This is a genomic window from Pelagicoccus sp. SDUM812002 (genome assembly GCF_031127835.1).
Lineage (GTDB): Bacteria > Verrucomicrobiota > Verrucomicrobiia > Opitutales > Opitutaceae > Pelagicoccus.
In genome coordinates this window covers 458,748-574,090 of sequence record NZ_JARXHX010000001.1, presented here as the reverse complement: position 1 = coordinate 574,090, position 115,343 = coordinate 458,748, and the positions used below count along the sequence as shown (strand labels likewise).

At 53.6% G+C, this 115,343-nt stretch carries 82 protein-coding genes, 1 tRNA gene and 1 pseudogene (1 of these 84 only partly in view); 34 read left to right on the top strand and 50 right to left on the bottom strand.

The features are described from left to right. The first annotated feature begins 90 nt into the window (after positions 1 to 90). A pseudogene (locus QEH53_RS02305) lies at positions 91 to 987 on the top strand (dienelactone hydrolase family protein). 12 nt (positions 988 to 999) lie between these two features. On the opposite strand, the gene QEH53_RS02300 reads toward QEH53_RS02305, so the two are convergent. Then, the gene (locus QEH53_RS02300) at positions 1,000 to 3,624 is read right to left on the bottom strand and encodes a PQQ-dependent sugar dehydrogenase (RefSeq protein ID WP_309021504.1); all 2,625 of its coding nucleotides are present in this window, start codon (positions 3,622 to 3,624) and stop codon (positions 1,000 to 1,002) included. A 125-nt stretch (positions 3,625 to 3,749) separates the two neighbouring features. Between QEH53_RS02300 and QEH53_RS02295 the strand changes: the two genes are divergently transcribed. The 4 genes from QEH53_RS02295 to QEH53_RS02280 all read left to right on the top strand — a co-directional run bounded on the left by QEH53_RS02295 (position 3,750) and on the right by QEH53_RS02280 (position 10,143). Beyond that, a complete protein-coding gene (locus tag QEH53_RS02295) occupies positions 3,750 to 4,613 on the top strand; it encodes a formate dehydrogenase accessory sulfurtransferase FdhD (RefSeq protein WP_309021503.1) in 864 nt (287 codons plus the stop codon). 13 nt (positions 4,614 to 4,626) lie between these two features. Beyond that, positions 4,627 to 6,915, top strand: a complete 2,289-nt coding sequence (locus tag QEH53_RS02290; RefSeq protein ID WP_309021502.1) for an FdhF/YdeP family oxidoreductase — start codon at positions 4,627 to 4,629, stop codon at positions 6,913 to 6,915. An 86-nt stretch (positions 6,916 to 7,001) separates the two neighbouring features. Beyond that, positions 7,002 to 7,751 (top strand): TMEM175 family protein, encoded by a 750-nt coding sequence (locus QEH53_RS02285; protein ID WP_309021501.1) that lies wholly within the window; start codon positions 7,002 to 7,004, stop codon positions 7,749 to 7,751. Continuing rightward, entirely contained in the window at positions 7,741 to 10,143 is a 2,403-nt protein-coding gene (locus QEH53_RS02280) for an alpha-L-rhamnosidase C-terminal domain-containing protein (RefSeq protein ID WP_309021500.1), read from the top strand. The genes QEH53_RS02285 and QEH53_RS02280 overlap by 11 nt, the downstream gene beginning before the upstream one ends. Here QEH53_RS02280 and QEH53_RS02275 read toward each other — a convergent pair. The 17 genes from QEH53_RS02275 to QEH53_RS02200 all read right to left on the bottom strand — a co-directional run bounded on the left by QEH53_RS02275 (position 10,124) and on the right by QEH53_RS02200 (position 25,184). After that, on the bottom strand, positions 10,124 to 10,822 hold the full coding sequence (locus QEH53_RS02275; RefSeq protein ID WP_309021499.1) for an N-formylglutamate amidohydrolase: 699 nt from the start codon (positions 10,820 to 10,822) through the stop codon (positions 10,124 to 10,126). The two genes, QEH53_RS02280 and QEH53_RS02275, sit on opposite strands and share 20 nt — an antisense overlap. Positions 10,823 to 10,832: 10 nt before the next feature. Then, positions 10,833 to 12,071: a glutamate-cysteine ligase family protein gene (locus QEH53_RS02270; RefSeq protein ID WP_309021498.1), complete on the bottom strand. Its 1,239-nt coding sequence runs from the start codon at positions 12,069 to 12,071 to the stop codon at positions 10,833 to 10,835. 27 nt (positions 12,072 to 12,098) lie between these two features. After that, entirely contained in the window at positions 12,099 to 13,571 is a 1,473-nt protein-coding gene (locus QEH53_RS02265) for a RimK family protein (protein ID WP_309021497.1), read from the bottom strand. Positions 13,572 to 13,573: 2 nt separating this feature from the next. Continuing rightward, the gene (locus QEH53_RS02260; RefSeq protein ID WP_309021496.1) at positions 13,574 to 14,281 is read right to left on the bottom strand and encodes a hypothetical protein; all 708 of its coding nucleotides are present in this window, start codon (positions 14,279 to 14,281) and stop codon (positions 13,574 to 13,576) included. After that, the gene (ppk2, locus tag QEH53_RS02255; protein ID WP_309021495.1) at positions 14,278 to 15,078 is read right to left on the bottom strand and encodes a polyphosphate kinase 2; all 801 of its coding nucleotides are present in this window, start codon (positions 15,076 to 15,078) and stop codon (positions 14,278 to 14,280) included. The genes QEH53_RS02260 and ppk2 overlap by 4 nt, the downstream gene beginning before the upstream one ends. Positions 15,079 to 15,100: 22 nt before the next feature. Continuing rightward, on the bottom strand, positions 15,101 to 16,171 hold the full coding sequence (locus QEH53_RS02250) for a succinylglutamate desuccinylase/aspartoacylase family protein (protein ID WP_309021494.1): 1,071 nt from the start codon (positions 16,169 to 16,171) through the stop codon (positions 15,101 to 15,103). Continuing rightward, positions 16,171 to 17,388 carry a 30S ribosomal protein S6--L-glutamate ligase gene (gene rimK, locus QEH53_RS02245; protein ID WP_309021493.1) on the bottom strand — a complete coding sequence of 406 codons (1,218 nt, stop codon included), beginning with the start codon at positions 17,386 to 17,388 and terminating at the stop codon, positions 16,171 to 16,173. Before rimK ends, QEH53_RS02250 begins: the two co-directional genes overlap by 1 nt. A 17-nt stretch (positions 17,389 to 17,405) precedes the next feature. Next, complete coding sequence (locus QEH53_RS02240) at positions 17,406 to 17,858, bottom strand: RimK/LysX family protein (protein WP_309021492.1); 453 nt, start codon at positions 17,856 to 17,858, stop codon at positions 17,406 to 17,408. A gap of 210 nt (positions 17,859 to 18,068) precedes the next feature. Beyond that, complete coding sequence (locus QEH53_RS02235; protein WP_309021491.1) at positions 18,069 to 18,794, bottom strand: hypothetical protein; 726 nt, start codon at positions 18,792 to 18,794, stop codon at positions 18,069 to 18,071. Next, the gene (locus tag QEH53_RS24375) at positions 18,785 to 18,937 is read right to left on the bottom strand and encodes a universal stress protein (protein WP_369426415.1); all 153 of its coding nucleotides are present in this window, start codon (positions 18,935 to 18,937) and stop codon (positions 18,785 to 18,787) included. The genes QEH53_RS02235 and QEH53_RS24375 overlap by 10 nt, the downstream gene beginning before the upstream one ends. An 81-nt stretch (positions 18,938 to 19,018) precedes the next feature. After that, positions 19,019 to 19,150: a hypothetical protein gene (locus tag QEH53_RS02230; RefSeq protein WP_309021490.1), complete on the bottom strand. Its 132-nt coding sequence runs from the start codon at positions 19,148 to 19,150 to the stop codon at positions 19,019 to 19,021. 232 nt (positions 19,151 to 19,382) lie between these two features. Then, positions 19,383 to 20,243 (bottom strand): transglutaminase family protein, encoded by an 861-nt coding sequence (locus tag QEH53_RS02225; RefSeq protein ID WP_309021489.1) that lies wholly within the window; start codon positions 20,241 to 20,243, stop codon positions 19,383 to 19,385. Between the two features lie 19 nt (positions 20,244 to 20,262). Beyond that, positions 20,263 to 21,525, bottom strand: a complete 1,263-nt coding sequence (locus QEH53_RS02220; protein ID WP_309021488.1) for a Glu/Leu/Phe/Val dehydrogenase — start codon at positions 21,523 to 21,525, stop codon at positions 20,263 to 20,265. Positions 21,526 to 21,549: 24 nt separating this feature from the next. After that, the gene (gene mgtE / locus QEH53_RS02215) at positions 21,550 to 22,881 is read right to left on the bottom strand and encodes a magnesium transporter (protein WP_309021487.1); all 1,332 of its coding nucleotides are present in this window, start codon (positions 22,879 to 22,881) and stop codon (positions 21,550 to 21,552) included. Next, positions 22,878 to 23,720: a hypothetical protein gene (locus QEH53_RS02210; protein ID WP_309021486.1), complete on the bottom strand. Its 843-nt coding sequence runs from the start codon at positions 23,718 to 23,720 to the stop codon at positions 22,878 to 22,880. The genes mgtE and QEH53_RS02210 overlap by 4 nt, the downstream gene beginning before the upstream one ends. Positions 23,721 to 23,732: 12 nt before the next feature. Next, a complete protein-coding gene (locus QEH53_RS02205) occupies positions 23,733 to 24,584 on the bottom strand; it encodes a hypothetical protein (RefSeq protein WP_309021485.1) in 852 nt (283 codons plus the stop codon). A gap of 192 nt (positions 24,585 to 24,776) precedes the next feature. Next, complete coding sequence (locus tag QEH53_RS02200; RefSeq protein WP_309021484.1) at positions 24,777 to 25,184, bottom strand: hypothetical protein; 408 nt, start codon at positions 25,182 to 25,184, stop codon at positions 24,777 to 24,779. A 143-nt stretch (positions 25,185 to 25,327) separates the two neighbouring features. On the opposite strand from QEH53_RS02200, the gene QEH53_RS02195 reads away from it, so the two are divergent. Next, positions 25,328 to 26,905, top strand: a complete 1,578-nt coding sequence (locus QEH53_RS02195; RefSeq protein WP_309021483.1) for a bifunctional GNAT family N-acetyltransferase/carbon-nitrogen hydrolase family protein — start codon at positions 25,328 to 25,330, stop codon at positions 26,903 to 26,905. Positions 26,906 to 26,913: 8 nt separating this feature from the next. Here QEH53_RS02195 and QEH53_RS02190 read toward each other — a convergent pair whose 3' ends face one another. The 4 genes from QEH53_RS02190 to QEH53_RS02175 are packed head-to-tail and all read right to left on the bottom strand — an operon-like array spanning position 26,914 to position 30,554. Beyond that, complete coding sequence (locus tag QEH53_RS02190) at positions 26,914 to 28,116, bottom strand: immunoglobulin domain-containing protein (RefSeq protein ID WP_309021481.1); 1,203 nt, start codon at positions 28,114 to 28,116, stop codon at positions 26,914 to 26,916. Continuing rightward, complete coding sequence (locus QEH53_RS02185; protein WP_309021480.1) at positions 28,117 to 29,277, bottom strand: hypothetical protein; 1,161 nt, start codon at positions 29,275 to 29,277, stop codon at positions 28,117 to 28,119. Continuing rightward, positions 29,259 to 29,489, bottom strand: a complete 231-nt coding sequence (locus QEH53_RS02180) for a hypothetical protein (RefSeq protein ID WP_309021479.1) — start codon at positions 29,487 to 29,489, stop codon at positions 29,259 to 29,261. The genes QEH53_RS02185 and QEH53_RS02180 overlap by 19 nt, the downstream gene beginning before the upstream one ends. Positions 29,490 to 29,534: 45 nt before the next feature. Further along, a complete protein-coding gene (locus QEH53_RS02175; protein WP_309021478.1) occupies positions 29,535 to 30,554 on the bottom strand; it encodes a lipase family protein in 1,020 nt (339 codons plus the stop codon). A 32-nt stretch (positions 30,555 to 30,586) separates the two neighbouring features. Here QEH53_RS02175 and QEH53_RS02170 point away from each other — a divergent pair, with 32 nt between their 5' ends. Continuing rightward, positions 30,587 to 32,236, top strand: a complete 1,650-nt coding sequence (locus QEH53_RS02170; RefSeq protein WP_309021477.1) for an AMP-binding protein — start codon at positions 30,587 to 30,589, stop codon at positions 32,234 to 32,236. Between the two features lie 17 nt (positions 32,237 to 32,253). On the opposite strand, the gene QEH53_RS02165 is transcribed toward QEH53_RS02170, so the two are convergent. The 5 genes from QEH53_RS02165 to QEH53_RS02145 all read right to left on the bottom strand — a co-directional run bounded on the left by QEH53_RS02165 (position 32,254) and on the right by QEH53_RS02145 (position 38,941). Further along, positions 32,254 to 33,018, bottom strand: a complete 765-nt coding sequence (locus QEH53_RS02165; protein WP_309021476.1) for a class I SAM-dependent methyltransferase — start codon at positions 33,016 to 33,018, stop codon at positions 32,254 to 32,256. A gap of 29 nt (positions 33,019 to 33,047) precedes the next feature. Beyond that, entirely contained in the window at positions 33,048 to 33,533 is a 486-nt protein-coding gene (locus tag QEH53_RS02160; protein ID WP_309021475.1) for a hypothetical protein, read from the bottom strand. A 75-nt stretch (positions 33,534 to 33,608) separates the two neighbouring features. Further along, a complete protein-coding gene (locus QEH53_RS02155) occupies positions 33,609 to 36,170 on the bottom strand; it encodes a DUF3516 domain-containing protein (RefSeq protein WP_309021474.1) in 2,562 nt (853 codons plus the stop codon). A gap of 207 nt (positions 36,171 to 36,377) precedes the next feature. Then, a complete protein-coding gene (locus tag QEH53_RS02150) occupies positions 36,378 to 37,556 on the bottom strand; it encodes a protein-L-isoaspartate O-methyltransferase (RefSeq protein WP_309021473.1) in 1,179 nt (392 codons plus the stop codon). A 92-nt stretch (positions 37,557 to 37,648) separates the two neighbouring features. Then, positions 37,649 to 38,941 carry an FAD-dependent monooxygenase gene (locus QEH53_RS02145; protein WP_309021472.1) on the bottom strand — a complete coding sequence of 431 codons (1,293 nt, stop codon included), beginning with the start codon at positions 38,939 to 38,941 and terminating at the stop codon, positions 37,649 to 37,651. A gap of 254 nt (positions 38,942 to 39,195) precedes the next feature. On the opposite strand from QEH53_RS02145, the gene QEH53_RS02140 reads away from it, so the two are divergent. Then, a complete protein-coding gene (locus tag QEH53_RS02140) occupies positions 39,196 to 40,026 on the top strand; it encodes an ion transporter (protein WP_309021471.1) in 831 nt (276 codons plus the stop codon). A 39-nt stretch (positions 40,027 to 40,065) separates the two neighbouring features. On the opposite strand, the gene QEH53_RS02135 is transcribed toward QEH53_RS02140, so the two are convergent. The 3 genes from QEH53_RS02135 to QEH53_RS02125 are packed head-to-tail and all read right to left on the bottom strand — an operon-like array spanning position 40,066 to position 42,834. Next, positions 40,066 to 41,010: a hypothetical protein gene (locus QEH53_RS02135; RefSeq protein WP_309021470.1), complete on the bottom strand. Its 945-nt coding sequence runs from the start codon at positions 41,008 to 41,010 to the stop codon at positions 40,066 to 40,068. Between the two features lie 51 nt (positions 41,011 to 41,061). Next, complete coding sequence (gene tmk / locus QEH53_RS02130; protein WP_309021469.1) at positions 41,062 to 41,706, bottom strand: dTMP kinase; 645 nt, start codon at positions 41,704 to 41,706, stop codon at positions 41,062 to 41,064. A gap of 12 nt (positions 41,707 to 41,718) precedes the next feature. Beyond that, positions 41,719 to 42,834, bottom strand: coding sequence for a PfkB family carbohydrate kinase (locus QEH53_RS02125; protein WP_309021468.1), 1,116 nt, complete (start codon positions 42,832 to 42,834; stop codon positions 41,719 to 41,721). Positions 42,835 to 43,049: 215 nt separating this feature from the next. On the opposite strand from QEH53_RS02125, the gene QEH53_RS02120 reads away from it, so the two are divergent. Genes QEH53_RS02120 through QEH53_RS02110 form a run of 3 tightly spaced genes read left to right on the top strand, consistent with a single transcriptional unit; the run spans position 43,050 to position 45,003 of the window. Continuing rightward, the gene (locus QEH53_RS02120) at positions 43,050 to 43,733 is read left to right on the top strand and encodes a MotA/TolQ/ExbB proton channel family protein (protein ID WP_309021467.1); all 684 of its coding nucleotides are present in this window, start codon (positions 43,050 to 43,052) and stop codon (positions 43,731 to 43,733) included. Between the two features lie 28 nt (positions 43,734 to 43,761). Beyond that, positions 43,762 to 44,178: a biopolymer transporter ExbD gene (locus QEH53_RS02115; protein ID WP_309021466.1), complete on the top strand. Its 417-nt coding sequence runs from the start codon at positions 43,762 to 43,764 to the stop codon at positions 44,176 to 44,178. Between the two features lie 12 nt (positions 44,179 to 44,190). Continuing rightward, positions 44,191 to 45,003 carry a TonB family protein gene (locus tag QEH53_RS02110; protein WP_309021465.1) on the top strand — a complete coding sequence of 271 codons (813 nt, stop codon included), beginning with the start codon at positions 44,191 to 44,193 and terminating at the stop codon, positions 45,001 to 45,003. An 18-nt stretch (positions 45,004 to 45,021) separates the two neighbouring features. On the opposite strand, the gene QEH53_RS02105 is transcribed toward QEH53_RS02110, so the two are convergent. Together QEH53_RS02105 and QEH53_RS02100 are read right to left on the bottom strand one after the other, a co-directional pair. Continuing rightward, positions 45,022 to 45,642, bottom strand: a complete 621-nt coding sequence (locus QEH53_RS02105; protein WP_309021464.1) for a class I SAM-dependent methyltransferase — start codon at positions 45,640 to 45,642, stop codon at positions 45,022 to 45,024. Between the two features lie 111 nt (positions 45,643 to 45,753). Continuing rightward, entirely contained in the window at positions 45,754 to 46,320 is a 567-nt protein-coding gene (locus QEH53_RS02100) for a peroxiredoxin (protein ID WP_309021463.1), read from the bottom strand. Positions 46,321 to 46,556: 236 nt separating this feature from the next. On the opposite strand from QEH53_RS02100, the gene pelA reads away from it, so the two are divergent. The 8 genes from pelA (at position 46,557) to QEH53_RS02065 (ending at position 60,269) form a co-directional block, all read left to right on the top strand. Further along, complete coding sequence (gene pelA, locus QEH53_RS02095; protein WP_309021462.1) at positions 46,557 to 49,202, top strand: pectate lyase; 2,646 nt, start codon at positions 46,557 to 46,559, stop codon at positions 49,200 to 49,202. Positions 49,203 to 49,366: 164 nt separating this feature from the next. Continuing rightward, positions 49,367 to 53,149: a two-component regulator propeller domain-containing protein gene (locus QEH53_RS02090; protein WP_309021460.1), complete on the top strand. Its 3,783-nt coding sequence runs from the start codon at positions 49,367 to 49,369 to the stop codon at positions 53,147 to 53,149. A gap of 56 nt (positions 53,150 to 53,205) precedes the next feature. Further along, positions 53,206 to 53,556, top strand: coding sequence for a YkgJ family cysteine cluster protein (locus QEH53_RS24140; RefSeq protein ID WP_345785693.1), 351 nt, complete (start codon positions 53,206 to 53,208; stop codon positions 53,554 to 53,556). A 97-nt stretch (positions 53,557 to 53,653) separates the two neighbouring features. Then, on the top strand, positions 53,654 to 54,727 hold the full coding sequence (locus QEH53_RS02085) for an alkene reductase (RefSeq protein WP_309021459.1): 1,074 nt from the start codon (positions 53,654 to 53,656) through the stop codon (positions 54,725 to 54,727). Positions 54,728 to 54,875: 148 nt separating this feature from the next. Beyond that, positions 54,876 to 55,124, top strand: a complete 249-nt coding sequence (locus tag QEH53_RS02080) for a glutaredoxin family protein (protein WP_309021458.1) — start codon at positions 54,876 to 54,878, stop codon at positions 55,122 to 55,124. A gap of 109 nt (positions 55,125 to 55,233) precedes the next feature. After that, a complete protein-coding gene (locus QEH53_RS02075; RefSeq protein WP_309021457.1) occupies positions 55,234 to 58,218 on the top strand; it encodes a glycosyl hydrolase family 28-related protein in 2,985 nt (994 codons plus the stop codon). A 156-nt stretch (positions 58,219 to 58,374) separates the two neighbouring features. Beyond that, on the top strand, positions 58,375 to 60,048 hold the full coding sequence (locus tag QEH53_RS02070) for a CocE/NonD family hydrolase (RefSeq protein WP_309021456.1): 1,674 nt from the start codon (positions 58,375 to 58,377) through the stop codon (positions 60,046 to 60,048). Between the two features lie 145 nt (positions 60,049 to 60,193). Next, positions 60,194 to 60,269 (top strand) — tRNA-Ala (locus tag QEH53_RS02065). Positions 60,270 to 60,502: 233 nt separating this feature from the next. Here the strand turns inward: QEH53_RS02065 and QEH53_RS02060 are convergent. The 4 genes from QEH53_RS02060 to QEH53_RS02045 form a co-directional block, all read right to left on the bottom strand. Then, on the bottom strand, positions 60,503 to 61,129 hold the full coding sequence (locus QEH53_RS02060) for a response regulator transcription factor (protein WP_309021455.1): 627 nt from the start codon (positions 61,127 to 61,129) through the stop codon (positions 60,503 to 60,505). Positions 61,130 to 61,140: 11 nt separating this feature from the next. Further along, on the bottom strand, positions 61,141 to 64,203 hold the full coding sequence (locus QEH53_RS02055; protein WP_309021454.1) for a sensor histidine kinase: 3,063 nt from the start codon (positions 64,201 to 64,203) through the stop codon (positions 61,141 to 61,143). A gap of 378 nt (positions 64,204 to 64,581) precedes the next feature. Then, positions 64,582 to 66,951 carry a hypothetical protein gene (locus QEH53_RS02050; protein ID WP_309021453.1) on the bottom strand — a complete coding sequence of 790 codons (2,370 nt, stop codon included), beginning with the start codon at positions 66,949 to 66,951 and terminating at the stop codon, positions 64,582 to 64,584. 27 nt (positions 66,952 to 66,978) lie between these two features. After that, positions 66,979 to 70,563 (bottom strand): FG-GAP-like repeat-containing protein, encoded by a 3,585-nt coding sequence (locus QEH53_RS02045; RefSeq protein ID WP_309021452.1) that lies wholly within the window; start codon positions 70,561 to 70,563, stop codon positions 66,979 to 66,981. 423 nt (positions 70,564 to 70,986) lie between these two features. Between QEH53_RS02045 and QEH53_RS02040 the strand changes: the two genes are divergently transcribed. After that, the gene (locus QEH53_RS02040) at positions 70,987 to 74,679 is read left to right on the top strand and encodes a TonB-dependent receptor plug domain-containing protein (RefSeq protein ID WP_309021451.1); all 3,693 of its coding nucleotides are present in this window, start codon (positions 70,987 to 70,989) and stop codon (positions 74,677 to 74,679) included. A gap of 533 nt (positions 74,680 to 75,212) precedes the next feature. On the opposite strand, the gene QEH53_RS02035 is transcribed toward QEH53_RS02040, so the two are convergent. From QEH53_RS02035 to QEH53_RS02020, 4 genes are read right to left on the bottom strand one after another with little or no spacing between them, the layout of a single operon-like run. Further along, on the bottom strand, positions 75,213 to 75,581 hold the full coding sequence (locus QEH53_RS02035; RefSeq protein ID WP_309021450.1) for a hypothetical protein: 369 nt from the start codon (positions 75,579 to 75,581) through the stop codon (positions 75,213 to 75,215). A 56-nt stretch (positions 75,582 to 75,637) separates the two neighbouring features. After that, the gene (locus tag QEH53_RS02030; RefSeq protein WP_309021449.1) at positions 75,638 to 77,302 is read right to left on the bottom strand and encodes a hypothetical protein; all 1,665 of its coding nucleotides are present in this window, start codon (positions 77,300 to 77,302) and stop codon (positions 75,638 to 75,640) included. A 32-nt stretch (positions 77,303 to 77,334) separates the two neighbouring features. Continuing rightward, complete coding sequence (locus QEH53_RS02025; RefSeq protein WP_309021448.1) at positions 77,335 to 78,123, bottom strand: hypothetical protein; 789 nt, start codon at positions 78,121 to 78,123, stop codon at positions 77,335 to 77,337. A 48-nt stretch (positions 78,124 to 78,171) separates the two neighbouring features. Then, positions 78,172 to 79,467 (bottom strand): substrate-binding domain-containing protein, encoded by a 1,296-nt coding sequence (locus tag QEH53_RS02020; RefSeq protein WP_309021447.1) that lies wholly within the window; start codon positions 79,465 to 79,467, stop codon positions 78,172 to 78,174. A gap of 420 nt (positions 79,468 to 79,887) precedes the next feature. Here QEH53_RS02020 and QEH53_RS02015 point away from each other — a divergent pair, with 420 nt between their 5' ends. The 4 genes from QEH53_RS02015 to QEH53_RS02000 all read left to right on the top strand — a co-directional run bounded on the left by QEH53_RS02015 (position 79,888) and on the right by QEH53_RS02000 (position 90,147). Next, positions 79,888 to 81,180, top strand: coding sequence for a VCBS repeat-containing protein (locus QEH53_RS02015; RefSeq protein ID WP_309021446.1), 1,293 nt, complete (start codon positions 79,888 to 79,890; stop codon positions 81,178 to 81,180). After that, positions 81,177 to 82,925, top strand: coding sequence for a tetratricopeptide repeat protein (locus QEH53_RS02010; protein ID WP_309021445.1), 1,749 nt, complete (start codon positions 81,177 to 81,179; stop codon positions 82,923 to 82,925). Before QEH53_RS02015 ends, QEH53_RS02010 begins: the two co-directional genes overlap by 4 nt. 299 nt (positions 82,926 to 83,224) lie before the next feature. Next, the gene (locus tag QEH53_RS02005; RefSeq protein WP_309021444.1) at positions 83,225 to 87,739 is read left to right on the top strand and encodes a family 43 glycosylhydrolase; all 4,515 of its coding nucleotides are present in this window, start codon (positions 83,225 to 83,227) and stop codon (positions 87,737 to 87,739) included. Between the two features lie 134 nt (positions 87,740 to 87,873). Then, on the top strand, positions 87,874 to 90,147 hold the full coding sequence (locus QEH53_RS02000) for a glycoside hydrolase family 95 protein (protein WP_309021443.1): 2,274 nt from the start codon (positions 87,874 to 87,876) through the stop codon (positions 90,145 to 90,147). Here the strand turns inward: QEH53_RS02000 and QEH53_RS01995 are convergent. From QEH53_RS01995 to QEH53_RS01980, 4 genes are all read right to left on the bottom strand, one after another. Beyond that, positions 90,144 to 91,253, bottom strand: coding sequence for a hypothetical protein (locus QEH53_RS01995; RefSeq protein ID WP_309021442.1), 1,110 nt, complete (start codon positions 91,251 to 91,253; stop codon positions 90,144 to 90,146). The two genes, QEH53_RS02000 and QEH53_RS01995, sit on opposite strands and share 4 nt — an antisense overlap. Further along, positions 91,241 to 92,263: a hypothetical protein gene (locus QEH53_RS01990; protein ID WP_309021441.1), complete on the bottom strand. Its 1,023-nt coding sequence runs from the start codon at positions 92,261 to 92,263 to the stop codon at positions 91,241 to 91,243. The genes QEH53_RS01995 and QEH53_RS01990 overlap by 13 nt, the downstream gene beginning before the upstream one ends. 633 nt (positions 92,264 to 92,896) lie before the next feature. Then, positions 92,897 to 93,820, bottom strand: a complete 924-nt coding sequence (locus QEH53_RS01985) for a hypothetical protein (protein ID WP_309021440.1) — start codon at positions 93,818 to 93,820, stop codon at positions 92,897 to 92,899. A gap of 4 nt (positions 93,821 to 93,824) precedes the next feature. Next, the gene (locus QEH53_RS01980) at positions 93,825 to 94,604 is read right to left on the bottom strand and encodes an alpha/beta hydrolase (RefSeq protein WP_309021439.1); all 780 of its coding nucleotides are present in this window, start codon (positions 94,602 to 94,604) and stop codon (positions 93,825 to 93,827) included. Between the two features lie 509 nt (positions 94,605 to 95,113). On the opposite strand from QEH53_RS01980, the gene QEH53_RS01975 reads away from it, so the two are divergent. The 5 genes from QEH53_RS01975 to QEH53_RS01955 all read left to right on the top strand — a co-directional run bounded on the left by QEH53_RS01975 (position 95,114) and on the right by QEH53_RS01955 (position 103,180). Further along, entirely contained in the window at positions 95,114 to 96,469 is a 1,356-nt protein-coding gene (locus tag QEH53_RS01975) for a glycoside hydrolase family 43 protein (protein WP_309021438.1), read from the top strand. Between the two features lie 135 nt (positions 96,470 to 96,604). Beyond that, entirely contained in the window at positions 96,605 to 97,543 is a 939-nt protein-coding gene (locus QEH53_RS01970; protein ID WP_309021437.1) for an alpha/beta hydrolase-fold protein, read from the top strand. An 18-nt stretch (positions 97,544 to 97,561) separates the two neighbouring features. Then, a complete protein-coding gene (locus QEH53_RS01965) occupies positions 97,562 to 99,505 on the top strand; it encodes a glycoside hydrolase family 97 catalytic domain-containing protein (protein ID WP_309021436.1) in 1,944 nt (647 codons plus the stop codon). Between the two features lie 45 nt (positions 99,506 to 99,550). Then, on the top strand, positions 99,551 to 101,569 hold the full coding sequence (locus QEH53_RS01960) for an alpha-L-arabinofuranosidase C-terminal domain-containing protein (RefSeq protein WP_309021435.1): 2,019 nt from the start codon (positions 99,551 to 99,553) through the stop codon (positions 101,567 to 101,569). 42 nt (positions 101,570 to 101,611) lie between these two features. Continuing rightward, positions 101,612 to 103,180 (top strand): glycoside hydrolase 43 family protein, encoded by a 1,569-nt coding sequence (locus QEH53_RS01955; protein ID WP_309021434.1) that lies wholly within the window; start codon positions 101,612 to 101,614, stop codon positions 103,178 to 103,180. A 53-nt stretch (positions 103,181 to 103,233) separates the two neighbouring features. On the opposite strand, the gene QEH53_RS01950 is transcribed toward QEH53_RS01955, so the two are convergent. Together QEH53_RS01950 and QEH53_RS01945 are read right to left on the bottom strand one after the other, a co-directional pair. After that, the gene (locus QEH53_RS01950; RefSeq protein WP_309021433.1) at positions 103,234 to 105,180 is read right to left on the bottom strand and encodes a sialate O-acetylesterase; all 1,947 of its coding nucleotides are present in this window, start codon (positions 105,178 to 105,180) and stop codon (positions 103,234 to 103,236) included. Positions 105,181 to 105,421: 241 nt separating this feature from the next. After that, positions 105,422 to 105,598, bottom strand: coding sequence for a hypothetical protein (locus tag QEH53_RS01945; RefSeq protein WP_309021432.1), 177 nt, complete (start codon positions 105,596 to 105,598; stop codon positions 105,422 to 105,424). A gap of 362 nt (positions 105,599 to 105,960) precedes the next feature. On the opposite strand from QEH53_RS01945, the gene QEH53_RS01940 reads away from it, so the two are divergent. Together QEH53_RS01940 and QEH53_RS01935 are read left to right on the top strand one after the other, a co-directional pair. Then, entirely contained in the window at positions 105,961 to 106,419 is a 459-nt protein-coding gene (locus QEH53_RS01940) for a phage tail protein (RefSeq protein ID WP_309021431.1), read from the top strand. Positions 106,420 to 106,424: 5 nt separating this feature from the next. Beyond that, entirely contained in the window at positions 106,425 to 106,823 is a 399-nt protein-coding gene (locus QEH53_RS01935; protein ID WP_309021430.1) for a hypothetical protein, read from the top strand. A gap of 343 nt (positions 106,824 to 107,166) precedes the next feature. On the opposite strand, the gene QEH53_RS01930 is transcribed toward QEH53_RS01935, so the two are convergent. Next, complete coding sequence (locus tag QEH53_RS01930) at positions 107,167 to 107,943, bottom strand: hypothetical protein (protein WP_309021429.1); 777 nt, start codon at positions 107,941 to 107,943, stop codon at positions 107,167 to 107,169. A 347-nt stretch (positions 107,944 to 108,290) separates the two neighbouring features. On the opposite strand from QEH53_RS01930, the gene QEH53_RS01925 reads away from it, so the two are divergent. Continuing rightward, on the top strand, positions 108,291 to 109,094 hold the full coding sequence (locus QEH53_RS01925; protein WP_309021428.1) for an alpha/beta hydrolase-fold protein: 804 nt from the start codon (positions 108,291 to 108,293) through the stop codon (positions 109,092 to 109,094). Between the two features lie 57 nt (positions 109,095 to 109,151). Then, positions 109,152 to 109,274, top strand: coding sequence for a hypothetical protein (locus QEH53_RS01920; protein WP_309021427.1), 123 nt, complete (start codon positions 109,152 to 109,154; stop codon positions 109,272 to 109,274). A gap of 85 nt (positions 109,275 to 109,359) precedes the next feature. Here QEH53_RS01920 and QEH53_RS01915 read toward each other — a convergent pair whose 3' ends face one another. Together QEH53_RS01915 and QEH53_RS01910 are read right to left on the bottom strand one after the other, a co-directional pair. Next, positions 109,360 to 110,121: a TSUP family transporter gene (locus QEH53_RS01915; protein WP_309021426.1), complete on the bottom strand. Its 762-nt coding sequence runs from the start codon at positions 110,119 to 110,121 to the stop codon at positions 109,360 to 109,362. A gap of 308 nt (positions 110,122 to 110,429) precedes the next feature. Then, positions 110,430 to 112,322 carry a glycoside hydrolase family 2 TIM barrel-domain containing protein gene (locus tag QEH53_RS01910; protein ID WP_309021425.1) on the bottom strand — a complete coding sequence of 631 codons (1,893 nt, stop codon included), beginning with the start codon at positions 112,320 to 112,322 and terminating at the stop codon, positions 110,430 to 110,432. Positions 112,323 to 112,903: 581 nt separating this feature from the next. On the opposite strand from QEH53_RS01910, the gene QEH53_RS01905 reads away from it, so the two are divergent. Then, a complete protein-coding gene (locus QEH53_RS01905) occupies positions 112,904 to 113,518 on the top strand; it encodes a histidine phosphatase family protein (RefSeq protein WP_309021424.1) in 615 nt (204 codons plus the stop codon). Positions 113,519 to 113,660: 142 nt separating this feature from the next. On the opposite strand, the gene QEH53_RS01900 is transcribed toward QEH53_RS01905, so the two are convergent. After that, on the bottom strand, positions 113,661 to 115,343 hold the 3' portion of the coding sequence (locus tag QEH53_RS01900) for a DUF5060 domain-containing protein (RefSeq protein ID WP_309021423.1). It continues 249 nt past the right edge of the window; 1,683 of the gene's 1,932 nt are visible here — the last part of the coding sequence; its start codon lies beyond the right edge, outside the window — the gene reads right to left on this strand; the stop codon is at positions 113,661 to 113,663.

Below are 115,343 nucleotides of genomic sequence, written 5' to 3'. Positions count from 1 at the left end.
ACCGGCAAATTAGCGAATCGTTGCGCAATGGATGTAGCTCGGATTTCGTCTCACTGGCGTAGTTCATTTAACCTCAACGGTCCTCGCTCTATGAAACGTAAAAAAGCCTCTGATTTTGACCAAGGTCTTCTTAACCTCTTCGATCAATACGTTCACGGTTTGGTCGATCGACGGTTTTTCGTCAAGGAGGCGAGCAAGTACGCCATCGGAGGTCTTACCGTGGCGGGAATTTTGGATAGCTTGAGCCCGAACTATACTTTCGCTCAGTAGGTCGATCCTGAATATACGTCATTGGATACTGGATACGAAGCTTACGATTCGCCCGAAGGCAACGGAGAGATGCGTGGATATTTGGTGAAGCCGAAGCTAGCTGACGGTAAGCTGCCGGGAGTATTGGTGGTGCACGAAAATCGCGGTTTGAACCCTTATGTCGAGGACGTAGTGCGAAGACTCGGCAAAGCGGGCTACGTGGCTTTCGGGCCGGATGCTCTTTGGCCGTTGGGCGGCTATCCAGGCACTGACGACGAAGGTCGAGTAATGCAGCGCGAGCTGGATCGGGGTTTGATTGTGAAGGATTTTATCGCTGGAGCGAAGTACTTCGCTGCTCACGAGGCCTGTAATGGTAACATCGGCGTGGTCGGTTTCTGCTTCGGTGGTTGGATGTCGAATCGTTTGGCGGTTCATCTCCCCGATTTGATCAAAGCGGCGGTCCCTTACTACGGAGGCCAACCGACCGCTGAAGAAACTGCCAATATCAAGGCGGCTGTGCAACTCCACTACGGCGGCTTGGACGAACGCGTGAACGCTGGATGGCCTGATTACGAGGAGGCTCTCAAGGCTAACGATGTGGAGTACGAAGCCTACTTTTACGAGGGGGCCAATCATGGCTTCCACAACGACACTACGCCCCGCTTCGACGAGGACGCAGCGGAACTTGCCTGGCAGCGGACCTTGGACTTTTTCGCCAAGCATTTAGAGCGTTCCTAAATAAACCCGTTGTTACTCTTCGACCGTAACGCGGTAGAACGATTGTTCGTCCTGATCGTTGAGCAGGCTCCCTCTGACGAGAGCGTCTACGGTTTGCTCCGAAGCGGCTTGGGGTGAATTTCCGTCTGCTTCCCAATCGCTCCAGGTGCTGAGATCGGCGCTTTTTTGGATTACGAAGCTCCGGCCGGGAATGAGGGAAAAGCGCACCGTAAGGGCATCTTGGTCTCGAGTGAATTGAGGAGTCCATTTGCTCATTGGGTCTAGCGGAAGGGTATCGGTGAGGAATTCTAGTCGGTTGCTGTTTCCATCGCCGTCTGGGTCGGCATTCGAGGCAGCCTTGGGCGCGGTGGTGCTAGAAAAGTGCAAAGCTTGCCATTCTTGGAATAGGGTTTCCGCTCCATGACTCGCTATCCATCGAGTAAGTAAGCTCAGCCCGGCTGGGTCGGTCAGATTGTTTCCGAAGGGCGGCATGCGCCTAAAACCATCTCGGGCGGCCATACGATCGAGCAGGACGGAGTTTTCGGGCGAACCTGGGACGAATAGGCGTTTCTCGGAATCACCGCCGTTGTTGGCTGGAATTCCGTTGATGAGTCCGGTCGCATCCAAGGAGATGTGCGGGCGGGCGTCCCAAGAGGAGGGTGTCCCTCCATTGGGTTGGTGGCAGGATACGCAATTGACTGCTAGATACGAGCGGGCGCGTTCTTCAAGAGTGGCCGACTCCTCTTCCGGCTCGTAGTAGCGCGGAAGTTCTTGGGTGCTCGCAATGTTTGTATCCAAAACTCCGAGTCGAGAAAAGTAGGCCAGAGTGTTCTCAGCCTGGCCCTCGTGGGTCCCGAGCGTATTGAGTTGGCGAGTGTTGAAGCTAAGGGCATATCCAGCGGCCGGGGTGTGGCAGCCAAGACATTGTTGGCGGGAAGGAATTTGCCAAGTTTGGGAGATGACCTGTCCGTCGACTGTCACCGGAATTTCGATACTTGACCCTTCGGGTGGAACGAGAGAAGCCTCGGTTTCCATTTCGTTCCATTGGTAGCTGAGACCGTAGGCCCCGGCGTTGGTCTTGACGAGAAATCGCGTCTCTATGCGTTTGCGAGTGTCGGGGTTTCCGCGTTCCGTTTCAAGTTCGAAGTGCTTGATCCAAATTGATCCTTCCGGGAAACTCCAATTTCCGTCTTGAGCGTACCGTATTTGTTCGGCTCCGGGGATCGAAACCCAACGGGTTTTCACCGCATGGTCAGACCAGAAGGGCAGGTTTGGCTCGTAGGAGTAGATTCCGGCTTCTGGCTGGAGTGCCGCCAAGTCGGTAAACGCCCCTGTTTCGCTGAGCGTTTCCGGAAAGGTGGGATCGCTGTCGGCGTCGGTCCGTGTCAATATTCCTAGGCCGCCCATGATATTTCCGGCGAGCAGCTCGCCGCTTTGCGGATCGCGTCCGTAGGCGGATACGCTGGAGAAGGATCCAATCCGAGTTGTCTGGTAATTGGAGGACTGCTCATCCCATTGGATCGCCCACGCATGGTTAAAGAAGAACTCGGAAAAAATGTAAGCTCCATAAAGCTCAGGAAAGGTGGCACCTCGGTAGACGACTCCACCTGAAACGGTTGACCCGAGTTCTCGACCGTATTCAAAAACTGGATCAATCAACGCTCCGAATTCTGGAGGAACGTCTCGGTTCTGGCTGTAATTGTGAGCTCCCTCGCGATTGGGCCAACCATAGTTGCCACCTTTCTCGATGAGGTTGATTTCCTCGTATGAGCTTTGACCGACGTCTGAGAGCCAAATATCGCCGGTAAGCGGGTCAATGTCGAAGTGCCATGGATTGCGAAGCCCGATGGCGTAGAACTCAAGGCGGAGATCCGAATCGCGGTTGGCTCCAGCGTCTTGCCAATGGCTTACGAGCGGGTTGTCGAGAGGGATGCTAAAGGGAGCTACATCATCGTTGTTACGCGGGATGGCGGGGTGATTGGTTGGCTCGACGTTCGCAGGCTTCTTGTCGACATCCAAGCGTAGGAGTCCGGCGAAGAGGTCCTTGTCGATACGTTGGCCATTGCGGAAATTGTCTCCGCCGCCTCCCTCGTCGCCGAGGGCAACGTAAAGGTAGCCGTCGAGTCCGAAATGGATGGCACCGCCGTTATGGTTACCAGCTTCATCGCGCTGGTCGAAGAGTACGAACTCGGACTCGTTGTCAGCCAGCAGAGGGTCGTTTTGCGAGCGGGTGAAACGCGATACGCGGTCTGTGGCTTGTCCGCTGGCATTGGTGGTGTAGAATACGTAGAAATAGCCGTTCGTTTCGTATTGCGGGTGGAAGGCTAATCCGAGGAGGCCATTCTCTGAATTTGAGGTCACGCGGGAGCTTATGTCGAGAAACGGCGAGGGGGCTGTTTCCCCATTTTCCAAGTTTGTGACGATGGTAATGCGGCCCTGGCGCTCCGCGAGAAATACGTTGCCGGATCCGTCGTCGGGGCTGGCTATGGCTAGAATGGAGGTTACGCTTAGGAGCTCATCGAGCTCATAGTCACCCGTAGTAAAGGAAGATGGGAAATTCAGGGTGTCGTTGGTGACACGTTGTCCAGGAGCGATGCTGGCGAGAAAGGCGACTGCCAGAGCGATTAAGGCTAGATGTTTTGAGTTGGATAAGTCCATGTTTCTCCAATTGATAGACGGCTTTGAGCGGGGCTCTTACGGTAGAAAGTGAATTTGTTTGCGAGACGCTTCACCATGAGCTGGATAAAGGGTGACTTGCCTGCGATTGGGGCAGAGACTTTATTGTGCCTAAGAACGACATTTCTGCAAAGGGAACGGCGACGGTCCGTTCTCGAATTCTACGTATCGCCGAAGGGAAGGCTTCCCCGGAGGACGATCGATTGACTGTGGAAGAGCCATTGGAAGTGGCTGTGCGAAATAGTAAGACGACACTGCCTTTAGGGGTTGCGTTCCGAACTCCGGGTGATGACGAGGCTTTGGTCCTAGGGATGCTGTACAATGAAGGGATCATTACCTCAGCGACTGAGGTGGTCGATATTCGATTCACTCAGGCGAAGGGTGCAACTATGCCAGCTTGGCGGGCGATGGTGCGTGTGACCGAAAGCGCGACCTTGGAGGAAGGGCGGCATTCTCGGGCTTTCCCGATCAGTTCGGCCTGCGGTGCCTGCGGCAAAAGCGCTCTCGAATCCCTGCGGATCGCTCGCGAAGATCGGTTCCACGATAGAGAGGGAGTTCGTTTATCCGAAGAGGCAGTTAAGGCGCTGCCCCTGAAATTGCTCCAGCTCCAGTCCGATTTTCAGCGGACGGGCGGATTGCACGCGGCCGCCCGTATCGGAGCGGATGGTGGGTTGATCGCGCTGGCAGAAGACATAGGGCGTCACAATGCTATGGATAAGCTAACGGGAGCCTGGCTGCGCGGTGATTCTCTGCCCTGGGAGGAGCAAGCGATTCTCTTCAGCGGGCGTCTCGGCTACGACTTGATGCAAAAAGCACTTGCTTGCGGTTGTCCCTTTCTGGTGAGCATTGGCGCTCCGTCCAGCTTTGCGGTGGAGCTCGCAAATCTGTTTAACGTAACTTTGGTCGGATTTTTGCGAGGTGAGCGTTTCAATGTCTACAGCGCTCCGTACCGTATTCACTTTTCCGATTAGAAATTGATTATCTATGTCGAGTACCCCTAACGAAAACACTCCAGAAAGGTTCGAAAAGCTCAGTGTATCGAGTCCAGCAGACAAAGCCGGTGGAGCCAGCGCGGTCTATCACGCGATGCGGCACGCGATTGGGAAAGCGGGCGTAGGGCGGGCGAAGGAAGCGTTGACGAAGCTAAACCAGAAAGGCGGTTTCGATTGTCCCAGCTGCGCGTGGCCGGATCCGGACGGGCATCGCAGTACCTTCGAGTTCTGCGAGAATGGAGCCAAAGCGGTTGCCAGCGAGACCACCGCGAAACGTATCAAGTCGGCCTTTTTCGCCAAGCATTCGGTTGCGGAACTTGCCGATAAAAGTGACTTTTGGCACGACCAACAAGGCCGTTTGACCGAACCCATGCTGCTGCGCGAAGGGGCTAAGCATTACGAGCCGATTTCGTGGGACGATGCGTTCCAGTTCATCGCGAACGAGCTGAACGATCTTGCGGATCCGGACGAGGCCATCTTCTACACATCTGGGCGAGCCAGCAATGAGGCAGCTTTTCTTTACCAGCTCTTTGTGCGCGCTTTCGGTACGAACAATCTTCCTGATTGTTCGAACATGTGCCACGAGTCGAGCGGACTTGCTCTGAAGCAATCGATCGGAGTGGGAAAGGGAACCGTGACCTTAGAAGACTTACGGGAAGCGGAGCTAATATTGGTGATTGGCCAAAACCCAGGTACCAACCATCCGCGCATGCTTACGACGCTGCAGCAAGCGAAGGAAAAAGGTGCTCGGATTGTATCCATTAATCCACTTCGAGAAGCGGGTTTAGTCGCGTTTGGCCACCCTCAGCGGGTTTCGCAGGTGCTCGGAGGGAAAACACCTCTCGCTGACACGTTTGTGCGAATCCGTACCAATGGCGACCAAGCCTTGTTTCAAGCGATTGGCAAACGTTTGCTCGAAATGGAGAAGTCGGGAAGGGAGACTCTTGATTGCGATTTCATCAATGAACACACAGCGGGTCTTTCTGAATATCGCGATTCGCTAAACTCTACCTCCTGGGAGACTCTGCTTGATGCCTGCGGCCTGGAGATGTCGGTTGTTAACGAGCTTGCGGAAGCGATTGCTAGCAAGAAGCGGATTATTTCTTGTTGGGCGATGGGCTTGACGCAGCACCGAAATGCAGTGGCCACGATACGTGACTTAACAAATCTGCACCTGCTGCGAGGGGCAATCGGCATCAAAGGTGCGGGCTTGTGTCCGGTGCGTGGGCACAGTAACGTGCAAGGCGATCGGACAATGGGCATCTTCGAGCATATGCCGGAGTGGTTTTACAATGCTCTGGAGAAGGAATTCGGAATCGATTGCCCGCGCGAGGCAGGGCTGAATGCGGTACAGGCGATACGTCATATGAAAGCTCATTCTGGACGTGTTTTCATGGCGCTCGGCGGTAACTTTCTTTCAGCGACACCAGATACTGAATACACAGCATCTGCCCTGCGAAACTGCCGTTTGACGGTGCACGTTTCTACTAAGTTGAATCGTTCCCATCTCGTCACGGGAAAACAGGCTTTGATTCTTCCGTGTCTAGGACGTTCGGAAAAGGACATCCAGGCGAGTGGTTCGCAGTGGGTGAGCGTAGAGAATTCGATGGGAATTGTTCATTCGTCGTCCGGCCAGATCGAACCTGCTTCTCCGCTCCTCAAGAGCGAGGTTGCCATCATTTGCGGAATTGCAAGTCGCGTACTTAAGGTGAAAGGGAGTGAAATAGATTGGGGTCAATTCGAGTCTGACTATTCCCGTATACGATCTGCGATTGAGCGAGTTGTTCCTGGCTTTGAAAACTACAACACTCGAGCGAAGCAACCGGGAGGGTATTATTTGCCTAATCTAGCCAAGGATCGTCGTTTCGAAACGGATACGAAAAAAGCGAACTTTGCTGCCAGCGATTTGGATATAGAGCGAGCGGAGGCAGGTCGTTTGCTTTTGATGACGATCCGCAGTCATGATCAATTCAATACAACCGTTTATGGGATGGACGATAGGTACAGGGGAATCAAGGGTGAGCGGCGTATTGTATTCTTGAATCCTGATGATATGCAGCAGCTCGGCTTGGCGAGCGACGATGTAGTCGATGTGCACTCCTTCTTTAGGGGAGAGGTGCGCGTCACTAGACTGTATCGACTGGTCCCCTACGACATTCCGGAGGGGTGCGTCGCCATGTATTTCCCGGAGGCAAATTCTCTAGTGCCGATCGACCACTTCGCAAGAGGGAGCGAAACACCTGCGTCCAAGTCAATCCAAGTGGAATTGCGCAAGCGCTAGAAAGCCGCCGAACTGACGATAAAAGCCTAATACGCGATTGCTGATAGCGGTGCTAGAGTTTTAGTTTTGATCGAGCCTCCTGTATTATGTCTTGGACAAAAGAAAGTCTATCCACCGTACCGCAACGAAATGGATTTCGCATGCGCGGCGAAGCCATGACGCGACTCGAAGTTTTTTCCGATGCTGCTTTTGCATTCGCGCTGACTACGCTCGTGGTTTCCGTCGGAAGCATACCCGGAGACTTAGGTGAGCTGATCGAGGCTTTGAAGCGAGTACCTGCGTTCGCGCTGAGCTTTGCCCAAATTGCATTGTTTTGGCTAGCGCACCGTGGATGGAGTCGCCGATACGGTTTAGAGGATGGCTGGACCACCGGGCTCACCCTGGGAATGATCTTCACTATTCTCGTCTACGTTTTCCCCCTTAGACTCATGTTTTCGACTTTTCTGTCTTGGGCGAGCGGGGGATGGATGCCAGCGGATTTCGCTGCGACCAGCGCTTGGGATGTGCAGTCTCTCCTAGCTATATACGGCATAGGGTTTTGTGTCCTGACCGGAATCCTTGCCCTGCTGTTCTATCGTGCCTTGCGGTCCTCCGAAGAGCTGATGCTCGACGGAGAGGAAATTCTCCAGACAAAGAGTGGGATCGCTGCATGGCTTTCACAAAGTATAATTGGACTAGTATCAACTTTATGGGCACTTTTTCTGCCGACTCAGCTTGGAGTCATGGCTGGTTTCGCCTATTTCCTAATTCCGATCACCATGATGGTAAGTGGTAGGTATTTCGGAAGCAGAATAAAGGCTGTTAGGTCGAACAAGGAAGCAGCTGATGAATCGTAAGTTTTCAGCTTTCTTAGCTTACCTAATATTGACGATTTGTGTCGCGACAGCAGGAGCCTCGATTAATCCGGAGCTCCTCAAGAACGTTTGGCCTGCAAGGTGGATTGGCGCAGCTGATCGCTCCAATTTGGACTACGGCGTATATCACTACCGTAAGTCCTTCGAATTGAGCGATGTTCCCGAAACATTCCTAGTGCATGTGTCTGCAGATTGCAGGTACAAGCTGTACGTCAACGGTGAGCAAGTGTCGCAGGGGCCAGCTGCTGGAGACCTTTTCCATTGGAATTTCGAATCGGTCGATTTGGCGCCGTATTTGGAAAATGGAACTAACCAGATCGCATCTCTTGTCTGGAACGAAGGAGAAGGGAGGCCGCAATACCAAATATCGTTTCGGACCGGGTTCATACTGCAAGGAGACAGCGAGGCGGAAAGCGTCTTGAATACCAATGTCTCTTGGAAGGCGATACGCTCCACAGCTTTTGGAGCAGTGAAGGGAATAGGTCATGATGCTTATTATGTTTCGGGTCCCGGTGAGCAGCGGGATTTCCGAACCTATGTGAGTGGCTGGGAATTCGGAGATTTCGATGATTCGGACTGGCCGTTCGCTGTGGAATTACCCGTAGGTTGGCCTGTCGGAGGAAAGCCCAAAGGAGCTCGTGCGGGATCGGAGTGGAATCTGGTACCGAGAGTCATTCCGCCGCTTGAAATGAAGACGCAACGTTTTGATTCGTTTCGTAAAGCCGAGGGTATCAGCGCAGACAAAGCATGGCTTGACGGAGAGAAAGCTCTTCGTGTTGAGCCAGAATCGAAAGTGCGTATTCTGTTGGATAATGGAGTGTTAACCAATGCGTATCCAATCCTTGAATTCAGTGAAGGTAGAAATGCGAGAATCGAACTTGTTTATGCCGAATCTCTTTTCGAAGAGATCCCAGAAGACGATCCGCCTTTGAAGGGTAATCGGAATGTGATCGAAGGAAAAACAATTGCTGGCAGAAAGGATCGCATTATCTCAAGTGGGGAGACCGGTCAATTGTTTGAGCCGCTCAGCTGGAGAACTTTCCGGTATGTGCAGCTCGAAATAGAAACGGCTGACGAAGCACTCATTCTCGACGACATTCGAAGCGTTTTCGTAGGATACCCCTTTGAGTTGAAGTCGACTTTCGAAGCGGGTGGGCAACAGCTCGCTCAAATATTGGAAATCGGTTGGCGTACCGCTCGACTCTGCGCGGTTGAGATCTACATGGACTGCCCCTATTACGAGCAACTTCAATATATCGGGGATACTCGTATCCAGGCACTGGTGTCGTTGTATAATTCTGGAGATGATCGACTGGTGAAGAACGCTCTGAACCTGATGGACCAATCGAGGATAGCAGAAGGGATAACCATGAGTCGGCACCCGAGCCGCACGCCTCAAATCATTTCGACCTTTTCGCTCTGGTATATCGGAATGCTTCACGACTACTGGATGTACGGTTCGGACGAGGACTTTGTTCGAGAGAAGTTGGATGGGGTGCGCTCCGTCCTCAAATTCTTCTCCGACCATCAGGGTGCCGATGGACGCTTGACGGATGTTCCGTACTGGACCTTCACCGATTGGGTGGAAGGAACGGACTCATGGGATTCTGGCGAAGCGCCGATCGGAAGCGAGGGTGAGTCGGCGATCCTTGATCTTACTCTCCTTTGGGCTTTTCAACTCGCTTCGGAAATGGAGGAAAAGCTCGGCTCAGCAGCCAGAGCTGGCCAATACGCGGGAGAGGCAACGCGGCTAGGACAGGCAATTCGGGAGAATTACTACGACGCGTCCCGTAACCTCGTTTTCGATACGAAGGATCGCTCGAAACTGTCGCAGCATGCGAATTCCCTCGCGATACTGACTGGCATATTGAGCTCGGAGGAATCGCGGGCTTTGGCTCCAGTCTTGTTAGAGGGAGCGGATATGTCCGAAGCTTCGATCTACTTCAAGTACTACCTCCACCTCGCGTTGAAGCGTGCGGGTTACGGAGACGACTACTTGAGTTGGTTGGACAAATGGCGCGAAAATATAGACATGGGGCTTACTACTTGGGCGGAAAAGTCAGAAGTCGCGACTAGCCGTTCCGATTGCCATGCTTGGGGATCTAGCCCGAATATTGAGCTCTTTCGGATCCTGCTTGGGATAGACAGCGTGGCGCCCGGGTGGAAGAAAGTTCGCGTAGAACCGCATTTAGGAGAATTGAAGGAAGCCAGTGGTTCTATCCCGCACCCACTAGGAACCTTGTCGGTATCCTATCGTGAGGTGAATGGCTTATGGGTCGTGAGGATTGAGCTACCTAATTCAGTGACTGGAGATTTCGTTTGGAAAGGGCAGAGCTTTCCGTTGAATGAAGGTGTCAACGAATTACGCCTTTGAGTGCCTTCGAGAGGATCGTCGCGTAGGATTCGGCATCTAGTTCAAGGTCGAGGTCTTGACTGAATTCGATTTCGATTCCGATGTATCTGTTTTCCGGGTACCGCTTACGCAAAGCGGTGGTGTGGCCGTCTTCCTTGCCATTGTATGGCTCGTTAAAGCGAATGCATAGCTCTGGATATACAATCTTCAGGAGCTTGGAAAGTTTCTTGCAAAAAGCCGCTTCCGCGGGGCGTTGGTCGTCAAAGAGAATTCCTAGGTCGACCTCCCTTTTCACTCCTTGGAAGACTTTCGTGAACGAGTGGATGGACAGGTGGACCAGTGTACAGTCCTCGTGAAGGGCTCCTTCTATACTGCGACGTGACTCTTCGCGGAAAGGAATGAATATTTCCGTGAGCAACCGCGCCTTTTCAGATTCGCATAGGTCGCTAACGATCGGACTAAATTGGCTTGGGTTTCCGATTGAGCGGTTGAGGTCTACAGCTAGACGCGTGTACGCTCCGAGCACTAGCGGGCAATTAAGCCTTTGAGCGATTTCCTCAGCGATTGATTTGGTTCCTGGGTCGTAAACCTGATGCGTCTCACAATTCGATGCGTATTCCTGAAGGGCGAGCTTGAGGTTGTTCGGAATCTGCGCGGATGCGTGTTCCGCAGTGACGATGAATTTGTAGGATGAGCTCATCCATTTTTCCTTAGTTAGTGAAAGCCTGGGAGTTGGCGAGGCATTCGCTGAGTTGCTCCATGGTGTCGCGAAGGTCGGATTGACTAGGCTTTTTGCCCACGCGGGCTAATATTCGCTCGGCGAGGTTTCCCTCTTGGAGAATGTAGCCAAGGGCTTCGGTACGCTTGGACACACGTGGATGGGACTTTAGGATATTGACTATTTTAGCCCAAAGTTCGCCGACGGAAGTTTCATTGGCTTTGAGGTCGAACAATTCGGCGAGGTCTCTTAACTCTAGGTCAGCTTCGTATCCGTCCCTTGCAATCGCCATGAGCTGTTCCTTTCTTTGCTGGGGAGTGTATCGAGAAGCGAACTCCTTGAGCGTGGCGATGTCCAATGCGCAGAGGCTTTCGAGCAGGGCAATGATCAAGGAGCAGATTCCAATGTCCTGACTCGGGTTTTCCTGCGTATCCAAAAGACGGATTTCAATGGCATTTCGATCAAATCGAGCGATCGCTCCGCGAGAATTGAGCCATTCGTGCTGCAGGATTCCATCTGAATCGTGGGGAGCTATTGCCTTATAGGTTTTCTGGAGAATTTCACTTTGGTAGTCTGCAAAAGTGAAAATCGGTTCTGGTATAATGCTCCCCGCGATCTCTGGGATCTTTGCTTGATTGTTTTTGTAAACGTCGATTCGCGTATCCAAAAATCCACGATATTCGCCTTCGATTATGGGACTGCTTGCAGATAAGGCGGGTAGGTAAGGAAGTACTAAGATGATTGCAGCATGGAGGCGTGCGAACTCTTCCTCGTTTGCGAAGGGGAGGTTGATGTGGCAGCTCTGCAGGTTAAACCAACCGTGACTGCTACAGCCGAAAATGCGGTCGTATGCGTCGTAGATGGTGCGGTCTCCTTGGCTCCAGGTTTTGCCTTCTACGCTCGGGTCCATGAAGGGGTGAATTCCTCCCGGAGCGAGCATGGCGTTATGGGCGGCGAGGCGATCGTTCATCTCGGTGATCGCCGCGTGAAAGTCTGCTTCCAGTTGTTCCAGATCTGCGGTCGGCTTAGCGGTCTTGAACTCCAATACGTGAGTCGCGAGCTCGTTGGAAACGTCGATTGCTCCGAGCGATATTTCTTGGGTCGTGTTTCCTTCTTCATCTAGAAGGATCGATTCAGCGATAGGTCGAGGTCGCAGCGTTTCGCGATCAACTATCATGTATTCAAGTTCGATACCGAAGGCTTCGAAAAGTGAGAGAGCTTTTTTTGACATTGAGAAAGTGTCTTTAGGTAGAGGTTATTAACGTACGTGTTTGGACTCGAGGCGCTTTAGGAAAGTGTTCATGACGGCGAGGTAAAGCTCGTCGCCGATCAGTTCGTCCTCTACTCCGTCGTCTATGCTTGGATTGTCGTTAACTTCGATTACGAGAGCCGTGTCGCCATTCTGCTTGAGGTCGACTCCGTAGAATCCGTTTCCGATCAAGCTGGACGCTTTGAGAGCGGTATCCAAAACAACAGCCGGTACTTGAGAAATGGGTACACCTGTGCTGTCGCCCGTCGAGTCGGCTCCCTTGACCGCATGGTTGTATATTTGCCAGTGCCCCTTGCTCATATAGTAGCGGCAGGCGTAAAGAGGCATTCCATCTATGATTCCTATTCGCCAATCGAATTCCGTAGGCACGAATTCTTGGGCTATAAGAATGCTAGAAGTACTCAGCAGGTCCTTGCAAAGCGTGAGGAACTCGGCGGAAGACTTGACCTTGTGGACGCCGATCGAAAAGGAGCCATCTGGGATTTTGACAACAAGCGGAAAATCGAATTTGGCGGCGAGGTCCGTGACGTTTCGACGAGTAATGAGTGTCGAAGTTGGAGTAGGTACATTTTGGGCACGTAGGAGTTCAGCCAGATAGACTTTGTTGCAGCAGCGGCGTATCGATTCGGGATCGTCGATGACGACCATGCCGGAACGCTCTGCTTTGAGGGCGAATCGCATGGTGTGGTTGTCCAAGCGAGTCGTCTCGCGAATGAAAAGAGCGTCGAACTCCATCAGTCTCGGCAGGTCGCGTGGTGACAGAATCTCCGCTCGCATGTCGAGCTGGTTTGCGGCTTTGCAGAAGTTCTCCAAGGCAGCTTTGTCGGAGGGAGCGTTCGCTTCTTGTTCGTTGGCGAGGATGGCGATTTCGTAGCGATAACTTTTGTTGGTGTGATCGCGTCTCCAGCGTTTGTGGAATAGGGAGTTGAGTTCGGATTCGATGAAGTCGTGGTGGTCTTCAGGAACTTGGTGAAGGCCCAGTTTATCCACGTCCTTGAGGCGCCAACCACCTTCCTTTTTCGTAAAGTGGTACTGCGCGAGGGGGCAGGGAAAGAGTGCGTATAGACGTTTGGCCAGCTTGTCGTAAGTCTTTGCGAGGTTCTTTCCGAAGTAGACGCTGAGCGTAAATTGTTGTGCAGCGAGACGCTTAAACGAGTTTTGAATGAGCTCATCGTGCTCGCGGATCGCATCTCTCATGAGGAGCTTGCTTTCGATTTGATGGAGTGTCTTGGCTTCAGGGATACAGCGGTGGTTCCTTGCTTCCGCGAGGAGCGAGACGTAGTAGCTCGTTGAAAGAGCCTTCTTGTGTGAGCAAAGGTTTATTACTTTGATTCGCTTCTTGTCGGCGTATTCGGAGGAAAGATACTCGCTGGACGTTATGAGAGGCAGTTCTTGGAAGCGCTGAGGTATCTTCGAGAGTGAGTCGACTACGATTCGAAAGGTAGATTCTTGTGAATTCATTTTCACTTTTTTTCAATAAGAAGTAGGTTCGCATCGTAAGTAACGATGCCGAGCATGACAGAGTTTATGAGTCGCTGAGGATCAATAGCGTAGATCAGAGAATCGGAGATCGGGTTCTTGTAGTAAGGGTCTGCGACTAGGATTTGCTTATTAGCGTGGTCGTATTCAAAAAGCGTTACGAAGTGACCTTCGACGTCGCCATTAACGTCATCGTCTCTCCCGTTCTTCTTCAAACGGGAACTTCGGTAGAGGTGGGTCGAATTAAGCCCAGCTATGACAGGATTTCCGGCCGCCAAAAGCATAGCCAGCAATGCGGAGTCGAGTTCGTCGAAGCGGATCATTCCCCCTTTTTCGAGGAATTCGATGTAGGCGGAAAGATTGGCCCTAGCGCGTTTGCTTGTGCTGTGCTCACGTCGGATCGCGAGCTTGGGTGCAATTTCGATTGCTTGTAGGTTTGCCCATGTCGGATCGAAAACGCGGAGATTATAACTATAAATCGTCGCCTGGTATCCTCGTTTGAGGGCGTGGTTAGCCAGCATCACGGAATAGGTGCCGCCGTCGGGATTCTCTGGTATGTCAGAGATTATATGGTCGAGAGGGTAATCGTCCTCGAAATGTTGATACACAGCTTGTAGACATGTGGGTCCGCAACTTGTTTCAGTAGGCTGCACCTGCATTTTCAGCTCACGGCGCGAAGGGTTCGTTTTCATTTCTTAGGTTTCCGTTGAGGGGAGACCCGGTTCGTTTGGTTTGAATGTGCGTCTTTCGCTTGGTAGCGAGAGACGATTCCGGTGTGAGGGGAAAGGGGGACGCCGAGTTCGCCCTTTCGGCGGTACTGGCACTGGGAAAGAACATAGCGGATAGACTCCATGCGAGCGGTCGCTTTGTCGTTCCCGTCCACGATGATCCAAGGAGATTTCTCGGTATGGGTACGTTCGAACATCCGCTCCTTAAAATAGGTGAAGTCGTCCCATTTCTCTTGGGCGAGAGCGTCGATGGTGCTGAGCTTCCATTGGTATAGGATATCGGAACTGCGTCTGTTAATACGTTCGCTCTGAGCCGTGCGATTTATAGAGAACCATAGTTTTATGATCTGGATGCCGTCATCGATAAGCATGTTTTCGACGGTAGGCACTTGATTCATGAAACTCTCGTATTGATGAGAAGTGCAAAATTCCATGACCGGCTCGACCACGGCCCGGTTGTACCAGCTTCGGTCAAAGAATACGATTTCACCTGGGTTGGGAAGGTCGCGCAGGTAGCGTTGGAAAAACCATTGCTTGCTCTCGATTTCGGTGGGCTTCGTGAGGGCGATGACTTTCAGGAAGCGTGGATTTAGGTGCTCGGAAAAGCGGCGGATAGCTCCTCCTTTTCCGGCAGTATCCCGACCCTCGAAGATGACGAGAAGTCGCCGGCCTTCGCTTTGGATCGATTGTTGTAGCAGTACGAGCTCCCGCTGGAGGTTTCGAAACTCCGTCAGGTATTCTTCGGTTAGTTCTGTGCTCATTGGCACTTCGGTTTGCGGTCTACTAATCGGAGACTAAGACGACGTCCATATTGGTTGCCAAGTCCGACTGGGCCTGTTTGTAGGGGTCGCTTTTGTCCTTGTTGAGGTTGCGCTCGTATCGCTTGATCTGGCTTTCGGACAGTTTGGCGATGTGGCAGACGGGCTCGCCCGGTTTAACGGCAGGCATAGTTGCCATACCGATCGTAATGCCATGAGTCGGGCTGGTAATGATGTTTTGCTCTTCTCCAAGGATGGAGTAGTTAGTGGCGATCGCTTGGCCTTCGCGGACGAACTCCCCCGGGGCTATGTGGAATTTAAGAATTCCGCCAACTGTGGCCCTTACCCATTGGGTTTTTCGGATGGTTGCCAAGAAGGGTGGCGGCGAGGATTTACCGTCTTGCATGCCGAGGTGGATGAGGACGTTGCGGATCCCTTGTACCCCGATCTGTAAGACGCTTGGTTCGATCTTCCAAGGTTCCCCCGCTTCGAGAATGATGGTAGGAACGCCGGCTCGGGCGCATTCACGGCGGAAAGATCCAAGGGGCCCCTTGCCATCGATGACGAGGGCGCATCCGAAGGCGGACGCGAGTTTGCGAATGGCGGGGTTCGTGAGATCAGCGCGCACGTTCGGATAGTTCGTCCGTTGGAAAGCTGCTGAGTGCAGGTCGATGCCGAAGTCGCATTTCTTGGCGACTTCGTTCATCAGCTTATAAGCGATGCGACCGGCCATGCTGCCATTTTGGGAACCTGGAAAACAGCGGTTCAAATCGCGGCGGTCGGGCAGGTAGCGTTGGTTGTTTTCGAAGCCAAGTACGTTGACGACGGGAACTAGGATGAGGGTGCCGCATTTGATCTCGCAAGCTTCGCCGAACAGGAAGTCGTGGATGATTCCGGTGCCGTTGATCTCGTCTCCGTGGATTGCAGCAGTGACGAAGACCCGTGGCCCGGGTTTCTTCGCACGAATGACGCGAACCGGCATGCGAATGGTGTCGCCAGTATAAGTTTCGGAGAGGCTGAGGCCAATGTCCTTGGTCTCCCCTGCGCGTATGGTGACGCCTCCGATTTTCAGTACAGTGCTTCTCGCTTTTTTCACTAGCTGGATAGATCCGCCGACTTAGTGGCTTTCTTGGTTAAAGTACTTTTCTTCTTGCGGCGCTTAGCCTTGGCGAAAGCGGGGAGGAAGCCCTGTAAGGCCGCCCGTAGGCCGTAGCATAGAAGGTGGTCGCCCGCTTCGATGACGCGAGTGCCTTTCGGATTGGCGATGTGGTCTTGTCCGCGGACAAGACGCATCACAACGACGTCGCGCTCGCGTAACCCTGATTCGATTATTGTTTTGCCAGCGATTTCGGAGTTTGGCTCCACGGCGAACTCCGTTACCGCGTATCCTTTTGTCAACGACAAGCGTTCTCGGATGTCGAAGTTGCCGAAGCGGATTTGCTCTTCCATGAATTTGACGATTTCGCCCGCTATGTCCACGCCGGTGGCACCTTCTATGCCTTCCAGTCCAGGAGATGAATTCACTTCCATGATCACGGGACCGTCCTTGCCTTCAAGCATGTCGACGCCCGCCACGCTGAGGTTGAGAATTTGGGCGGCTTTTACGGCGGTGCGTTCGTATTCGGGATCCAAGGTGACGGATTGGGTGTTGCCGCCGCGGTGCACGTTGGAGCGGAACTCTTGGCCGGCGGCAGTCCGTCTCATGGCCGCCACCACTCGGTCGCCTACGACGAAGGCTCGAATGTCGCGTCCTTTAGATTCGGATACAAATTTCTGGACGAGTACGTTTTGCTTTACGGCACTGAGCGTTTCGATGATCGCCTCTGCGACCTTGTTGGTTTCGGCGAGGATGACACCGATACCCTGGGTCCCCTGCAGAAGCTTAATGACGACGGGCGCTCCGCCCATGGCTTGGATCGCCTTGAGCACATCGTTCGGGTTTCGCACGAATGCTGTTTCGGCGATGCCAATGTTATGGCTCGACAGTTCCTGCATGGAAGCCAGCTTGTCGCGTGAGGCCAAGATTGCATCGGCTGTATTCAAACAGTAAGTACCCATCTGTTCGAATTGTCTCACGACCGAGGAGCCGAAAAAAGTCACCGAGGTGCCAATGCGCGGAATGATAGCGTCGTACGAGCTAAGCGCTTTGCCGCCGTAGGTCAGGTCGGGCCGTCCCGCTTCGATGTAGAGGGCGAACTTCATGGTGTCTAGCACCTTGACTTTGTGACCGCGTTTTTCGGCGGCCTCGCGAAGTCTGCGAGTCGAATAGAGGCGTGGGCCTCGGGATAGAATTGCTAATTTGAGTGGTTCCATGGCGCAATTGGTGGCGGTTAGCGTTTGCCGATCTTCGGCTTTCGGTTGGGACGCGTGACGAATGACTTGGCGCAGTCGACCAAGAAGTCGCCTTCGAGAGCGAGCCGTCCGAGGAGCATGCGACATTGCATGTGCTTACGATTGCTGAGGCTGAGCTCGATACGTTTGGTGATTTCGCCGACGCGGACGTTTGTGGAGACAAAGTAACGTTCGTGCCTTTGTCCGTTGCTGGATCGAACATGGGTTTGGTGTTCGATGTCTGCAACCACCGTTTTTTTCAGTTGGCCCGTGCGGCGGTCAGCAGCGACGTCGAACTGTACACGATTTTCGGAAAGCTCGACGATGTTTTCTACGTCGATAGCGGAGCGGCGGGCGCCGGTATCCGTCTTGGCAGTGATGTCTGTGATTCCCCAGTCTGGGAGGTCGATAGACTCTTTCCAACCGATTAGGGTTGGGTGGCTATGTGGCATTATTTTGGGTCGGCGAGTGGAAATGAGACGATCGCAAGGCAGTCACTTGCTCTTCAGTGCTCGGGCCGCGATATACGGGGGTGAGAAATCGTCGCTTTTTTGCAAAGTGCAAGCGCTAAAGTTTGGATTTTTCCCTTGGGAGCTCTGTCGCGTCTGCTGGGATCGATGTTGTGAATTCTACAACGCTAGGCTTGGCGTTCGATTACTGTGCTACTCCTCTTCGTGCGGTTTGTCGAGGAAAGGCTGGCAAAGGGTTTCCGGAGCGTCGTCGAGCTCGTTTGACCAACGCTTTGGACAGTACAGGGTGAGGCGGCAAACCTTACGTCCATTGACGCTTTCGGGGGCTGTCTCGGTTTGTACGTGCCAGACGATGTGCTCGGCTTCGGCAAAAGGGGTGGAGTTTATCGGGTCTTCGAAAAGACGCTTTAGAATGGCGCTGTCTGGGAGGGCAGCAGCAAGGCAACGAACGATAAATGGCTCGGGTCTTTCGGTTGAAAGGATTTGATCTAGATAGGTCTCGGATGGCTGGTCGGTTCCGCTGAGCGTGACATGAAGGCGGTTGACCTCAGGTTTTGGAGTCTGGTCGAAGGCTAGGTTGAAAAGCCTTTGGATGTTGAATATCGGTTCGTGGTATGCGAGATCTGGATACTCTTCCCATAGCGGTTCTCTTTGTATGTCTTCGGCGATGTTTTGTTTTTTTCCTTTGGGTAGTTTGTCTCCGAAAGTGAAGTCGAGGAGCGCTCGGGCGGCCGCTTCAATTTCGAGGTCCTGCAGCGCCATGACCGCGTAGTCGCGTAGCTGGTCGGGCTCGGCTGAATCAGCATCAGAGAACTCGAGTTGCTGGAGCAGGGCGCGACAGGAATCTGACGGCCAGGTGCTAGGCAGTTCGTTAGCAGTCTCGAAGGAGTCGATGGTGAGTTTAAATTTTAGGGCCATAGTTTTAGGTTGATTGCGGCGTGTTGAGGAGCTTTAGCTCTGTTTTCGAAAGTGCTGCCAAGGATAGTTGCTGCGATCGCGCATTTGCCTTTGCTGCCCATCACTATCAGGCTGGCGTTTCGGTTCTGTGCGATGTCGAGAATTGCGTCCGATGATTTTTGTTTGGTTGCCGATTGCAGTTTCGAAACTCAGTTCTCCCAGGTCCGCCTTGGCTGCGAATGTAGCTAATTGAGCTCGTTCGTGTCATTGAAGTCGACGATTTGATTCGAGCCGATTGCTACTTGATTACCATTGTTATTGTTATCTGGCACGATCAATAGGGAACAAGGTGACTTGCGAGCGATTTGAAGAGTCATGATTTGGTGCGGTTGGCTGGAGGTATGCTTAGCGATAATCAAGGGAGCGCAGGACGATGGTACAGGCCTGACCTTGGTCTTTTCGGACCTGATCGTTGTAGAAGACAGCGACTCCAGTGGATCGAGGGTGACCTTTCCCCGGAGCGTGCGATTGTCCCTTCCGGTCCGAATAGTGCGGTGCGAATAAAATTTTGAGTGACCCTCGCTGTTTCCTGTTCGTCTAAGGCGCTGTTTAAGTATCAATCATCTTGATACGAACATTGCTCGATAGTTTCGTGACCGCCGGAGTGGCGCTGAAGAATGAGCCCTGGATGGGGTTAACGCTTTCTGCGACGACGGCGTGAGCCACGGGTACGTAGGCGTTGTTGCAGAAGATTCCGTTGGTCGGGTCCAGTCCTCGCCAGCCGGCACCTGGGAGAAATACCTCGGCCCAGGCGTGCATATCGCCCGGGCTGTCGTGCGGTAGGTTCGGGTCGTAGAGATAGCCGCTGACGAAACGAGCGGCAAGTCCTTGGGTGCGAGCACACGCGATCAGTAGCGATGCGTAGTCGCGGCAGGAACCTGAGTTTTTGGCGATGGTTTCGAGCGGGGTTTGTATTCCCTGTTCGTCCCGGCGCTGGTATTTTAAGTCTTGGTAGAGCCTTTGGTTGAGGGCGGAGAGCCAAGAAACGGTCTCGTTGGGAGCGTTTTTCAGGAGCGGTTGCAGCCAGTCCCTGAGCTTGTTTTGCTCGACGGGTGGCGGAGGTTCGAGATAGATGCCGAGGTTTAAGCGATGCAGGGGTTCGTACTCGAATGGAAAATTTTGGGCGTAGTCGCGAACGAGGAAGTCGAACGGCGGAATGTCGGCTGTCGCTACGCGGCAGGTCGACTGGATTTCGAGTGTTTGGGCTTCTCCGGAAAAGTGGATGCTGGCCGGCAGGTTGTCGAAATCGTCACGCATCCAATACAGTTTTGCGGAGGGCTTGATGTCGAACGCGAAGGTCACGACCGAAAGCAGCGGCGTCTCCCTTGGGCGTAGGTAGAGCAGATGTGGATGTAGGTGAACCGACCGATCGTATTGATAGGTGGTCGTATGCTTAATCTCTAGATTCATGCTGGTTGAATTACGCCGATCACGGGAAAAGCCCGCGCAGGCGTTTGGCTTCAGCGACCTTGCTGATGCCGAGGCTAAGGGCGGCTTCGCGTCGAGAACAGGCAAAGCGCTGTTTCTGGTTTTCTACTTTTACTTTGGCGCGCTCTAGGATTACGTAGAGCTTGGAAAGAACTTCTTCGCGTGTCCAAAAGGTGCTTTGAAGATCTTGTACCCACTCGAAGTAGGACACGATTACGCCGCCGCTGTTGCAGAGTACGTCAGGGATTACGAGAATGTCTCCGCGTTGGCTGATGATCGCATCCGCCTCGTTTGTGGTTGGGCCATTGGCGGCCTCGCAGAGGATGCGGCATTGGATCATGGAAGCGTTTTCGGCGGTAATGACGCGTTCGAGTGCGGCGGGCATGAGGAGATCGCACGGTTGGAGGAGGAGCTCTTCGTTGCTGATCGAGTCGCCGCCGCTCCAGCCTGCCAAGCTCCGGTGCCTTTCGATGTGAGCGAGGGCGGATTCAATATCGAGGCCCTTTGGATTATAGAAGCCGCCGCTTACGTCGCTGATGCCTGTGACCGTGACCCCGTATTCGACGAAGGCTTTGGCAGCTTCCGAGCCCACGTTGCCAAATCCCTGGATGATGGCGGTGGCCGCTTTCGGATCGATTTTGAGATCCTGCATGTAGGTACGAGCCAAATACGCAGCACCGCGTCCTGTCGCTTCGCGTCTACCTTCCGATCCTCCAGCTCCAATGGGTTTGCCGGTAACGATGGCAGGGGCGCTGCTGCCGACGTAGCTGGAATAGGTATCCATCATCCAAGCCATTATTTGTTCGTTGGTACCCATGTCGGGAGCCATGACGTCCACGTTGGTGCCTACGAAAGGAATCATCTCCTGCATGTAGCGGCGGGAGAGGTGTTCGAGCTCGTTGGATGAAAGGGAGTGAGGATCGACGGCGATGCCGCCTTTAGCGCCTCCGTAGGGTAGGTCTACCAGCGCGCATTTCCAACTCATCCACATGGCGAGGGCAGCCACCTCTCCGAGATCTACCTTCGGATGGAAGCGAAGGCCGCCTTTGGTTGGGCCCATTGAGAGATGGTGTTGTACTCTAAAGCCTTCGTAGACTACTATTTCTCCTGTATCCATTTCTATGGGACAAGATACGATCATGCATCGCTTCGGTGTTTTGACGCGTTCCCGCAAACGGTGGTCCATCTGGAGAATGTCAGCGGCTCTGTCGAATTGAAGACAGGCCATATCGAAAACGGGTGATTTGTAGATCTTTGAATTCATGGCGGCGTTTTGTTTGTTGGCGTATCAGCCTGTGTTGAGCATACCCGAAAGCAGGGTGGCTATCCCGAGGAATGACATGAAGCCTGCAATATCAGTGACAGTGGTCAGCACGATCGAGGAGGATTGAGCGGGATCTAAGCCGAATCGTTTGAGAAGAATAGGTACCAGAGCGCCGGATACGCCAGCTATAGTCATGGACACAACCATGGCGAGCGCCATGACGAGGGCAAGTCCGGCGCTGCGGCTCCATAAGTAAATGGCGGTCGAGCAGGTGATGGCGATGCCGACACCGTTTAGGAGTCCCGATCCGCACTCTTTGAGCATTACGCGTAGCCAGTGGCCCATCGAGATTTCGCGCAAGGTGAGGCCGCGCATGGTAACTGCCAGGGCTTGGGCTCCCGCGTTTCCCGATTGTCCGGCTGCTATGGGGAGGAGTATGGCTAGGGCGGTATACTTTGTGATGATACCTTCGAAGGCGCCCACTACCGCTGCGGCAAGGAAAGCGGTGAGCAGGTTGATTTGTAACCAAGGGTGTCGCTTTCGCACGGAGAAGAAGGAACTCGACAAGGCTCGTTCGTCCTTGCTGGCGCCCACCATTGTTTGCATGTCCGAGGCGAGGTTTTCGCGCAATGCGTCGATAAGGTTTTGTCCCTCGATCACTCCTATCAAGCGGTGGTCGATGTCGACCACTGGAATGGCATCGACGCGGAATTTTTCCAGTTTCGCTACGACGTCTTCGCGTGGATCGAGGGGTTCCACAACGGTTTTGACCGGCAGAGAAAGGGACGCTAAGGTTTCATGGCCGTCGGCGAGGGCGATTCGTTGGATGTCGACTGTACCGGCAAGGCGCATTTCATCGTCGAGCAATAGCAGGTGGTGCAGACTGGATACTTTCCTCTGCTTGATTTGGCGGATCGCTGCGTCGACGGTTACGTCTTGATTTATGGCGACGACACGCGGTTGCATAAGAGCTCCGGCTGAGTTTTCGGGATATTGTAGCAGGGACCTATATTCCTTGGACACCCCTTTATCTAAAGTGCCGAGGAGGCGTTCGCGCAGCTCTGAAGGACATCGGCTGAGGAGGGCGGTACCCGTGCGTATATCGACATTGACAAGCAATTGCGAGCTGGCGACCTCGGGCAACTTTTTCAATAGGCTGTCTGCGGTTCCGGGGGCGAGGCGCTCGAAGACGCGTGCGAGTACGTGGGGAGGTTGGTCCTCCAATGCGTCGAGCGCGTCAGCCATGCGCATCACCTCGATGCGCCGGGCTGCGTCGATGGTGAAGTTGAGCAAGTAGTCCCTGTTCAGCTTATAAATGGGATCTTCAATGGCGGCGATGCCTTCTTGGGAGTTCATGAGCTGCGGGTGTCGGAGTCGAGCATGTGGAACATGCCCAGTAAAGCGGCCGCCAAGCTGTGGCCATAGTCGGAAAGATTGCTGTTAGCCTGAGCCTGGCTTCCGTGGGAACCGGCCATTTTCGATAGGTGCCGGAGTCCTCTTCGAAGATCGACGTGTCTTAGAATTCCGTTGTAATGGTTGTTAGGTCCGACCACAGGAAGGACGTCGTAGTGATCCCAATGTGAATGCTCGGCGGCTTGGGTGAGCGAGACTCGACCATTGAGGGCACGGCAATCCGTTTTCAGACAGCTTGAGATCTTTTGCTCCGGACTTAGCGAGAGTGTATCGGTAAAGTGTATACGGCCTACTAGGCGGCGGTCCCGGTCGATCACGAAGAAGTAGTCCGTCTTCTGATGTTCTTCCATTGTTTCGATGATCGATCTGGCTTGGTTTCCATTTCCATCGCTGGGCAGCGCGGGGGCGTCCGGGACCATCCAACTGCCGACTGCGTTTTGGTTGAATCCGAGAAGCGTGGTGGTTGCGTGACGCTTGCGAGCGGGAAGTTGAGCTTGCAGGTCCTGTCTTATTTGGACGGGAAGGTAGCGGAATATGGCGGCGATGGATACAGCCTCGAGTGGAGAGATGATGCTCGTCAGCGATTCGCTGGGCATGAGCTTACAGGCTCTGGCTACGACGTGCGGTAGCATATGGGTAAGGATGGGGATGGTGTAAGGAACGGGGGTGTCAGCGAGGAACTGCGCTATTTCTGAAGCGGTGTTTTGCTCGAGAGATCGAGATGCTGACTTCGGGTGATCCTTGAGGTAGGCGAGAGCCAAGGTTGTCTTTCGTTTGTTCATGAAGCGGGCGGTTTACTTGCTTTTTGAACTTTCGGAAACCACTCTGGTAATTTGCTCGTCGAAGAACTTGGCCGGTATGACGATCTTTCCTTCAGTTGAGTCTAGGACGATCGAGGTGCGGGTCACTTCTACGATCTCGCCTTTTTGCTCGCCGATCAGAACTTGGTCTCCGATCTGGCAGTGCTGGTTGAGGTGCCTCGCCCCGAGCGTGTTTGCGACTAAGGTCTGCCCGCCTAGGGCAAAGGCGAGTGCGGCTCCGGCGAGTATTATTCCACTTGTCACCACAACGATGTTGGTGAGGAAGTGTACGTTGAGCCCCATCTGTTCTGCGCCGATGATGACGGTCGCGAAGATAATGACCCCCTGCACGATTCGGGGGAGCGCCGAAGCTCGCGGGATGGAGGAGCGCGAAGCTGCTCCGGAGATTGCAGAGCGAGCCGCATTGCTAATAAGGTAGCCGGCAAGGATGATAAGCAATCCCGTTACGAGGCTGGGCAAGAAGCTGACGATATTGTCGAGCCAGATAGAAAACATGTTCCATCCGAGAAGGTTGGCGCTGGCTGCGACGAAGAAAACGAGTACCGACCAGAATACGACGCCGCCGATTATCTGGGAATAGGATTCTTTAATTCGCTTTCGCTGTTCTCCATCCAATTTAGCAGCTTTGCGAAAAACGGTATTGAGTCCTTGTACCAGCTTCTTCGTCAGAAGCCGTAATATGAGTGCGATGATCCAGCCCGCCAGGATCAACGCGATAGCTCCTAGGAGCTCGGGGGTATGCTCGATTAGTTGGCGGGAGAACTCGCTATAGGTTTGTTCGAGAGCGGAGCGCCAGTCGAAGGCATCAGTGTTTGACTCAGGCATTTTTGGGCTACGTTTTTTGGGGGCACGGAAAGGGGCTATTTAGCCAATCCCTCCTGAGCGTTCAGATTCAGGCAAGGGCTGCGGGAGCTCAGGCCCTTGCATATGGAAAAGCCACCTACTGTCGGGGGGAGTGGCTGTGTTGGCTTTCCTTTTCGGAAAAGCCGCGTGAGTCGAAGTCGAGCTAGTCTCTGGCTAGAGAACCGATTTTTTTGCGAGGTGCAGGATGAGTTTTCCGTCCATGTAGTACTCGATGTAGTTACCGGTGGTGGTAACCCAGTCGGTATACTCGCCGGGAGCTTTTCCTTGATTGGCAGGCGAGACGAGTTCTAGCTCTCCGTTGAACCATTTTCGGTATCCGGACTTGTTGGCCGAGGAGTTTTTGAGGATGATTTCCTCCTCCTTGAACTCTGGATTGAGTAACAAGTAGATTCGCCCGTTCTCTTCTATTTTTACGTCCTTAACGATGTTGCTGTCGCGTTCCAGAGCTACATAGGGGCCGAACTCGGTTTTCTCGGCACTTTGGGCTGAGAGGTTGGCGCTGGCGAAGAGAAAAAAGAGCGAGAGGAATGAGCGGAAGAGGATAGCGTAGGTGTTTTTCATGTAGGCTCGTTGTTGGATTTGGTCTGAGTACGTTGTCTGAAGCTAACCATAATGGTTCGGTGGTGAAGCGCAAACGACTTATTGCGCTGGATTTTTATAAAATAGGAACTACTTTGTAACGATTATTCCGATACAATTGGTTCATGAAAAACGATAAAGACTCGATCGTCGTACGAAATTGGACGCTCGAGGACATCCCCGGGGTCATGGCATGCCACGAGGCGGCCTATCCTGACTACTCTCCTGAAGAGGTTTTTGACGAACGTTTGCACGAGTTGCAAATGACTGCTTTTCCCGAGGGACAATTCCTCGCTGAGGCCGACGGCAAGGTCGTCGGCTATGCGACATCGCTCATCGTGCAATTGGATGACTTGGGAGAAAAGCACGTCTACACCTATTCTGAAATTACGGGTGGCTACACTTTTAGTACCCATGAACCAAGCGGCGATACATTGTACGGTGCCGATATCGCGGTCCGCCCGGACTACCGTGGCCGCCGTATCGCGGCCCTCCTTTACGAGAAACGTAAGGGGCTGCTCGGCAGTTACAACCTGCGCCGCATGGTGGCGTACGGTCGAATTCCTCAGTACAGCGAGTTTGCAGGACGTATGACCCCTGAGGAGTTCGTTGCCAAAGTGACGGCTGGTGAGTTGAAAGACTATGCCTTGCTGGCTCACCTGCGAGCTGGCTACGAAGTCAAGCGCGTGCTGTTCGATTTCATGGCGGACGAATCCAGTATGAACTACTCCACCTATTTGGAGATGCCTAACCCGTCGTTCGATCCAGCTCGTCGAATGATTGCAGCGGCGCCTTTGAGACGCCCCGTGCGCAGTATTCGAGTTTGTGCGGCACAGTGGGAGATGCGACGCATTCACACGTGGGAAGAATTTGAGTCGACGGTTAAGTTTTTCGTCTTCACCGCAAGTAGCTATCACAGCCATTTTCTGGTAATGCCAGAGCTTTTCACCGCTCAACTGTTTTGTTTGATGCCGCAAGACCTTTCCACGCGGAAAGCGATTCGCGAGCTTGCCAAAATGAAGGACCGTTACGTGGATTTGATGCGTTTCCTGGCGAAAGATAACGGATTATACATCGTGGGTGGCTCGATTCCGGTGGAAAGCGAAGACGGGAAGCTTAAGAATGTAGGCTTTTTGTTCGGACCGGATGGACAGGTGGATTTTCAGGAGAAGCTGCACGTTACGCCGACTGACGCCTATGAATGGGGGATGTCGCCTGGCGACTGTCTCAAGATATTTGATACGTCGATGGCCAGAGTCGCTATCCAGCTCTCCTACGACGTGGAATTTCCGGAAGCCTCCCGCCTGCTTGCCCTAGCCGGAGCGGAAGTGATCTTCGTCCCCTACAGTACGGATGAAAAGAAAGCCTACAATCGCGTTCGCTTCTGCGCCCAGGCTCGAGCGACAGAGAACTACGTTTATGTGGTGATGGCCGGAAATGTGGGCAATCTGCCGACTTACGAAAACTACCTCATAAACTACGGCCAAGCCGCGGTTTTCACTCCGAGCGATTTCGCGTTTCCAGTGGATGCCATAGCTGGCGAGGCGGATCCGAATGCGGAGACAGTGGTCATCTGTGATTTAGATTTGAATACGCTCGCCATGCAACGGGATGTGGGGACGGTCCGTCCGCTCGGAGCGAGGCGTGGAGATCTCTATCGATTGAAGGCCCAAAAGCCGATCAAGCGGGTTCGCTTTTCATAGAAGCTGTCCTACATCGAGGGACTGGCTTGTAGGCGGGCAAGGTAGGTCTTGGCGTTTACTGGTACGGGCTGAATGATTCCGCTATTCTGCCCCAGCGGGAGGGTATGGGTGATGGACCCTGCTTTCGAAGGTTCAGACCAAAAATGAGCGGACAGCTGATAGCCGATAGTTTCGGAGCTGCTCCTAAACTGTATCCGGATTGCAGTGACGCTTTCATTTTGGATAATCTGGTTCGAGGTCTCCGGGACGTCTTGTAAACTATTAGGATCGCTTTGGGCGAGGTACTCGAAAGCGTTGGGATGCCCGTCATGGTCGGGGTCAGCTTCCGGAGCTAAGTCGCCACCTGCTAGTCCGGATTGGACGAGGTAGTCCCTAAGCGATTGAACGACTTCCACATGGGCTGTCTCGCTGTTCACTTCGCCGCCAGCGTTGCTCACTGTTATCGAATAGCTTCCAGCGTTATCTAGGCTCACGTTTTCGAGGAAGAGCGTCGAAGTTGTTTGGTTAGGAAGTGGGACTTCGTCGCGAAACCATTGGTAAGCGAGCTGTTCCCCGGTGGCGGAGACGGAAAGGATCACGTTCGAGCCGGTACCTAGACGAGCGGATTGGGGCTGGGTTTGGATGAGGGGCAAGGGGGTCCCGGAAGCGGCTTGAATGGAGTCGATGACTTGGCGAAAGGTTGAAATTGGTTGGGAGAAGTCGCCGTAGCCGAGGCGACTGTAAAGAAGCTCCCATTGTTCGGCGTTCGGTGAATTTTTAACGCCGTTGATGATGGCGAAGATCGGCTGTCCTCCACTTTGAAATCGATTGGCGAGGCTTCGATCAAAGTCGTTGAGAACAAGCTCGAGGCCATACCGGTTGACGAACGCTCGGGTGAAGGCTTCTGCTCCGGCACCTCCCTCCAGATTGATTCCGACGTGTAGCACGGGTACGCCGTTGGCGTTGCCGTTTCGGATAATGTAGTAGTCGACGATCCCGTTCTTAACGTCCTCGGCAGCGGCTTGGCAGAAGGGGCACCAATAGGCGAACCATTCGAGGAAGACTACCTTGCCCTCGAGTTCGTGAAGACTGACCGGCTGGTTGGTTTCTCGGTTTATTAAAGTGAAATTATCCACGATATCTCCGACCCCGTACCGTTGCCCGTGCACTGTAGATGAAAAGCAAATACAGGATATCAGAATGATGAAGATCGTTGTCTTTTTCGTCTTCATTTAGAATCGCTTAGCGAAGGCGAGTTGGAGAGTTAACCAGTCTGCGTCGACGTATAGATTTCGGAAGAAGTCGGTATTGGCGTTGGTCGGTTCAAAATTTGAGTGGGAGTGCTTAGCGTTGAGTTTGGCGGACCAGCTTTCACCCGCATAACGGAGGCCGATGCCAAGGCAGTCGTTTCGAAGTCCTGGAGCCGCGGTCGTGAACAAGAGCGCGTTTCCGACCACTCCGGTATCACTGTAGCGACGAGCATTTATCGAGAGAGAAAGGACATCACTGACCGAGTGCTCGAAGGCTGTGCCGTAGAAGTAGGCGTCGAATTGCGGATTTTCGGTTAAGGCACCACTCTTGTTTCGGCAAATGAATCGTTCTCCGAGGGCTGCATTGAGCGCGACTTCTCCAGTGTAGCGAACTTCGCGAGCGGAGGTTTCGCTTGCAGATAATGCCACACGCGAGCGTAGTCGCTGGCTCAATACGTTTTCTGAGGTTAAACTTATCGACGAGGTAGCAAGAACACGTTCGCTGCGGGCGATCCCGCCGAAATCAATCTCGTAGCCAGGAGATACGTTGTCTTGAATGCGAGCCAGGCTGATTGTTGCGATTCCATTGGCGGGCAAGTACTCCCACTTTAGGCCTACATTGAAGCTGGCGGCGGAGGCCTCGAAAGGCTGGTAGAGCTCGTGTCCGGGAACGCCCTCGAGGGGCGCGAAATGTTGTTCGAAATAAGTATCGAGCCAGACAGCGCGATAGTTCGGAAAGCCGTCTCGCAGGCCTAGGCCCATGATCAGGGAAAGAGAATCTTCTAAGGTCTTAGTCGCGATAAAGCTGAAGGAATGGGTGTTTCTGTTCACATGGACTTCGCGACCTAGGAGGTCGAAAGGAGCAGGGCGAAAGTCGATATCGTACTCGGTACGGGAAAGTGTGGTTTCAAGTTCCCAACCATCGACAGCACCTTCCGCCCGGGCGGTGAGGAGTGACACTTTGAAAAGATCGGAATCCAGTAGCTCAAAGGAAGCTTCTCCGGTTTCGATACCATAGGATCTAACAGCTAAAGAGAGAGCTATGATGAGATGACAGAAACGCCTATTTGAAGAAATACGAACGGCGGTAGAGCGGTCGGTGAGGTGGAAGTGATCCGCTTTCATCATCTGCACGCGGTACATCCGGAGGCTTGAGCGCCGCCCGAGGCTTGGGAGCCGGGTTCGACTTGGGCCGTGAGGCTCGATTCGCTATTCTCAACCAGCGACTCACTGAAGGTCATGCCAGCTTTGGAAACATGCTGCTGTTTATAGGCAGGAACGATTTGGCAGCCTGATATCAGTACAACCGAAGAGAGCGTAAGCAGGCACGAGGTAAGGGGTGAGACTTTTCCCATGCTCTAGGAGAGAGATGGGAGAAGCGGTTTATTCCCTCTTACGATTCAACGAGTCTCTTCCTTCGACAAATCGATGAGGATTTCGGCGTAGAGTCGGGGGGAGTGGTCGACGAAGTAGTCAGACGGAATCGCTGAAAAATCATTTTCCAGCCAGTGTTCCGATATAAGGCGTTTAGTGAATTTTCGATGTCCTTTGAGCCGCTCTTTCCAAGCCTTGGTGAAAGGGGGATCCACTATCATCACCTTATCTGAGGTCAGGAAAAAAGTTGGGCCGATGTGCTTGTAAAAAGGTTGGGAGGGAATGCGGCATACGAAGTCGTTATTATTGACGACCCTGAAAATCGGAAGTTCGTCCTGTAGGTGCTGGGCTAGCTTTTGCCCGACTAATCGCGGCGCGCCGAAAGTGTAGAGAGCGTCTACTGAATCCATGTTATGGATACTAAACAATGTAGCGAGTGCTCCGCCCATACTGTGGCCGGTCACCCAAACGGTCTTGTTCCGGTTTTCCTCCAGACTTCTTTTTAGCGAATCTTGAAGGTCCTCTTCGATTTGGGCAAGTGCTTCGATGAAACCTCCGTGGGCCGTACCGTTCTCAGTGAAGGGAGCTTGCTTGAATTTCGCGTCGGTGAAGTAGTCCGCATGGTCTCCGGACTCGGTTCCACGGAAGGAGATAACGACATGTTCCTCGTTTTTGGTTAGGAATGCGTAGGTTCCGGATTCATCGAAAAACTGTGTTTCGGGAAAACCCGCCTTCGCGAGGGAGTTTTCGATAAAGGACTCCTCTTTGACGTAGATGAGGAAACTGCATTGAGCTAGATAGCCTGCGCTTTGAAAAGAGAAGTCAGCCGGATCGCTCTCCTCTAGTTTGTCGCATGATTCGAAGTAGCTAAATGTCGTATTTGGGGCGAAGAGCGATTTGTGGGAAAGAGCTTGGCCGAAAGTGGTCCCAATGAGCACAGGCGCCAGCATGCAAAGTGCAAGGAATTGCTTGGCGAGATGCATCGGCGTAATGGGCAGAAGGACGGACACGGTGGCGGTACGGAATAAAATGAGTAGATGGCGCATCTATTGCAACGGGTGAAGCGAATTAAACTGTGATGCGATTTGGAAATAGTCTGATAGATTCAAAAAACTTGGAAGCTAAGACTTTCCCGTTTCGGAGCACTGATGGAAGCGGGCTCTTTGGTATTCGCTCCGAGTGGGACTTGCTGTCACGTTTTGAAGCGGTAGCGGAGTCGCGCGAGTCTGAGCCAGCGATTTACCTTAAAGATCCGAGAACTAAAGGGGGAGAATCAGCACGTTATCTTTCGCTAACCTTTTCAGACCTCAAATCCGAGATCGACGCTTGGTCTAAGCGTCTGCGTGGTTTGGGTATCGGCACCGAGGACCGAGTGCTCGTTTGGCTTCCTACTGGCTTGGCGATGGTGGCGGCAACACATGCCCTGCTTCGGATTGGGGCTGAAGTGGTTTTGGCTGCGGAGGGCGTGTCGCTTGATGATACGCGGGAGAAATTTTGTCCAGAGAAGGCAATTGTTTCAGGCGCTGTGGTGAACCGAGCCCGCGAACTGTTTGGAGCCGACTGCGAGATCCTTGAGATTCAGAGTCCGCTGCTGAGGCTCGCTAGTGGCGTGAAATCAAGCCAAGGGAAAAGAGGTGCCAGAGATTTCGTGCATTCGGGAATCAGTGTATTGGGCGAAGATACGGGTGGGAAGGTCCGGATGGCACGCTTTGGCCCCGAGCAGCTTTGTCGAATGCTCGAGGGATATGAGAAGCACTTGTGTATCGGAGAAGCAGATACGGAACTGAGTAGTGATTGCCTGACGAGTGTTCTGGCTTCGAGTCTTGGGGTTTGTACAGTATTTCCGGAAGCTGGTTTCGGTTTCGAAAGTAAGGATCCAGAGGCCGTGCTTGTGGAGGCTATCGAAGACGTGGCTGTTTCCAGATTGCGCGGTGATATCGCCTGGTGGAGACGTCATCTGGATTCGTTAGAAGCTAGATCCAATCGTTGTTTGTCGGTCCGTCGTTTATTTTTGGAGACAGACGAAAACTTGGACGAGGCTTTGCTTGGGAGATTGAAGTCGGCCTTCCCGAATGCTGATGTTTTCACCCTACTTAGCGTGCTGGAAGCTCCAGTTGCCGCTGTGCGTAAGTGGGAGGCTTCAGATTGCAAAGTATCTGGACTTGAACGCGGGTATGAGTCTGGGGATTTCTTGCCTGGGATCGAAGCGAAGATCGTCAAAATTGGTTCCCGTTCGGACTCAGCGGATTCGTCCGTGACAGCAGGGAAGCTAGGAATCCTTCATTTGAGTGGAAACCTTTGTGGAAGAGCAGCTGGCTATGAAATGTCGGTAGATACTGGATACTTCGCAACATGTGATGAGAAAGGAACAGTGCGGGTATGTAGCCGATCTGACGATATCGTGAGGTCATCCTTCGGTTTGTTTGTACCATCGAGCTGCGAACCGATATTTGCTCGTCATGAAAACGTGACTGCAACGAAACTTGTATCCTTGGAAACGAAGGCGGGGACACGTCCGGGTGCCGTGATCGAGGTTAAGCCTGGGCATTTACCGAAAAGCGGCCTCGCCGAGTCGAAATTCAGGGCTGAGCTGTTGCAGCTCGGAGCAAAGGTTGAGGACACCAAGATGATCTTGGACTTTTTCTTTGTGGAGCGGATGCCGAATCAGCCACGTGCGATTTTGTCCCGCCGCTACTCGGTTATGGCAAAGCTGAAATCGCTATTTTGAGTCGGTCTTGTGAACGCTCATCGTCGTACTGCTCGAACTAGCCAGTCCCAAGAGTCGACGTGTTGGGAACTTTTATACTCGATCTTTTGCATCTCCTCGATGTCGAACTCATGGGATTCGAGCAGATATTCGAGCTCCGCAGCGAAGTAGTGTTTGGTTGGCAGGCCGTCGAGCCGGTGAATTCCTTGCTGTAGGTCGGAAGCGGTGGCCCGAGAAGATTGCCCTGCTCGCAAGGCTTCCTCGCAACTGTGGCCTAGATCGATGTATCCGTCGACGCGTTGTATCAAGTCCATCTGGATGGATTCCAAAGAAGGCACGACGAGCAAAAGGCTGCCGCCGCTGGAAACTTGATTGGTGACGCATCGCCACGCTCGAAGGCGTTCGTCGAGTATTGGCATTATCAATACGTTTACGCAAAGCGCGAAGTCGACGGGCGCGAATGGCATGGGATCTTCGCTGAGGTCGAGACGCAGGAATTCTACGTTTGAAAAATCAGAACAATGCCTCCGGGTGGCTTGAACTCCGCCAGCGGAGAGATCGCAGGCGACGACTGTCTCGAAACTACGAGCGAGGGTGGGGGTGAATTGGCCGATGCCGCAACCGAGGTCCGCCGCGCTCGCCTGAGGGTGGGTTTCCGCAAAGGCTTTGATGCACTTAGCGACCTTTCCCTTTTTGTCGTTTTCGAAGACGCTGAGCACTCGTCTACTGTAATCGCCGGACACATTTTCCCAGAGTTCGCGGTTCATCTCTGGAGAGCGTATCGGGTCGGGCGAGTCAGGCATTCAAGATTTACGTTTGTTTGCTGGGATTTCTAGAGACCATACTTGTCCCGCAGCTTTTGATGTAAGGTTTCGTCTTCGAGTTCGGATTCCGAGATCTCTAGGGCCTCGACCTCTGGCATTATCAGTTCGAAGAGGCGAGGTTCGATTTCGCCGTCGATGATGCGACCGACTGCCTTTGGACGTGGCTCTGAGGGAATGGAAACTTGCCAGGCGAATTCGTGCTCCTTGCTCAGGAGCGTTAGCATCTCGAGAAGAGTCAGGGTATCCACGGCTCCCATGAGTACGTCGTCCCGGTAGTCGATCTTGCGAGTGGTGCCGTCCGCGTTGGTGAGATAGCGGTGCATGAGTTTATTGCTGCCGGTCAGGAGACTAGCGTTTTGCGTATCGGCTTTGAGCGCGAAAGCTTGGTTCCACCATCGGTGTTCGAGGGAGAGCTCGGCGGCTTCTTCAATGAGGGCTTCGAGGTAGTCGTCGTCGAATTCGTCAAGAGAGGTGTAGGAGAGAGCGGGGAGCATTGAGAATATGTGGTTGTATCGGTAGAAAGGGATCCTGCAAGGCGGTCGCGGAGTGGAGGAACGCGCTACGGCGACCTACGACATGGGCTTCAGGCTAACGAGTTTGAAGACGACTTTTTCCGCCTCCTTGGAAGCGGGAATATCGACATCGATGGTGAGGGCCCAGTCGTTCAATTCCTCGGAATCAATAAGCATTTGTTCGACGGTCCAGCTTTGACGGTCGTCGGAGAGCGTGATGTGGGTATGCTCTTTGTTGCGGGCCCCAGGATCGAGACGTATCCAAGATCTGGTTTCGTAGAACGATTCCATGCGGTTTTCCAGTTCGACGTCCATCCATTTAGGTGTTTCGTCGTGTGTCTCGCTGAACAAGGGAGAGAGATCGTAGCTCTCAGTGAGCTCAGGGTATTGGCCAGAGGCGAGCAGACTGATAAAGTTGAAGAGTTCGTTGCGTACGAGGCGGGTAAATGCGGGGCGGTCGCGGGTGATGTCGGTGGCGCGGTCGGTATCTGGAAGGGAATCGGCGTCAAGAGTACTCGCTTGGTAGTCGGGGTTGCGCATGAGCTCCCATTCGTCGATGAGGCTGGAGTCGACGTGACGAAGTAAGTGCTCGAAATAGATGATCATTTCATCGACCTGGTCATCGCGAAATCCTTCCGGAATGGTGTGGGCGAGGACGCGATAGACGTTTGTGATGTGGCGCAAGACGAGGCCCTCGGCTCGTTGCAGGCCGTAGAGGTTGATGTAGTCCGAGAAGCTGCTGTAGCGTTCGAACATTTCGCGAGCGATGGACTTGGGCTTGATGTTTTCGGAGCCGACCCAAGGGTGCTTGCGGGCGAATTCGTTAAAGGTTTCGTAAATGAAATCGGCTTCAGGCTTGGGATATTCCATTGCCTCCAATTTCTCGATACGTTCATCGTATTCGATTCCATCGGCCTTCATTTCGGCCATCTTTTCGGTCTTCAGCTTGTCGAGTTGCTTGCGTAAAATAGCATCGGGATTTTCGAGAATGGACTCGGCCAAGCTGAGGAGTTTGAGCGCGTAGTCAGGGGCATTTTCGTCAAGCAAGGCAAGGGTATCGATGCAGTAGAGCGAAAGGGTTTGATTGAGGGAGAAGTCGTCCTGCAGTTCGACGTTAACCGTAAGCTTCTGACCAGTGCTGCCGGATGGCGCGATCTCGATGATCTCGCGTTCGACTAGGGCACGGAAGAGCTGAAAGGCCTTGCGGCGAAGGACGGGCTTGGTGCCGGGAAGGTTGTGGCTATCGTTTATCAAATTTCGCATCGCTCGGCAGCCGTCGCCCTCGCGGCTGAGCACATTGAGGAGCATGCCGTGAGAAACTTGAAACCGAGATTCGAGCGGCTCGGCGGGAGCGCTTTGCAGCTTGGTGTATGTTTCCTCGTCCCATTGCACGTACCCCTTGGCAGGCGGCTTTTTCTTGACCAGCTTTTTCTTTTTCTTGGCGTCGGTCCCGGCTCTGATCTCGGCCCGCTTATTTTCGATGACGTGCTCGGGAGCAAGGGAGACCACGTATCCATGATCGTCATACCCTTTGCGTCCAGCTCTTCCGGAAATCTGATGAAAGTCGCGAGCGGAAAGGATAGAGGTCTTGCGTCCGCCGTACTTGCATAGCTGGGTGAAGAGAACGGTGCGGATGGGGACATTTACACCGACGCCAAGGGTGTCGGTGCCGCAGATGAATTTAAGTAACCCTTTTTGAGCGAACTTTTCGACGAGCACTCGGTATTTAGGAAGCAGTCCCGCGTGGTGGAGGCCGACGCCATTGAGAAGGCACTTTTTGATCTCTTTGCCGAAAGGGCTGGTGAATTCGACCCCTTTGAGCTCCTCTTTAATAGAGGCTTTCTCCTCTTTCGTGCACGCGTTGTAGCTGAGAAGGTTCTGGGCGGTGTCAGAAGCGGCTCGTTGGGTGAAGTGTACGATGTAGCAAGGGAGCTTGTTTTGCTCTCTGAGTTTGTCCAACGCTTCGATCATGGGTATCTCGAGGTAGCTGAACTCGAGGGGAACGGGTCGTTGGTTGCTGGATACAGTGACGCAATCGACTCCGGTAAGGTCTTCGAGGCCGCGGGCGAAAAAAGAGGTCTCGCCCAGTGTAGCCGAGATAAGGAGGAATTTGGAATGCGGTAGGGTGAGCAGTGGGACTTGCCAAGCGACGCCACGCTCGTGGTCAGAGTAATAGTGGAACTCGTCCATGATGACGTCATGCACGCGTGCCTTTTCTCCGTCGCGGAGTGCGATGTTGGAAAGGATCTCAGCCGTGCAGCAGAGGATGGGTGCGTCTCGATTGACCGAGGCGTCGCCAGTCATCATGCCCACGTTGTCAGGTCCGAAGTCGCGGCAGAGAGCGAGGAACTTTTCGTTTACCAGGGCCTTGATTGGACAGGTGTAGACGGAGCGTCTACCCAAGGATGCCGAGTAGAAGTGCATGGCTGCGGCCACGAGGGATTTACCCGATCCGGTGGGAGTATTGAGAATAACATGCTTGCCGGCGAAAATTTCGAGGATGGCTTCCTCTTGGGCAGGGTAGAGTTCGATACCTTTTTGTACCGTGTAGTCGAGAAATCGCTCCAGAAGGGCATCTGGGTCTTGGGTTTCGGTTGCTGGCGCGAGCGGAAAGGTCATAGAAGGCGCGCAGCGTGAGGGGCGATGTGGCTTTTGTGAAGGGAGAAGTTTCAGATGGCGATGGCTCGGTTCTCTTCTAAAGGCGCCGTTTTGGGTTGTCGTTCAGCAGCGGCAGGGGCGGACGGGGTGGAACCCGTCCCTCCAGAATTGTCTATTGCGGGTTTTCGACGGCTGGGGGCCGAAGAAGCTGAAAATCCCCCTCTACTTTCACAAGCTCCATAGGAGCGCGGTTTCGCCGCGCTGCACGAGCCACTGGTCGTTGCTCGTTTCGAGTCCGGAGGCCGATCTATGGATGGATAGCTTCAGGTCTTCTCGCTCTGGCGAACCCGCTTTTTGCCAACGTTTGGCAGCTCGCCGCAGCTGTACCAGGCAATGGTCTTGTCCGTACGCTTGAACTCTATCCTCGTTGAAAAGGATCGCACTGTCTTGTTCAGGATTATGGATGCCCCAGAATTCTTCGTCAAAGTCTAGGCCGTGCCTGGGTAGAAGGTAGGTTGCCTGACAGTCAAAGACGAGCTTAACGAATTCGATGAAGTTAGGTATAGCTGCGTCCGGAATTTTGATGTCCTCCCAAGTAAGTTCGGACACTAGGTCGAGTCCCATTTGGGCTACGCTGGTTGCTTGGAGTTCTGGTAATTTGCAGGAACCGGTCACTGGCACGAAGCTGCAAGTGAAGTGTAGTTGACTCGAGAATACGTCATCATCGGACTTCTTAAGCTGGCAGAGAAGATCGTAGTTTGGTTGTGCTTTTAGCACGAAAAGGAGCAGACCGCCGTCCTTGATCTGTTCGAAAAAGCAGGCCGGCAACTCCCAGGCGCTTGCAGTGAAGACGCCGCGGTCAAACTTCTCGCCGTTCGGACTGCCGAGGCTAGCATCGCCAGCCGTGAAAAATACCTGCCTCATCCCTAGCTTGGATAGCGCGTTTTGGGCGTTTTCGACTAGGTCCTCGATGATTTCGATGCTGGTGACGGAGCCGATGTCTCCAACGAGACGAGCCATGAGGGCGGCGTTCCAACCGCTGCCTCCGCCGAGTTCGAAAACTTGATGACCTTGCTCTAATTCCAGTAGGGCGAGCATGTAGAGGACGAGGGACGGTTGGGAAATGGTTGATAGTGAGCGGCCGTTCTGGTCGCGATATATGCCGAGTGGGTGGTCCGAATAGAGTTCGGCTATATGCGGGCGGATGGCTGTGGCTTCCAATTCAATCCACTGTCGGTTTTGCGAAGAGTAGAAGCGAGGCGCGAAGAGGTGGCGTGGTGTTTTGAGGAATGCCCGGCGGATCGGTTTAGGAATGCGGCCGTTTTCAAAGAAACGTTCCGTTTCAAAAAGCAGGTTAGCTTGGTGTTCCGCTACGAGTTGGGCTTCTTGCTCGGTGAGTTCGTTCACGGAGTCGACGCTAGGAAGCAGCTGTTGCGTGGCGACAAAAAATGTCCTCAGAACGCTTTATCGCAACACAATGCCGCTTCCTGGCTGGTGTGTTAGACGAGCGCTGGGTGCCTCTTAGGCAGTTCGATCGAGATGTGTAGTTGGCGGGCGAGTTCCTGGAGTGTCTCCGAGGTCGCGGGAAGGGATCTCAGGATGCGGACCCGGTTTTTGGCGACCCAGGGGTCGGTCGAGTCACCGGGTATGGTGACCCCTGCCAAGTTTGCGAGTCTCTTCCAGTTGCTGACCATTTGGTTTCCGAGCTCGTCTAGTCTTTGATGACGGATACGGGGTTCGTCCTCCTCGGTTTGCAGGATAACCTGGGCAACTTGTTCGGCTTCTTGAATGCCAAGATTTAGGCTGAGGCTCCCCAACGGAGAAAATGATCTGGCGGAGTCACCTAGGAAAAACACGTTTCCCGAACGAGGCGTCTTGAGGTATCGCTTTTCGTACGGCACAGCCGCGCGGTATCGAAGTTTGCTGACGTATCCGATATTCCAGGGCACGCGTTCTTTGACGAGTTGGTTGAAGTGAGTTTCGTCGAGGTAGTCCGGAAGCTCCGCCTTGTCTTGGAAGAAGGCGCGTTCCTTTTCGCGGTTTCGAGATGGAAGGGTGAGCCCTTTGTATTGGAACTGTAACCGAGCGATGCCATTTTCAAGGGGTTGCTGAGCGGTGGTAAGTCCCTTGCTAACGCTCAGAAAACAGGTGTGGCTAGGGTCGCGATCTGTCTCGAACTCGAAGGACACGAAGTACTGGTCTTCGCCAAGCTTTTGAATGTCGCGTCCTGCTACCCGCCTTAAGATAGAGTTGTAGCCATCGGCTGCGATTAAGGTTTTTGCCTGTAAGTGTATCGACTTAACAATGACACGTTCCATGTGTGATATAGCGTATCCCGTACCTCGGTCTGAGTAGCGGTCGGCTGTGATGTGGAGGGAACTGCCGTCTGGCTCGTATTCGGATACCCGATGGTTCCAGAGAACGTGCACACCTGATTGGGTGAGCTCGTCTTCGAGGATGGCTTCGAGCTCTGATTGGGGAATGCTCAAGGCGAAAGGGAAACCATGCGGATGCAGGTTAAGGTGGACTGACTGGCGGTGGCAAAGATCGTCATAGATCGACAGTTGATGAATCGCGTACCCCGCTGCGATGACGCGATCAGCGATGCCGAGTCGCTGAAGGGTGACAAGGGTTTCAGGGTGCAGGATGGTCGCGTTGCTATTAGTGCAGGTTCGCGGAGCGGAGTCGACGATCATGACATCTTCGCCTCCATCGGCCAAAACCAAGGCCGCTAGCATGCCGCATGGGCCGGCTCCAACCACCAGTGTTTCTACTCTCTTTTTGCCAAACATAGGGACCCACTTTCTAGTGTTCGAGTTTTCGCTTCACGGCTGTCCTGAACCTTCGGGGACGTCATTCCCGATAAATTAGAATTCGGGGAAGTCGCGGCATCGCCTGATGCATCTACAAGCTACCTGTTTTTGGAGATTCAGCAAGGGGTGGAGGATGTTCCGCGGAGGGAATTGGATTGTCTAATACAGCGAGTAAGAAATTACTCGGCGAAACAAGGTTTGTCGCCGGTCGGAAAACCCCTTTGCATGCGCTTATGTCGGAAACCGAGGAAACGCCTGCCCATTGGTCGAAATTTCGCGAAAGCTGTCGCTTGATCATCTTTCATTCGTCCCGCCCTGCAGAGAAGCTCTTCGACGTGTTGCTTATTTTGGCAATCATCACGAGCGTCGTTACCGTGATGCTGGCGAGCGTGGAGTCGATCCGCCAGGATCACGGGCATTTACTATACGGTATGGAGTGGGTGTTTACGGGACTTTTTACGCTCGAGTATTTTGTTCGGATCTATGTATCGAAAAAGCCGTTACGCTATGTTTTCAGTTTTTTTGGTATCGTCGACTTATTATCGATCTTGCCCACTTATGTTGATCTCATCTTCCCTGGTGCTCACTACTTGATGCTTTTCCGAGCTCTGCGCGTTTTGCGGATCTTCCGTGTTCTGAAGATGGTCCAGTTTGTGGGGGAAGCGAACCAGCTTTACGCTGCGGTAAGGGCAAGCGCGCGGAAAATCATAGTGTTCGTGATGGCGGTCGTCACCCTGGTTCTGATCCTGGGCTCGATCATGTATTTGATCGAGGGGCCCGAGAATGGATTTACCAGTATTCCCAAGAGCGTGTATTGGGCGATCGTTACGCTGACTACGGTCGGTTATGGCGACATATCGCCGCAGACTCCGCTAGGACAGATGTTTGCTTCGTTCATCATGATCACGGGTTATGGGGTGATCGCGGTGCCTACGGGGATCGTGACAGCGGAGCTGACGATGGCGACGACGAGCGAAAAGAACGATCGTCTCTGCCAGAATTGCGGAGAGACAGGGCATAAGTTTGCCGCGAAGTACTGCCGCAATTGCGGGGAGCGGTTGTAGGCGAACGCTTCCATCGGGAAGCTGCGCCCCTTTGAGGTTCTACTTGGCGGTCCAGATACGGAGGGTGCGAAGGAGGTAGGACTCTAGTACGGTTTCGGTCTTCATATTGAGACGGAGCAGGTTGGTGGAGTCTTCGAGAGCTTCGACGGACTCGATTAGCTTTTGCGGTACGGTGGTGTCGTCGAAGAGTTTTTTGCGGGCAAGCTCTTCCGTGGCGTTCTCCATGGCGGCTAGAAAGTCTTGGCGTATGGAAATGCTGATACGCGACTCGAGTGCGATGCGTTCGTCATCCTTCATGTCCTCCGGCAGGTGCTTGGACTGGGTTTTCCAAGCTTCCTTTCCAAGGCTGGCAATAATGGCGCTGAAGCGTTCGATGAGTGAGTAAGCACCGATGATGAAGTGGGGAATGCTCCGCTTGCCGCCTGGACCGCCGGTAAGTAGATCCTCGAGCCATTTCTTGTAAGCTTCGAGCCACGTTTGGGCGGTCGGATCGTCGAAAGTGTGCGCCGCGGTTGACAGCCGAAAGAGTTGGCAGCGGCTGCGGATGGTCGCCAGCAAGGAGTGCGGGCGGGTGGTGAGCAGCAGTATCGTTGTATTGAGTGGCGGCTCCTCGAGCGTCTTGAGGAAGGCGTTGGCGGCGCTGGTGTTGAAGCGGTCGACTTCGAAGATCATCGCTACCTTACGCTCTCCGGCTTGGGGCGAGTGCTGGATGTTGCGGATGGCTTCTCGGGTGTCGTCGACTGAGATGATGCGTGATTTCTTGGAAGGCCGCAAGGTGAAGACGTCTGGGTGGCGGAAGAGCTTTTCCTCGAGTTCGTCACCTCGGGCTTGCACGCCCAGGAGGCGGGCGGAGAGCTCAGTAGCGAAGCGCTCTACCACGGAAAGGTTTTGTCCGTGAATGAGAAGGGCATGAGCGAGACGGTTCTCGGCCATGGCCCGGTCGATGAGGGCTTGCGGATCTGTAGGCGCGGTGGCTTCGGTCACGATCGGATTGCGGTGTGAGATCGCGGAGCAAAGCCGCTTCCCACGAATTCTCTAAAGATTGTCGAGGGCGGTCTTCAGGATGTCCTCTTGGTTGGTGGCGAGCGGGCGGGTGCCATCGACGACGTGGAAACGTTCGGGCATCGAGCCGGCCAGCAGGAGGTAGCCGTCGCGGACCTTTTTGTAGAATTCGCTGTTTTCCTCTTCCATGCGGTCGGGGATATCGGTGGCACGACGCTTGACGCGTCGCATCGACTCCTCGTGCGGTACGTCGAGGATGAAAGTTAGGTCCGGTGTGACGGGGCCGACTGCGAATTGGTTGATGTAGGAAACAGGGTCGCTTGCGATGCTGCGGGCAGCACCTTGGTAGACGGTGGTCGAGTCCAGGAAGCGGTCGCAGATGACGACGCAGCCTTTTTCGAGGGAGGGCAGGATGAGCTGACGCACGAGTTGAGCGCGGGCTGCGGCGAAGAGCAGCAGCTCAGCTTCTGGCGTCATTTCCTTGCCGGCAGAACTATGGATGAGTAGGTGGCGAATTTCTTCCCCGATTTCGGTGCCTCCCGGTTCTCGGGTGACGACGACTTCGTGGCCCATCCCGATTAGCTCCTCGGCGAGGAGCTCGATTTGGGTCGACTTGCCGCTGCCTTCAGGGCCTTCGAAGGTAAAGAATGTGCCGGGGTAGGAGGTCTTATTGCTCATAATCGGAAGGGACTATTTCCACTCGCGGAGGAAGCTCTCGATGTTGCCGAGATTTGGGCTGATTGCTGTGCGCACGTAGTATCCTGAGAAGCAGACGCCAACGGTGAGGCATGCTTCCGGTGAGAGTCCGAGCTGTTGTCCGGTCATGAAGCCGGCATTGAAGTGGTCGCCTGCTCCGGTGGTTATTTTCGGATTTTCGACGTAGGGACCTTCGACGCACCATTCCCCGTCCTTGGTGGCGCAGGCGGCTCGTTCCTTCGGGTGGACCACGACCATCTTGAGGTCGAGCTCGCGACGGATCTTGGCGGCCATGCGCTTGAGCGAGTCCGCGTCTTCGCCTGTTTCTTGGATTCCGAAGGCTTCGCTAACTTGCTGTCCTTCTGCGAGGTTGAGGCCGATGACGGCGTTGCCGTGGTTCTGAAATTTGGAAATGACTTTGAGGGCAGCGACGAGGTCGGAAGTGGAACGCTTTTCGGGATCTGCGAGGTCGAAGAAAAAGGAGCGTCCTCCGTCAAGCGGCGGCAGGTTCGGCAGGGCCCTTGTAAGCAAATCTTCGAAGATCTGCGTCATGTTGGGGATCATGGTCCAGTTAACCAGCGATACGAGGGAGGACCGTGAGAGCTCGTCGAGCAGGGCGCCTTCTCCCATTGCCTCGATTATGGCATCGTAAGTGATGTCTTCGAGGTACTTGGTGATGCCCATCATAATCTTGCCGTCGGTGAACTCGATAGCGTTGGTCAAGCCCGGCTCGGAGATCGATACTGACTTGGTCTTTTGGGCGAACTCTTGGAAGACCGGGTGGATGTTTGGCTTGCCGAGGGAGCCGATGTAGCGGAGGGGAAAGCCTGCTGCTACGAGAGCGTTGGCCATGATAGGGCCGTTCCCGCCGAGCTTTTCCATACGGGGGAACATCTCGATGTTGGCGCTCTTACCAGATGCCGCGGATACGCGGGAGCCGAAGCCGGAAATCGTTTCCAGTCGGGTGAAGTTTTCGCCGGCGCCGCTGCGCTTATCGACGAGATGTAGAATTGTATCCACAAATCCATCCAGTCCGACCACGACGCGCTTGCCCGCCTGGTTGTTGCGATTTTCCGATAATTCCTGAAGAGCTCTTTGACGGTAGTCCATAAATAGAGGGGGTAAGAAAGGCCTGAAGTAAGCGGTGGCTTGCCAGCAGCGCAATAGAATTTGTGATCCCTGCCGTGATGTAAAAGAAGCTGGCCTCGCAGGTATTTTGGGAGCGAGTCGAAAATTTGTTGAACGTATTGCTCCGCTCGCGTTCAAAGAGGTGTCGGAATCCCTCCGTCGCGTCCTTTTTCGTCCAAACCATATTCTCAAACGCCGTGCTTCTAGCCCAATCCGCGAGCCTCTTCACCTACTTTAGCCAGAGTAACCTGGCAGGAAAATTCATCATCATAGCGCTGGCCTTCTTCAGCGTGTGCGCTTGGGCGGTGATGATTGGAAAGTACTGGGAGCTCAAAAAGTTTCGCCTGCTCAACCTCGGTTTCGAGCATAACCTTCATCGACAGTCTTCTGTGCTTAATCCGCCAGGAAGTTTCAAGGCCCCTCGCCAAGTGCCATATGCGGCGCTTTACCTCGACGCGGTCGACGCTTTCCACCGCATCCAAGCTAAGGAAGGGGAATCGGACGAGCAATTGCGGTCTGCCCGAGTGGAGCATGTGGAAAACGCCTTGCAGCGTGCTCTGGCCAACAAGACGCTCAACTACGAGTCGAGCATGGTCTTCCTTGCCACCATCGTGTCCGGAGCGCCGTTCTTCGGACTGCTCGGTACCGTTTGGGGGGTGATGGATGCATTTGGCTCGATGGGATTACAGGCCAACGCGACCTTGCAGAATCTCGCTCCCGGCGTGTCGGGGGCCTTGCTCACCACGGTAGCTGGCCTTTGCGTGGCTATTCCTTCGGTCTTCGGCTACAACTACCTTTTGTCGCGTACTAAGATTCTGGTGACGGAGCTCGAGAATTTCGCCAGCGCATTGGCCGACGTGATCGAGTTGGAGAGCCGGTAGGGAGCAAGGAATCTGAACTGCACATCTGATGGCACGCTCCTTTCATCGAAAACGCTCCTTGGAGCCCAACTCCGAGCTGAACGTCACGGCTCTCATCGACTTGGGTTTTGCCCTGTTGATCATCTTCATGATCAGCACGCCGCTCATCGAGAAGGAGCAGGTCATGGAGGTCGACTTGCCCGTTTCGGGACAGAGCAGCGAAAAGGCTCAGCCGAAGTCGGTCGATATTACGGTATTGAAAGATGGATACCGGGTTGACGGAAACTTGATAGGCGAACCGGAACTGGAGCGTGAGCTCGCGGAGTATTCGACCCTGAGCAAAGCGCCGGTCATTAGCATTCGCGGGGATGCGGAGACGCCTTACCAGCGTATCATGAATTTGATGGATCTCTTGAAAGAGTACAATCTCGGCAAGATCCACTTCGTTACGAAGGAAAAGGAGTAAGCTAATAGCTCTATGGATGACGTCCGCCTAGCTAACATGTTCTACGAGCAGAGAGGACCTTTGGTCTTTTCAGCGAGTGTGCACTTGACGCTTTTGGTGGTGGTAGCGGTTTGGGTGCTCTTCTTTTCGGAGCAGGAAAAAGAGCCATTCCAATTCGAGATGGTACCGCCTCCTTCGGGAGGAGCCACCGCGCAGCCTTCGCAATCTCAACCGACCCTCGACGACATCAAGTACGATCCGGTGGAGGACACGATGCCGACCCTCGACGATATTCAGCTCCCCGAGCGCCCAGTGCGGACCGTAGAGGTCGAGCGCCCGCCCGAGCCTGTAGTGGAACGCGAGCAGCCGGTGATCGAAGTCGCTCCGCCCAAGCCGGCTCAGATGAGCTTAGACGATTTCCTGAAGCAGAATCCGGACGCGAACAAGGTGAAGAATGTTCGCACGACGCCGTCACCCACGACGAGGCGCCCCAAGATCGACGTTCCGCAGTTTGAAGGGATACAGATCGGCAGCCTTCCAGCGGCGGAAATCGCGAGCTACAGCCAGGCCGATCAAGACGCGCTTGGTAGCTACATCGCTGGGTTTAAGGCATCCTTGAAGCGGGCGGTGGCGAGCCACCCATCTCGTGGCACGAAGCTATCGGCATCCGTGATCTGCGATATTCTGGCAAATGGATCGGTTCGCAATGTGCGAATCGTGCGTAGCAGTGGCGATGGTGAATTCGATCGCAAAGTACTGGCCGGTTACGGACGACTTTCTTCTTATGCTCGACCTCCTAAAGGGCAGGCCCTGATGGGCTTGCAAATCGAGTTCGTGCAGCAGTAGGACTCTGAGCTCAGCACTCTAAACCTTTTGGTAAAAGCAGACGTCGCCGGGGCCATAGAAGCAGATCATGTAGGCGCCGTCAGTGGCGAGGGCTTCGAATAGCTCTAGATTTGACTCTTGTTCCTCCGGCCAAGGATAGACGTAAAATAGGTCGATGTCGTCGATCTCCCAATCAGCATCGTCGTATTGGTATCCACCTTGTAGAGCATTGTGCGGGGCTAGCAATTGACGTGCTCCTTGAGTATACAGAAAGTCGAAACCTTCAGGGAGGAAGCTGGTCTCGAGAAATTGGGCAGGCAAGTCGTGCTCGTCGGCTAGGGCTCTCGCGCGTTTCACCAGCTCGGACTCGATTTCGATTCCGTAGGCTTCGAAGTCGAGCAGGGAAGCGAGGCAAGTAGCTGTGCCTAGCCCACTGCCCCATTCGCAGAATCTGTTGCCGAGGAGGTCGCCTTCGTCTTGCAGAGCCTTCAGTGCTCGGTAGACTACGGTGTAGTCGGCTGGAAGGAACCGGGGCAATTTTTTGTTAGCACCTGTATCGAAAAACTCATCACACCGAGTGTCCGCGGCTTCGAGGAAATTGCGGACAGCGATAGGAAGAGGATCTGTGGTAAGATCGAGGTAGAGCTCGCGGATAGGCATCTGCGGGAGGATAAGAGGAAGTCCGTGGGTCCGCTAAGGTTTCGGCCTTGGACACTGGCCGATTCGCGGTGAGAGGAGCGCCTCTCGGCGCCGCTGAGAGCCGGGTACGCGTTATTGGTTTTCCTTGAGAACGGCGAGCACGGTGGAAGTGTCTTCGCGGGCGTCCACTTCCTCGTTCTTGTAGATGACCTTGCCGTCCTTGCCGATGATGAAGGTCCAGCGGGAGGTTGTGAGGTTCCGGAAGAAGGTGTGCATGTCGCCGTTGATCTCACGTTCGAGCGATCCGCCTTCTCTGGTCGGAACGCCGAAGAGTTGGGCGATGGTGCCGTTTGGATCCGAGAGAAGTGGGAAGTTGAGATTGTTCGCTTCCTTGAAGAGCGAGAGGCCTTTGACCGAATCGCCGCTGATGCCGACCACGATGGCGTCGGCTTCGTCGAGATTCGTCGAATAGTCGCGGTAGGAACAGGCTTGGGCTGTGCAACCGCCGGTCATGGCTGCGGGATAGAAATAGACTACGATGTTCTTTTTGCCGAGGTGATTGGCGGCTGACCAGATTTCTCCGGTGTCATCGTTAGCGGCGAAGTTTTTGACTTCGCTGCCGACATCGAGGGCGGCACTGGAAAGGGAGGCGGATGCGGTCATAGCGGCAAGGACGAGGAGTTTCAGAAGCTTGTTCATGTGTGAGCAGACGAGCGAGAGAACGATTTGCTTGTGTGGAACTTCTCGGAGAGCGGCAACTCTGTTTTTTGTGGAAAGTGGTCGGACAGCCGTCGGGATTGTCGGCAACAGGTTTTTGCGAGGATTCGCTTTTCTGCGTGACCTTTGACAATGAGTTCCTGTAGTTTGCAACACGTGTAGGGTTTTTGCGTCCCTTTCAAGCCGAAGCCCATTCTGCCCCAATCTTTTTGAGTCGTATGAAACGATCTATTTTAGCAATTTTAGCGGCGCTGTGTGCCGTGGTAGCCATTGATGCAGTCCCAAGCTGGGACGAAGCTCTCAGGCAGACGAGTGATTGGTATGCTTCACCGGAAGCCACCGAAGTAGCGGATTCCGTGCTTTCTTATCAGCAGCCCTCGGGCGGTTGGCCCAAAAACTTGAACCTGTCGGAGCCTCCTTCCCAGGCGTACCTCGAAAGTCGCGGAAAAGCCCGCCACGCGACCATCGACAATGGCGCAACTACGAGTCCCTTGACGTTTCTCGCTCGAGTCAACGAGGCACAGCCTGCAGACCGCTGGAAGGAATCGATAGACCGAGGCATCGAGTATCTCCTAGAGGCCCAATATGAAAATGGAGGGTGGCCGCAGTTTTATCCGCTTCGGGAAGGCTACTACTCTCACATCACGTTTAATGACAACGCCACCGTGCGAGTGCTGAATTTGCTCAAGAAAGTCGAACGTGCAGAGGCGCCTTGGAAGGGACTGGGCAATTCCATTCGTGAGCGGGCTGGCGATGCGGTCGAGCGCGGGATCGAATGCATCCTCAAGACACAAATCCGAGTGGATGGTCAGCTGACAGCTTGGTGCGCCCAACACGATGTGGAAACTTTGGCTCCCGCCAAGGCACGAGCGTTCGAGTTGGTGTCCCTATCTGGTGGAGAGTCGGTGGAGATCGTCCGCTTCTTGATGGATATCGAAGAGCCCTCGCCGCGGGTGGTGGCTGCCATAGAGGGAGCGGTCGCTTGGTTTACCGAGGTGGCCATACCCGGAAAGCGTGCGGACCGTATCAAGGACGAGAACGGGAATTACGACCGCGTTCTCCGCGATGACCCGGAGGAGGATTTATGGGCTCGCTTCTACGAGATCGGAACAAACCGCCCGATCTTTGTGGGACGCGACAGCGTGGTGCACTATGAGCTTTCTGAAATCGAGCAGGAACGTCGAGGAGGTTACGGCTACTACGGCACTTGGGCCAAGGACATGGTCTCCAAGGAATATCCGGCCTGGAGGCGTCGGCTCGCTACGCAATCGGACGGGCCGGTTCTTTATTTGGTGGGAGACTCGACCATGGCAGACAAACCGCGACCTACGAACCCGGAAAAAGGTTGGGGACAGTTGTTGCGGGAGTACACGCTGGCGCCGCTGCGGGTGGATAACCACGCAGTAAATGGAAGGAGCACAAAGTCGTTCCTCGATGAAGGGCGCTGGGAAGACGTGCTCGACCGTCTCAAGACGGACGATTGGGTTCTCATCCAATTTGGGCATAACGACGAAAAGGAGCACAAGCCCGCTGTCTATGCGGAAGCCCGCACAGACTATCGCAGGAATATCTTGCGCATGATAGAGGAAACCCGAGCGAGAGGGGCGCACCCGATTTTGGCGACATCGGTGGCTCGCCGTAAATGGGACAAGTCAGGCGAACGGATGGTGCGGACGCACGGCGATTATCCCCTTGTTGTGCGGCAGGTTGCCAATGAGCAAGACGTGCCGCTATTGGAGATGGAAAAGCTGACAACCCAATTGGGGGAGTCGAAGGGGGTCGAAGGTTCCAAAAAGCTTCACCTTTGGTTTGAGCCCGGTGAATTGGCTATCGAACCAGAAGGCTTGAGCGACAACACCCACTATTCGTGGGATGGTGCTCGCGAGGTTGCGGCTTTGGCGATTGCCGAGATGCGTCGTTTGGAGCTGCCAATCGCCAAGCACTTCGCCGATGCATTGGTGGCCTTGGACGACACGGGCGACTGGAGTTCGGTCGAGAAGGCGATCTACAAAGCGCCTCAAGCTCCGGACGGATCGGCTCGATGGATCATACGGGTGAAGCACGGTGAATATCGGGAACGAGCCTATGTGCAGCGGGAGCGAGGAAACATTCGATTAGTGGGGGACGCGGCAGAGACGACTGTATTGGTCGAGGGGATACACGCGAACATGATTGGACCCGACGGCAAGAAGCTGGGGACGTTTCGCACGCCAACGCTGCAGGTGGATGGCGAAGGGTTCGAAGTGCATTCGATGACGATAGCCAACGATGCTGGCCCCGTTGGTCAGGCCCTCGCCTTGCGGGTGGACGGAGATCGAGTCGTGTTCCGCGATTGCGTTTTCAAGGGGTGGCAGGACACGATCTTCGTGAACCGCGGGCGCCAGTATTTCGAAAACTGTTACATCGAAGGTCACGTTGATTTCATTTTTGGCGGCGCGGTATCGGTTTTCGATAAATGCCATATCCATTGCTTGAAGAATGGATACATCACCGCAGCCTCAACTCCAGCGCTGCAGGAGTACGGAATGGTGTTCTTGGATTGCAGGATCACCGGTGAACCCGGAGTGCAGGCATACTTGGGGCGCCCTTGGAGAGCACATGCCCAGACCACTTTCGTTCGGACGGGAATGTCGGAAGTGGTTCGGCCTGAAGGTTGGCACAACTGGACTGGGCCGGAGCGGGAGGAGACGGCGCGTTATGCCGAGTTTGGCAGCTACGGTCCGGGGGGAGACATGGCAAATCGTGTGCCATGGGCGAGGACGCTCTCCGAAAAGGAGGCCGCGGCATTGGACGTGAACGCAATTTTCGAGTCTGGTGAGGTAGTTCAGAGCTTCACCCCAGCCCAAGGACAACTAGCTAGATAACGGACCGGTTTATCGAAGCACGGCTCGGCAATTCCTAGCGAATGTGAAAAAACGTTGAATCGCTTGCAAAGGGCGTAGCGGGAGAGTGCCGAATCGATTCGCCTCGTTGACAACAGAGACGGTCGAGCGGAGATTTGGCGGCGAGAGCTCTAGCCGGTCCCTATATGCGTCCCTGTTTCCTACCATTTTTATTATTCCTGTTCGTCTGGATCGGCGAAGGCTATTCGCAAGGCCGCAAGGAGTTCGTCAGGATCGGAGTGGAGGATGGGCTCTCCCAAAGTTGGGTGCGAAAAATTGTTCAGGACTCTTACGGCTTCATGTGGTTAGGCACCAAGGACGGCCTAAATCGATACGATGGCCGAGATTTCCGAATCTATCGTCCTGAATCCGAAAACGAAAGGGGCTTGGAGAGCGGTTCGATCAATGATCTTTATGTAGACGCTACCGATCAATTGTGGGTGTGTACGTTGGGAGGCGCTTTCGTATACAACAGGAAGCTCGACAGGTTTGAACTGTTTGAGCCAATCGGACGAGCTACGGTGAACACGGTCCGCCAAGTCTCGGACGGGAGTCTCTGGTTTGGTACGCCGAACGAGTTATTTCATTATCTTCCAGATACTGCGGAGCTAAGGCGCTATGTGCACGATTCAGGCGACGAGACGAGCCTGATCAGCAACATCGTTTGGAATCTGCTCGAGGACCGCAGAGGTCGCCTTTGGATCGGTACTCAGCTAGGCGTCTGCCTCTACGACCGCGTGAACGATTCGTTCTACCGCTTGGAGGATGAAGAGGGAGCTGGAGAACGTTGGGTACAATCAATGGCCGAAGATAGCTGGGGGCGCATTTGGCTAGGGACAGAAACTGCGATTTTCCTCTACGAATTGGGAGATGGCGGGAGCTTGGAGCTTCGGGAATTGATGCCCATACGCGGGCAATGCATAACGATGGACCGGAACGGAGACATGTGGCTGGGACATGGATCAGCTCTGGGACTTACTTTTTGGGAAATGGATGACGAATCGGGCGAGCTTCTCGAAAAGCAACGCTACTACAGTCGCCTACATGATCAAAGGAGTATTAGCGCCGACGGGATTGACTGTATCTACGTAGATGATACGGGTTCAGTCTGGGCGGGTACCTACGGTGATGGTGTTAATTATCATTCAGCGGAAAGGAAGAACTTTCGTACGGTTGAGATTCATGACGTATACGCCAATCTGGACGTAGGCGAACAGGTGAATTCGATCTTAATCGATGGATCTGAGCATTGGATTGGGACAGAGCGAGGCATAGTCCGCTTTGACGAAGAGAGTGGTTTCAATGCAGAGTATAAGATGGATCTTGACGATGAAAGCACCATCGGGGCCAACGCTGTGTATCAGATTATCAAGGACTCTCGCGGTGAAATTTGGATCGGGACCTGGGCTGGTGGAATAAGTCGATATGTTCCCGAGAGCGATTCCTTTGTGCGCTATTTGAATGATCCGGAAGATCCGAGTAGCTTGAGCAATAATAACGTCTTTTCCATTGTGGAAGATTCGATGGGAAACCTTTGGATTGGCACGGTTGGTGGTGGCTTGAATCGATTCGATCGAAGCACAGAGACCTTTGAACGCTTTTCGCATGATCCAGAGGATCCGGATTCGCTCAACAGCCAATATGTTAACGACATTGCCATAGACGATGCGGGGGCACTTTGGATATCTACCTACAGTTCGCTGGATCGGTACGACCCGACACAGGGACATTTTGAGCACTTTAGTCATACGGGGGATCCAATCGCTCAAAATAGGGGCGATATAGAAGTTGTTTTCATCGATAGCAGGGGGCAGCTGTGGCTGGGCACTGAAGTCGGTTTGATTCACTTCGACCCCGTGTCTGAAAGGTACGCGCGCTATGGTGTGCCAGACGGACTGGCTAATAACTCGATTAAGTCGATTAGCGAAGATGAATCGGGGAACCTCTGGATAACGACCAATTTTGGATTGTCGCAGTTCATTGACGGCATAGAGGTCCCGGGCGATCCTCGCTTTGTTAACTATGATCGCAAAGATGGTCTGCAATCGAACGAGTTCGTGAAGCGATCTAGCTTTGTAGGCGAGAGTGGTGAGATATGGATCGGTGGCGTTTCTGGTCTGTCGCGTTTTAAGCCCGAAGAGATTAAGCCAAATCTGAGGGTTCCGAAGGTTGTCATTACAGATTTGAGTATATTGAACCGGAAAGTGTATCCAAGTGGGGAGGACGGTTTGCTTGCAGCTGAACCGTACCTGCTCGACAAATTGGAACTAGATCACGAGGATTCTGTTTTCGCGCTTCGCTTTTCAACCTTATTGTATCCAAGGAATAGTGACGTAGAGTATGCCTACATGCTCGATGGATTCGACCAAAACTGGCAGTATGTGAAAGGAGCGTCTTCAGCTGTGTACACGAATATCGATCCGGGAGATTATACCTTCCGCGTAAAGTCTACCAATTCAGATGGTATCTGGGGGGACAACGTTGAGTCTCTTGCCATCAGCATTTCTCCACCGATTTGGATGGCCGACTGGTTTCGTTTCCTCACGGTTGGCATTGTGACGTTTGTGTTGTTTGCGTTGTACCGCATTCGAGTGGTGTCCTTGAAACGTTCGCGCTTGGTCTTGGCCAATAGCGTTGCCGAACGAACGAAGGAGCTGGGTATAGCGAAGGAAGAGCTCTCCTTGCAGAACGAAGAGCTGCGGGTCCACCGTACCCGACTGGAGGATTTGGTCGAAGCGAGGACACGGGAGCTCAAGGCAGCCCGCGATAAGGCTGAAGTTTCGGACCGCCTCAAGTCTGCCTTTATAGGTAACATGTCGCATGAGATTCGAACCCCATTGAACGCGATTATGGGATTTTCTCAACTCATCGCAATGGAGGCGAAAGGTCAGGGAGAGTTTGACGATTACAGCAACTGCATTCGTGAGAATACGGAAATGCTGGTTCAGCTTCTGAATGACATTATCGATTTTTCTATATTCGAATCAGAGAAGTTGACGCTTAATTACGAGTGCGTCGATGCTTGGATGCTTTTCCACGAACTAAGTGCTGAGGTCTCCCAATTGGTCGGAAGTAGGGCTCCAGCTGGAGTATCCTACTTCGCAGACAATCGATTGGAAAACGACGTTTGTATACGATTCGATGCGGACAAAGTACGCCTCAGGCAGATACTTTTAAATTTGGCGACGAATGCGTGCAAGTTCACTGAAACCGGCTCAGTCACCTTTGGCATGGGGTTTGACCGTGAGGCGAACGCATTGAAGTACTGGATCAAGGATACGGGAGTGGGAATCGCACCCTCTGAGCATGAAGCAGTTTTCGAGCGTTTTCATAAGATAGTGGATACGAAGAAGTCGTTCGCCCGCGGAACAGGCCTAGGGTTGGCGATTTGTCGCCGATTGGCGGACGAGCTCGGTTTTTCTATCACTTTGGATTCTGATGTTGGCGAAGGTTCTGTATTCACGCTTACGATACCAATCGTAGAAAAAGTGAAGTCGGAGGTTCGGGCTGCCCCGCGAGGCCAGGAGGACGCTATCTCCGAGTTGGACTTAGCCGGGCGTTGCATATTGGTGGCCGAGGACATCGTTAACAACTACACGATTGTAGAACGGTTCTTGGTTCAAACTGGGGCGCGATTAATCCACGCCCTCGACGGGGAACAGGCTGTCAAGATCTTCACCAAGCGCAGCGATGAGATCGACCTGTTGCTGTTCGACATCGCAATGCCGAACATGGGCGGTGTGGAAGCCTTGAAGGCGATACGGAACATGTCGCCGTCAGTTCCCGCTATTGCTCTCACGGCCCACGCATTCAAAGGGGACTTAGAAATGCTGCTAGAGGCAGGTTTTCAAAGATGCCTCACTAAACCTGTTGAACAGGCAGACCTGCTACGGGAAATAGCGCATGTTCTGGACCTGATGAAATCTTAGCTTTAGCGAAGCTACTGTCCCCTTGACACCAGAGGAGTCGTGTTTGGGATAGGACAATGTCATCCAATCAGAGCAATCCCGTCGAGATCGGCGGAGAGGTTTTCGATTGCGCCGACTGCGGCGCTTGTTGTCGCTGCTATCCAATTTTCGCGAGTGCGCGTGACGCCGAGCGAGAGCCCTTATTGCGTGAAAGGTGCGTGAAAGTGGATAACTTTCTCGGCAAGGGAGAGGTTGCGTATCGGATGTATCCATTAGCCAATACCGAGGGGTGCGCGTTCCTGGGGTCTGACCAGCTTTGTCGAATATATGGGAGTCGTCCGGAGTTGTGCCGCCGTTTCGAAAGCGGAAGCGAGCAGTGCCGCCATGCCAGAAATCGTGTCGGAGTCGGGCGAGGAAGGAATAGATAGCAGTTTCGCGAAAAAATCTGGTTTTTCCGGCGGAGAAATGCAGTTGCCAATTCCCGCCCGTCGTAGAGTAGGCAAAGTCAAACCTACTAATTTTCTGATGAGCAATCTACAAGATCCGATCAAAGTGGGAGCCTGGGAGCTCCCTAATCGAGTAATTATGGCCCCGTTGACGCGTTGCCGTGCTAGCGAAGGTAGGATTCCCAATGCCTTAATGGCGGATTACTATTCCCAGCGTTCCACCGCGGGTTTGATTATCTCAGAAGCAACCTCGGTCGAAGCCATGGGTGTGGGCTATGCGAATACTCCGGGAATATGGTCTGACGAGCAAGTCGAGGGATGGAAGCTCGTTACGAAGGCGGTGCACGATAAAGGTGGGCTGATCATTCTCCAACTCTGGCACGTGGGACGTATTTCGGACCCGATGTACCTAGATGGGGAGCTTCCTGTGGCTCCTTCTGCAATAAAGCCAGAAGGGCATGTCAGTCATGTGCGGCCTGAGAAAGAATTCGTGACCCCTCGGGCACTCGAATTGGAAGAGATTCCAGACATCGTTGAAGCTTACCGCAAGGGAGCCGAGAATGCGAAGAAAGCTGGTTTCGACGGGGTTGAAATTCACGGAGCAAACGGTTACCTTCTTGACCAGTTTCTGCAGGATTCGACCAACAAGCGTGAAGATCAGTACGGCGGCTCGATAGAGAATCGTGCTCGATTGATGCTAGAGGTGACGGACGCGGTGTTGTCAGTTTGGGACGCAAGCAGAGTCGGGATGCACCTCGCTCCTGCTTGCGATGCTCACGATATGGGAGACTCAAATCCGTCCGCGACATTTGGATACGTTGCTGAGGAGCTTGGAAAACGTGGGATCGCCTTTATCTTTACCCGAGAGGCGATCGATGACGGGAGCGTGAGTCTTGAGTTGAAGAAAAAATTTGGTGGCATCTACATAGCGAACCAAGGGCTCACAGCGGAGACTGGGGCAAGGTTAGTCAAGGAAGGCGTCGCAGATGCGGTTTCGTATGGTCAACTTTTTATCGCGAATCCAGATTTGGTGAAGCGCTTGAAGGAAGGAGCCCCTTTGAATGAACCCGATCCCGACAGCTTCTACAGTGCGACTCCAAAGGATCCGAAGGGATATGTCGACTACCCCAGCCTAGAGGACGCTAACGTTTAAGGGGGGCGGCCTCCAAGCTTGTCTAAGGGTCTGGAATCGGCTCTTGAGGTCATTCCGTCGTAGTTACCCTACTGGCCGCCCCGACTGACTGTGAGTTCGGTTGCATGCAGGACTTCACGCAGTCTGTACGTTCTAACGATTTGTAATTATGAAAGAAAAACCGATAGTGTATGTGAAGGCGGGCTGCCCGTGGTGTATCGATGCTGAAGCTTATCTGAAGAAGAAGGGTATCGGATACACGGCTAAGGAGGTTCGGTCAGACCCGAAAGCCATGGCAGAAATGGTGCAACTTTCCGGACAAAGCAAGGCGCCGACCATGAAGCTTGGCGATGCCGTCCTCGCTGACTTCGGAGTAGACGAACTCGTGCCTTTCTTAGCTAAACACGGATTCGCTTAAATCGTTCTCAACTTGCCATACGAGTGGGCTGTCTAGGATTTTACTAGTTCAGCCCCTTTTTTTGATAATTAGTTTGCATTAAAGTGCACCTAAATATGCGTTAGTCGGCATGAGATTCGTGTACCCCTTGCCTCTCTGCTTGTCCTTGGTCGCTTTGCTCGTATCGGCGTCTTTCAGCTCTTTGATTGGTGCTTCCACTGAAGGTACCTCATTTTACACAGAACGCTTGGTCGACCCAGCTGCGGTCTACTTAGACGCCAAGGAGTTTGGCGTGGTGGGCGATGGAAAAGCAGACGACACGGAGGCTATCCAAAGCGCCATCAATGCGGTGCAAGCGAAATCTGAATACGGTGTTTTGTACGTACCAGAGGGCATCTATCGAGTAAGCGATACGATCTACATCTGGAAAGGGATTCGCCTGATCGGATTTGGAAGCGAGCGTCCAACCTTCGTCTTGCCCGCAAACTCTGTCGGCTACCAATCGGAGGAGGGAAAGTACATCTTCAACTTCGTGAGCAACCGACCGCGGGAAGGGCAGGCAATCCGACCTGCGAACCCGGGCACCTTCTATTCGGGCCTGAGTAACGTGAACGTTGAAATAGGAGAGGGTAATTCAGGGGCGATCGGAGTGCGCTCGCATTTTGCGCAACACTGCTTCCTTGCCCATATCGACTTCAGAATAGGAAGTGGCCGGGCGGGTGTAGAAAAGGTAGGAAACGAAATCGAGGACTGCCGCTTTTTTGGGGGTGATTATGGTATCATCACCACGAAGCCCTCACCCAGTTGGCCGTTTGTGATGGTTGACAGCTTTTTCGAAGGACAACGAGTAGCTGCGATCAGTACGGAAGAGGCTGGCCTGACTCTTCTGCGTATAAGCTTTAAGGATACGCCGAGCGCAATTGTAGTGAATCCTGATCGAGCGGAAGAGCTCTATCTGGCGGATTCGATTTTGGAGAATATATCCGGGCCTGCTGTGGTCATTAGCGATGAATACAATGCTCGTCCGCAGTTCAACATCGAGAATGTGGTTGCGAACAATGTTCCCACGCTCGCTGCTTTTCGCAAGAGCGGCAAGAAGGTAGAAGCGCCAAGTGAACTGTATCGAGTTAAGCAATTCACTCATGGATTTCAAATTTCGGAGATTGGAGAAGAAGGATCGGTTCGCACGACGCGCGAGCTGGAGCCGCTTGATGCCTTGCCGGAAGCCGTAGCGAGTGACGTTCCCCGACTGCCGGAGCAAAGGACCTGGGCGAACTTGAAGGACTTTGGGGCTGTCGGCGACGGAGAGGTAGACGATACGGAAGCGTTGCGAGCTGCCATCGCTGCGAACCGGACTGTATTTTTGCCCACGGGGCGTTACCGAGTTTCGGATACCATAACGTTGCAACCCGATACGGTGCTGATCGGAGCAAGCCCGATTACGACGCAGATCCTAATAAAAGACTACACTCCTGCGTTTATGGGAGCCGCAGTCATGCCTCAAATAGATGAAGAGCGAATCCGTCGCTGGGGACTGGATCCGGAAGACGAAGCGGTACGCCGCCGTTTCACTCCGCTTGTACCAGCGATCGCAGGTGCGCCCAAGCCGTTGCTAGTCGCCCCCCAAGGAGGGCGATGTATCGTCAGTGGTATTGGATTGGATACGGGCGGGGCCAACCCGAGTGCAGTTGCCTTAAAATGGATGGCAGGCACACATTCGATGGTAAATGATGTGCGCTTTTTAGGAGGCCACGGAACCTACCGAGCGGATGGAAGCTCGATTCCGACTTACAACGAAAACCGGACGGCGGACGGAGACTACCGCCGCCGGTGGGATTCGCAGTATGCGAGCCTTTGGGTAACCAATGGAGGAGGCGGTACCTTTAAGAATATTTGGACGCCGAGCCCTTACGCACAGGCAGGTATGCGAATCACGAATACAGCTACGGAAGGTCGCGTTTATCAAGTATCCTCGGAGCACCACGTGCGAGCGGAGGTACAGCTGAGCGGAGTGGAAAACTGGAAGTTTTACGCGTTGCAGTTCGAGGAAGAAAGTGGGGAGGGACCAGACGCTCTGCCGTTGGAAATCGAGGATTCTCGCAACTTGCTCTTCGTGAACACCTACCTCTATCGCGTCGATCGCATGATCTCGCCGTTTCCTTACGGAGTGAAGGTTCGCTCTAGCGAGGACATCACGTTTTGTGGCTTGCATGTTTACTCGCCGACCAAATTTTCCTACGATGTCACGCTATACGATGAGTCACGAGGGATCGAAGTGCGACCGCGCGAAATTGCCCGGTTAGAGATCGGTGCCACATCCGCCCGAGCTGAAAGCGAAGGCTCTGAGCGTGTTGAGAAAATCGCCGGAGGATTCCAGTTCGCAGATGCGATGACAGCAGACCGTCATGGAAACATCTATTTCATCGATGGAAGATGGCACCGGATTTACGAGTGGAATACGGAACGAGACGAGCTCTCTCTGGTATTGGACGCGGCGATCTCTCCAGTTGGAATTGTATTCGATTCCTCTGACAACGCTATGGTGCTTACCGCTTCGAAGGACGTATTCACATTCGATCCGGCGGATCCCGTAGAAAGTTTGCGGATCGTGGAAGCATCGGTGGTCAAGTCGAGACCCGAGGCAGTGGCCGTGCATCCTGGGCACCGTTGGAGGGATTCGCACGACTTGTTTGCTGCATCAACAGCCGCGGCAAAGTCCCATTTCGTATCGCCCGATGGTTCGCTCTACCTGACTGGACTAAATACGCTCCGGCGTTGCTTCACTTTGCGAAAGGCGATCCCGGGTCAGCCGTTTTACCTCGCCGACGAGTTTGGGCAGAAAGTCTGGCGTTACGCGGTTGCAGCCGATGGACGGCTCAGCGATCCGGAATTGTTCGCTGAGAACGGAGAGCTAGACTTGGTCGTCGACTCGAAGGGGAATGTATATGTGGCTGCGGGGCAGGTCTATGTATACTCGCCAAAAGGAGAGCTCATCGACCGAATTGACGTGCCGGAGCGTCCAGCTTCTCTAGCGATGGGAGGGAAGGACGGCGATGTGCTATATATTGCAGCTCGTTCCTCGGTTTACCGAGTCGCTTTGGGCGCCGGCGATTGATTTTTCAATAGGTTCTTCGTTATCCCAGATTAGAGCTGTAGGGCGCGGTATTTGCTAGCTGGCAGCATGCAGTTGCCCGTTTGTTGCTCTGGGAGTCATCGTCCGCTCTTTCGATTTTTCTCTTTTTTATCCGCGTCCCTGGGCATTGGCCTAGGTATGGTAAGTGCCGCTGAGGAGCCGCAGTTCCCTGAAGGTGTGAAGATCAGCTATCATTTGCCGGTAGAAATGCGGGACGGGGTAGCGTTAGCCACAGACGTCTATCTGCCGAGCGAGTCGGGCGGGCCTTATCCGACCCTGCTCGTTAGGGACATTTATGGAAATGGAGCGGCCGAAGTACGACAGCGCTACGCGCGACTTGCGACCTCGCACGGCTATGCTTTCGTACTCCAAGTTTGCCGAGGGCGCTATGATTCGGATGGAAATTGGTATCCCTACTTTCAAGAGATAAACGACGGCGACGACGTTTTGAGCTGGATAGCAGAGCAGAGCTGGTCGAACGGAAAAGTGGGAATGTTTGGCAGTAGCTATCTAGGGTCGGTCCAGTGGCTAGCGGCTTTGAACGACAATCCAGCCTTAGTCGCGATCGCCCCATCCGTGAGCCCTGGCAATTATTACCGAGATGTGGCATATCCGGGAGGAGCGTTTTCATTGCTCAGCCGAGCGAGTTGGGGCATCGGTCTAACCGGAAGCCGAACAATCATGTCGTATCCGATTTCTTGGGAAACATCCGTCGATCACCTGCCATTGAAGACTCTAGACCAGTCGCTCGGTTTCAATGTGAGGCATTTCCAAGATTGGCTCGCTCACCCGACTCTCGATAGCTACTGGCGGCCTTTGAACCTGGAGGATAGAGCGGACGAAATGTCGGTGCCGGCTCTGAATATCGGTGGCTGGTATGACGCTTTTTTGCGTAGTACGATCGGTAGCTATGTGACCATGACAAATGATGCAAGGAGTCAAGTCGCTCGCGAGAATCAGCGCTTGGTTATCGGTCCTTGGCCCCATGGCTGGAATCGAAGCAGTCGGACGGGTGACTTAGATTTCGGGGAAGCGGCTTTAGTGGATTGGGATGCTTTGCATCTCGATTGGTTTGAGATCTGGCTGAAAGACGGAGAGAAGAAAGAGGTCGCCCCGGTTCGTATTTTCGTGATGGGAGAAAATGTATGGCGGGATGAATACGAATGGCCGCTCGCTCGGACCGAGAATACTTCATTCTATTTCCAAGAGGACGGATCACTCTCCGTGGATCTACCTGCCGACTCCGCTGAGCCAATGCTTTACACATACGACCCAGCGGATCCAGTCCCGACGGTTGGAGGGAATATCATGCGAACTCAGGTGAGGGGACCTCGAGACCAGCGCCCGCTCGACGAAAGGGAGGACATCGTGCGATTCACTACCGAGGCATTTTCTGAGAAAATGGAAATCACCGGTCCATTGACGGTGAATCTCTACGCAAGTAGTTCTGCTCCGGATACTGACTTTATGGCCAAACTGGTAGTCGTTCGTCCTGATGGGTTTAGTTTCAATTTAGCGGACGGAGTTATTCGAGCTCGGTACCGAGAAGGCTTTGAAGAGCCAAAGCTGATCACGCCAGGAGAGCCTTTGCTCTATACAATCGACGTCTGGGCGACCAGCTATGTCGTGCAGCCAGGTGAGCGCCTACGGGTGGACATCACGAGCAGTAACTTTCCGCGGCTAGACCGGAACCCCAACACCGGGGCTCCGTTCGGAGAGACAACGCATATGGTACCTGCGGATCAGACCCTCTACCTCGACGCCGAGCGGCCCAGTCACATTGTTTTGCCGGTGATCCCCAAGCTCCACTGAGAAAACGGACCCTCAGGGGCATTAGGGCCCTTTCGGAAGCAGCGAAGGCGAAGGAGGTTGAGGGCTGCAGAAACCGGATGGTAAATTTCTCCGAATTTACGCTTGCCAAGGGCCTGAATCGTTGCCGTTTTAGCGACTCTGTTTTGGGGCCGTAGCTCAGTTGGAAGAGCGCCTGCATGGCATGCAGGAGGTCGTCGGTTCGATCCCGATCGGCTCCACCAGTCTTCGTTCCGAGCGGAGCGAGAAGGCGGCAGCATAAGAGAGATACCTCAGATCTCATTCTGGCCGTGAGTACGCGAAGCGTCGTTTCGGGTCTTCGTGGGAAGCGAAACGCAGACCTACGCTGTCATGGTCCCCATGGTGTCAACAGCCGGTGAGTTTCGGAGAATAAACGGTTGCATGGTTATTGGCGGGTAGCGGAAGAGCTTGGGATTTCCCTGCTCCCTGCTGCTGTTTATTCCAAATGGATGAGACCGCGTTTGACGGCGGCCAGGATAGCTTGGGTTCTGTCGGAAACACCGAGCTTTGAGAGAATGTTGGTGAGGTGCACCTTTATGGTGCCTTCCACGAGGTCTAGTTCGCCTGCTATTTCTTTGTTGCTCATGCCTTTAGCTACAAGGGAAAGGACTTCGAGCTCTCGCTTTGAGAGGTGGGAGAGGACTTGGCGGCTGAGGCGATTAGCGATCTCGGCTGGAACGTATTGCTCGCCTTTGTGTACAATGCGGATCCCTTGGATGAGGTTATCCAAGGGCATGTCTTTGACGACGAAGCCGGCCGCGCCGGCTCGATAGGCGTGCAGGGCTTCCTCACCGCTGGCGTAGTTGCTGAACACGAGTACTCGGATGGAGCTGTTTTCCTTTTTGAGCAGCTTGATGGTTTCGATGCCTCCCAGCTTAGGCATGCGTAAGTCCAAGACAACTACGTCTGGATTGCAAACGCGGCATTGTTCGATGGCATCTTCGCCGTTTTCGGCTTGGCCGACCACTTCCATGTCTGGCTCGCAATTGGCTGCGGTGGCGAGTCCCATGCGCAGGACAACGTGGTCATCGACCAACAGGATTCTAATTTTGCTATCGTTCATTATATCAGTGGCTATTGGTCGTCTTTAGAAATCGGTACGTTCAGGGTGACGCTGGTGCCTTTTTGAGGAATGCTGTCGATGGTGAGCAGGCCGTCGATTTTGCTCGCTCGGGTTCGAAGGCCTCTCAGTCCGAAGTGCCCGAGCCCTTCCGAAAAGACCTCGCTGGGGTCGAAGCCTTGGCCGTCGTCATGGATCTCTAGACGCAGCTGGTCTTCGGTGAAGTGAAGGGCGATCGTGATGTTTTCGGCCTGGCTGTGGCGGACGGCATTTGTGATCGCTTCCTGGGCGATGCGGAGGATGTGGTGCTTGCGTCGGGATGGAATCTCGGTGGGCGTTCCAGAGGTTTGGACTTTGAGTTTCGCCGAACCAGCGCCGAGCACTTGGGTGATATTGCGCAGGGCTTCGCTCAAGCTTTCATCCTGCAACAATGGGGATTCGAGATCCCAGACGGCTTGCTGTACTTCCTGACGAGTGAAGGATACCATGCGTCGCGCAACCGATAGCCGGTTGTGGAGGTTCGTATCCAGATTGTCATGCTTGAGGGTAGCGTCGAGCTGGAGGGCGATGCCGCTTAGGCCTTGTTGGAGACTGTCGTGTATTTCTCCTGCGAGTCGATTTCTCTCGGCCAAAGTGGCAGAGGTGCGGGCTTCATCGGTGAGCTTTTGCATGGTGTCTCGCAGTTCGTCGGTACGCTGGCGTACGAGCTCTTCGAGCTCGTCGTGCTTCCTTTTGGCTCGATGCATTCCGGAAGACATTACGCTGAGACAGATCAGGATGCCGGCGCTCCAGTAGAGGAAGTAGGCCGCATTTGCGCGGTACCAAGGTGGCTCGATTTTGAAGTTTGTTACGACGGGATCCCCCACGGGGATGCCGGCCTCCGTGAGCTGAGCGCTGAGCTGGTAGCTTCCTTCCTCGAGGCTCGGGAGGGTGAGGAGGGAGTCCTCGCTTTGCACTTTCCAGCTGTCGGAGCCTTTTTGCATGGAAAACTCGTAGATCGGCTTGTCTAAAGATTTGTATCCATCGGAGAAATACCTGAATACGAGATGGTTTTTCGAGTAGGGAAGCGTATCCATTACCTTGTTTGGCTTGGCTGCCGTATAGAGTTCTAGTCCTGTCTTTCCATCTACTATGGATACGAGAAAGGGCTGTCGTTCGGCGTTCTGGCTTGGCGTAAAGTCTTGGTCTACATGGTAGAGGGCTGATTCGGTAGAGATCCAAGCGTGCTGACCATTGAAGAGAGTGATTACGGGGTATTGGTCGCGTATACTGTCCAGTGATTCGGTGTCGATGGTGTATCCGTCATCGGAGGGTCTTATGGTGATCACGCCTTCTGGGTGGGATGCCCAGATCATGCCGTTTTCGTCCTCGGAGGCGCGAAGAATGGTGACGGGCGATCTGCTTAGGGCTTCGTCGATTTCGGGGGCAGGGCTGGGAAGGGCGGTGTCCTTATCCAGATAGATGCGTTGGTTGTAGGCTCCGGAGAGCATGATATAGTCGTTGAGAACGCCGATGTTTACCCAGACTGGTTCGTCCCACGGAAACTCGTCGATGACTTGTAATTGAAGTTCGCCGTTTTCGAACCAGACGCGGGCTACGCGATCGAGGCCAAGTTCGATCCATAGTGCCTGTTCTGTGACGTGCGCAACGGAAGGGAAGCCGACGCCTGGAATACGTGGAACGAATTCCGACCACTGCTCGCCGTCCCACCGCAGCGCTGTGATCTCTCTGCTTCCGACGACGATGCAGAGGTTTTTTTCTTGGAGAAAGAGCCGGTTGGCTTCGAAATTTTCCAGAATCGGTGTGAACGATTCCCTAGTGCTAGCGTACACGCCGTTGCCGTTACCCACGAGTAGGTGCTCTTCGTTTGCCGCTATCGCCCATACTCCAAATGGAGGCGATTCTGGTAGTTCCTCGAATCGGTAGTTCCATGAGTTGTTTGCGAGCACCATTTTGTAGAGGCGACCGTTTGAGGCGATCAGGCTGTCGCCGCCCCATTGGAGGACTTGTGGCCAGCCGATTACGACCTCGGCCCTTTGGTCGACCACGGATACCGGATTGTTGTAGAGGAGCTTTTCGACCGAACTTTCTCTAGCAAGCCAAAGGATGCCGGCGTCGTGTACTGCGAGATCGAGAATTCGCCGATAGTTCGTGGAGGTCAGGGCCATTTTCCGCTGTCCACTTCCGTCGACCAGGAAAAGCCCAACGCTGTCGATGGCGATAGCGAAGCCACCGTCAGGCAATGCCTCCAGGCAAGAGATTGGGCCGACGCTGCCCTCCTCGAAACCAAAGTATGACTCGGTAAATGTGTGTCCGTCAAAGTAGAGGAGTCGATTGTTGCTGGTGGCGGCCACGATGCCTCCATCTCCGAATTCGGCGGTCTCGAAGACTGCGACTTGGGCGTCGATGGTTTCGGTATTTCCCGTGAGGGGGTCGAGCCGTACGGTTCCTGTTTGGCCGGACGAGAGAAAAATCTCGTCTCCGAGCCGGAAGGCTGTGGCAACGGGAGTTTCAATGAAGTTTTGCTCGCCTGTAGATTTCTGGAGATGGACTACTCCATTCGTGCCTACGAACAGGATTCCGGTAGGAGTAGGCAATATTTGGGTGAAATTCGTTGAGTTGATCCAGGCGGGGTACTCAGCAGGGCGCAAGGAAGTAGGCAGAATGCGTCCGTCCTCCGTCGTCTTGGCGACACCCCATGAAGCGAGGGCTCCGTAGTAGGCGTTTCCGTCGTGGTCGACGATCAGGTCGATTACGGGAAGGATGTTCGAACTGTGAACGGCGAGGTCGATCCAATTGTCGTCGTTCAGTACAATGTAGCTGCCGCTACTGATGACGGCCAATCGGCCGAGCTGGTCGAAGTTAAGTTGTGGGCCGCGAGAAGCGCCGATCTCTTCGATCGAGTAGGTTCGAGTGATGGGCAGGCCAATGCTGGGACTTGAGCCAAATGCAGGGAAGTAGGAAGTGAATAGCGCTAAGCTGACAGCGAGGAAGGGCTTCACTATTCTCGGGCTCCCTTGCGCCAGTAGGGGGCCGGCGATAGCGGATAAGACAGAGGTTAAGTGAAGCTTTGGCATGTTTGAGTTTTATGGTTAAGCGGCGTCTTAGAATCGATTAGCTTTTGTGAAGGCAAGCTTGGGTAGATGGGAATGGCAAGACGGCTCGAATGGTGAACCTGTGAGGGAGCGACTTGCGGGAGTCGCGTGGCCTGGAGTTCGGGCTTCTATAACCGGAGGGGTAGGTTAATGATGACCAACGTTGTCTTGATACAGAACACCGTTCGGATTTGCTGCCTTCATGTCTGCCTCATTAATAGTGAGCGGTCCTTTTTGATATAATGAATATATCGTTATCTCGAAGAGATTTTGTCGTTTGATCATTTGTTTATGCATAGCTAGTAGCGTCTGGGGCGTTGCCCGGTTCCCTTTTTTAGGGGATCGGGTTTGTTCGTCTAATCACCGAAGGTATTCCGAGCAGCGTTTAAGAGCCAACGCGTGGAGAGAAGCGTCTGGGAAAGGGATCTTGTAGGAACGGGCAATGCTTAGAAGCTGGTAGGTTTGTAAAGCCGTCAATTGGTAAAGGCTGTCCGTGTCCATAGTGTCGATACATGCTTGGGCTTCTTTCTTGGCGAGTTCGTGTTGCTTGCCCAGAGCGAGAGCGATGGCCCGGGCGACGCGTCGATCCCAATCCATGGGTATGATCCCCTTGTCGACATCAGCTACGATTTCAGCGATTTGCTGCCGGAAAGGCATGATATCATTCGAAGTAGAGAGCACGGTTGCTCTCGCGATACGGCTGTTTGGGTCTTGTCGATAGGAATCGACCAAGGTCTTCGCTGCGAGTTCGGCTGGCTCTTGGCGTTTCATCTCTGAGAAGTATTCTGCTAGTCTGGCCATTAAAAGGGCAGCGTCTTGAGGCAACGTTATCTCGAAGAGAGCGAGTTTCTCGGTACCGAATCCGGGAGTCTGAGGAAGATGGTACGGAATGGGCCGCAGAGTGAGAGGCAGGATCCAATTTTGCAGGCGATCGTAGAAGTTCCTATCCTCCGCATTTTCCGGTTCGCGGGCGAGAAGCGGGAAAACTGCGTCCCAAGAGGAGAGCATGATATGCGTAATCTCGCGACTTTCGAGGAGAGCTTGCGCTTCCGTGTTTTCAGGAGCGCTCAACATGCGCGAGGCGGCAACTTGCCCCGGATAGGATTCCCAACCCGTGGAAAGGAGGGTTTGGCAATTGCCGTGGAAAATCAGCGAGTCGGAAAGCTCGGGCGATGCGAGTGCTTTGACTTCGCGATCTGGATAGTGACTCGCCATCCAGTGAGCGAGGTGACGGTAGACGAGGGCTTCGAGGTCGAATTTGCTAAGGGGATCGTCTCCAGTTGGACGTTGTAGGCTCTGCGGTAGACTCTTATTCCAAGCGAAGAGGCCAAAGAAGAGTGCTCCGGCGGCGGCCAATGCGTATCGTTTCGTATCCGGTGAGAAACCACTGGTCAACTGGCAGAGTAACGGGATACAGGCGAGGGAAAGGACGATTCCCCAACGAATTCTGAAGAAGGTGAGTAGTAAGGCAGTCAAAATGACGGCTAGGGTCACGATTTCAGCTTTTCGATTCCCTCTGGGGGCTGCACGTAGCTGGATCAATAACACTATCGCGCAAAGGATGAAGGGAAGGAGTAGGAATACACTTTCGATTACGGAAATCTGGGCGACCCAATGTATGATGCTGCTGAATACGATCGTCTCGTCGAGTGAGCTTAAACGCAGGAGAGACGCGCTTGAATGGAGCCACCCAGAGAGCCCTTCCGAGATCTGAAAGTAGGCGAGCGATCCCATGAGGATGGTCCCAATTCCTATTTGTATCCACCGCAAAGTGCTTCGCTGGTTGGAGTTGCGAAGTGCCTGCCAAGCGCTCAAGGCGAGTCCGAGTCCTAACCATGCAACTGCGTAGAGCGGGTGGTTGTAGCGTAGCTCGCTTGATTCGAGAGCAAGTGGGTTTTGGTCGAGAATGCTCGATAGCAGAGCCACGCCAGCTCCGACAAGCGTCCAACGCAGGATCGACTGTGTCCTCCCTCCAACAAGGATGTTGGCCGCTGCCAATACTCCAAGGACTAGCACTGCGGAAAACCCAACGCTGGGGTCCAAACTTACGGCGAGTCCGGCGCAAACTGCTGAGGCAACCCCCAAAAATTTATGCTTGTCCGCTTCTTTATTTCGAGGAAAGGCTAGGATGAGGCTGAAACCAGCCAGCAGAATCGCCCAAGTGTCAGTGGAAAGGGAGCCGGGGATGAATTGGGCAGAGAAATAGGGGAAAAGCGCGAAGGCAAGACCGGCTGCTGCGCCGCCCACGCAACCCGCTCTAGGGATGGTGATGAAGACGAGAATCAGAAAAGCCAAGCTGTGCGAAATAAGAGGTTCCCAGAGGGCCGCTTGGGCGACTGCAAGCGGATATGGCTGTGAATCGAAAAACTGGATACAAGAGGCGATCGTTGCGATCCAGCCTGCGTAGAGCTTAGGAAGGAGTTGGGGCCGTCCGGTGGGGATCGTGTCACTACTGTAGGTCTCGTTCGAAAGGAATCCCTCTTCTTCGAGTTGCTGAGCATAAGCTATCCAACGATAGGTTTCACCGCGATTACGAGTCCCAAGAAAGTGACGCTGCCCTAGCTCGTAACCAGTTGTTGAATTAGCGTCTAGTTCGGGAGCAGGACTGCCTTCATTCGAGAACCGTTTTGCCCAATCAAGGCTTTGGTAGTCAGCTCGCAACATGAGCCCGAGCGTGATCAATATGAGAAAGATGGCGGCAGCCTGTTTCCAATGGAGCCAAGAAGTCATTTTAAGTCTTTGGGAAAGGGGTGATCGTTAATCGCCGAGGGGTTTTGCGATGATCCAAGGTCCTGAATCGGGTAATCGCTCATGTATCGTGGAGCTGCCGTCTGGCCAAGTTGCTTCAATCGATAGGGGCATCTTAGAATTCGCTGAGGCGATGTAGAGCTTGTTTGAGCCTTGGCTGTGCCAACCGCTGCCGAGTCCAATTTCGTGTCCTTGGATCGAGCCGTCCGAGTAGCTGATCCGCAGTCGAGCCCCGATTGCGTCGAGATTCGCGGCTGAGCCGAGAACTTGCACGGTTAGCCAGGCTTGATCGCTTGAGTCGTTGGACAGTAGGACGCTTGTACCCCCGTGACGAGATGCGAAGAGATCGGGGCGCGAATCATTGTCTGGATCTATGGATACGATGGCTCGCCCGTTTCCAGGGAGAGCGATTCCGGATTCGCTAGCTTTGACCGCAGTAAAGTTGCCCGTGCTATCACCGCGAAGGAAGAGTCCCACCCCGCCGTGGAATCTTGGTATCGCGATGTCCGAGTTTTGCGTGGCTACCAGATCAAGGTGGCCGTCACCGTCGAGGTCGTTGCCTACGAGGCTGATGATAGGGCCGATTTGGGCAGCGGGAGGAAGCGGCTCGAATCGGTAGCTGCCGTCTGCTTGGCTAAGGAAAATTCCGGATCGGAAATTTGTCGCTTCAAAGCGTTTTGCGTTTTGTAGAGCTGCTTCGCCATAGACTTCCTTCATGTTCGCTTTTGCGAAATCGTCGTTTTTTGGAAATCTGCGCAAGACGGAAGGTAGCTTGGCGCCGATATCGACACGTGATCGCAACGGGTAGATTTCACTTTGGTCGTGGATCGCTTCAGCTAGGATTTGAGTACCGTTTTGTGCGAAGTCGCCGTAGAACAGCAACGCGGGCGATTCGGGAGTGGCTTCGTATGTGGTATTGAGACCGAGGTTGCCTGTAGCGAAATCGAGTCGGCCGTCGCTATTGAAGTCGGCGCTAGTCAACCCGTTCCACCAGCCACGGCCTCCAGTTTCGAAGCCGGCGACGCGGGTGCGATCGGTGAATTTACCTTGCCCGTCGTTACGAAAATAGCGAACGAAGTCCCACTCCAAGGCTAGCAGGAGGTCGGTATGGCCATCGCCGTCGACGTCGCGGAAAAGGGCGCTCTTTACTAGTCCGGCCGTCGCGAGCGCGGGAGCTAGCTGGGCAGTCTGGTCTATGAACTGGCCGTTCTCGTTGACCAAAAGCACGCTGGTGGGCGTATCTGGATACAGTCCGGGGATGGATCGGGCGCCGATGAAAAGGTCGAGGTCGCTATCGCCGTCGATGTCTGCGGCAACGGCTGAGCCAGCATTGATGGCAAGTGAGGGAATGGCTTTGCTGTGGGTGAAATTGGCTTTGCCGTCGTTTAGGTAAAGGATTGGCTGATAGGCTTGTGGCCAAGCTGCAGCATTGGCGCTTGCCCGAGTGACAAGAAGATCGCGGTCTCCGTCTCCGTCGGCGTCGAAGGCGAGCGCGGGGCCGTGCTCCGCTGCTTTCGATGGAATCTCCTCGATACTACGTTTTGTGTACTTGTTATCTTGGTACAACAGAAGTTTGTGAGGAGAGCCGGTTGTGGCTCCAAGGAATATGTCCTCGGTACCGTCCCCATCGAGGTCGGCGAGGGTGATCGAAGGGCCGGCTCGGTCGGTGCGGAAGGGGAGGAAAAGTTGTTCCTTGTCGGGAATAGCGAGTTCGGAGCGGTCTTCTACCTCGAGTCCAAAATCGCTGGCATTGGCTTTGAAGAGTGTGCCGTTGGGCGTCTCGGGGGGTGCTTGATCAAAGGCGTCCTCGGTTATGAGGTAGGCTTTGTTTGTTTCGAGGTCGGAGAAGCGTTGCGTTGCGCCAGAAGGCCATTCGACGGTGAGCGATTCTATACGATCGTCAGAGCCGACGCCAAAGTGGGCGACGAGTTCGCTCCCTGAGGCATAGCCGCGGGCGACGGTGAGGGTGCGCGATTGGGTGCCAGCCGAAGGGCTTTGGATGCGGACGACGGCGCCCACACCGAAAGCATTCGAATCGTGGCCGCGTAAGCGGACTTGCACGCTGCGGAGCTTAGAAACGTTATTTCGATAGGCTTTGAGTCCGCCGTTGTAGTCGAGGTAGGCAAGGTCGAGATCGCCATCGTTGTCGAGGTCCGCAGTGGCCGCGCCGAAGGTTACGCCGATGTCGGTCAAGCCCCAGTCTTGGGTGACTTCCGCGAAGCCTTCGCCCGAAAGGTTTCGGTAGGCGAGGTTCGATTCATTCAGGGGAGGGGCTCGTTTCATGACAGCGATGCGTTGCATGTCGGAAAGTGCCCGCATCATGCGAGCGAGCAGGTCGCTATTATTTGCCTCCCGCACCATGCCGTTGGTGACGTGAAGGTCGGTCCAGCCGTCCTGGTCGAAATCTTCGAAACGGACGGACCAGGTCCAATCTGTAGCTTCGATTCCGGCCCAGCAGGCGGATTCTCCGAAGAGGCCGAGCCCGGTGTTAAGAAGTAGGCTGTTGCGGGTGTATTGAGGGGCGATACCCTCGGTGGTGCCAGTGGTCAGGACGTCAGCTCGGGAAGCTGCGAGACCACGTCGGTCTTTTTCACGGTTGGTGGTAGCCATATCCGCTACAAGGAGGTCGATGTGCCCGTCGTTGTTGATGTCGGCCGTATCGGCACCCATGGAGGAGTATGGGGCGCTAGGGGCGATTTCGTGCAGGACATTCGTAAAGGTTCCGTCCTGATTATTTCGATACAAGTAGTCGTTTCCCGAAAAGTCGTTGGCGATATAGAGGTCCGGCCATCGGTCCTCGTTGTAGTCGAACCAAGTGGCGGCATGACCGAAGGTGGAACCTTGAATGCCTGCTTCCTTCGTCACCTCCACAAAAGAACCCTTTCCAGTGTTTCGGAAAAGGCGGTCTTGGCGTCCTTGGGACTCGGTTCCGTCTACTTGATTGGTGAGCACCAACACATCGAGCCAGCCGTCGCGATCATAGTCTACGAATGACCCTACGACACTTCCGTCAGACAGGTTGAGCCCCCGTTTTTCGCCTTCCTCCTCGAAGCTTCCGTCGCCTTGATTGATGTAGAGGAGGTTGGCGGCGCGGTTGCGACATACGTAGAGGTCGAGCCAACCATCGTTGTTCACATCTGCGAAGACCGCACCTTGCCTCCAAACGATTTCGTCCTCAGAGAGCGCATTGGATATCCAGCCAAACATGGAGGCCTTTTCGGACAACCCAGCGTCGTCGGTGACGTCTTCGAACTTCCAGCCTCCCAGATTTCGGAAGAGCCTGCCCGGTTGGGTTTTGGTACTTACGTATAGGTCAACTTTGCCGTCGCTGTCGAAGTCGCCTGCGCAAACTCCGGACCCCATCCCTCCGCCCATGAACTCGCGATAGCGGTGAGTCCACATGAGAGGATCGTCGTATTGATTGTCGACTAAAAGTCCGCTCTCCTCAGCCTCGACCAAGCTGAATAGCTTATCGCCTGGGCTTTGTCGGGAGGGTGGGAAATCGGATTTGATTAATGGTTGAGAGTGTGCGGGGAGCGTGAGTCCGACAAAGGCAAGAATGGCCAAGGTTGGGCGGGTGCGGGGTAGCGTCATGGAAAGGGATTTTGGGATACCGAATAATAGTGTTGAACTAGGACGTGGTGTATTTTTTGTGGGGATACGCGGACGTTTTTTATGGCGATTTGAGGATGCTGATAAAAAGCCAAGTGTGGGCAAATAGACAATGGTTATACCTGTTTCTATAGCCTAGGTTATACCTCATCTAAGTAGGTCGCAAACGTGTGCATGAATGTCGCAAAATGCCCGTAGACTGGGTCTCGTAGTTGTTGGTATGCTGTAAGCTCTTGTTGCACCCGAAATTAGGTTCTTTTATTTTCAGAATCTAAACTGCGAAATCACCCCATATTATTCGCGTTTGGCCTAGGCTCCTCGCGACTGTGTCGTTTGTGTCGGTATTCCGTTTGTCGGGTTGTATTAAGAGATTAACTACAAGCTAACAACATTGTTGACCTGAATATGATAAAACTACCACCTGGAAAATATAAATCCACCGGAGCGATTCTTGCTACGGTACTTCTGCCCGCGATTGGCTATGCTCAATCCGGATCAGGGAACGAGGAAGAGGACGAGGTCTTTACCTTATCTCCTTTTGAAGTCTCTGGCGAAGCAAATGGCGGCTACTCCACTCAAGCTACGCTCGCGGGTAACCGCTTGAAAACGGACCTCAAGGACTTGGGTACCTCTCTGTCTGTTTACAACGACCAGTTCTTGGACGATATCGGCGCTACGGATAATAGCACTCTTCTCAAGTACACTTTGGGTACGGAAGTTGGCGGCGTTTACGGCAACTACTCGGGTTCGGGTGGAGGAACGAACCCTAATTCCAATGCGTCACTCAGTCCGCAGTCCACTAACCGCGTTCGCGGATTGGTGGGAGCGGACAATACCCGCGACCTATATCTCTCGAGTATCCCTTGGGACGGATACAACGTCGACGGCGTGGATATCCAGCGCGGTCCGAATGCGATCCTGTTTGGACAGGGCAGCCCCGGCGGTGTGATCAACACCCGCATGAAGCAAGCGAGTTGGCAAGATTCCAACGAAGTTTCAATTCGCTTTGACGAGTATGGCAGCATTCGCGCTTCGGTAGACGTCAACCGTGTGATCATCGAAGACGAACTCGCGGTTCGCTTCGCGGCAGTGGACAGCCGCACGAAGTTCAAGCAGGATCCAGCGTTCGACGACATCCAGCGCCAGTACTTCGCGTTCCGCTACGAACCGAGCTTTCTCGCTTCCGACAACGCACGTACGATCCTGAGGGCTAATTACGAAATGGGCGATGGCGAAAGCAACCGTGCGCGTAATATGCCTCCAAGAGACTACATCACACCTTGGTTTACGGAATTGGACAAGAACCTCTACGACGTGGCTTGGGGTAACGAAGGCAACTGGCAGATCCCAGGTCGTGGAGCCGCTGCGATTCAGGATTATGCTGATCCACCCAATCCAAATCCGAACTACGTAGATCGGATCGGTAACAGCACAAATGGTGCAGGTTACGCAGGCTACTATGGCGGTTCTTTCTTCTTTTACATGCCAGGAGAGACAGAACCGACTTTGGGACTGACGCCGAACGCGGTTGCATACCTCGGTCGAGGAGCTAACGGAGATCGCGATGGCAACATCGGTGGCTTAGCGGATGGGAACCCTCACGGAATCGGTGGTTACCGCGAATATGCCCAGTACCAGGGGCTTCCGTTCGCGAGCTTGACCAAGGACAAGTTCCTTACCGATCCGAGTGTATTCGATTTCTACAACTACCTTATTGATGGCGACATCAAACGTGAGTGGCAGAACTTCGATTCTTTGGATCTCTCCCTCAGCCAGACGTTCTTTGGCGACACTATGGGCTTCGATATCGGTTACCACAAGGAGAGCTACCTCTCTGGCGGTTACAACCCAGTTTCGGACGCGATACAAATCGACGTAAACAGCCGTTTCGCCGATGGTACGAATACCCCAGAAACCGGATGGTACACTGATGGTACAGTGAATCCGGGAGCAGGTCGTCCTTATGTCCGTCTTGGCAATGGCAAAGGCGAATCTACTACGGATCGCGAAAGCTGGCGTGCGACTGCGTTTGTCTCCCACGATTTCGACAAGGGTGACAACAACTGGCTGACCCGCTTGCTCGGTAAGCACACGATCACTGGGATGGGGTCGAAGGACAACTACCTGAACACGGGGCAAAGTTGGCAAAGCAGCACATTTGTTGGCGACTACTATAACCTCGGACAATTCGAAGAGATCAAGGCTAACAACGGTCGATTCTGGGCGGATTTCGTTCCATTGCGGAACGTTTACATCGGGCCGAATCTTCAAGGTGCGACCTTAGGTCAAGATCTTGGAATTCGTCCCCCTTCGGTCGCCCCTCAGTACTCGGATACTATGACGTTGCGCTACTTTGATTCGACTTGGAATAAGCCTACCGACCCGACAGCGGCAGGGTATGTGGATCCGGGAGCCATCTGGTATAATCAAGTGACAGCAGGAACGGAAGGTGGTCCAGTCGAGTCCACGCAATCCGAAAACCCAGCGAACTATGTTGGTTGGGGCACTCGTGAAGTGCGGCTCATGACTGATACGGACCCGCGCAATCGCGACGCCCTAACGTCGAGCCGTTCTTGGGATGACCGCTACAACGAAGCCAGTGCTATCGTTTGGCAAGGCAAGCTATGGGATGGTTCGATCGTGGCGACTGCTGGTATTCGTAACGACGAAGTCGGCCAAGTTCGTACCACTTGGGAAACTGATGACTCTACGACTTACGCGACGGAGATTCCTCTCAATATCAACGAAACAGGTCCGTTCGAGGAAGAGTCCAAGAGCTGGGGCGTGGTCGGTCATTTGAACGATCTCCCGTTCCTCGGAGAGTTCGTCGACAAGCTACCCGTAAACGTTAGTGTTTCGTACAACAACTCTAACAATTTCCAGACGGGTCAGGTCTTCGTAGACTATTGGGGCCAACCATTGCCGCTCCCTGAGGGCAATACCGAAGACATGGGCGTTATGGTTGCCACCAAGGACGGTAAGTATTCGGTTCGAATTAACAAGTTCGAATCTGACGTGAAGAACAACGTCGGAACCGATCTCTCTTATTGGCTCTACGGAAACAACCTGGGTATCTACGCCCAAGCGTATCACCAAATTAAGAACAACTACGAGACGCGTGGTGCTCCAGGAAGTATCAAGCACGGTGATGGCATCATCAGTAATCTGCCGGTCCCGGCGGATGGCGAACCACAGACCAAGTGGGATGTCGATTATCGTCCTCTCGATGGGCAGACATTGGCGGAAGCAGAAGCTCTGGAGATTGCGGTTATCAACGCTTACGACCAATGGCTCGAAGAGATGGCGCCGTTGCCGCAGTTGATGGGCGAGGCATGGAGTTTCGCTTGGGATGGATCTGACTTTACCGAGCAGGCTATACCATTCCGCTTCACCGACGACATCAAGGCAGAGGGGTACGAGCTCGAGTTGCATGCGCAGGTTACCGATAACTGGCGCCTCACCATGAATGCTTCACGCATCAAGTCGTATCGCGACAACCTTGGCCAAACCGTGTCTCCAGATGGCGAGATGACGATGATCGACTATCTGCTCGATTTTAACGATCGCATGAACACTACCGCGATGGGCGACCTCCGTATCTGGGGAGCTGGTGGCGGTGCAAACGCTCGCGACAACTGGAATGGCTACGCAGATGGCGATATCAAGGCGCGTTTGGCGGAAGAGGGTACAGTAGTACCTGAGAATCGTCTCTGGCACGTCAACTTCGTCACCAACTACGACTTCAGTGACGGCAAGTTCAAGGGCTTCAGCGTCGGTGGTTCCGCTCGCTACCAGTCGGCTTCTACCTTGGCCTACAAACCTTACTACGATGTCTCGGAGTTCACAGGTGCAGAATTCCTCGCTTATGATTTGGACTCGCCGTTCAAGGATGACTCTCAACTAGACTTCGACCTTTGGTTGGCTTACGGCAAGCCGATCTTCAATGACAAGGTCGATTGGAGGGTACAGATGAACATCTCCAATGTGGGAGTGGGCGACGAACTCGTACCGATCACGGTGCAGCCGGACGGCACGCCAGCTGCCTACCGCATCAAAGCTCCACAACAGATATTTATAACGAACACGTTCAAGTTCTAGTCTGTCTTAGTTAGTTGTATTTGCATCGCCCCCGGAGCTATCCGGGGGCGATTTTTTTGTCCATTGTAACCCTCTGAGATACGCTCACGACATGACGTTCAGTGTACTATCTAATGTTGCGGATTTGGGTGGATTTCTGTTCTTGGAAGGTAAGCTAGTCCTGCGATTCGATGCAATGAATACGCTAATACCCGAAAAGGCTAGTGCGCTAAAACTGAGAACTTAATTTCGGATCTGCGAATCCTGAAATTTAAGAAATCCCTATTGTGATCGTGTGCTCCCGGAGAGCTATCGCCGTTGAGACTATGGAACTCGGAACGAAAACAGGTTTATAACGCAAATCTGAGGAAGTTGCAGGCTAAGGGATAGGAGCGAAAGTAGAAAACTTCCTTGTGCCGCGATTGATGCGGGAGGATCGTGGCTCAAGTTCGCTATTCAACCAAGAGTATTCGAGAGCGTGTGCACGTAGAGCAAAATAGTGATTCGACAAAAAAAAGGCCCTGCCGAAACAGGGCCTTGAAGTTGGTGAAAGTCTACCAGCTGGCGATAACTCTAGCAGTGCCATAACTGCCTATTGTGTATACCCCAATTGAGCGATAGATAATGACAGTTCGACCCGCAGGAGCGGTTCCGCTATCGTTATCCATAATATATTCTCCAGAGTAAATACCTTCTACATAGGCATGAATCGGACCGCTACCTTCGAAGGCTCTTGCGGTGCCTCCTATGTCGCCGCCTCCGTAGATTTGAGCGGTGAATTGCGTTGAAGCGGTTGTGTAGAAATAGTCGGTTCCACTTTCAGCATTGTTCCAATTTGCAGAGTTCGACCAGTATTGGCTACCCGCGAATAGTGACGAGGTTAGGATAATTGCGAGTGTGGGCACTAATATTTTGAGTTTCATATATTTTTGGTTGGATGTGTGTTTTTGTTTTTTCCGTGACTTGTCATGGAAGAGAGTTACTGGAGGGTCTTGGGCTGGATCTGACGAGGTGGCGATATTCCGTATTTTGAGAAATCGATCCTGCTTTGCATCTGTAGTCGTACAATTCGGTCTGGTAATGCCTCGATGGCTTCGCTTTTGAACTTATTTTCGAAAAGTGTTTGCTCAAGCTGGCTTCTTGTTTCGCTCATGGTGAAAGGTCTCGACTTACTAACGCCTTTCTTTCTGAAAACCGCGAATTCAGCGTTCAATGCAATCGGCAGCGAGCATTCTTCTTCTCTGAGTGATGCAAGTAGCTGAGTTGGCATACCGTAGTAGTGAGAACCATCTTCAATATTAATATGTATATTTTCATCAATACGATTGGGCAGTTCGCCTCGGAGAATAGAATCTGGGGATTTGTGCACTTCGAGATTTCCCACTATTTCCAAGACCTTAATCTTACCTCCGAATCGTGTAGTGAAAGCGTTTTTTAGGGTCTCATCTGAAGGGGGTGGTCTCTTTCTTCTTTGCTGATTCTTGTAGTGCTCTAGGATGGAATTGTTTTCAAAATTCAGTCTGTCTTGTTCGAATTTAGAATTGTAATGAAAACCTGGAGACAATGTGATTCCGTAAAGAAGATTCGAAAGAGTATGTTGTTCGATTTGGTAGTTTAGGTCAGATTCTGTCGTGATTGGTTGGCGAAGTATTGCGCTGTTTAACGAGTCAACGAATTGTTCGATAGAGACCGAAATGTACGCCTTGTTCGACCTGTATGAGAAGAGGGTATAGTCTTGGATAGAAGAGTTTGCTACCTGGCAGATCCCGTTTCCAAGATACTCGATTGAATCGAGAAAGAGTCTTTTGGATTTTGGGAATGTTTCTAGTTCAGATTCGGCGATCATTTTCCGGGAGAACGCTTGAATCGCGACTGAACGCTCGATGAAGCGAGCGTATTCAGCCAGTTCTTGGTCGCTCTGATCTGCAAAGACGGGAGAGTCCGCATCTTTGTCTAAGACTTCGAAATAGAGCACTGAATCACGGCTCCTGATTGGGCCATAAAACTGGCCGATTTCAGCGGCTGAGATCTGATTTCTGAATTCCATAAAGGGATGATACGGCCAGCTCAGGACAGTGTTGGCCGCGTGAGCCCCAGTAGTCCCTAGCACGCTACGCTCAAGCGGTACTGAGCCTATGATGAGGTCCTTCAGGTGTTGTGAGTCATACTCGCGGGCGTTCGCCGACGGCAGTTTAAGGAAACTGCCCGTGACGCGAGTCGATGCGTCCTTTCTCAGTTCGATTAGGTTTCTGGGGTTAGATTCACTCGGTTCAACAAGCTTCTGGAAGACCGGGCTGTCGTCTTGAAGGAGCATATACTTTTCCATAGCGACAACGCCTTGAACGACCTCGCGTTTCTGGTCCCAGCCTTTTGACCTAAGTTCAGCAATGAGCGCCTGATGGGAAAAGAACTGTATAAACCAGTCAGATACGGATTTTTTGTCATTGGCGTTTGGGTGCTTTCCGAATTCGAGGTTAAAATTCTTATCGACGATGTATTGGGATACTTCGTAGTCGGAAAATTTGAGCGCGATCGAAAGATCGACTGAGCTGGGGTCAGTTGTGAAGGCGCTCGATTGAGAGGTTATAGCAAAGGACGTGACTACGCAGGTGCACAGCACTCGCATGGACCTTGAGGGTAACATTCTAAGAGTTGGTTGGAGCTGGTTAACGGGGACTACCGAAATTGGCGGTCTAAGTAGATGGATGTAAAAGCATCGAATGATTTATCATCTAAAATCACGGCAGCTTCTCTGAGGAAACGCTCATCGAAGGTGACAGACTCTAGCGATTCAGGAGATTGAGTGTCAGATTTTTGTGAAGTGAGTGTTCGTTGCCCGGTGACTGCCTTCTGATATGCTCTTGCAATGGACTCTGCAGTCTCTTCGCTGAGAGGAATTCTCTGGGCCTCTAGTTGGCTTCTAATTGATGGCAACGTCTCACGGAAATGGATTGAGGCTAAATAGGAGTCGTAGCTTTCCAGGTCTTGATTCGAAAGGATTTCCGAAAGCCGTTGTCTGTTTGTTTCTTCGATACGATGAAGGTTTTCAGTGATCTCTTGGCTGATCGTCGGTGATGAGAAATTAATAGTATGGGATAGAAGTTTTCTTTCTATTTCGGTCTCTGAAAGCACTGATCTGACTAATGCGACCTGCTCGCCGCTGTATCCATCCAATGAAGACAAAAAGCTAGCGAATCGAACATCGCTGTCTATCACAGCCTGCTCCGTAATTGACTTTATAGACTCGTTTTCCAAACGAGGATCATTATCTAACTCGGGCTTGTGAGCCTCTTGGTTCGGCGTGTACGCGGGCGTTTGAAAGTTGGGGATGGCTCTGGGCGTTGGCTCCGAGGTGTTTGTGTCTTGGAGTATCTCGGGTTGATCGTCCTTTTTTGTTCCGCGAAGAACAAATGAAGAGAAAATTATAGCGACAAAGCTTGTTATCAGTAGAACCCGAATTCGCATCGATCAGTATTGTTTTGGTATCTCTGAAAGATCATTGGATGCCTACGGCTAAGACGTTTGCTGCTCTCGGTAGGCGCTGGGCGTCAGTCCGAAGTGTTTGCGGAATATGCGGAAGAAGTTGCCTTGTGCTGATATACCGACTTGGTCGGCGATAGCGGATACAGTTAGGCTAGAACATTCCGAGAGTAAGCGGGAGGCTTCGTTCATGCGCGTTTGCTCGATGAACTCACGAATGGTGCAGCCTTTTTCGCTGCGGAAATCGCGCTCGAGCTGGCGACGGGATATGTTTAGTGACTCAGCCACCGAGCAGACACCGAGCCCTGGGTCTGGATAGTGGTTTGAGATGAAGACGAGGGCTTGGGCCACTCGTTGGTTTTCAAGGTTCGAAATTGCTGTGCTGTCCCGGGCCTCTACTCCTGTCGGAGAAACGTGGATGCATCGGGAAATATCTGTCTCGTCCTTCAGCGCTTCGTCAAGCAGCTTTGCAGCCTGGAACCCCAGCTCTTCGAGGTTAGGGTTGATGCTTGAAAGGGTGACCGGTGCAGACTCGCATTCGGCGGTTTGATTGCCGACTCCGAGAATGGCGAGATCTTCGGGCACACGTGTTCCAATCTCTCCTGCGAGCTCAGCCACTTCGATTGCCAGGCTATCGTTGGAAGCGAAGAGTCCAGTGCGTCCCTCCAGATTTTCAAGGTTCTGGATCATGACTTGCCTCCACAGGATCCAGTCTCGGCACGGAGCTGAGCTGGTTTCCAAAAGTGGCGGGGCAAACTGTCGGCAGGAGAAGCCACGATCACGAAGATGCGAAAGGAAGCCCATGTACCGAATTTGGTTGGTTTTATCCTGCCCGTATGGGAGCCAGGCAAAGTTGCGACAATTTCGGTTTATGAGGTGTTCGGCTGCTAGCCGGCCGATCGCAAAGTTGTCGGCCTGTACCTTAAGGCCGCTGGCAAGGTCGTCGCAGAGACTGGCCGTGACGCGTGGCAGGTTCCTCGAACCCGGTGTTTGCGAGTCTAGGTTCGGCTCCGGAAGGTACTCTATGACGCCATCGCCAAACCATGATTCGGACCTGTTTCCGCTTTGCAGTAAATCGGTTGTCAGCTGCCAGTTTTGTTTCTTGGCATAGCGAATGATGCCTTGGAGAAAGCTAGGTTGAGCTGTTTGGGAGGAGACCCAGACCTTCGTTTGGCGGTTCGCGTTGCGATGGGCGTTCGGAATTTTGAACGGAATTGTCCCGGCGGCGGCGGTAGTCGGATCAGCCGGAGATCTAAGGTTGACCTCGATGTGGGGCATCGGGCTTGAGGGATGAGCGGAAAGAGTAGGTGGAGCACTGTTTGCGTTCATGGGCTGGGGAGGGAGGGGTAGATTGCAAGTCGGGCGTTCGCGTTTGAACGACCGTCGTTATTGGACCGTTTGGAGCTCACCTAGGTCAAGCTGCTGTTGGCAAGTAAAACGCTATAACCTGAGACATAGTCACCTTAGCGCGTTTTTACGTTTTGATTCGGTTTTGAGTGTTCCCTCCGAGAAAACCGAGGGTTCCTGACTCGGCTTTTAGGGCTTGTGTCGCTGTTCATCTTTTAGAGCAATGTTCTCGTTGCTGTGAGTCTGTTGCTCCACCTTGCTCGTTGGCTTCACTTCCCGTTGCTTCGGACTAGCTCAATTTTAATTTTCGGCCCCCTACCTGCTATGCCAAATGGACATACACTCATTGTTAATTCATTTTTATCGCGTGTCCTGCGAGCCACTTGCTCGATGGTGGATGGGATGAGACGTTTTGAAAAGAGGCGGCTTTGCAATTCGCTTTTCCGGCGAATCTTTACGCTGGCTGCTGTATCAGGAATTTGGATAAATCTGCAAGCCAGCGAATCGTTCACGATTGACGGTGAACGCCTCTATAACTCTCGAGCGATCGGAGAAGCGGTACGCGGTGAGCCATGGATCACTAACGTGAAAGTCGCCGACTTGGATCAAGACGGTTTGCAGGATATCCTCGTTTGCGATGGCAGGTTAAATCGAGTTACTTGGGTTCGCCAGCTGCAGAACGGAAATTTCCAGGAGAGTGCGTTGGGCGATACGATTGCAGGGCCGGTGCAAACGGAGGCGGTTGATTTCGATGGAGATGGTGATTTGGACATCCTTGTTGCCTGTATGGGTATCGTAATTCCCACCAACGAACGAATCGGATCAGTAGTCTACCTCGAAAATCGAGGCGAAATGGGTTTTACCCAACGTACCTTGATCGAACTTCTACCGCGCGTCACCTATGTCAGCGCGGGCGACCTCAACGGCGATCGAAGATTGGATCTGATCGTGGGGATGTTCGGGTTTGTGGACGGAGAGATTAGCTGGTACGAAAACCTCGGTGACTGGAAATTTGAGGGGCATTCCATGCTGGAGCTATCTGGAACGATTCACTCTCCACTATGTGACATAGATGGCGACGGAGATTTGGATGTAGTGGCCCTCGTCTCGCAAGACTGGGAAGAAGTTCATGTGTTCGAGAATGATGGCAAAGGTAACTTCTCGGGCGAGGTAGTTTATGGCGCTCTGAACCAGAATTTCGGGAGCAGTGGACTGACCGTTGCCGACTTGGACCAGGATGGAGATACGGATATTGTATTCACCAACGGAGATGGGCTCGATTACGCCACTCCGGGGCCAAGGTCATGGCACGGGGTCCAATGGCTGGAGAATAAGGAAGGTGGAGCTTTTGAATACCACCGCATAGCCGACATTCCCGGCGCCCACAGCCCATTGGTCGTCGATCTCGATGGTGACGGGGCAAAGGATATTGTGGTCGTGAGTGGCTTCAATGATTGGACTTTGGATACAGCGGTATCAATGGTGCTACTCAGACAGGTTGAAGGAAAGAGCTTCGAGGAGGTTATTCTCGGAAGGCAGCCAACCCATCTTATTTCGGTGGACGGCGCTGATTTCGACCAGGATGGCGAAGTCGAGTTGGTGACTGGCGCCTTCATGTATTACCCGCCATTTGACCACAAGAGCCGTGTAACGCTTTGGGAAAGTGGACCCAATACGACGGGAGAGGTGAAATGAAAACGAATCGAAGTGGAATCCTATTGGTAGCGGTAGCGCTATGGTGGGCGTTCGCAGCTTCGACTGGGCTTCAAGCGACGGAGATTTCGTTCGAAGAAGCACTTTCGTTACCGGAACGGATCGATCGACTTCCAGCTCTGCAGTATCAAGTCGAACAGCGGCTCGATCTGCTGCGAGAGGATCCCACGAACGAGGAAGCTATTCGTGAACTCGCGTACCTCTATCACGCCAATGGTTTCGTGGATAAGGCGACTGCCATTTACGACTGGCTGATCGAGCGAAGCGAGAGCGGGGAGAAGAGGGCGAGACTCTCCTACCTTGCGGCAGACGCTGTGAAGGAAAAAGGCGAATTGGTAGCGGTCGAGCAGTATTTGGAAATGTCGACCAGCGATTTTCGTCAGTATCCGCTAGCCTTCGCTCGATTGGGTGAAGCTGAGTTGAAGTCGGGGGACCTTGAAGAGGCGGAAACGCATTTCCGCGCTGCGCTCTCTCAGGACGAGGAGATTTCAATGGCTCGCCTAGGCGTTTCCCGAATTCATGAGACGAGAGGAGAACTGGTTTCCGCCATGCGGGAATTAGAAACGCTTCTCTCGTATGAACCTGACAACTACAACGCCCAGGCTTTGATGGTGCGCGTCCTAGCCCAGTTGAAAGAAGACGATCAGGTTTTCGATCTGGGTAGCGCTTTTTCGCGCTCGAGGATGCCTCCAGTGGAAGACCTATGGGTCGAGGTGCTCCGAGACTACATGTTCGATCCGCAGCGGCTAGACTTTATCTTCCTCGATTACTTCACTGTAGGCGACTACGAACGGGCGCTGACCTACCTCGATAGAATGCAGGAGATCGATCCGGACAATGCTCGCTTCTATCGCTATCGCGGTACGGTTTTGATGGAAGAGGAACGTTTCGATCAGGCGAGCGTCAATTTTCGCAAAGGTATCGAACTGGGTGGCGACGATGCCGAATCTTATCCTTTGCTGGTTCAGTCTTTAGGTCGAGGAGGCGCTCCGGACGAAGCGGAGGCTGTGGCGCGGAAGGGTTTGCAAGATAGCGAGCCCACTGCTGCGCTGCTGCTCGAGCTCGCTCGGCTACTGGTGGATCGCGAGGCGAACGCCGAGGCGATGGAGGCTTTGTCGAAGGCACATGAAATTGATCCTTACGATGTCGAAGTCCTTCTGCTACGGGCCAGAGTCGGCATGTGGCTGGACTCTCCGGAAGAGGCTAAGCGAAGCCTCGCTATGGTACGTCAGCTCGCTCCGAGCGATGCGGAGAAGCTGGTGCGAGCTGCTCTCGTATTTATGGAAGCGGGAATCTTTGTTGACGCCTTGCCGCTCCTAGAAAGAGCAGTGAAGGTGAAACCTGGATACAAGGATGGGGTTGAGCTTTTGGCGGATGCGCATCTGCAGATCGGAGGCAAGTTACTAGCTGCCGGAGATGGCGAAGCTGCCCTAGCGTCTCTTGATCGATCTTTGGAGATATTGCCAAACTCGATCGAAACTCTGATGACGAAATCCCAGCTGCTCATAAACATGAATCGCTTCCAAGATGCGGAACGTACCATGCGGCAATTGATCCAAAACGGGGCGGTGAATCCTACCATCCTCCTCATTTACGGTGACTTGCTTTATAAAAATGGTCGCCCTGATGAAGCGCGTGCAACATGGCAGCGAGCTTTAGATGGACTCGGTACCAGCGAGCAACCGAAGGGCATTAGGGCTAACTTGCTGAAACGGCTCAACTCGTAGGAGCGAGGCGGTAAGGGAACTTCCGCAAGAGAAACGGAGATGGTGGTAGCGCGGACGACGTGGCAGTCGTCCCTCCATAGATCTGGTGTCTGCTTGGACCGGTTCCACCCGGTCCGTGCAACGCCGGAAAAATGCTTCGCTATAGCCTAGGTTAGACCTGTAAATTGACCTTTTCCGACTTGAGTCAACACGGTCGTTTAGGAGCTAATCAGTGCCCCACTCCTTTTGTTATTAACCCAACCCATCTCGGCTCTAATTGAGCGCTCGGGTGAGAGGGTAATCTCTTTGTTCCCCATACCATGAGCTTTAGAACCCTCGCTCTTTTCCTGTCACTATCGATCCCTTTGCTGGCTTATGCCCCCGCGCTGCTTGCGTGGCAGTCCGACAATGGAGACGGCACTTTCACTAATCCGGTCCTTTATGCCGATTATCCAGATCCGGACATCATACGCGCTGGAGATGATTTCTACATGGTCTCCACGACCTTCGTCGATTCGCCGGGAATTCGTATTCTGCGGTCACAAGATCTCGTTAATTGGGAAATAGCGGATCACGTGGCCTTGGAGGTTGATGGCGGTTCTTCTTACAACCTCGACGGCGGGGAGGCTTATCGAGGAGGTTTCTGGGCTTGCAGTCTGCGACACCACGACGGGACCTTTTACGTCTTGGTAAACCCGACCTTTGGCAATGCCCGCCTCTACCACTCTAACCAAATCGGAGGCGAATGGCAGTACCACCAGCTCGATCGACCGGCCTACGACCCCGGTCTGTTTTTCGATGACGACGGAACGGGCTACATCGTGACGGGCCATTCGGAAATGACTCTCATGCAGCTCAGTTCCGACTATTCCAGCGTCGTCGCTCAAACGAACAACATTTTCGACGCAGGCGGAGAGGGAGCCCACGTTATAAAGCGGGGCGAATACTACTACGTCTTCAACGCTAACCCCGGTGTATGGCCGTTTCAACTACTCTGCTCGCGGGCGAAGAGCTTAACGGGTCCGTGGGAAACGGGGAGAGTGGTCCTAACTGCGACCACGGGCGGACATCAAGGCTCGGTAGTCGAGCTGGCTGACGGCAGTTGGATGGGATTCGTGCATCAGGACAGTGGTGCGGTGGGTCGCATGCCCCGTGTCGGCCCGGTTTTTTGGGAAAGCGATTGGCCGATTTTCGGAACCGAAGCAAACCGTGGTGAGATTGCGGATACGGTTCACAAACCGATACTTGGAAAAGCCATCCAACAGCCGGCTACATCGGACGATTTCTCTTCAGCGAAGCTGGGAATGCAGTGGCAGTGGAACCACAATCCCGATGGTGCTAAATGGTCTCTGTCGGAGCGGACTGGATACTTGCGCTTGAGGCCGCTTTACGCTGACGGATTTTGGACAGCCAAAAACACGTTAACTCAAAAAGGGCAGGGGCCGGAGAGTCACGGTATTGTCAAGATTGACGTGAGCGGTCTTCAGCCAGGCGATCGAGCGGGTATCGGCACGCTCGGTAAGGTGAACGGAAATATCTACGTGAAGGTCGACAGCCAAGGAAACAAAACGCTGGGTTCAGGGATGGAACATCGGGGAGTGGGGTCCCATGACGGGGCGGTGCCAATCCCGCTGGAAAGCGATACGGTCTACCTCCGCGTCGACTTGGATTTCGTAGAGGAGCTTGGTATGTGCTCCTACAGCTACGATGGCAGTTCTTGGACACGGTTCGGAGGGATTTTCACGCTCGGTTTCGATATCACCCATGCAACCTTCCAAGGACAGAAATTCGCCATCTTTTGCTACAACACGGAGACGGAGAACAGCGCTGGGTATCTGGATGTGGATTCGTTTACTTTTGGCGACACAGCGGAGCAAGTTGTGACGCAGCGCGGATGGGCGGTCTTGAACGAGGAGGGCACGACTTTCGTTGCGGATAACGGTCAGCTCATCCGTGGTCCCTTCGCTTCAACCGAATGGGGCGAACCACCGCCGCGAGAGTATTTGGCTGAGCTAAAAGAGCTAGGATTAAACGCAGTCCATCTGTATGGAGAAGTCTTCGATCCAGAGTATCCTGCAGAGGGTAGTCAAGGGCCGGGGTACTCTGCTTCCCGAATCGATAGCATGGTTGAGATGACTCGGGAGCTCGGTTTGTATTTAGTTGTCACCATCGGGAACGGCGCGAACAACGGGGACTACAATCGCGACTACATAATCGATTTCTGGGATTTTTACGCTTCTCGCTATGCAGCGGAGTCACACGTGATTTTCGAGATCCAGAACGAGCCGGTGGCTTGGTCGCCTCCTTACTCTCAGTCAGTACTCGATATGGAGGTCGAAGCGTACAATACCATTCGTAGCCATGCTCCGGATACGCCGGTGTTGCTTATGACCTACGCGGTCTTGTCGAATTGGAATGCTGCCCTGAGTGACCTCTCGAAGATACATGACGATATCGATTGGAGCAATGCCGCAGTAGGCTTTCATGGTTACGCGGGGCACGAGGAAACGCCACCTGCCTTGGAGAAGATACTGGAAGCAGGCTACCCAATGTTCATGACGGAGTTCACCACATCCGAATGGGGATACAGTTTGGACCACATCGATCTGGAGATGACCGCAACGCTGGAACGCCTCGGGATATCATGGCTCAATTTTCTTCATGTTCCGCCCAACTTCATCAACGAAGCGATTAGCGACCCGACCGCTTATTCAGATATCGTCAATCGGTCTGGTCTAGGCTGGGTCCCGGACTACGGTGATTGGCCGGTGCAGCGTGGCGTGTTTGGGAATGACGGACTACCGCGAGAGACTGCTAGTCAATGGACCAATAACAGGCTGACTGGAACCCTTCGCGTGGAAGCAGAAGACTTTGATACGGGAGGCCCGGGCATCGCCTACCGAGACGGTGACCCCGCGAACAAACAGGGCGGGTATCGAACTGACGAGGGTGTGGATATCCGAAGCGTTGGTAGCGGTTTCGCTGTAACTTCCACCGAGTCCGGTGAGTGGATGGAGTACACCATCTTTGCGAAGGAGCCCGGGCTTTATAACCTGAAATTGCGCTACGCATCCGACGTATCGAATGCGAAACTACAAGCTGGTTTTAACGGCATTGACGCGACAGGAACTATCTCGGTACCGAGTACCGGAGGTTCTAGCAATTGGGGGACCGTCGAGGTGGAGGTATTCCTTGACTATGGTCAGCAGAAGGTCCGGCTTGCGGTAGAATCTGGCGAAGTCGATTTGGACTGGTTCGAACTGGCTCCAGTTTCTGACGGGCCGATAACCGATGGGACCTATCGATTTTTGAATCGTACGAGCGGCATGGCAGTTGGTTTGGATTTGAACACGTACGAGCTCGTTCAAGAAGAGTACGAGGGATCGGCCCAGCAATGGAAGCTGACGCACCTGGGAGCTGGAAACTATCATGTCACTTGGGCGAACCAGAGCTTGAACTGGAGCGTTGGTTTGGAACAGAATAACGACGATCCCGTGGAAGTGGTGCCATGGACCGATGTGGCGCGAAACCGACGGGTGTTGATCACTCCCTCGAGCGACGGCTACTATCGATTCCGAAGTGCGGTAAGTGGTTTGACGGTTATGCCAACGGACTCGTCGGTCGAAGCTGACGCGGCCGTGGTGCAGTACGTTTACGATGGTAGACCGAGTCAATTCTGGGCGATTCAGTCAGGCTCAGGTATCGCGTTTCCCTTAGGATTGACAGTTGATACCGTAGAGACGGGGAACGAGTTGACCTGGGCTGAGACGGAGGGAGCTACAAGTTATAATGTAAAGCGTTCACCTGTATCCAGTGGACCGTACATCGTCGTTGCGTCGGGTATTTTGCAGACGAGCTATGTTGATACGGACGTGAAGGAAGGCGACGAATGGTTTTACGTAGTGAGCGCGCAAGTGGGCGGTGCCGAAAGTTTGGAAAGCGCCGAGGCGAAGTCCGATCCGCCGCTACTCTACGCGAGCTTCGACTTTGATTCATCGAGCGGTACCGCCGTAGTTGATAGTTCGGTGAACGGGTTTGATGGGTCGTTGGTCGGAGGCGCGACCTGGGCTGACGGACGTGATGGAAACGCGATTCATCTCGATGGCAGTAATGGGCATGTGCTTCTGCCGGAAGGGATCGTTAGCGAGCTTACGGAGATGACAGTCTCTACTTGGATGTACCTTGACGAGCGTCACTTTTGGTCGCGTATCTTCGATTTCGGTTCAGGGACAGGCAGCTACATGTTCCTGACTCCCAATGGTGGAGACGGAACGGTCCGTTTCGCTATCACGAACGGGTCAGGAGAACAGGTGGTAGATGGCACGGAGCCCTTGCCTACGGGAGAATGGTTACATATCGCGGTCACGATTGAGGGGTCGCTAGCGATACTCTACGTAAATGGAGAGGAAGTAGGCCGAAACGAAAGCATGTCCCTCACGCCGGCAAGTTTGGGAGAGACAACCCAGAATTACATTGGTAAGTCCCAATGGCCAGATCCGTATCTCGAAGGGCGAGTCGATGATTTTCGCATCTATTCCATCGCTCTCGATGCCGCGGGCGTCGCCGAACTGAACGAAGAGATACCGCGGCCGGCGATTTCCGATGAGGAGTTGCGAGCGGTGAGTTTCGAGTTCACGCAGGAGCGGCTAAGGTACATAGTTAGCGCAACAGTGGCAGGACGCCGATTCCAGATCGAATCCAGCGATACGCTTTTGGATGCAGATTGGGCACCGGTAGGAGAAGCGGTGCTGGCGACCGGTGACACGCTGGAGCTGAGCTGCGAGCTGGATTCCGATAGTCCAATACGATTTTATAGACTTCATATCTTGAAGTAGTATTCGTCGGCCTTAACAGTCTGGAACGAAAGACTGTTCGCCCCCCGATACACTCACTAAATCTCCGACGAATAATGCTTAAAAATACCCTAAGACGTTCCCTTTCAATATTAACGTGCTTCATCTGCTCTCAATTGGCGTTCCCCAACGTCTCGTTGCTTAAGTACGGGGAAGCCGGCCAGTTCGAGCCTCTCTCGGAAGGCCTCCCCATCGGAAACGGCAGCTTGGGTGCCTTGGTCATGGGACGGACCGAAGAGGAGCGGATCGTGCTCAATCACGACACGCTCTGGGCTGGGGGACCTTACGACCCGAGCTACGAGGAAGCAGGGGACGTCCTTCCCGAAATCCGTGAACTGATTTTTCAGAACAAGCACAAGGAGGCTCAGGAATTGGTGCAAAGCTCTTTCATGGGCAAGCCGATGGTTCAAATGAGCTATCAGGCTATGGCCGACTTGCTGGTACGCATACCCGGACACGACCGCGTGGAGAACTATCAGCGAACTCTTAATTTGGACGAGGCGATCGCGACCGTGACATACGAAGTAGATGGGGTCCGTTTCACTCGTGAGCACATTGCGAGTGCTGTGGATGGTGTCATAGCAATCCGGATACGCGCCGATCAACCTGGAAAAGTCGACCTCAGCCTACAGTTTGTCTCTCCGCATGAGCGTACTCGCGGCGAATACTGGGTGGACGGTTTGCGTATTTCCGGTCGAAACAGCGAACGCGCGGGAATCGAAGGGGCTCTGAGTTGGAGCGCGGAAGCAGCGGTACAAATCGATGGCGGCTGGGCCATGCCTGGGGACGGTTATCTCAAGGTGCGCGATGCCAATAGCGTGACGATCCTTATTGCCGCGGATACGAGTTACGTGAATTGGAATGATGTCAGTGGGAATCCGCGTCAGAACAATGCGGATACGCTAGAAGCTGCCAACCAATTCAGTTTCACTGAAATCAACGAACGGCACTTGAAAGACTATCAGGATCTCTACGGTCGCGTGAAATTGAACCTAGAGAGCTCGAAACCGGAATTGGCTGAGCGTGATACCGACGCTCGTATCGCTAGCTTTTCTCAGGACCGTGATCCGAAAATGGCAGAGCTCTATTTCAACTTTGCCCGTTACCTTTTGATTTCCAGTTCGCGTCCCGGCTCGCAACCGGCGAACCTGCAGGGTGTCTGGAACGACAAGCTTTTTGCACCTTGGGACAGCAAGTATACCATCAACATCAATACGGAGATGAATTACTGGCCAGCTCAAGTAACGCAGCTCGGGGAGTGCGTGGAACCGCTCGCCATGCTCTTGCACGAACTCAGCGAATCGGGACAGCGGACCGCAAAGAAGCACTACAATGCATCGGGCTGGGTAACGCATCACAACACCGATCTCTGGAGAGCTTCCGCACCTATCGACGGAGTTTTTTGGGGCATGTGGCCCATGGGTGGAGCGTGGTTGAGTCTTTTCCTTTGGGAGCGTTACGAGTTCACAGGGGACGTCGCAACGCTGGAAGCCGACTATCCCGTGCTCAAAGGAGCTGCTCAATTTTTCTTAGATACGTTGGTAGAAGATCCAAGAACTGGATACTTGGTCACAGTGCCCTCTAACTCTCCGGAAAACGGACATCACCCCGGCGTCTCAATCGCTGCAGGCCCGACCATGGACAACTCGATCTTGCGGGACCTCTTTTCGGCGGTCTCCACCGCCAGTCAAATATTGGGTGTAGACGCTGACTTCCGCGAGGAAGTCGAACGTACCGCCGACCGGTTGCCACCGTTCAAATTGGGCAAAGCTGGACAGCTGCAGGAATGGCAATTCGACTGGGACCTCGACGCTCCGGAGATGGGGCACCGCCACGTTTCCCATCTCTACGCTTTGCATCCAAGCAATCAGATCTCGCCGGTTCTCACGCCGGAGTTGGCTGCCGCGGCCCGCAAGACGCTGGAATTGCGCGGCGACGAAGGGACGGGCTGGAGCTTGGCTTGGAAAGTAAATTTCTGGGCTCGCCTGTTGGAAGGCGACCGCGCTCATGACCTTTTGCGTCTCTTGATCAGCCCGGGCTTTTGTTACACCAATATGTTCGACGCGCATCCGCCCTTCCAAATCGACGGGAATTTTGGCGGAGCCAGCGGCATCGTCGAAATGCTTTTGCAAACCCACCTCGTAGATGAAAATGGAGATCGGATCATCCACCTCTTGCCAGCGTTACCAGCAGATTGGAAAGCTGGTTCCATTCAAGGATTCCGTTCCCGTGGCGGCTTTGAAGTGGATATGAAGTGGGAGGGTGGAGAGCTCTCCAACGCCAAAATTCGTTCGCTTCGTGGTGGAGCAGTAACCGTTCGCCTCGGCGGAGAAGCGCGGCGATTTGCTACGCAAGCAGGTGAATCGATCGAGCTGCAAGGATCTCTCTAGTCGTCATTAGCTGACGTGTCGCGGAGCTCTGGCGGCGTACTCTGTATTTCGATATCAAATACGCCGCGGAAGTTTCTCTCCATTCTTTCTGCTATGCCCTGAGTCTTTGGGTCATTTTTTAAAGCTTGGACCCAGCTTCGGGCTCCTTGGGGATTGACCGTGTAGATCCGCTTAAAAAGCTCGTCTAAGGCGGCATCCGTGGCAGGACTTTTTTTTGTATCCACAAATTTAGCTCTTTCACTGTCTCGCTCCAAGGTTCGATTGTAGGCTTCGACAGCCTCTGTAGAAAAAACGATCTGCAACGAAGGGTTGTCTAAGGAAGCCAGCCATTCGATTGCAGCGGCTGGGTCTTTTCGGATGAGCAAGTTTGCAGTGATTGAAGTCAATGCTGTGGCCGGGAGCTTCTCTTGCTTTACAATTTGTTCGCTGGCTTCGATAAGTCTTTGAGAGTTGCCGCGCTTGCTTATCGCTCGCAGCAAAGCGCTTGCTGAACGCTTTGATTCTGAGCTATCGTCGAGCGTTTGGATTGTCGCAGATACGGCGAGCTCCGAGTCGTTCATAACCCAATTATCGTAAAGGAAATGAAGACGTGCCAATTGGGCCTGAGGCGATTCTGCATGTTTCCAAATCCAGTCCAATGCCATTACCGGATCTGCAGTTCGTAAAGCCGTGCGAACCGAGTTTTCGTCAACAAGCTGAGCTCCGATAGTCGATCTTAGCTCTAGTACTCTAAAAGGGTTCTCACTCGCGATATGGGCGAGCAGCCAACGTCTCTCGAAGCCTTCGAGTTGGCTCAATACTTTCGAAGTTTCGTGTTCGTCTAGGGAAGCAAATTCTATTCGAATATGGTCGAGATAGTAGACCAACTCTTCTGAGGACATTGAGCTAAGCCAATCGCTGTCGTCGATCGAGCTTGAAGCGTTTGTTTCCAGCTCGGTTGAATTGGATGTTTCGGTTTGGTTACTTGCGGTGTATTTAGATGATGAATACGTATTGATGGAGGTTGCTGAAAAGCCGCGTCGCAGCAGGGTGCCTGCCTGATAGGACACAAAGGTTGTCACGCTCGCTATGAACACGGTTGCTGCTACTGTCCTCACTTTTGCCATGCGTCTATTTCTTGCATCAACTGCGTCTTTACAGGGCCGTCAGGCAAGTCGCTTAGGGCGTTCAATGCTCTCTGTGCTCGATCTCCTCCCGCTGTTGTTTCATCGAGCAACAATGTGGCTGCAGCGCGTGTGATTGGCGAGTTTGGAGGGAGATCTTGAAGGTATTTAAGAGCGGATATGGGATTCTCTAGATGATACATTCTGAAGAAAGCTGGCTGCGCCACTTGGCTGAGCATTTCCTCGGACTTTATCGAGTCTAGCCAAGGAGCAACTGTAACAATGCCTCCATCGTGCGAGCGGGCTCTGAGCAGCAACTCTCCGATATCGATTCTCTCGAATAACCCAAAGTTAGCTTCCGCAAATCTGGTGGCAGATTCGGAATCGGCTTGGGCCCAACCTTTCATAATTTCTCGAACATCGGTATCCCAGACCGTTCTGCCGTTTGAGTCGTCTGCAACTTTTGTGCCTTCGGGTATTGTATGGCCAAATTCGAGAGAGGAAGCTGAGGTCTCGGGGAGATCCTCTGGAGGAGTATTAGCCACGAGATACCACTCCATCGCGGTTGAGCCTTTGCTTTCGCCTAGAACCTGTAGAAGCAGGTTTCGCAAGCGAGGGGTAGAGCTTTCGATGTTTTTATCGACTAACTCCAGAGTTCTTTGTGGCTCTGAAAGCATAGTTCTACTCAGTAGGTATTCGAAGTGTTCGCGCTGGTTTTCAATGAAGACGCCGAGAAGCCTGTCTTCGTTGAGTAGAGGGATAGCTCGCCGGTCTTCGAGTAGATTGCTTAAGAAGGTGTCGCCAGCGTTGTTTATCGTTTCGCTCGTAAGAGTACGGCTTTCAGAGTCCTGAGCGTGACTCGTGGAGGGGAGCTTCCGATAGGGGATTATCTCAGAGTCGTCTGGATTCAAGCGAGATTCGCTCAAGCCCCAAGCTAAGCCCGCGATAATAGAAACCGATAAAATAGCGGTGAGATGATACTTATCCAAGGCAACGGAATTCTTGTTTCGCAAAAGCTACTTCTTTCTTTATAGCTAGTTCGATGAGTGTGAATCGTAACATCTAGCCTTGATATCCGCCGCAAAGGTAGTGTGGTTGGCACGCAGATTCGAGGGTGCATCCCCAAACCTCGATCTCTTGCATACCCCCGAATAGTGGATCATATTCCCAATAGCTGTATAGGTAGTGGTATGTCGGCGACATGATGCAACGGTTATTTCCTACGCACTCAACCCAGCTTGACCCACATTATGAATCTGCTTTGGCTTGGGGGTTAGGTAAGCTAAATAAAGCGACCGAAAGTAAACTAAAAATTAGGTATAATTGTCTCATTCCAATTGATATGATTGCTAGGTGTTGGGGGGGCGATGAAAAATAACTATTACTATAGTAATGGTTTTTGCATAACTATTCTAAGCCATCCCTGTACCGTTTCATGAGTTCGGAGTATCGAATGCCAACCACTCCTTTGGATGATCAAATCTAAGCCACGTTCAGCTAAGTTGGAGGAATGTCACGGATCAGGAAAAAAACCTTTGATACAAAGGTTCGGTGATGTGGTTGCTATCAAAGGATCACTGGAGAATGCTCGTATCCAGAAATAACGATACGCACGAGATAGTTGATGCCTTTTCGCTAGAGCTGCCTCAATTCTCTTCTGCTTCCATTGTCTCGACCACTTCGAGTTCGCCCATCTTGATTTCACCAGGAAGCAGTCCGCGCTTCAATCGTTTCGTCTCGGTACCGAAGAATTGCGAGGCGGCTCGGGCCATGTTTTCTAACTCCTCGTCGAATTTTCGGCCTTTGGCCCGCATGCTGAAGCGCGTGATCCAAAGTATATCTTTCTCCTTGTTTTCAACGAGCTTTTTGAAGTCATAGGCTTGCAGGATTACGAAGTAGCGATCCATCTCGATTTCGCCAATGAGGTCGTCCATGACAAGTCGTTGCGGTCCGCCCAAAGGATCGTCGAAGTAGTACTGCGAAAGTTGTGGAGCGAAACCAAGCAGCTGCGCGTTGTAGTCGTTGGCTTGGCGGCGGGCTCGCTCCGCCATCGATTGGATGGCCAGCGTCATTTCTAATTCAGATACGGATTCGGATGAACCCAAGGTGACGGATCCTGCGCTTTCCGGCTCGATCTCAATCGCGTTGATTTCATTGAAGGAGTTGGTAATTCCGTCGAGAGCGGTCTGCTTGAAGCCGTCGTGGTAGGGAATCGTTTTTCCCCAGTTCACAACGATCATGAGATCCGTATTGTCGGGGTTGCTCTCGGGGATGAAGTTTTGGCGATGAAGGGCGTTGGCGAGTATCTCCGCCATCTCGCTGACGCTGAGCGCTTCGAGCGACTGGTCGCGGTCGGTTGGGTCGAGCATCTTGCCGATGGCGAGAGCGTATGTTTGCTCCTCCCATTGACCGTTGGGCAGCCTCTGGCGTTGGTATTCCGGACTGACGATGGAATGGGCGATGGTTTGGCGAGGCTTTTTAGTCTTTTCAGCCTTGGCCGTATCTGGGTTTGCTGAGCTCGCTTGGGCAGCGACCAAAAAAATAAGGCACAGTAGTCGTATGGATTTCATTAGTCTATTGGGAAGTAGGTGCGCTGTTACGGTCTTCAATGCTTTCGAGCATGAGGGAAGCGACGCCTGCGGGGTCTTCCTGCTGGGCTACATGGTGTCCCGGGAAGGTGCGGACCGTCCATCCTCGAGCTTCGGCTCGTTGCCAGCTCCCGTCACGTTTAGCTCGCTCCTCCGCTGATTGGTCTGCTGGTACAAAAGCCACGTAAGTCACCGGTAAAGTAAGCGCGGCAGGGTTGTCGTACGAGACGCGGGAGGAGAACGTTTTCACGGATTGCGGGGCGCTGTGCGGTGGGCTAGTGTCCGCTTTTACCCAAGGTACTTGCAGCATTCCATTCTCGACGTTTGTGCCTTCCCCGGGCCCGCCGAAGAGGTCGTAGAGAGACATGCCATCGTCGGGCACGGCAGCGTCGAGGTAGATGACGTGCTTAATGCGTTCTGGAATCCTGTCGATGACGCCCGTTATCACCATTCCTCCGTAGCTGTGTCCCGACAGGACTACATCGTTCAAGTCCTCGAAGAGAATGAGGTTCACGACATCCTGTACATGGGTTTCCAGATCGATCTCCGGACTGGCTAGGTGTATCCGCTCCCCTAATCCGGTAAGAGTGGCCCGATAAACGGTATGGCCTTTTTCGAGCAACTGCGCGGCGGTACTTTTCCATTCCCAGCCGCCCGCTGTTGCTCCATGTAGAATGACGAACGTTTCCTTTCCGGTGGCTGAACGAGCGAGTGTTGGGAGCGCGAAGAGGGCTACCAATGCGAGAGCGAGGCGAAGATTTTTCATATTGACGCAGGGTACTTTCGGGATGGATAGGAAACTTGCGACTCGGTTTGAAGTTGTCAGCATTTTATAGGGCAAATGATAACTATAACTTAAGTTATAAAATTTGGCATTTAACTCTACTAACTAATACTTGATCCGAGATTTCGAGCTCAGGAATTTATTCTCAGTAAAGGTTCTTCAGATAGTTAGAAATTACGGAAGGGTTTGCCTCTGACTAGAGAGTTATTATAGCCTAGGCTATAGAGTCGAACTTTGTAGTTTGTATTTGTATTCAGATAGTCAATAAACGGTGGTTTAGTGTTGTTGCCCGCAACTCTATTCGCATAGAGCCTATACGTATGAATTTAACTCCGTTTGTGCCCTTGTCTAGCGTTCTGGGAAACGCTCAAGAAATTCAAATGCATTCTTTTTAGAGCAGACTGTAACGCAATCTGACACAGTGATCTGTTATTAGAATCCGTGTCTGGGCTTACCAATCAATCTTATATAAATTTACGATACTCCTAATTATGATAAAAGAAAATCTCCAGAGTCTGTTGATCTTAGCGGCAGCAGGCGCGATCTCCACTGAAGCCCTAGCGGACTATCCAATCGCTTCGCATCGTTATTTGGCCGATCCGACGTCGGTGGTCACCGAGGACCGCGTATACATCTATTGTTCGAATGACGACGAGAGTCCACTGGAAGGAGGCTACAACATTCCGAACGTAGTTTGCGTTTCCAGCAGCGACATGAAAAATTGGACTGATCACGGGATCGTTTTCGACGCGGAGCGCGACACTTCTTGGGCAAAGAAAACGTGGGCTCCCGCAGGAATAGGTCGTAATGGAAAGTTCTACCTTTATTTTGGAAATGGAGGTGCGGATATCGGCGTTGCCGAGGGGGACAGTCCGATCGGCCCCTTCGAGGATGTTCTCGGCAAGGCGTTGATCACCCACGGCACCCCAGGTGTACAGCCGGCCAAAAACATGTGGCTCTTTGATCCTGGCGTATTCATCGACACCGACGATCAGGCCTACATTTATTTCGGCGGTAATGGCGACGACAACGTACGCGCCGCGAAGCTAAAGCCGGATATGGTAACCATCGATGGGGAGGTGATCAAGATGCACGCTCCCAATTTCTTCGAAGCTGCTTGGGTTTACAAGATCGAGGATACCTACTATTTCACTTACTCGACCACCCCCAAGGCCGAGATGCGTATCGACTATATGACGAGCAAGCATCCTACCGAAGGCTTCGAGTACGCAGGCATCGTAGCGGACCAACCACCGCTCAACCATAACAACAACCATGCCGCTGAGTTTAAGTTCAGGGACAAATGGTACCACGTGTACCACAACCGCATCGTGGCAACCGAGGCTGGGATTCCTACAGGGTTTCGCCGCAATATCGCTCTCGAAGAATTTGGATACGATGAGGAGGGTGCCATTATTAAGGTCGAGTACACCACTGATGGCGTAGAGCAAAACGGGCACCTCGATCCATACGTCCGAGTCGAAGGTGAAACGTTCGCCGCTCAGAGCGGAGTCGAGACTGAGCCTTGTCCAGCCGGAGGTATGAATCTCACGGATACGCAAAATGGGGACTGGATTAAACTCGCAGGAGTTGATTTCGGAAGCAAGGGAGCTCGCAAGATCTCCGCGAGCGTCCGAGGTGGGACGGTCTCGAGCATGATCGAGATGCGGCTAGGTAGTTTAGACGGCAAAGTCGTAGCGACGCTAGACGTTGCTCCAGGCGCTGACTGGAAAACCGTCGAGGGCAAAGCCAGTGGTATTAAGGGTATTCATGACCTCTATCTAGTGTTCGATGGTGGTGAAGGTGAACTCGCCAAGCTGGATTGGTGGCAATTTGGCTTGAAGTAGCTTAGCCCTACACTGTCTAACTTTAGAACGACAGACGTCGCATTTGCGTTTCTGCGGCACGACGTCTTGCATGAGGCGTATCCGCTTTCGATTATCCTCGATCGAAAGTGGCTTCAAATCTAACCCCCAAGAACTGTGGTACAATATCTAATAACCAAGTCCACCTTGCGACTTTTCGCATCCGTATTATTCATCGCCCCGATTTCGTTCGCCCAAGCTCAGGAATCCGATGGCGAGTCATCTGGCCAAGGACAGGCCCGGGCTAACTTCGCACGAGAAATCGTTTTGGCGGACCAGGACGTCCGAGCCTTTCCAGAGCCTCCGAAAGGCTACAAGGCGGAACGTAAGGACGTGGACCGAGGCAAATTAGAAGAGTTCGAGTACGAATCGGGCGTAACCGGTACGATTCGCACAGCGAACGTTTACTTGCCGCCTCATTACCAGGAAGGGGCGAGTTACCCTGTTTTGTATCTCTTGCACGGAATCGGAGGAGACGAGACGGAATGGCTACGTTTCGCATCGCCCAACCTCATCCTAGATAATTTGATTAACGAAGGCAGAGCCGAGCCAATGATTGTCGTAATGCCCAATGGCCGAGCATTGGCGAACGATCGAGCGGAAGGCGAAATTTTCGCGCCGGAGAAGTTGGAAGGCTTTGCCAAATTTGAGCAGGACCTGATCAAATTCTTGATTCCGGCGATTGACGCCAATTACTCGACCAAGACAGATCGCGAGCACAGAGCCCTAGCCGGGCTTTCCATGGGTGGCGGTCAAACGCTGAACTTTTGCCTGACGCATCTGGACACCTTCGCGTGGTTGGGCGCCTTCTCCTCAGCTCCCAATACCAAGCCTGCTGAGGTGTTAATGCCCGATCCCGAAGCGGTGAAGAAGGGATTGAACCTATTCTACCTATCGTGCGGTAATAAGGACGGTCTCATAAACTTCTCTCAAGGAATTCAACGGTATTTGCAAAAGCATGACATACCTCATATCTGGAATGTGGATGACCATGGGCACGACGCCGAAACTTGGGGAAGTAACCTCTACCACTTTAGCCAACGCCTCTTTCGTTAATCAAACGGAGCAATTCGCATGAAGATACCATTTTACTGTTCTGCAGCCATAGCCCTTGGCTTTGCTAATCTCTCAGCTTACGAGGTGAAAAGTCCGGAGGGTTCGCTTCAGGTGGACCTTGAATTGGATGGAGGTAAGCTGTATTACGAAGTCAACTACAAGGATACTCTTGTTCTGGAAAAGTCTCCGCTGGGCTTGGAAACGAGTATTGGCAGTTTCGCGAGCGGTTTGAAAGAGGATGGCTCCGAGATTCTCTTGATCGAGGAAAGCTACGAATTGCCCCACGGCAAGGTGAGCCAGGTCGATTACGTGGCGAACGAGTTGACGGCCCGCTATCGCAACGTGAACGGCGACTTGATGGAGGTTCTCGTACGGGTCGCGGACCATGATGCCGCTTTCGCCTATCGTATTTCGAGCGAAGAAAACGTTCGGCTGATCGTCGAAAGCGAAGCCACTGGTTTCGACTTTCCCGCTGGTACGACAGCGTTCCTCTCCCAACAAGCGAAAGCCGGCACGGGATGGATGGGCACGAAGCCAAGTTACGAGGAAGGGTACCTGATGGATGTGCCGGTGGGTACGACAGCTCCAAGTGGGCTTGGGTTTACGTATCCCGGCCTTTTCCGCTTTGGCGAGGACGCATGGGCAATGGTCTCGGAAACGGGTGTTTCAAGCAAGTACGCGGGGACTCGCCTGGGTAACCCCACCGAAGACGGTTTGTACTTGGTCACCTTTCCAGAACCCGACGAGAATGGCGGCATAGGTGCCTCGACAGTTGCGAGCTCGCTGCCTATGACGACGCCATGGCGCACCATCACAGTAGGTGAGACCTTAGCTCCGATTGTAGAGTCGACGGTTGCGACAGACGTGGTTGAACCGCTCTACGAAGGAGCTGCTAGCCTAAAGCCCGGTCGCGCGACTTGGAGCTGGCTCCTTTGGCAGGACCAAAGCATGAACGAAAAGGACCAGCGGACTTTTATCGATCTGGCAGCGGATATTGGTTTCGAGTACATCCTCATTGACGCCTTATGGGATGGGAATCTAGGACGCGAGAAATTGGCAGAGCTGGTGGCGTATGCAAATTCCAAGGACGTGGATGTGCTACTTTGGTACAACTCGAACGGATATTGGAACAATGCTCCACAAGGGCCGAGAAACCGGCTCGATTCTGCTCCTGCTAGGCAACAAGAAATGGCGTGGCTGCAGTCGATCGGAGTCAAGGGTCTGAAGGTCGATTTCTTTGGAGGAGACAAGCAGGTCACGATGAAACTCTACGAAGACATCCTCACGGATGGGAACCGCTACGGTCTGAACATGAATTTCCATGGAGCGACTTTGCCGCGCGGGTGGGAGCGTATGTATCCAAATCACATGACAAGTGAGGCGGTGACAGCTTCGGAGAACCTCGTGTTCTCCCAAGGGTTCGCCGATGGCGAGGCATGGCGTAGCACGGTGATGACGCTCGTGCGTAATCCGGTCGCGGCGATGGACTATGGCCCAGTTGTATTGAACAACCGTTTCTCCGGCGATCCCGAAAGCGGAAACATCCGCCGGACGACGGACGCATTCCAGTTAGCGACATCAGTTCTCTTTTTCTCTGGCATACAGCACTATGGAATTACGCCCCGCGTTTTCGAGGAACAGCCCGAGTATGTGATCGATTTTCTTCGCGAGGTTCCCGCCGTCTGGGATGAGACTCGGTTTGTAGATGGGTATCCTGGCAAGCATGTGGTGTTGGCTCGCCGGTCGGGAGATCGTTGGTACTTGGCGGCATCGAATGGTGAAGACTCGGAGAAGACGCTCTCGCTCAACGTTCCTTTCCTTGCAGGTGAGACACTATCGTTAATCCATGACAAGGCGGGAGAGCAGCGGTCCGGCTTCAGTGAAGTGAGCGTTCAAGCTGATGGTCAGATAACGCTCAGCTTGGAGCCGCAAGGCGGTGCTGTATTGTTCCACCAAAAATAGCTCTCAGGTTTCCGCCCTCCGATAGCCCCACACGTATCAGGTATTATGAACAACGAGTATTCTCAAGAAAAGGGGCGAAGCAGCAAGCGTTCGGCCGTCTTATTTTCTTTGTCTCTGCTGGGCGTGTCATCGCTACCCGCTGCTACGCTGAAAATCGACATGCAGGACGAAGGTAAGGCGATCAGTCCAGACTTGGTGGGTATTTTCTATGAGGATCTGAATTACGCAGCGGACGGTGGTCTCTATGCGGAGCTGATTCAAAATCGATCTTTTGAATACAGCGCGACTGAAACTGCGAGTTGGGGTCCTTTTTCGTTTTGGGACCTAGTTGAAACCGGTGATGGGAAAGGACGTCTCAGCCTTGGAAATATGCGCCCGGTGCATGTGAACAACCCACACTACCTGCTGCTCAATGTCGAAGCCGCCGGATTGGGCGTGGGTGTTGCTAATGAAGGGTTTGACCAAATCCCAGTAGAAGCGGGCAAATCTTATGAGGTTTCTTTCTGGGCGTACCAGGCTTACATGGGCGAAAAGTGGGGTGGTTCTCCTGAAGAGGAGGAAGAGGCGATGCCGATGGTCGCTCGGCTGGAGAACGAGGTAGGTGAAGTAATAGCGGAATCGAGCTTTGTTGTGCAGGGACGACAGTGGAAGCAGCATAGCGCTGCGCTCGTGCCCAATGCGACGACGGATAAGGCTCGTTTCGTTCTACTCGCGGAAAGGGCCGGCGGTATCGCATTAGACATGGTGTCGTTGTTTCCCCATGACACTTTTATGGGCCGCGAGAATGGGCTTCGTAAGGACTTGGCCCAGACGATTGCAGATTTGAAACCTAAGTTCATGCGTTTTCCCGGCGGGTGTTTGGTTCACGGTCAGGGCATTCACCAGTACTATGATTGGAAAGACAGCGTCGGGCCGCTGGAGCAGAGAAAGGCGTTTCGGAACCTTTGGGGATACCATCAGACCTTGGGTCTCGGCTACCATGAGTTCTTTCAGTTTAGCGAGGACATGGGGGCGATCCCTATTCCTGTGGTTTCGGCGGGTGTTTGTTGCCAGCATTCAGGTGACAGCCCGGGACGTGGACAGGAGGGACTGCCTCTCGACGAGATGCCTGATTACATCGAGGATGTGCTCGATCTCATCGAATGGGCGAATGGTCCTGCCGATTCGGAATGGGGCTCGGTCCGGGCCGAGGCGGGGCATCCCGAACCGTTTGGCCTGAAGTATCTGGGCGTGGGTAATGAGGACGCGATCACTTCAATCTTCGAGGTGCGTTTCCAGATGATCCGCGATGCGGTCGAGAAACGGTATCCGGATATAGTCGTTATTGGTACGGTAGGCCCCTTCGCTAGCGGAGAGGATTACGACAATGGCTGGGAGTTTACCAGAGAGCTCAACCTGGATATAATCGACGAGCACTACTACGTGGAGCCGGATTGGTTTTGGGAAAACCAAGAGAGGTATGACGCCTACGACCGGGAGAGCGCGGAAGTGTATGTCGGCGAATATGCGGCCCATGAACCGAATCGGGCAAACACAATGCGGTCGGCGATTGCGGAGGCGGCTGGATTAGTGAGTTTTGAACGGAATGCCGATATTGTGCGGTTTGCGTCTTACGCCCCGATGCTTTCACGTCGTGGTCATACGCAGTGGCGGCCGGACCTGATTTATTTCGATGCAACCCAAGTGTATCCTACGCTTAACTACGAAGTGCAGCGCTTGTTCAGTGTAAACAGTGGAGATACGGCGTTGCCTTTTTCGTTTAGAGAAGTGGAAGACGGTGAGAAGTTGGTGGCTTCGGTCGTTCGAGACTCGAAGTCGGGTGACATCATCGTCAAGGTCGTGAATGGTGAACCGGAGGCTATCTCCTCCTCGATTGATTTGAGTTCCGGCAAGGAAACGCAGTACGACCTGAAATCGGTTGTATTCAGTCATGAAAACGCGGATGCGGTTAACCAGGATGGAGAAGCGCCCCAAGCAGTGACGGTCGTAGAAAGCGGCGAGGTACGTTCACAGTTCGAGCGCGAGTTCCCGGCGAATTCTCTCACTATTTTGCGCCTGCGTTAAGGCGCGTTTTCACCTCAAGAGAAGATTAATAGTTTTATGATTATGAAGCGGAGTAAATTTTGGTTAGTTGTTGCGATATTTTCAAGCGCAGCGGGACTTTTGAATGCTGAGAAGGCCGAGAATCCTTTCATTTGGGCGGACGTGCCCGATGTGGCGGTGATTCGCGTGGACGACACCTATTACATGAGCAGCACGACGATGCACATGAGTCCTGGGCTTCCGATAATGAAGTCCAAGGATTTGGTGAACTGGGAATTGCTCGGATATGCCTACGATACGCTAGCTGACAATGAAGCTTTGAGGTTGGAGACGGATAAGGCAGCCTATGGACGGGGGTCTTGGGCGAGCAGTTTGCGCTATCACGACGGCACCTTTTACGTATCCACTTTCTCAGCGACCAGCGGACGTACCCATATCTTCACGACGGATGATATCGAAAAATGCGAGTGGAAGGAAATCTCATTCGAGCCATCCTTGCACGACCATTCGCTGGTTTTCGACGACGATGGAAAAGTTTATATGCTTTACGGTGGCGGCAACCTGCGACTTGTGGAATTGGAGTCGGATTTGTCGGGCATCAAGGACGGGGGCTTCAACGAAGTGGTCATCGAGCACGCCGAGAAGGTCGCTACGAATAACGCAATGTTGCATGCCGAAGGAACCCAGGTGCTAAAGAAAGATGGAACCTACTACGTGATGAATATCTGCTGGCCACAGGGTGGTATGCGGACGCAGATCGTGCACCGTTCGGATTCTATCAAAGGGCCGTACGAGGGTCGGATGGTTCTTCAGGACAAAGGCGTCGCGCAGGGTTGTTTGATCGATACGCCTGAAGGAGATTGGTTTGCAGTTCTGTTCCAAGACAATGGTGCAGTGGGGCGGAGTCCTTGGTTAGTACCGGTGGAGTGGGAGGACGGCTGGCCCGTACTCGGCGTGGAAGGAAAAGCGCCTATGGTTCTTGATTTGGAAGATTCGGAAATGGGATTTGCGAATCTAGTAACCTCGGATGAATTCGACCGAAAGAGCGGAGCGGAATTGCCCTTGGCTTGGCAGTGGAATCACAATCCCGTTAACGACAATTGGTCGATCGGCGAGCGAAAGGGCCACTTGCGTCTCGAAACCGTTCGAGTGGATGCGGATGTGCTCCACGCGAGGAATATACTGACACAACGAACCTTTGGGCCGATCAGTTCTGCCGAGACCAAGCTCGACGTGTCGAAAATGAAAGATGGCGACACAGCCGGACTGATCGCACTGCAACGACATTTTGGATACGTGAGCGTGAGGCAAGAAGGTGGCGAGCGCTCGATCCTGATGGTTCGGGCTCAGGAAGATGAACCAGAGGTTTTGGCCTCTGTACCTCTAGAGAAGAAAACGGTTTACTTCAAGATTGAGTGCGATTTCCGTGAGCGGACAGACAAAGCTTATTTTTACTACAGCTTGAATGGTAAGAAGTGGATCTCGATAGGCGAAGCACTGCAGATGCGCTACACATTGCCACACTTCATGGGCTATCGTTTTGGCCTCTTCAATTGGGCTTCCCAAGAAGCGGGTGGGTACGTGGATTTCGACTACTACCGTATAGGAGACGAACTGAGTGAGGCGATGTAAGTTAGTTGGGTCGTCTTCGTGGAGGCCGACCCAACGGTAGCGGAGGCGATCGTCTAGCGATCAGTGCGAAAAGGGGCGGCGGGAAGTCCCTCCTCATTACCGAGGTTGGCGAAGTCTGGGTTGTCGGCCCAAGCGTAACGTACGTACTTTGGCTCAGGTATCTCCTCGCTGGATACGACTACGTTGTCTCCTAATATTTCAGCCTTTCCCCAGACGAATTGTTTACTCTCGCCAGCGATGGCGAAGTGGGCGAGCTCTTCGTCATTTGTGGAAGTGAGGCCGCTGCCCACATTGTCGAAGGTGAGAATGATTTCCCCGTCCTTGATTTCCTGTGACTTGAATATGGGACCTGAGGAGACGATGTCCTCGCCGTAAGAGATCTTTCTGGCTTGAAGAGCGAGGCGCTCGCCAACTGTCCACTTGCCTCCGGGGTGAATGTCGTTCCATTCGCCGAGTTCGATGTTAATGCCGAGTCCCGTTAGTGGGGTGCTACGGGCTGTATCCAGTTGAGCCTCGCGCATGGCCGCCCAGCCACTCTCTGCGGGAAGGTAGTCAACGTCCATGAAGTTAGGCAGCTGCGCGATATAGAAAGCGATATCATCGGAGCCAAACTGGTTGCGCCAATCCTTGATCAGGTTAGGCAGAAGCTTGGCGTAGGCCTGCGGATTGCCTGCGTTGCTCTCGCCTTGATACCAGAGAATCCCTTTGATGCCGTATGAGGTGAAGGGGGCGATCATGGCATTGTACAGAGAAGACGGTTGCGAGCCGGCGTCGATGCCACGCTTGTATTGATATGGGTTGGGGCGATAGACCTCGCCAACGCGATAGTGCCAGGTGCCTTTCAGGTCGACGATCTGGTCGTCGGCTTCAAGTTGGTAGGGCTTGTCGGGAATGAACCCGCCATTCCCTGATTGGTTGGAGACTCGGATGACGAAGAGGTTCTTACCGGGGTGCAGGAGGTCTGCAGGAATGGTGTAGCGACGTTGCGGATACTCGTAGCCCGTGCCACCGACGCGGACTCCATTGACGTAAAAGTCATCGGCGTTGCGTATGCGGCCCAGCTTGGCGAGCACTTCGACACCGACCATGGAATTGGGAATTTCGATTTCCTTGCGATACCAGACGACGCCGTCGAGGTCTCGGATCCCTTGGTGCTCCCAGTAGCCTGGGATGTTGATAGGCTTCCAGTTGAGCGGCTCGTAGTCGGTAGCGTACCACTTAGGCTCTGCAACGTTGCCAGCGTCGACCGTTTCTAGGCCGGGGTTAGCCTCGCGATCAGCTTTTGCTTCAGCGTTGATCCGGTCGATGTACTCGCTGTCCTTGTTGCGTTGAATGGTCGCCAGTTCCTCTGGAAAGGTCCTGAATCCCTCCTCGCTCGTCCATGCCTCGATGCGAGTGCCTCCTACGCAGGACATGATAATACCCTGGGGAATTCCGTAACGTTCGTAGAGGGCTTTCGCGAAAGAGTAACCGACGACAGTAAAGTCGAGCAAGTTGTCTGGATTGGCTTTTTTCCATTCTAGGCCCGGATAATCATCCAAGGGTCTGCTCAGGACAGCTTTGGTAGGAACCTGGAATTGCCGGATTTCGGGATTCTCAGAGGTGGCGATTTCCGTGGCGTACTCATCTTTCCAGCGGTTAAAGGTGTGGGTCATGTTTGATTGTCCAGAGGCCAGCCAAACGTCGCCTACCATCACATCTGTGAGCGTGATGTGGTTCGAGCCATTGATCTCCATGTTATCCGGTCCACCGGCCTTCTGCTCGGGTAAAATGAGGGACCAGTTGCCCTGGGAATCGGCAGTCGTCGATTCCTCGTCGCCGCGAAAGGAGACGCTGACTTTCTCAGATGGATCGGCCCAGCCCCAGATCGTGAGTTTCTGGTCCCGCTGGAGAACCATGTCGTTTCCGACAATACTGGGGAGTTTGATTTCAGCGGATAGCGGGCCTGCTGGAGCAAAGATCGTTATAAGGGCGAGTAGGGCTGGGAAGCTTCCTTTCATTGCAACGGATTCGGGGGTTGTTTCTGGTTGGGTTACTAGTTCCTTAGAATTTGATAAGGAGTGTCAACAGTGCAAACCGAAGTCTGGTGCACGTTCGTTTTGGTCACTTTGTGACGGTGTGGGAAATTCGCAGTGGCCTTGGTAGGAGCGAAAAACTCTTGCGAAGTGGTGAGCGCAAGGGCCCCAAACACTGACAGGTACATGGAGCGGAGAAGAGTCTCAAGCCAAGACAGCTTTTAGTTCACATGCGAGGCTCGACTGGCTGCAGGAAGAATTCCAAATGTCGAGAGAGGAGGACGATGGATTGTTTCGTTGCTAAGCACTTCAGGTGTCGCGTTGCTCGGTAGTCTTCGTAGCGGACGAAGGTTTCTCGGATCGACTCAACTGTCATGTGATTGCGGATACGCTTCGAGAACATTACTCTTAGCTCTTCTTCCGCAGGTCCGATCTGGCCTCACCGCTTCCACTGACGTTCGTCTTGTCTAGGTGCTTTCGGAATTCCTCCCGCAATGTGATACTTACGTTGCTAGAACCTCCTGCTCCTCGATCCCGTATCGATATCAAGATTTAGGATCCTACCCATCCCTCCATCCACGTCCAACTGAACGGATAACAGAACGCCTCCCCCATTTTTTTCCCTCACAGGCTTCCGATGGCTAGGCAAAGCTCCATGGGAATCCAAACTAACAAACTGCGTCGGTTGCTTCCGCGATTTTTTGGTATAGGTTCCAAGCCGATCACAGCCTAAAGCCCTCTCAGCATCCAACCAAAGGAAATAGCATGCCAGCAAAAGGAGATTACCCGATTCCAAAATTTCACTTCCGAGTCGAATGGGGAGACGATGCCCGGATCGGTTTCACGGAAGTTAGCGGACTTGAATTCGAAACGGAAGTCATTGAGTACCGTGAAGGCTCGAGCAAGAAATACAATCCTAGCAAACAGCCGGGATTGACGAAGTTTAGCGACGTTACCCTGAAGCGGGGCACCTTCGAGGGTGATTTCGATTTCTACGAATCATGGAAGCAAACCTACTACTTCCAGGAAGGGAACACGACAGGCAGCCTCTACCGCCGGACCGTGAATATTAAGCTGCTGAACGAAGTGCACGAGCCCATCATCACCTGGACGCTTGAGAACGCTTGGCCACGAAAGGTGCGCTACGCGGAATTAAAAGCCGGTTCCTCAGAGCTGCTGATCGAAGAAATGGTCCTCGTTCACGAAGGTCTCACTGTCCGATAAGCCTGATGCCTGAGGCAAAGCCAGACCTTTTCGTTAGTTTCGCGTTCTCGGTCGAACTGCGGACTAAAGGTATCCGCCGTCCCATTATCGAGGAATTTGCAAAGGTGCAGGGCATTTCTCTGGGAATCGACGACCCGTCCTCGAACCTCATCCACCATCAGCATCGCCTGCTGCTTATTCGACCTTGGATCAAGAAGTCGCCCTTCCGTCGGTGGATGTTGGGGCGGACAGTACCCGCTTCGCTTCTAGTGAATGTCTTGGACCGCCAAGACAAGGTGACTCAGACTTTCTTCTTCGAAAATGTCAAAGGGTTGAACTGGTACCTTTCAGACTTTGATTCCAGTAAGTCAGACTTGCTCTCGGAGCATTTCGAACTGGGGTACGATTCGCTGGAAGTACGGTGACCTTGGGTCGACCCACTGAGAAGGATAACAACCCCGACAGCGTCGTTCCAGAAACGCATACCGTATCCGATTTAAAATGACGCCCCAAGGGTTCGCCCATTGAGCGATCAAGACTCTATTGTCCGAGGTGGATGGACCCTGCAGCAAAGGTAGTGGACCAATTTCCAATTAATTCTCCACATCGATAGTGAGGACACACCTCCGTATGCACGCGGAAATGGATCAACTCCTGCGCTCCCGCCGAAAGGGTTGATACCTGCGTCCCGTAGGCATCTCGCCTAAGAAAATTAAGAAGAGCCGTCTGGCCCCATCCCTAAGCGGCTCGACCGGCGTCATTCGACGCTCAGCGAACCTTGCCGGCTTCGGTTTCGAAGAGCAGGTTGGTCACCACGGCCCGGTCCGAAGTCACGGGGAGGTGAGAGCAGAACCCGATTCCGACGTAGAAGGGTTCGTCGAATTCGAGGGTGGCCGTTTCACCGATGGGTTGGATCGGGCCGCCATCGACGCTTGCCCAAAGGGTGAAGGTGTTGCCCTTCTTCTCGATGCCGAGCCGTACAGGCTTGTCTGGGGCGGGCGTGGTATGTTCGTTGGGCGAGATGCGAAAATCTTCTTCGATGTCGGCGCCCTTGTCCGGTCGAGTCGCGAGATGGATCAGGCCGCCGCCGTGCAGCGCTACCATGGTCTCCTTTGCGTCGTCGTCGAGCTCCTGTCGGAAGATCAGCACGACCTTGCGATCGAAATAGCCGTCCGGATCGGGAAACGAGATATCGGCGGCAAGCGAGATATCGCCCGACATCCGCTTCCAGAGGTAGCGAAACTCGTCGCGAAAGTACCAGATGTTATAGCTAGCGGAGTCGATGGTATAGGCTTCCGTCTCGGCGTCGAAACTCGCTTCTCCGGGGAGGAGGGGGCCGCCCACATCGGATTGCCCGTCGAATATTCCGATGGGTACGTCGAAATTGACAGTGGGGCGGTGAAAGCCCGCTGGTGGCGGCACTTGCTGATGCGTCGCGGAACTGGGCTGCGACCATTGCGGCGCTTCGGGGTGTTGGGCGCGAGCGAGCGTGAGAGCCGCAGTCGCAGCGAGAAGGCTTAGGGATAGGGGTATGGAGTATTTCATGACATTCTCACTATGTCTGGGTAAGTGTTTTGAAAATGCTAAAGGGCAGGGTGGCTTCGGCTAATTTGCTATTGCATGTGACTAGATGCATTTTTTGAGCTACGCCTCGCAGGCTGTTTCCAAAGGGCTGCGCTTGCGCAGCCGATTCCTCCCTCATGCTCCGCTTCCTTATCCCACCGCCTGAAATATGAAACGAATTACCTACGCCCTCGCACTGGCATCGTTGCTTTGCCTCCACACCAACTTATTCGCATCAGGATGCAGCTTCCGAACCGGCTGACGATTGGGTTTCAGCCTCGTCCAACCAGCCGGGCAAGGCGTATCCAAAAGTTAACTCCGAAAACCGCGTGCTGTTTCGCATCGAAGCGCCGGAAGCGATGAGCGTAGGCACGACTTTCAGCGACAGCAGCACCTTCGCCAAGGGCGAGGACAGGGCGTGGTATGGCTACACTCGGCCCCTCGACGTCGGATTCCACTACTACCTTTTGAAAATCGACGGAGCTGAAGTTCCCGATCCCAACAGCGGCATGTACTTCGGCGCCATGCGTTGGGGTAGCGCCATCGAGATACCGGCGGACGATCAGGATTTCTATACGCTTTCGAAGGTTCCCCATGGTCAGCTTCTCGAGATCTATTTCCACTCGCCGAGCACGGAATCGGAACGCCGCGCCTTCGTGTATACGCCGCCTAGATACGACGAGCATTCCGACAAGCGCTACCCGGTCCTTTACTTGCAGCACGGTTGGGGCGAGAACGAATTCGGCTGGGGCCAGCAGGGCCGCGTGCCGGAGATCATGGACAATCTCATAGCTGCTGGCGAAATCGATCCATTCCTCATTGTGATGACCTATCGCATGACCAACGAAATAAGCTTTGGCGGGCTGAGAGAGTTTAAAATCGAGCCATTCGAAACGGTGTTGGTCAAGGAGCTCATTCCCTACATAGACGAGCATTTTCGCACGCTCAGCGACCAGCCGCACCGCGCTATGGCTGGCTTATCCATGGGCGGCATGGAAACGAAGCAAATCACGCTTAGGAATTTGGATACATTCTCCCACATCGGTCTCTTCAGCGGCGGCAGCATTAAGCCAGACGACATCGAGGACATGGATGCCTTTAAGAAAAGTAACAAGCTGGTCTTCGTCAGCTAAGGCGGCCGCGAAGTCTCGGACGGCAAGACCCGTCGTGGCGGAGAGACCGCAGCAGACGTGGCGTCCTTGAAGTCGGAAGGCATCGATGCCCACTACTACGTATCGCCCGAAACCGCCCACGAATGGCAATCTTGGCGCCGCAGCCTCAATCAGCTCGCCCCCTTGCTGTCCCGCAACTGAGCTGGGCCGTTCTACTTTCGACGTTTGATCCCTACGATCTGTCTCTTAGAAGTGATCGGTGGTCGCGGTATAGTAATCCGCGTTTTCAAAAGTAGGTTGTGTATGCCATCTTCAGTATTGTTGCGGCCACTACGATTAGAAAGAAGATGCGAATGAAGCCGACGCCTCGCGTGAGCACCATGTGCGACCCAATCCAAGCTCCCGCGATTTGTCCGATTCCCATGGCGATACCTACAGGTATAACAACGGTTCCGTAGACAAGGAAGAAGATGAGGGAAGTCACGTTGCTCGTCGCATTGACCACCTTAGTATGTCCGGTTGCTTTCCTCATGTCGAGGCCCAGAAAAACGATGAGAGCGAGCGTCCAAAGGGAACCGGTACCCGGTCCGAAAAAGCCGTCGTAAAACCCGAGTGTTAGCCCGAATACGAGATAGAAGAGCGGTTTGCCGATACGGTGAGGTTTGGCGTGCGCCCCGAGGTCTTTCGCGAAGAGGGTGTAGAAAAAGATTAGCGTCAGTAGGCTCAGGATGAGGTGTTCGAGAAAGTCGCTGGAAATCTGCTGGATAACGATGGTTCCAGTGGCCGCCCCGATGGCCGTGCTGACGATGGCCCAAACCATCTCTTTGATATCGACCAAGCCTTTGCGAGCGTAGCGAAAAGCCGCGGTCAAGCTACCGAAGCTCGCTTGAAGCTTGTTCGTACCCAAGGCCAAGTGTGGAGGAAACCCCACCGCCAGAAATGCCGGCACCGATATGAGTCCGCCTCCGCCTGCGATAGAGTCAATCAACCCTCCAAAGAAAGCGGCCGCGATAAGGATAACCCAATGAGAGACTTCAAGTTCCGGCATTGCGGGGCATCATGGGTTTTCCGTGATTTGAGAGAAGTAAAAAGAGGAACGCTCAAAAATACCGGGTTCGTCCCCGCTTCCTGTTTGTACGAGTTGGTTCAACCCTCGGCCCGTTTATTACAGAAAGAAAGGGCGTATTACTAAACAGAATACATAAGTGAACGCGGTATTCTGACGTTTGACCCCTTCCCCTATTCCGGATTCGAAGTGTTTGGGGAAGCGTTGACGCTTCGGGTCACTGCAGGGGGCGGATTAACATTTGATCCGTTATCAAATGTTTCCGCAGCGATGGATTGAGAGGGGGCGCCTTAAGGGGCGTCTTCCGATTCAGACTTCGCCTTGTTGGCTTTTTCCTTCTTCTTCTCGTAGTAGTCCTGCAATACGTAGAACGCCTGCTTGCGCACCCCGTTGTCCCCGATCAGTCCCTTGCGATTCCATCCGTCCTGCACTCCCGCTAAGGGACGGCGAGGAGACCTGAAATCGACCAAAACCCACGGAGTCGTTCCGCTTATCCCTGGGATCCGCTCTAGCATCTCTACTGTACGGCTGTAAAGGTCGGCCTGAAAATCTTCGCTGAAACGCGTCAAAGCGTCACCTCGTTTGCCTTGCAGGGCCCCCGCTCCGAATTCGCTAATGATGACCGGCTTCTCGTCTCCGATTTCCCATGTCACTCGGTCTATCTTCTCCGGTAGGCCATCGTACCAGCCGACGTATTGGTTGAAGCTCAGGATGTCCGTGTAAGCTCCGAACGGGTCATTCACGATCTTGTGGTCTCCTTTGCCCGGTTCCGAATGCACTTCCATCGCCGCGGAGATAAGTCGCGTCGGGTCGAGCTCCCGCGTATCGTCCACCAAGCGTTTGAGAAACATTGTGCGCGCCTCGCTAATCGGGGTTTCGTTTGCCATGGACCAAATTATCACGCTGGCGCGATTGCGGTCTCGGTTGACCAGGGTCTTGAGCTGGCTCCGCGCATTGGCCAAGGTTTCTTCATTTTCCCAGGAAATGGTCCAGTAGACGGGAATTTCTTCCCAGAGAAGAATCCCCATTTCATCCGCCACGCGCACCATGTGCTCGCTGTGCGGATAGTGGGCTAAGCGGGCGAAATTGCAGCCGAGCTCCTTGGCCCACCCGAGCAGCAATTGCGCATCCTCGACTCCAAATGCCCGTCCGCCGCGGAAGGGGTTTTCCTCGTGGATGCTGATGCCTCGAAGGAAGATGGGTTCACCATTGAGCAGAATATTGCGGCCGTCGACTTCTATGGTACGAAAGCCGATGCGGTCCTCCGTACGATCGCTCTCCGAACTCACCACCACCTCGTAGAGCTTGGGAGACTGGGGCGACCAGCGTTGCAAGTCAGGAGGCGTCGGCAGCCGCAGTTCAGCGTACCCTTCGGCGTTGGCCTCGACCGACTTCGAAAGGGATAGCTCAGGGATTTCCACCGTGATCTCCTGCGAAAGCTGCGAGCCCTCCAGTTGGGTCGTGATCTCGATGAATTCGCCTGTCGAGTCCAGCGTCACGTTGAAATCGGACACGAACGTTTCCGGCGTCTCCAGCAGCAGCACGTCTCGCGTGATACCGCCATAATTCCACCAATCGGTGTTCAATGTCGGGACCGCGTCCTTGTGGCGTTCGTTGTTAACCATGAGCACTAGCGAGTTTTGCCCATCCTGCAGGCGATCGGTGACCTCGAATTGAAACGGCGTGAACCCACCCACGTGCTTGCCCAGCTTGCGGCCGTTCAGGTAGACGTGGGCCTCGTAGTTCACCGCTCCGAAATGGAGAAATTGCCGGCTCTGTGCCTCCGTGGCGTCGAAGTCGAAGGTCCGTCGATACCAGACCGAGCCTTCGTAGTAGAAGAGCTTGTCGTCCTGCGAATTCCAGTCGCCGGGCACGGTGAGCATCTGGGCCGTGTCGAAGTCGTACTCCTGCAGGGCGGTACGATCCGTCACAGTGCGGTCAAGGAAATAGCCGGCGTAAGCGGGTTCGGTGGCGTCGTAAGGCTGTAGGCGGTGGTTGTAGAACCCGTTTTCATAAGGGTCGACGATCACGCGCCATTTTCCATTGAGTGTCTGAGAACCCCGCGCGTAGACGTTAGCGATGTTGTCGTCGCGTCCGAAGGCAGAAGTGCTAGCAAAAAAAGCGACGAGCAAAAGGGTGAGTGCTTTCAAAAAAGGGATGTAGCTAAGAAACGGGGTTTTCATAAATGGGAACGATAGGCGCATGCTAGCCGAGGACCATCTTTATCACGGAAAATAATCCCAGAGCCTCCGATCCAGAGGAGTGTGGTGATGGGCATGTGGAGTTGGAATTTGGGTTAGCCGCCGAAGATCTTGTCTCGGTGGTGCTCGGTGAAAGGCAAGCTCAGGCAGCTAGCGGTGTGGGTGGTGAATCGGTTTCCCTTCGAAGGGTCCAAAGCTCTTTTGGATCGACTCTACTGTCATGTGATCGCGGATACGTTTTGAGAGGCCGACTCTTAGCTTTTCATCGAGATTGATGAGGCCCTTACCGAAGTGTCTTGGGTCCTGGGGAGGCAGAGGCCGTTGCTGGGGTTGAGCTTTTCATCCGCATTTTGGTCGCTCAAAACTTGATGTGTTTAGCGGTTCGCAGTTGTCGTAGCGTGCGTGCCGGTGGCCCTGAATCTGTACTCTCATTGATTTGACTCCGCTTCATTGTTTTACTTTTGAGACTTTTAGGTTGTCTGGTTGCTACGGTCGGGCCTAGTCACCGAACGTCGCCTTGCTCTGGCATGCGTTAGGTATCTTGGCTCGTTGTGTCGGCAGAGATGAACGCTAGTAGTGGATTTCGGAATTTGCATTGGAGCGGGTTGGCCGCGACCTGTTCCTTGTGGCTGGCGCTTGGGATTCTGGCGAGGCCAGGCGCTGGTCAGACGAAAGAGGACGATCGCCTGTGGGAGAGCGTTCGCTCGGGTGAAGCGTTCGTCTTGATGCGTCACGCCTTGGCTCCCGGAACGGGCGACCCGGGGAACTTCGAAATCGCAGATTGCGCCACGCAGCGAAACCTTTCGGAGGCCGGACGCCGCCAGGCCCGAGAGATCGGCGAGCGTTTTCGCGCTAGCGGAATCGACGAAGCGTCGGTGTTCACTAGCCAATGGTGCCGTTGCCGCGAAACGGCGGAGCTTCTGGACCTGGGTCCCGTCTCCGAACTCCCGGCGCTGAATTCGTTCTTTCAGGAGTACGAGCGTCGAGACGACCAGACAGAGGCCTTGAACGAATGGTTGCTCACGCGCGACGCAAGCGACCGTCGCGCTCTGGTACTGGTAACGCATCAAGTAAACATCACCGCGACCGCCGGAGTGTATCCAAGTTCTGGAGAAATTGTAGTCTGCAGCCTGTCGCACGAAGGTGCGCTCGAAGTGCTCGGACGAATCGATGGTTAGGGAAGGGGATTTGCCCCCTTTTGAATCTCCCGCGATCGACAAGTCTTAGATCTATTTTGCGTTTAAGCAGACGCAAACAAACGCAGCCGAGCCCTTTAGGAAGCGGCCTTGTGCCGCGGTAAGCCCGGCCAACGCAAACACTCTAGCGGGCTAGCACCTTTGCCGCCCAGTCACCCGCCGCGCTCGTTGCGCCTTCCGGAAAAGCTGGCGTCGAGATTTCTCCCTTCTCGTTCGAGCGTAGCTGGCGGGTCTCCAGCCATTGCCCGCTGCGCGGATCGTACCAACGCCAACGGTAGCGCGCGTTCGGCTCGAAGCCGGAAAGCGTCGCTCCCACTGCCTCGTTTTCGAAGTACAGCAAGGCGAAGTCTGCATCCTCGGTCCGCATCATGTAGGACCAGCCGTCCAGTCCGTCCTCGGGAGCGCCCGGCGCCTTGCGTGGCGCCATGGCATCCGTCGCCGGTACCAGCTCCTGATACCGCTTGCCCTCGGAAAGGACGAAATCCTCCAAGAGTGCCATGTATTCAGCGGAATTATACTGAAGCGCCTCCCAGATGTGAGGGCGCGCCCCAGCTGGCTCGCCGGTGGTGGTAATGTCGTACGCCGCGGTGCCGTGCACGTGGCCCGAGAGTCCGCCCGACAGGACCGAACCATACATCTGGGCTCGGGCAAAATACACGTCGCGGGCGGAATTGGGAGGCGGCTCCTCGCCTCCCGGCTTGTTGATCTCATGTAACCACCCCGTGTAGTACGGCTCGAAGTTAATGGTCGGCTTGGGCGGTTCGATAGCGAACTGGGCTTCCAGGTTCTCGCCCACACGATGGTCGCGCGGCTTGTTGCCTACGCTATGCATGTCGAGCCAAGGCACCTGCTCGCCCTGTCCCAGCGTGGTATGAGTGGCCCGATCGATCAGGGCCGTGCTGAGCTGCCCAAACGGCGGCGGCCCGTAGGTTTCGCGGTGGTAGATCAGGGCTTGGTTGAATTGCTCCGCCGTCAGGCTGAAATCTTCGGGAACCCAATCCAAATGGATGCCGCTAAACAGAAGGTTGTAGGCGCCGTATCGAGAAATCAGATACTGGTAGTACCGGGCAAAGGTTTCGTTGAAATCGAAATAGGCGTTCCACGACGGTCCCACGTCGCGGCGTACCGTTTCCAACAGTGGCACGAAACCGACCTCGGAGAGGTAGTGCATCTTGCGATCCAGGCTTTGGAAGAACTCCGGGTTCAAACGGTTAAAATTCGACACCCCTGCATGCTCCTCGGACATCGCAAAAGGCAGGTTGCCCCGTTCGTCCCGCATGTTCTTCGCGGTGAAGGTTCCCCAATAGCTCACGCCACCGGAGGCATCGGTTCCTCGGCCCTCCGATACGTCGTAGTGAAATTTCTCCCACGCGTTGCGGACGTAGATGCCGTTTTCGTCAGCGTAGGTACTGGGGTTTAGATCGGCTTCCCAGTTCGGGAAGGACGCAATCATGCTGACGGAATTGAAGCCCTGGCCCTTGCGATACTGGACCGCGTCCTCGAAGCCGATTCCCGGGCCCGGAACATACTCGGAACGCGTTGCTGCATCGCGAAACGGCAGGCGCCAGGTACTGCCCGCTAGCCAGGTATCGCCAACCATGAAGTAGGGCGTCCCGTCCGCATACTCCAGAGCGTGGCCGTTTGCGGTTGCCTTCACGAAACCGCGGCGATTCGGATTCTCCCGTTTCTCGTTCTCGTTCCAACCCTTCGCCCGCGCGCTCCCGCTGTGGCCATTTAGGCCCGCGTCCTCTGGCTGATTCGAGCCGCTTTCCCATGACCACTCTCCCGGCGCCGTCGCCACGAAGCG

Bases quoted from the DNA above. Each gene is read 5' to 3' on its own strand.
- QEH53_RS02300 (WP_309021504.1), bottom strand. From the start codon at position 3,624: ATGGACTTATCCAACTCAAAACATCTAGCCTTAATCGCTCTGGCAGTC.
- QEH53_RS02290 (WP_309021502.1), top strand. From the start codon at position 4,627: ATGTCGAGTACCCCTAACGAAAACACTCCAGAAAGGTTCGAAAAGCTC.
- QEH53_RS02285 (WP_309021501.1), top strand. From the start codon at position 7,002: ATGTCTTGGACAAAAGAAAGTCTATCCACCGTACCGCAACGAAATGGA.
- QEH53_RS02280 (WP_309021500.1), top strand. From the start codon at position 7,741: ATGAATCGTAAGTTTTCAGCTTTCTTAGCTTACCTAATATTGACGATT.
- QEH53_RS02275 (WP_309021499.1), bottom strand. From the start codon at position 10,822: ATGAGCTCATCCTACAAATTCATCGTCACTGCGGAACACGCATCCGCG.
- QEH53_RS02270 (WP_309021498.1), bottom strand. From the start codon at position 12,071: ATGTCAAAAAAAGCTCTCTCACTTTTCGAAGCCTTCGGTATCGAACTT.
- QEH53_RS02265 (WP_309021497.1), bottom strand. From the start codon at position 13,571: ATGAATTCACAAGAATCTACCTTTCGAATCGTAGTCGACTCACTCTCG.
- QEH53_RS02260 (WP_309021496.1), bottom strand. From the start codon at position 14,281: ATGAAAACGAACCCTTCGCGCCGTGAGCTGAAAATGCAGGTGCAGCCT.
- ppk2 (WP_309021495.1), bottom strand. From the start codon at position 15,078: ATGAGCACAGAACTAACCGAAGAATACCTGACGGAGTTTCGAAACCTC.
- rimK (WP_309021493.1), bottom strand. From the start codon at position 17,388: ATGGAACCACTCAAATTAGCAATTCTATCCCGAGGCCCACGCCTCTAT.
- QEH53_RS02240 (WP_309021492.1), bottom strand. From the start codon at position 17,858: ATGCCACATAGCCACCCAACCCTAATCGGTTGGAAAGAGTCTATCGAC.
- QEH53_RS02235 (WP_309021491.1), bottom strand. From the start codon at position 18,794: ATGGCCCTAAAATTTAAACTCACCATCGACTCCTTCGAGACTGCTAAC.
- QEH53_RS02230 (WP_309021490.1), bottom strand. From the start codon at position 19,150: ATGACTCTTCAAATCGCTCGCAAGTCACCTTGTTCCCTATTGATCGTG.
- QEH53_RS02225 (WP_309021489.1), bottom strand. From the start codon at position 20,243: ATGAATCTAGAGATTAAGCATACGACCACCTATCAATACGATCGGTCG.
- QEH53_RS02220 (WP_309021488.1), bottom strand. From the start codon at position 21,525: ATGAATTCAAAGATCTACAAATCACCCGTTTTCGATATGGCCTGTCTT.
- mgtE (WP_309021487.1), bottom strand. From the start codon at position 22,881: ATGAACTCCCAAGAAGGCATCGCCGCCATTGAAGATCCCATTTATAAG.
- QEH53_RS02210 (WP_309021486.1), bottom strand. From the start codon at position 23,720: ATGAACAAACGAAAGACAACCTTGGCTCTCGCCTACCTCAAGGATCAC.
- QEH53_RS02205 (WP_309021485.1), bottom strand. From the start codon at position 24,584: ATGCCTGAGTCAAACACTGATGCCTTCGACTGGCGCTCCGCTCTCGAA.
- QEH53_RS02200 (WP_309021484.1), bottom strand. From the start codon at position 25,184: ATGAAAAACACCTACGCTATCCTCTTCCGCTCATTCCTCTCGCTCTTT.
- QEH53_RS02195 (WP_309021483.1), top strand. From the start codon at position 25,328: ATGAAAAACGATAAAGACTCGATCGTCGTACGAAATTGGACGCTCGAG.
- QEH53_RS02190 (WP_309021481.1), bottom strand. From the start codon at position 28,116: ATGAAGACGAAAAAGACAACGATCTTCATCATTCTGATATCCTGTATT.
- QEH53_RS02185 (WP_309021480.1), bottom strand. From the start codon at position 29,277: ATGTACCGCGTGCAGATGATGAAAGCGGATCACTTCCACCTCACCGAC.
- QEH53_RS02180 (WP_309021479.1), bottom strand. From the start codon at position 29,489: ATGGGAAAAGTCTCACCCCTTACCTCGTGCCTGCTTACGCTCTCTTCG.
- QEH53_RS02175 (WP_309021478.1), bottom strand. From the start codon at position 30,554: ATGCGCCATCTACTCATTTTATTCCGTACCGCCACCGTGTCCGTCCTT.
- QEH53_RS02170 (WP_309021477.1), top strand. From the start codon at position 30,587: ATGCGATTTGGAAATAGTCTGATAGATTCAAAAAACTTGGAAGCTAAG.
- QEH53_RS02165 (WP_309021476.1), bottom strand. From the start codon at position 33,018: ATGCCTGACTCGCCCGACCCGATACGCTCTCCAGAGATGAACCGCGAA.
- QEH53_RS02160 (WP_309021475.1), bottom strand. From the start codon at position 33,533: ATGCTCCCCGCTCTCTCCTACACCTCTCTTGACGAATTCGACGACGAC.
- QEH53_RS02155 (WP_309021474.1), bottom strand. From the start codon at position 36,170: ATGACCTTTCCGCTCGCGCCAGCAACCGAAACCCAAGACCCAGATGCC.
- QEH53_RS02145 (WP_309021472.1), bottom strand. From the start codon at position 38,941: ATGTTTGGCAAAAAGAGAGTAGAAACACTGGTGGTTGGAGCCGGCCCA.
- QEH53_RS02140 (WP_309021471.1), top strand. From the start codon at position 39,196: ATGTCGGAAACCGAGGAAACGCCTGCCCATTGGTCGAAATTTCGCGAA.
- tmk (WP_309021469.1), bottom strand. From the start codon at position 41,706: ATGAGCAATAAGACCTCCTACCCCGGCACATTCTTTACCTTCGAAGGC.
- QEH53_RS02125 (WP_309021468.1), bottom strand. From the start codon at position 42,834: ATGGACTACCGTCAAAGAGCTCTTCAGGAATTATCGGAAAATCGCAAC.
- QEH53_RS02115 (WP_309021466.1), top strand. From the start codon at position 43,762: ATGGCACGCTCCTTTCATCGAAAACGCTCCTTGGAGCCCAACTCCGAG.
- QEH53_RS02110 (WP_309021465.1), top strand. From the start codon at position 44,191: ATGGATGACGTCCGCCTAGCTAACATGTTCTACGAGCAGAGAGGACCT.
- QEH53_RS02105 (WP_309021464.1), bottom strand. From the start codon at position 45,642: ATGCCTATCCGCGAGCTCTACCTCGATCTTACCACAGATCCTCTTCCT.
- QEH53_RS02100 (WP_309021463.1), bottom strand. From the start codon at position 46,320: ATGAACAAGCTTCTGAAACTCCTCGTCCTTGCCGCTATGACCGCATCC.
- pelA (WP_309021462.1), top strand. From the start codon at position 46,557: ATGAAACGATCTATTTTAGCAATTTTAGCGGCGCTGTGTGCCGTGGTA.
- QEH53_RS02090 (WP_309021460.1), top strand. From the start codon at position 49,367: ATGCGTCCCTGTTTCCTACCATTTTTATTATTCCTGTTCGTCTGGATC.
- QEH53_RS24140 (WP_345785693.1), top strand. From the start codon at position 53,206: ATGTCATCCAATCAGAGCAATCCCGTCGAGATCGGCGGAGAGGTTTTC.
- QEH53_RS02085 (WP_309021459.1), top strand. From the start codon at position 53,654: ATGAGCAATCTACAAGATCCGATCAAAGTGGGAGCCTGGGAGCTCCCT.
- QEH53_RS02080 (WP_309021458.1), top strand. From the start codon at position 54,876: ATGAAAGAAAAACCGATAGTGTATGTGAAGGCGGGCTGCCCGTGGTGT.
- QEH53_RS02075 (WP_309021457.1), top strand. From the start codon at position 55,234: ATGAGATTCGTGTACCCCTTGCCTCTCTGCTTGTCCTTGGTCGCTTTG.
- QEH53_RS02070 (WP_309021456.1), top strand. From the start codon at position 58,375: ATGGTAAGTGCCGCTGAGGAGCCGCAGTTCCCTGAAGGTGTGAAGATC.
- QEH53_RS02060 (WP_309021455.1), bottom strand. From the start codon at position 61,129: ATGAACGATAGCAAAATTAGAATCCTGTTGGTCGATGACCACGTTGTC.
- QEH53_RS02055 (WP_309021454.1), bottom strand. From the start codon at position 64,203: ATGCCAAAGCTTCACTTAACCTCTGTCTTATCCGCTATCGCCGGCCCC.
- QEH53_RS02050 (WP_309021453.1), bottom strand. From the start codon at position 66,951: ATGACTTCTTGGCTCCATTGGAAACAGGCTGCCGCCATCTTTCTCATA.
- QEH53_RS02045 (WP_309021452.1), bottom strand. From the start codon at position 70,563: ATGACGCTACCCCGCACCCGCCCAACCTTGGCCATTCTTGCCTTTGTC.
- QEH53_RS02040 (WP_309021451.1), top strand. From the start codon at position 70,987: ATGATAAAACTACCACCTGGAAAATATAAATCCACCGGAGCGATTCTT.
- QEH53_RS02035 (WP_309021450.1), bottom strand. From the start codon at position 75,581: ATGAAACTCAAAATATTAGTGCCCACACTCGCAATTATCCTAACCTCG.
- QEH53_RS02030 (WP_309021449.1), bottom strand. From the start codon at position 77,302: ATGTTACCCTCAAGGTCCATGCGAGTGCTGTGCACCTGCGTAGTCACG.
- QEH53_RS02025 (WP_309021448.1), bottom strand. From the start codon at position 78,123: ATGCGAATTCGGGTTCTACTGATAACAAGCTTTGTCGCTATAATTTTC.
- QEH53_RS02020 (WP_309021447.1), bottom strand. From the start codon at position 79,467: ATGAACGCAAACAGTGCTCCACCTACTCTTTCCGCTCATCCCTCAAGC.
- QEH53_RS02015 (WP_309021446.1), top strand. From the start codon at position 79,888: ATGAGACGTTTTGAAAAGAGGCGGCTTTGCAATTCGCTTTTCCGGCGA.
- QEH53_RS02010 (WP_309021445.1), top strand. From the start codon at position 81,177: ATGAAAACGAATCGAAGTGGAATCCTATTGGTAGCGGTAGCGCTATGG.
- QEH53_RS02005 (WP_309021444.1), top strand. From the start codon at position 83,225: ATGAGCTTTAGAACCCTCGCTCTTTTCCTGTCACTATCGATCCCTTTG.
- QEH53_RS01995 (WP_309021442.1), bottom strand. From the start codon at position 91,253: ATGGCAAAAGTGAGGACAGTAGCAGCAACCGTGTTCATAGCGAGCGTG.
- QEH53_RS01985 (WP_309021440.1), bottom strand. From the start codon at position 93,820: ATGAAATCCATACGACTACTGTGCCTTATTTTTTTGGTCGCTGCCCAA.
- QEH53_RS01980 (WP_309021439.1), bottom strand. From the start codon at position 94,604: ATGAAAAATCTTCGCCTCGCTCTCGCATTGGTAGCCCTCTTCGCGCTC.
- QEH53_RS01975 (WP_309021438.1), top strand. From the start codon at position 95,114: ATGATAAAAGAAAATCTCCAGAGTCTGTTGATCTTAGCGGCAGCAGGC.
- QEH53_RS01965 (WP_309021436.1), top strand. From the start codon at position 97,562: ATGAAGATACCATTTTACTGTTCTGCAGCCATAGCCCTTGGCTTTGCT.
- QEH53_RS01960 (WP_309021435.1), top strand. From the start codon at position 99,551: ATGAACAACGAGTATTCTCAAGAAAAGGGGCGAAGCAGCAAGCGTTCG.
- QEH53_RS01955 (WP_309021434.1), top strand. From the start codon at position 101,612: ATGAAGCGGAGTAAATTTTGGTTAGTTGTTGCGATATTTTCAAGCGCA.
- QEH53_RS01950 (WP_309021433.1), bottom strand. From the start codon at position 105,180: ATGAAAGGAAGCTTCCCAGCCCTACTCGCCCTTATAACGATCTTTGCT.
- QEH53_RS01945 (WP_309021432.1), bottom strand. From the start codon at position 105,598: ATGTTCTCGAAGCGTATCCGCAATCACATGACAGTTGAGTCGATCCGA.
- QEH53_RS01940 (WP_309021431.1), top strand. From the start codon at position 105,961: ATGCCAGCAAAAGGAGATTACCCGATTCCAAAATTTCACTTCCGAGTC.
- QEH53_RS01935 (WP_309021430.1), top strand. From the start codon at position 106,425: ATGCCTGAGGCAAAGCCAGACCTTTTCGTTAGTTTCGCGTTCTCGGTC.
- QEH53_RS01930 (WP_309021429.1), bottom strand. From the start codon at position 107,943: ATGAAATACTCCATACCCCTATCCCTAAGCCTTCTCGCTGCGACTGCG.
- QEH53_RS01915 (WP_309021426.1), bottom strand. From the start codon at position 110,121: ATGCCGGAACTTGAAGTCTCTCATTGGGTTATCCTTATCGCGGCCGCT.
- QEH53_RS01910 (WP_309021425.1), bottom strand. From the start codon at position 112,322: ATGAAAACCCCGTTTCTTAGCTACATCCCTTTTTTGAAAGCACTCACC.
- QEH53_RS01905 (WP_309021424.1), top strand. From the start codon at position 112,904: ATGAACGCTAGTAGTGGATTTCGGAATTTGCATTGGAGCGGGTTGGCC.